The sequence below is a fragment of the Ponticoccus litoralis genome (genome assembly GCF_039769985.1).
GTDB lineage: Bacteria > Pseudomonadota > Alphaproteobacteria > Rhodobacterales > Rhodobacteraceae > Ponticoccus > Ponticoccus litoralis.
This window is the reverse complement of sequence record NZ_JBDNCH010000002.1, coordinates 3023734-3137592: the sequence shown is the minus strand read 5'-3', so window position 1 is coordinate 3137592 and position 113859 is coordinate 3023734. Positions and strand designations below refer to the sequence as shown.

Below are 113859 nucleotides of genomic sequence, written 5' to 3'. Positions count from 1 at the left end.
GACCTAGGAAATTCCCTCGCCGTGTTCTCGCGCATTAGAGGTCGCTCGAGATCCGCCAGAAGTCGATATTGCCATCTTTGGCATGCAATTCGATTTCGGCCAATTCCTCCGTCTCGAACTCCATCTTTTCAAGCGCGCTGAGAGAATTGTCGAGCTGCTCAACCGTACGTGCGCCGATAAGGGCCGACGTAACTCGGGGATCCCGCAGAGCCCAAGCGATGGCCATCTGTGCCGTGGTCTGACCACGGCGTTCGGCGATCGTGTTGAGCGATCGAATGCGCCCAACAAGTTCATCTGTGATCAAACTCTTATCAAACCCGCCACGTCCGGCGCGGGCGCTCTCAGGCACGCCGTGAAGGTACTTGTTGCTGAGCAGGCCCTGAGCCAGCGGTGAAAAGGCGATGCAAGCAGTTCCCAAGTCCTCGAGCGTGTCGAGAAGCCCGTGCTCAATGCGCCGGTTGAACATCGAATAGTTCGGCTGATGTATGAAGAGCGGCACGCGCTCTTCGCGCAGCAGTGCGGCGGCCTTGCGCGTCAGTTCGGGCGAGTAGCTCGAAATGCCAATATAGAGGGCCTTGCCCTGCCGGTGCAGGTGCGCAAGGGCGCCCATGGTTTCCTCGAGGGGCGTCGTCGGGTCGACGCGGTGTGAGTAGAAGATGTCAACGTAATCGAGTCCCATCCGGTGCAGAGATTGGTCAAGGCTTGCAACCAGGTACTTCCGGCTGCCGCCTATTCCACCATAGGGTCCGTCCCACATCTGCCAGCCAGCCTTGGTCGAGATGATCATTTCGTCCCGGTGGCGGGAGAAATCTCTTGCGAGCACCTCACCGAAGAAACTTTCGGCGGACCCCGGCGGCGGGCCGTAATTGTTGGCAAGATCGAAGTGCGTGATGCCGCGGTCGAACGCGCGGCGCAAAATCGCGGTGGCCATGTCGAGATCGTCGGTGCCGCCGAAGTTCTGCCAAAGGCCAAGCGAAATCGCTGGAAGGTCGATCCCGCTCTTGCCTGCGCGACGATAGCTCATCGCGTTCCGGTATCGGTCCGATGCTGGCTGGTAGGTCATCTTGTCATCCTTGTCGTTGCGACGAACTTGCGCTGGGGACAAGATAGCCAAGTGCGTTTCTTGAGGCGACGGTCGAGGATAGCAATGCTTCATTGAAAATTTCTCAACAAAACTCTGACCCCAGTCGGAGTTTGGCGCGCGCGGTTTCAAGCGCTAAGAGCAGAAAGCCCCTGTTTCCTGCGGATGAGGTTGATGAGTTCGCGCAACCCCGATGGGGTCTGGCGACGACTTGGGTAGTAGATGGTGAATGGCGGCCCTTCAGAGGCCCATCCATCAAGAACGACACGCAGATGACCATCTTGCAGTTCGCGGCGCACCGCTGTCTCAAGGACATAGGCAAAGCCAAGTCCCTCGATCGCCATGGCGACGATCTGTGCCGTTCCATTCGCACGCACCGGTCCGCGAACCGCCAAACGTGTCATGGTGGGATCGTTGCCGAGTTCCCAGGAGTAGGAGTTCCCATCTCCAAGCTCGATCTCGATACATGGGAGCTTGAGCAGGTCTTCCGGCGTCGATGGCAACCCGACGGCGTCGATCAAAGCGTCGGAGCCCACAACGATCCATCGTGTCGGCTCACTGAGAGCGACGCCGACCATGTCGAGAGGCACGCGGTCGCCATAGCGTATTCCGGCATCAAAACCTCCAGCAACCACGTCGACCATCAGGTCATCGGCATGAATTTCGAGCTTAACGTCTGGAAAAGCCTTGGAATATTGGGCAAGAATCGGAGTAACAAGCAACCGTGCGGCATCCTGCAGAACGTTTATCCTCAGACGGCCCGCTGGATTGTCTCGCTGCCGCGCCAGCGACGTGAGAGCTTCGTCAATCGTGGTAAATCCTGTTGTCAACTGCTCGGCCAGACGCTCTCCTGCGACAGTCGCAGAAAGCGAACGACTGGTGCGGTTAAGCAGCCGTACGCCGACTTGATCCTCCAGTTTCCGCATGCGATGACTCAATGCCGAGACGCTGACCCCTAGCTCCAAGGCGGCGCGTTTCATGCTGCCATGCGTGAGAATGGTCACGAAGATATCAAGGTCGGCGAGAAGGGCCCGGTTTCGATTGCGCATGCATCATCCTTTCATGGCGCAAGCTGTCGCGCTCCAAGTCATATGCTCGGCCATCCGCGATCAGCTTCGGCGGCGCAGGTCTGCACAGCAGCGAATTTGGCCGGGGATTGGCAAAGAACGCCAATCTTAATCGGCGTCAACCTTCCGTTGCGCCAGAGCGAGATCGTTCCAACAGTTCTTCCATAAAGTCATGGGGCTCTGGAAACGAAATTTGGGCGGAAAGTCGACCTCCGCCGCACCAGGTTCAAATGACCGCAAAGGGCCGTTTGTGCCCCGCCTTGCTCACCTGGACGAGGGGCATGTCGCTCCGCCACATGACGGCTTCGAGCCCCAAGACAGTCAGAGCAACGGCGGACCAAAAGACCCTAGCCGAGACTTTCCGCATTCAGCGGCTCGATCCCGCAGCGCAGGACCGAGCCGTATTGTCGTCAGGCAGCTTCGGCAGCCGAGACGTCTTCTTCGCCGAGATGCTTCCTGAAGAACGGAACGATCTTCTCCAGCGCCAGGCCGACCGGCTCTTCCCGGTCGTAGAGGTCGTAGTGGGACCAATCCTCCAGTTCGACCAGTTGCCGGTCCTTCGAGGCCATTGCGCGACCGTAGATTTCCATGCCGTCCCGATAGGCCCCGAAGGCGCCGACCTTCTGGCCGAGGACCACCATCATCGGCTGGGTCATCAGGGTTTCGGCGAAGGCAAACGCATCCCACGACAGGGTTTTCTGCGCATGGCTGAAGACCATGCGTGTCGCGCCCCCGGTCGCCTGCCCGCGCGGTGTCTTGTAGTAGTCCGTCGCCTCATAGACGTCGCGCTCGGTCATCCCGTTCTCGCGTGCCGCCTCAAGGCTGGCAGGCAGCAGTTCGTTGACCTGCAGCTCTGCGCCGCGCGCCTCGGCGCTGCGCTGTGCGGCCATGGCGGTCAGCGTGCCGAGCGGATCGAAGCCGCTGAACCCCTCTCGGAAGAGGCGACCGAGGTTCACCGGCGTGATCCCGACCACCGCCTTGATCCGCTTCTCGGTCATGGCTGCATTCAGCGCGTAGCCGCCACCGCCGCAGACGCCGATGACCCCGATCCGGTCCGCGTCGACAAACGGCAGTGTCACCGCGTGGTCGATCACGTGGCTGACGTCCTCGACCCGCTGGCTGGGACTCTCGATCCAGCGGGGGCTGCCACCGGACGCGCCCTGATAGCTCGCGTCGAAGGCGATGACGACATAGCCCTGCGCGGCGAGCGCCTTGCCGTAGACGCTGCCCGAGGTCTGCTCCTTGCAGCTTCCGAAGGGGTGGATGCTGACGATCGTCGGGTAGCGCTTGTCCGCGTCGAAGGCCGGCGGCAGGTGAATGTCCGCCGCGATATGCCAGGCCATGTCGGGGTTCCGAAATGTCACGCTTTCCATGGTTTGAACTCCTTGGGTGTTGAATTGGCAGAGCCCGCCCCGCCCGCGATCCGGGCGGGGCATGCCTCGTCTGCGGCGGCTCAGGCGCCGAGCTTTTCCCGGAAGAAGGGCGCCAGCACGCTGACCGCCTCATCGACGAATTGCGCGCCGTCGTAGAGGTCCATGTGGTTGGCGCCCTCGACGGTGTGGAACGTCTTGTCGCCGCTTGCGGCCCGGGCATAGAGGTCGTCGCTCATCCATTTGCTGCCCGCCGCGCTGCCCGCCACGATCTGCAGGGGCTGGGTCAGGAAGGCCTCGGCGAAGTTGTAGGCGTCGTAGCTGATCAGCTGGGTCAGGCTGCGCGCCAGCCCGTAGCCCGGGGCGGTGGCGCATTGCGCACGCTGGGTGTGGTAGTATTCCCAGTGCCTGGCGCAGCTCTTCGTTGGGGGCATCCTCTTCCTTCAGCGGCGCCATCGGGATCTGCGCCAGATCACCGCCTGTGGCGAGCGCCTGCGCATCCGCAGTGCGCGCGGCGGCGCCAGCTTCGAGGAAGGGCAGCGCATCGGCATCGGCCACGTCATTGTCCCAGCCATTGCGGAACATCGCGCCGATGTTCACCGCGCTGACCGTGCCGACGGCCTTGATCCGGTGATCGTTGATCGCGGCGTTGGCGGTGTAACCGGCACCCGCGCAGATCCCCATGGCGCCGATCCGGTCGGTGTCGACGTAGTCCAGCGTGGTCAGATGGTCGATGACTGCGCTGACATCCTCGGTGCGGATGTAGGGGTTCTCGAGCTGGCGCAGGCTGCCGCCGGACTCGCCCTGGTAGGAGGCGTCATAGGCGATGGTCACGAAACCCTGCACTGGCCAGTTCCTCGGCATAGGTGCCGGCGGTCTGTTCCTTCACGCCGCCGCCGGGGTGCGAGACGACGATGGTCGGGTACTTGGTGCCTTCTTCGAAGCCCTCGGGCAGGTTGATGAGGGCCGACATCTCGACGTTCGGGTTGTTGGTGTTGGCGAAGGTGATCTTGGTCATGGTCGTCTCCTTGGGGGTGGGATCGAACCGATCCGTTGGTGATGGAGCCAATATGACGCTTGAGCCGCTCAGTGATTAGAAGGTAAATTCTTCATAGACCTATAAGTGAGGTGATAAATGCGGCGCGAGGATATCGCCGATCTGACGGCCTTCGTGACGGTCGCCGAAGAGGGCAGCTTCACCGGGGCCGCGACGCGCCTTGGCATCTCGCAATCGGCGCTGAGCCAGATCGTGCGGCGGCTCGAGGACCGCCTCGGGTTGCGCCTGCTGACACGCACGACACGCAGCGTTGCCCCCACGCCCGCAGGCGACAGGCTGGTCCGCCGCCTTGGTCCGCTGCTGCGCGAGATCGACAGCGATCTCGCCGAGCTGAGCGAGTTCCGCGACACGCCCACCGGCAATATCCGCATCACCTCGGTCGAACATGCGGCCAAGACCATCCTCATCCCGGCGCTGGCCGAGGTGCTCCCGGACTATCCCGACGTGAGTGTCGAGGTCATCGTCGACTACGGGCTCGTCGATGTGGTGGCCGACAGGTTCGACGCCGGGGTTCGGCTTGGCGAGCAGGTGGCCGGGGACATGATCTCGGTGCGCATCAGCCCGGACGTGCCTATGGCGATCGTCGGGGCTCCCGCCTATCTCGCGGAGCATCCCGTGCCGAATACCCCAGAGGACCTTGTCGAACACCGTGCGATCAACCTGCGCCTGCCGTCATCGGAGACAATCAACGCCTGGCGGCTGGCAAAGAATGGCGAGGCAAAGCGGGTCCGGGTCGAGGGTGCGCTTTGCTTCAACACCGTCGAATTGATCCGGGAAAGCGCCCTTCTCGGACAAGGTCTGGCCTATCTTCCACGGGATCAGGTCGAAGACGATCTGGCACGGGGGGCGCTGCATCAGGTGCTGGAGGACTGGACGCCCCCGCTGCCGGGGTATCACCTCTACTACCCGAACCGGCGGCACAGCTCACCGGCGTTCCGGCTTGTCGTGGACGCGTTGAAGGCCCGGCTGCGACGGCTCGGCTGAGTGGACATTCGTGGCACAGCGTCGCACCCGTTCTTGGCACGCAAGAGCACGCTGCACGACGCTACCGATGACCGATTTGGGGAAGCTGCGCCGCAGCGAGGCCCGATCTGGCGAACCGCCGCAAGGGGCCGTCTCCGCCGGGCGGGTCGCCTCACCTAGGCACGCAGAACGTCGCCCCGCCGCAGGTCCGGTTCGAGCGTTTACCGGACCCAAGTTCCCTTCCCTAGCGCTGCTGTGCAGCAACCCCGGGCCAGCCATTCATGCCTTGGGGGACTGCAATCGGCATGACGATCCATGCCGCGGATGAACCGCAAATTCTTTAAGTTGACAAAAATACTCAACTCCGACAATCAGCCGTGAAAAGCGACGCCTCCGAACGGTGAAAGGATCTTCAATGAAGTACGTGCTTGTTTACGCTGCGGCCCTGGCGGCCTGTACGTCGATGGCCATGGCCCAAGAGGTCAACTTTGAGGATCATCGAGGCAAGACGATAACATTCGACGCAACTCCGAAGCGGGTCGTGACGATCGTGCGGTCTGCGCCGATCATTTATCGCGCGGTGGATGGCACGTACCGACCATATCGCCGGCATGAACGCGGATCTGCATCAGCGCTATTTCGAAAGCGGCATCTACGCCGATCTTCTGCCGGAACTCGCAGACATCACCGCCAATGCCGCCCGCGAAGGCTTTGCCCCGAATGTCGAGGCGATCCCGGAAATGAACCCGGACGCCATCATTCAGTGGACCCATGATCCGGCGATCATCGAGCCCCTGGAAAGGGTCGGCTTGACCGTCGTTGGCTGGGGCTGCTGCACCAAGGAAGAGCGTCTTGACTACCTGCGCCTGACCGGGCTGATGACCGGTCAGACGGACCGCGCCGACGCGCTGATTGAGCTGCAGGAAGACTCGGACGCCGCGCTTGCGGCGCTGTGGACGGACGTCCCCGAAGACCAGTTCACTCCGATCCTGGTCGTCGACCAGTTGCAGGACCAAATCCGCGTCGTCGCAAACGGGTCCGACGATTTCACCCTGAGCGGCGCGCAGAACCGGGCCGCAGGGGGCGAGGAATGGTGGAAGACGATCGATGCCGAACAATTCCTGGTCTGGAACCCCGAAGTCATCCTGGTCCCGTCCTATGCCAATGGCCTGACACCGGCGGACTTCTACGACCACCCGCTGCTGGGCAGCGTCGAGGCGATCAAGAACCGCCGCGTCTACAAGGTGCCGCAATTCACCATGACCCCTGATGCGCCCGAGGTGTATCTGGCCGCATCCTGGACCGCGCGAGTGATCCATGGCGCGGAAACGGTCGCCGACTTCGGTGACCAGATGCAGACCGCCTATGAAACCGCCTATGGCCGGCAACTGACCGAAGAAGAGGTGGCGCTTGTGCTGGCCAAGTCCCAAAACGCCGACTCTGCCGGCTATTCCGAGCTGTTCGAGTGACCATCCCAGGGGCTGACGCGGGATGAGTGAAACTTCGCGCCAATCGGCCACTGCACCCCGCGACATGGGTGCATTGGCGCCCCGGCTGATCCTGCCCGGGCTGTGCATCTTGCTGGTGCTGACCGTGACCTATGCGGTCACGCTGGGGCGATACGAGATCGGCTTCGTCGATGTCTGGCTGATCCTGCTGGATAACCTCGTGCCCCTCGGCGACGCGTCCTGGACCGAGCTCGAAGAAAGCGTGGTCGAGTTGGTCCGCCTGCCGCGCATCCTAGCCGCGCTGCTGATCGGGGCAGGGCTGGCGGTTTCCGGCGCAGCGCTGCAGGGGTTGTTCCGCAACCCGCTGGTCGATCCGGGCATCATCGGCGTCACATCTGGCGCGGCCTTCGGTGGGACGCTGGCAATTCTGACGATCGGTGCCGGATATCCGATGCTGGCCATCGCTTTTGCCTTCGGCATTGGTAGCATGCTGGTGGTGCGTTTCCTCGCCAGCTACAAGGGCCGGACCTCGATCTTGACGCTGGTGCTGTCGGGCGTCATCGTCTCGGCCTTCTTCGAGGCCTCGATCTCGATCATCAAACTGATGGCCGACCCGCATCAGAAACTACCTGCGATCACCTATTGGCTGATGGGCAGCGTCGCCTCGACCAACTACCGCGATCTGGCACTGATCGCGCTGGCGATCCTGCCGGCATCCGTCGTGATCTACGCCCTGCGTTACCAGATCAACATCCTTTCGCTGGGCGAGGACAAGGCGCGCGCGCTTGGATCCCCCGTGATGCTGGTGCAATGGCTGGTCTTCGCCTGCACAGCCTTCATCTCGGCCGGCGTGGTGGCGACATCAGGCATCATCGGCTGGGTCGGGCTGGTCATTCCCCATGCCGCGCGGGCATTGGTGGGGGCGGAACACGGGCGACTGCTGCCGGCCTCGGCCCTGATGGGGGCGATCTACATGATCCTCGTTGATACCGTCGCCCGCACCCTGACCGAGGCCGAGATCCCGATCGGGATCATCACTGCTCTGATCGGCGTGCCGGTCTTCGCGCTGCTTCTGCGGCGGCTGCAACGAACCAGCGGGTGGGGCATTGATTGAGGCACAGGGCATCATTCTGGACCGAGGCCCGGCCCGGATCCTCGATGGCTACGACCTGCGCGTCGAGACTGGCAGCCTGCTGGCCATTCTCGGCGCCAACGGCGTCGGCAAGACGACGCTTCTGAATATACTCACCGGTCTGCTGCAGCCCAGATCGGGCCAACTCCGGGTCGAGGGCAGCATCGGTTACGTGCCACAGCTGTTCCAGGCGGCGTTTTCCTATTCTGTGATGGACATGGTGCTGATGGGCCGCGCGCGGCATCTGGGCCTTTTCGGGTCACCGGGGACAAGGGACTATGATATCGCCCGCAGTTTCCTGAAGCTGATGGGCATCGCCGATCTTGAGGAACGCGGGTTCAATACACTCAGCGGCGGTCAGCGCCAGATGGTGATGATCGCTCAGGCGCTGACCTCGGAATGTAGCATCCTGATCCTCGACGAGCCGTGTTCGGCGCTCGACTACAAGAACCAGGCCAAGGTGATAACCACGCTGCGGCGGCTGAACCGCGACTACGGGCAGACGATCATCTACACCACCCATGCGCCGCAACACGCGCTCGAGGCTGCAACCGACGTGCTGCTGATGAAAGATGCGCGGACCTATCGTCATGGTCCGGTCGCCGAGGTTCTGACGCCCGAAAACCTGAGCGATCTCTACGAGGTCGCCATCGACCGCGCCGATGTGGCCGCCAGCCCGCGGCACACCTTCGCGCCGCGCTTCGTCCTGGAGGATACCGGATGACCCAGAAAATCGCCTTCCTGACCTGGGGATCGAGTTGCCGGTGCGCAGCTTCCAGGATTTCCGCCATCTGCTGGACGACCTGATCCACGTGCGTGATCTGGCCAGTCACGACCTGTCGCGCTACGCCGCCGTGATCCTGCCCGACCGGATCGACGCGGAACATCTGACCGATCATGTGGCCAGTGCTGAACGACTATGTCAGGGGCGGCGGATTTTTGATCGTCTTCAGCGCCGAGACCTGTGCCGACTGGTTGGATGTCGTCGATGTCGAATGGCGCGACGTGCGGATCAAGGACTGGCTGTGGTGGCAGAAGCCCGGCGGGCGCCCCGAGATCCATCAACCTCGGCCCTTGCATCCAATCTGCGAGGCGATCCCGCTGCGCGACATGGCCTGGCATTGGCACGGGGTGCTGGCCCCGCATCCGACCGCGCAAAGCTTGTTGAGCCTCGACGATGACAGTGCCAGCCTGTTCCTTGATTTTCGCAATCTGGAGTGCGGCGGGCGGCTGATGATCTCGACGCTTGATCCGCATAATCACAACGGTCAGCGATTCATGCCCGCGACGACCCGCTTCCTTGAAGGCTTCTACCCTTGGCTCAACCGCGAGCTTGGGATCGACCGTTCTCAAGACGGGTTTACGCTGACCTATCTACAAAGCATCCGCCACAACACCGAATGGCAGCCCGAGCGACTGGAAGAGGTGCTGGCCGAGGCAGGCGGGAAGACGCGGTTCCTGCCGCTCTACGACCTGTCGCCAGAAGCGCTGGACGGAACCGATATCCTCTACATCCCCAGCCAGTGCGACGAGTTCTTCCTGCGCGACAAGGCCGATGTCCTGCTGGGCCATTTGGACCGCGGCGGCCACCTGCTGATCAACGCAGAACCGGCGATTTCTTGGCTGCCCTTCCTCGGCACCTTCACCGCCGTCTCGCCGCGACCCTTCACCAATATCAAGGTCCGTCTGCGGAACGATCCTTTCGGGATGTTTGCCAACATGGATGAGGATTTCGACGGCTGGTCCGGTGTCTTTGGTCAATATGCCCGCGGCTGGACCCCGATGCCGGAAGGTGCCACGTGGCTAACCGAGGTCGGCACGGTCGAGGATCCGAAGCCCGCCGACTGGCTGTGGCAATACCCCAGTGATTGCGGCAAGGGCGGCCATGTATTCATGCACAATGGCGACAACCTGTTGCGATATCCCGATCACGGCGATCACCGCGACTCGCTGGTCCGGGATATCTGCGCGGGGCTGATCCGCGCAGGTCGGGGGCAGATCTCCGCGTCACCTGACGCCCCAGAATCTCGTAAGGTTCAGTTTCCTGTGCATCGCACCGAAATGGATCCGGACGCCGTAGTCCCTAATCGATACGACGGTTCTCGTAGTCGCAACGCTTAGATTTGGCAGACCTATTTGCCCCCATTTACTCCTTAACGGCAGGACGCCCTATCAAGCCTACATCAACCTGCTGCTGCCCGATCTGGCAGCGGCGTAGCCGAGGCGGAAAACCACTTGGAAACGTCCGGACCCTGTTCAGACAAACCGAGCCACCTCTGTCGTTGCCCGTTTTCGCCGAGGCCGCAGCAGTGGAAATTGACTTGTAGGGTTTGCGCGGGGGCACTCCACTCGGGTTTTCTCCGATCTTGAAAACCATTTAACGGCGCATCACCGCCCCTCGCTCAGAGCGCAGCGAAGGTCGGCTGTTCACCATTTCCGGCGAGACTTCTCGCTCCTGCGGCACAGATCGAGCAATTGCAACGAACGGCAGGAACGTCCGCACCGCCAACCTTGGCCTGCCAGATCATGATGCACGATGCCACTGATGACCAATTTGGGGAAGCTGCGCTGCATCGAGGCCGGATCTGGCGAACGTCCGGTCTGGGCCGACACCAGGCGCAACCAGCGCCTGGCATGAACAGCAGGTCCGGGCCGCCCCCTTGCCATCCCCCCCAACCTCCCCTATAGGCACCGCTTCACGCGGGGTGACAGCCTTGGAGGCACCCCGCCCTAACCTATGGAGAATCAATATGGCTGGTGAGATCCCTGATCTTGTAGCCGAGGAACGTGCGGGGACGGGCAAGGGCGCCGCTCGCGCAGCACGCCGTAACGGCATGGTTCCCGGCATCGTCTTCGGTGGCGAAAAGGACCCCCTCGCAATCCAACTGCCCTTCAACGTCCTGCTGAAAAAGCTCAAGGACGGTCGCTTCAAGTCCACCCTGTGGAACCTGAAGGTCGAAGGCCACGAGGATGTGCGCGTGATCTGCCGCGACGTCCAGCGCGATGTCGTCAAGGACCTGCCGACGCACCTCGACCTCATGCGCCTGCGCCGCACCTCGAAGGTCGCGCTGTTCATCCCCGTCGAGTTCATCAACGAGGAAACCGCGCCCGGCATCAAGAAGGGCGGCGTTCTGACCGTCGTTCGCCCCGAGGTCGAGCTGGTCGTGACCGCCGGTGACATCCCCGAGAAGATCACCGTCGATCTGGGCAGCCTGAACATCGGCGACATCGTCCACATCAACGACGTCACCCTGCCCGAGGGCACGAAGGCGACGATCGACCGGAACTTCGTGATCGCCAATATCTCGGCGCCGTCGGGCCTTGCCGCCTCTGCCGACGACGAGGAAGAAGCGACCGAGACCGAGGTCATCAACCAGAAGGACGCGACGGCCGAGTAATCGCCGCCGCCCTTAGAGATCCCGAAGCCCCCGCCCGACCCGGCGGGGGCTTTTGCTTGTGCGGGTGACATTCGCCACGCAAGGCCCTAGACAGGCCGCGACATTACCACGGAGGCACGCGTGCAGATCCTTGTCGGACTGGGCAACCCCGGCGCGAAATACGCCGCCAACCGCCACAACATCGGTTTCATGGCGCTGGACCGCATCGCCTCCGACCACGGTTTCGGCCCGTGGAAGGCCAAGTTCCGAGGGCCAGATCGCCGAGGGGCGGCTGGGCGGCGACAAGGCGCTGCTGCTGAAGCCCGAGACCTTCATGAACCTCTCCGGCCAGTCGGTGGGCGAGGCCATGCGCTTCTACAAGCTGGAGCCGGGCGACGTGACCGTCTTCCACGACGAGCTTGACCTCGCCCCCGGCAAGGTGCGGCTGAAGACCGGCGGCGGGCATGCGGGGCACAACGGGCTGCGCTCGATCCACGCGCATATCGGCGAGACCTACCACCGCGTGCGCCTCGGCATCGGCCACCCGGGCCGCAAGGAACTGGTGGCGGCCTACGTGCTGCACGACTTCGCCAAGGCGGACGAGGGCTGGCTGGACGACCTGCTGCGCGGGCTTTCTGACGGGGCGCCGTATCTGGTCGAGGGCGACCGCTCGCGCTTTCAGAATGCCGTGGCGGCGCGGATGGCGCCATCGGAGCCCAAGCCGGCGAAGAAACCCGCCCCGGCTCCTCCGGCGCCGACCGAGCCCGAGGCGCCCGATACACGCAACCCGCTGCAACGGCTGGCGGACAAGTTTCGTTGATCGCCCTGTGCGCGGCGCCCTGCGACCCTAGGTGAGGGTCACAGGGCATACACGCGTATCACAGGGGAAAGGAGACGGACCATGCAGAAAGACCCCGCGATCAATGTGTTGGGCGACGCCCTTCAACCCTGCTCCGAGGCGCCGCTGACCGGCTTTTTCCGCGATGCCCATTGCAACACCTGCGCAGAGGATCAGGGCAGTCACACGGTCTGCGCCGTCATGACCGCCGAGTTCCTCGCCTATTCGAAATACGTCGGCAACGACCTGTCGACACCCCGGCCCGCGTTCGGCTTTGCCGGGCTGAAGCCGGGCGACCGCTGGTGCCTTTGTGCCGGGCGGTTCCTGCAGGCCCATGACGAGGGCTGCGCGCCGAAGGTGCAGCTGTCCGCCACGCATCGGCGCGCCACGGAGATCGTGCCGCTGCCCGTCCTGAAAGAACATGCCCTTCCGGTGGAGGAAACTTGATGCGCCGGGCACTGCTCCTCGCCGCCCCGGCTCTTACCGGCCCCGCGCTAGCGCAGGATATCGCCAGCCTGCGCCCGTACCGAACTCGGAACGGATGGCCGCGCTGGACGCCCATTTCGGCGCCGCGATGCGGGAAGCCCTTGCGGGTGGCGCCCCGGAAGATATCGCCGTGCTGACGCAGGCCATGGCAGGCGCGGCGGGCCCGGTGGCCGGTCTGGCCGGGGATTGGCGCTGCCGCACGCTGAAGCTGGGCGAGATCTCCGCGCTGGTGGTCTATGGCAACTTCGACTGCCGCATCACCGAGGCCGGGCCGGGCCGCTGGGAGATGCAGAAACGCACGGGCTCGCAGCGCACCGAGGGCGCCATCGTCTCGGGCCCGGGTGGCACATTGACCTATTACGGCGTGGGCTATGTCGCGGGCGGACCGGCGGTGGATTACGCCGGACTGCCGCCCGACGATCAGACGGCGATCGAGCCGGGCCAGACGGTGGCTCAGCCCGGGATCGTGGAGCAGGTCAGCCAGACGCACGCGCGCGTGCTCTTCCCCGACCCGATCCTCGAAAGCCGCTTTGACATCCTTTACCTGACGCGCTGAAGCAGGCCAGCCGGGCGCCGGAAGGCGCCGCCTTCGATGCGGCCCTGCCCCGTGCAGCGCGCCCCTGTCCCGTTTGGTGCGGCCTGGCGCATCCATACAGCGTGAAGCGAAACGCTCTAAACCGCCTGCGGCAGTGAGGAGTGCCCTGTGGCGCCTATCCCGCGTGTGGCGCCCCTTGACGCGCCCGCCACATGCGGCTCGACACGACGCGTCCCGAGTCGTGTGCGGCACGATCAAGCCTTGTGCAGCGCGCCCTGCCCTCGTGCGGCGCCCGAAGGCGCCCCGGGCCCACTTGGGGCGCGCCGGAACGCGCCCGGCCCGGTCAGTTGGCGTCGCGGCCCACGTCGCCGTCCATCGACACGCCAAGGTGGCGGGCGACGGTAAAGATGTCCTTGTCGCCCCGGCCACACATGTTCATGACGATGACGTGATCCTTGGGCAGGGTCGGCGCGATCTTCATGACGTGACCCAGCGCGTGGCAGGGTTCCAGCGCGGGAATGATGCCCTCGGTGGCGCAGCACAGCTGGAAGGCCTCCAGTGCCTCCTTGTCGGTGATCGAGACATATTGCGCGCGGCCCACATCGTGCAGCCAGGCGTGTTCCGGCCCGATGCCGGGATAATCCAGCCCCGCCGAGATCGAGAAGCCCTCGAGGATCTGGCCGTCCTCGTCCTGCAGCAGGTAGGTCCGGTTGCCGTGCAGCACGCCCGGGCGTCCCCCGTCAGCGAGGCGCAGTGCTCCATCTTGTCGTCGACGCCCTTGCCGCCCGCTTCGACGCCGATGATGTTCACCGTCTTGTCGTCGAGGAAGGGGAAGAACAGGCCCATGGCGTTCGAGCCGCCGCCGATGGCCGCGATGATGGTGTCGGGCAGACGGCCCTCGGCCTCCATCATCTGCTCCTTGGTTTCCTTGCCGATGATCGACTGGAAATCGCGGACCATGGCCGGATAGGGGTGCGGACCGGCGACGGTGCCGATGCAGTAGAAGGTGTCGCGCACATTGGTGACCCAGTCGCGCAGGGCGTCGTTCATCGCGTCCTTCAGCGTGCCACGACCGGAGGTCACGGGGATGACCTCGGCGCCCAGAAGCTTCATCCGGAAGACGTTGGGCTGCTGGCGCTCGACGTCATGCGCGCCCATGTAGACCACGCATTTCAGGCCGAACTTGGCGCAGACCGTGGCCGTGGCAACGCCGTGCTGCCCGGCGCCGGTTTCGGCGATGATGCGGGTCTTGCCCATGCGGCGGGCGAGGATGATCTGCCCCAGCACGTTGTTGATCTTGTGCGCGCCGGTGTGGTTCAGCTCGTCGCGCTTCATGTAGACCTTGGCGCCGCCGAGGTGATCGGTCAGGCGCTCGGCGAAATAGAGCGGGCTGGGGCGGTCGACGTAGTGCTTCCAGAGATAATGCATCTCTTCCCAGAAGCTGTCGTCGGTCTTGGCCTTCTCGTACTCGGCCTCGAGCGCGAGAATGAGCGGCATCAGGGTTTCCGAGACGAAGCGTCCGCCGTGGATGCCGAAGCGGCCCTTCTCATCCGGCCCGTTCATGAAGCTGTTGACCAGGTCGTCCATGGCGCGTCTCCCCTTGTTGGTGCAGGGGTCTGGATACGGCATTTCGGGCAGGTAAGGCCAGAGGCGATTTGGGGCGGTGGGAAGGCGCTTCGAAGCGCCTTTCGAAAGGGCCTTCGAAGGCCCTTTCACCGCAGGCGCCTGATCGGGTGGTCATTGCAGAAGATCACGAAATGCCGCCCGTTCTCCACCGCCTGGAACCCGCGCCGCGCGACCGCGCGGGCAAAGGCCTCGCGCCCCACCAGGCGTTCGACGTCGCGGATCTGCCGCTTGACCACGCCGCCCCGCAGCGCCTCGGCAGAACCGAAGACCTGCTGAAGCCACATCTCCGCCGTGAGGTAATCGGGAATCTGCGCCATGTCCGCATGGCACATGACTCTGGTTAAGATCTTGCCAACGACCGCTCCAGCGCCGGGTAGCGCAGGCCCAGCGTGGCGCCGCGCGCCACGAAGCTGACCAAGAGCGCCGCCCAGAGGCCGTGGTTGCCGTAGGCCGGCACCAGCAGCAGCGCCGCGGCCCCGTAGATCGCCACCGAAACCGCCATCATGTTGCGCATATCCGCCGTGCGGGTCGCGCCGATGAAGATGCCGTCGAGCATCCATGCCGCAACCCCCAGCACCGGAACCGCCACCATCCATGGCAGGAAATCGCGGGCCGCGGCGCGGACCTCCGGGTCCGCCGCCATCAGGTCGATGATCCGCGGACCGAAAACCGTGAAGGTCAGCGCCAGCCCGATGCTCAGCACGACGCCCCAGAACATGCTGACCAGGGCCGCACGCCGCAGGCGATGCAGGGCGCGCGCCCCGGCGGCCTGCCCGACCAGCGCCTCGGCGGAAAAGGCCAGCCCGTCCAGCGCGAAGGCCGTGATCTGCAGGAACTGCAGAATCACCTGATTGGCGGCCAGCGTCACGTCCGAGAAGCGCGCGCCGGTGAACATGAACGACAGGATCACCGTTTCGAGCAGCAGCGACCGGATCAGGATGTCCGAGTTGACCCGGGCCATGCCGATCAGGCGCTCGCGGTCGAAGACCCGCGGCCAGTCGCGCCACGCGGGGACCGCAAAGGCGTCGCGGCACAGCCAGAGCCCCAGCGCGAGACCGCTCCACTCGGCGATGAAGGTCGCGGCGGCCACACCGCCCACCCCCCAGCCAAGCCCGAGGACAAAGACGAGATCCAGAAGGATGTTGACCCCGTTCATCCAGATCTGGATGACCAGCACCGCGCGGGTGCGCTCGGCGGCGATGAGCCAGCCGAGGATGCCATAAAGCGCGATGGCCGCCGGCGCCGACCAGACCCGGATGGCCATGTAGTGACGGGCCAGGGCCTCGACCTCTTCCGAGGCCGGGGCGATGGAAAAGGCGGCCCGGAAGAGCAGCCCCTGCAGCAGAACGATCGCCAGCCCCCCGCTGAAGCCGATCATCAGGGCGCGGGTCAGCAGGGCCGCCGTCTCGGCCTTGTTGCCCTGCCCCAGCGCCTGCGCAACAAGCCCGGTGGTGCCCATCCTGAGAAAGCCGAAGACCCAGTAGAGCGCCGAGAGGACAACCGCGCCGATGCCCACCGCACCGATGGGCGCCGCCTCTCCCAGCTGCCCGACCACGCCGGTGTCGACGGCCCCCAGAAGCGGCACCGTGGCATTCGACAGCACGATGGGCAGGGCGATCTTCAGCACCCGGGAATGGGTGATCGGGGTCTCGGTGGTGGTCGCTGTCATGGGGTCAATTCCGGCAGATGGGCGCGGCGACCTGATACCGGACCGGCGCCGAGGTCAATGCCCGGAGCATGGAATTCCTGACGGCGGGGTGCCGGAGGGTCCGGTCGAATGGCGCGCCCTGTGGCCCGGGGCGATGGGGGCTCTGCCCCCCGGCCTGCGGCCACCCCCGAGGTATTTGTCAGACCGAAGAAGCGCAGGCGCCCGGGAACACGGGTCTGGCCGCTTGGGCGAGGCCGGCTCTGGGCGGGAGCGGGTTGCGGCTGCGCCTTGCCGGATGTTGCCGGGCGGGTCAGGCGCCCGAGCGCGGCATCAGGAAATGCGCGGTGGCCTGTGCCATGGGGCGGTCGCGGTTGTCCTGCCAGGCTTCGGCCTGCACCGAGGCGTAGCGGCGCCCCAGCCGCGTCACCCGGGCACGGCCATAAGCGTCGCGCGGCAGGCCCGAGCGCAGGTAGTCCACGGTGAAGTCGATGGTCTTGGGCAGGCGCGGCAGTTTGCCCCCGCTCAGCGCAGAAGGGTCCAGCGCGCCGGTTTCGATGTCGGACCAGAGCCATGTCCAGTTCAGGGTAATCATCGCCGTGATCTCGAGGAAGGCCGCCGTGACGCCGCCGTGGATCGCCGGAAGCTGCGGGTTGCCGATCAGCTTGTTGTCGAAGGGCAGCACCGCGGTCAGCTCGTCGCCCCTGCGGTCGAAGCTCACGCCGAGGTACTGGATGTAGGGCACCCCGCTGACCAGCGCCGAGAGCGCGGCATCGCGGCGCTGCTTGACCACCTGCACGGGTTCGGGCGTCGGGCGGGCCATCACGCGCCCTCGACCGTGAAGGCGCCGGTGGCGGTGGCCACCGGGTGCGCCGCGTCGTCGTCGCAGGCGGTGGCGCGCACGAAGGCCACGGAGCGGGTGATGTGGTAGCATTCGGCCCGTGCCACGATGGTCTGGCCCGGGGTCGCCGGGCGCATGTAGTCGATGCGCAGGTTGATCGTCGCGGTTCCGGCGGGCGATTTCGGGTGGCTCATGACCGCCGCCCCGCCACAGGTGTCCATCAGCGCCGAGACCGCGCCGCCGTGGATCACCCCGGTTTCCGGGTCGCCGACAAAGCGGGCGTCATAGGGCATCTGGATCTGCGCCAGCCCGTCGCCGATCTCTGTCACCGCCATGTTCAGGGCGCGGGTATGGGGAATCATCTCGATGAACTGGCGGGCGATGGCGGTCTTGTCGGCGGTCATGACGATCCTTTCGAGTCGGCTCGACTATGAAAGCCCCCCGCCCCCCGCGCAAGCGGTTGTCAGCCCCGGATCGCGGGGATACCCTGCCGTCCGGGAGGACGAGGAACAGCAATGACGGTTAGCCGCCTGAGTTTCAAGGATATGTGCGCGCGCTTCGAGGTGACGCCGCGGACGCTGCGGTACTACGAGTACATCGAGCTTCTGCAACCGGAACGCGAAGGACGGTCGCGGTTCTACGGCCCGCGCGAGGTGGCGCGGATGACCCTGATCCTGCGCGGGCGGCGCTTCGGCTTTCAGCTGGAGGACATCCGCCAGTGGCTGCTGATCTACGAGAAGGACGGCACCGAGGCGCAGATGCGCGCATGGGTCGGCATGGCCGACAGGCAGCTTGGCGAGTTGGCCGAGCAGAAGGCGCAGCTGGAAGAGGCCATGGCCGAGCTGCAGGCGCTGCGCGATGAAACCGCCGGATCCCTGCCGTCCTGATCGGCGAAAGCCTGCTGTTGCAGTGGCCGGGTTGACGTTGGATCCCTATATCTGTCAATGCGCTTTGAAACAAACTTTCGCCCGATATTGGTTTACGTTGCCTGATCCTACGTCAGGAGGAAAGTTACGTGACGTACAAGTTACGTCACCCCATTTTCCCATTGTAGGATGGCAGCGCAACCCTCAGATCGGGCGCTCAGCTACGGACCGGCACGAGGACTGCATAATGAGTGACGAGAAACTGATGACGATCCGCGAGATGTGCGACGCCTTCGAGGTGACGCCGCGCACGCTGCGGTTCTACGAGCAGAAGGAGCTGCTGTTCCCGATCCGCGAAGGGCAGAAACGCCTGTTCACGCGGCGCGACCGGGCCCGCCTGAAGCTGATCCTGCGCGGCAAGCGTTTCGGATTCAGCCTTGAGGAGATCCGGCAGTTGCTTGACCTCTACGATGTCGGCGACGAGCAGCAGACCCAGATTGCGGCGGCCTACGAGGTGGCTCAGCAGCGGCTGACCGACCTGAAGGCGCAGCGCACCGACCTCGACTCGGCCATCGCCGAGCTGGAGGAACAGATGACCTGGGGAGAGCGGATGCTGTCCTCGATGAAGAACCGGAAGGCCGCCGAATAGCACAGGCGCGGCGGCCTGTCTCAGGGAGAGAGGAGACGCCATGCCCATCTATACCGCCCCCACAGAGGACCAGCTTTTCGTTCTGGACGAGGTGCTGAGGATCGGCGCCAGCGAGGTTCCCGGCTACGGGGACCTGGACCGCGACACGCTGGACGCGATCCTCGGCGAAGCCGCCAAGCTGGCCGAGAACGTGCTGGCGCCGCTGAACCCCGTCGGGGACGAACAGGGCTGCACGCTGGAGAACGGCGTGGTGCGCACGCCCAAGGGCTTCAAGGCGGCCTTCGACCAGGTGCGCGAGGGCGGCTGGACGGCGCTGGACTGCGACCCCGAATACGGCGGACAGGGCCTGCCCTACGTGGTCGCCACGGCGGTGGGCGAGATGTTTTCCTCGGCCAACATGGCCTTCAACATGTACCAGGGCCTGACCCACGGCGCCTACAATGCCATCCACGCCCATGGCTCTGACGACCAGAAGGCGATGTACCTGCCCAAGATGGTCAGCTGCGAGTGGGGCGGCACCATGAACCTGACCGAACCGCATTGCGGCACCGACCTCGGGCTGATCCGCACCAAGGCGGTGCCGGCGGAAGACGGCAGCTACAAGATCACCGGCCAGAAGATCTGGATCTCGGCCGGCGAGCACGACATGGTCGACAATATCATCCACCTCGTGCTGGCCAAGCTGCCGGACGCCCCCGATGGCGTGAAGGGCATCAGCCTTTTCATCGTGCCCAAGTTCATGGTGAACGAGGATGGCTCTCTGGGTGACCGCAACGCGCTATCCTGCGGCGGGCTGGAAAAGAAGATGGGCATTCACGGCAATGCCACCTGCGTGATGAACTACGACGGCGCGACCGGCTTCCTTGTGGGAGAGCCGCACAAGGGCATGCGCGCCATGTTCACCATGATGAACGAGGCGCGTCTGGGTGTGGGGCTTCAGGGCTACGCGCAGGGCGCGGTGGCCTACCAGAACGCGCTGGCCTTCGCCAAGGACCGGGTGCAGGGCCGCGCGGTGACCGGGGCCGAGAACCCCGAGGGCGCCGCCGATCCGATCATCGTGCACCCCGACGTGCGCCGCAACCTGATGGACCAGAAGGCCTTTGTCGAAGGCGCGCGGGCCTTCACCCTCTGGGGCGCCTCGCTGATCGATCAGGCCCACCGGGCGCAGGATACCAAAGCCGAAGGGCTGATCTCTCTGCTGACGCCGGTGATCAAGGGCTTCCTGACCGACAAGGGCTTCGAGACCACGGTGCTGGCGCAGCAGACGCTGGGCGGCTCGGGCTTCACCCGCGAATGGGGGCTGGAGCAGTTCGTCCGCGATGCCCGGATCACCATGATCTACGAGGGCACCAACGGCGTGCAGGCACTGGACCTCGTGGGCCGCAAGCTGGCGCAGGACGGCGGCAAGCACGTCATGGGCTTCTTCGAGATGGTCAAGGGTTACGCCTCGGAGAACAAGGGCAAGGACGAAGCCTTCGACCGCGACTTCCTCGAGCCGCTCAAGGCCGCCTCCAAAGACCTTCAGGCGGCAGGGATGTTCTTCATGCAGAACGGCATGAAGAACCCGAACGAGGCGCTGGCGGGGTCCTACGACTTCATGCACCTCTTCGGCCACGTCTGCCTTGGCCTGATGTGGGCGCGCATGGGCCTGACGGCGCAGGAAAAGCTGGCCTCCGGCGAAGGCGACGCCGCTTTCTACCGGACCAAGCTGGCGACCGGGCGCTATTACATGGCGCGGCAGCTGCCGATGACCGCGACGCATCTGGCGCGCATCCAGTCCGGGGCCGAAACCGTGATGGCGCTTGAGGCCGAAGCGTTCTGAGGCGAAGGTGGCGGTGGGTCTTCGGACCCACCCTGCCCAATGCCAGAAGGAGTGCCCCATGCCCAAACGGTTTCGTCTGACGCGGCGTTTTCCTGTCGCCATGACCGAAGACGGCTACCGTGGTCTCAAACGGTTCGCGCATGACGCCGGGCTGGACGAGGGCGAGGCGCTCTCGTTTCTGTTCGAACATTTCGACAGCGTGACGGACGAGGACGCGCTGTCGCACAGGTTGCGCCTGTTCAACGCCGAACTGGAGGCGCGCAAGCGGTAGGGAGGAGCCGGTCCCATGGGCTGGATGACGGAGGAACATGCGATGCTGGGCGAGATGTGCGCCCGGTTCATCGAAACCGAATGGGCGCCCGAGTTCGAGCGCTGGCGCAGGGCGGGCCAGATGGACCGCGCGACATGGGCGCAGGCCGGGGAACTGGGGCTGCTCTGCCCCTCGGTGCCGGAGGAATACGGCGGCGCCGGCGGCGATTTCGGCCACGAGGCGGTGATCCTGATGGAGGCCGCCCGCACCAACCTCGCCTCCTGGGGGCATGGCATCCACTCGGGCATCGTGGCGCATTACGTGCTGGCCTATGGCACCGAGGACCAGAAGCGGCGCTGGCTGCCGAAGATGGTCACCGGCGAACTGGTGGGCGCGCTGGCGATGACCGAACCCTCGACCGGCTCGGACGTTCAGGCGATCCGGACCGGGGCGGCGAAGGACGGCAACGGCTACCGGCTGTCGGGACAGAAGACCTTCATCACCAACGGCCAGCACGCCAACCTTATCCTCGTCGCCGCCAAGACCGATCCCTCGGCAGGCTCCAAAGGGGTGTCGCTGGTGGCGGTCGAGACCGACGGGGCCGAGGGCTTCACCCGCGGGCGCAACCTCGACAAGATCGGCTGCCACGCCGCCGACACCTCGGAACTCTTCTTCGACAACGTCGCGATCCCGCCCGAGAACATCCTCGGCGAGGCCGAGGGCCAGGGCTTCTACCAGATGATGCAGCAGCTTCCGCAGGAACGGCTGATCATCGGCTGCGGCGCCGTCGGCGCGATGGAAGGCGCGGTTGCGCGCACCGTGGCCTATTGCAAGGAACGCGAGGCCTTCGGCGGCCCGCTGACGCAATTCCAGAACACCCGCTTCGTGCTGGCGGAATGCCGGACCAAGACCACCGTCGCCCGCGCCTTCCTCGACTCCTGCATCGCCGAACACCTCGCCGGAGCCCTGACCGTCGAAAAGGCGGCCATGGCGAAATACTGGCTGACCGACACGCAGGGAGAGGTCCTGGATGCCTGCCTGCAACTGCATGGCGGCTACGGCTACATGACGGAATACGCGGTCGGCGAGATGTGGGCCGACGCAAGGGTGCAGCGCATCTACGGCGGTACCAACGAGATCATGAAGGAGTTGATTGCGCGTGCTCTGTGAACGGACCGCGCGGGGAGAGGTCGCATTGAGGTATTTGGACCAAGAAGAAACAGGAAGGTCGCGTATCGAGCCCAGCCTTCGGGCAGCAATCGACCTTCCTGCCATGCCCGGGCCTTTGCCCAGTCCCGGGGCTTCTCCTTGGGCGGTCATCGGCTCCTCAGCCTGTACCGCGCAGACACCATGCACCCGTTAACCTTAACGCCCGGTTACCAGGACCGACCGATGTTTCTTCTTGGTCCAAATACCCTCGCGGGGGAGCGGGGGCGCGAAGCCCCCGCTCCCGCAGTGACCGCAAGCGCCGACGGAAGGGAGAGCGCATGACGATGAAACTCTACTGCTTCGAGGAATCCGGACATTCCTACAAGGCCGCGCTGGCGCTGCAGCTGGCCGGTCTGGACTGGGCGCCGGTTAAGGTGGACTTCTTCGGTGGCGAGACGCGCTCCGAGGATTTCCGCCGGGACGTCAACGAGATGGGCGAATGCCCGGTGCTGGTGGACGGCGATATCCGCCTCAGCCAATCCGGCGTGATCCAGCAGTACCTTTCGGACACCTACGGCCATTTCGGCGGCAAGGATGCCTCCGAAAAACTGGAGGTGCTGCGCTGGGTGATCTGGGACAACCAGAAACTTTCCGGCATGGCCGGCCCCTGCCGCTTCCTGATGAACTTCCTTCCCGAGGAAAAGCGTCCCGCCGAGGTCGTCGCCTTCATGCAGGCGCGACTGAGGTCCACCTACGGCATCCTCGACGCCCATCTGAAGGGCCGCGACTGGATCGTCGGCGCGGCGCCCACCAATGCCGACCTGACCTGCTGCGGCTACCTCTACTACCCCGAGCCCTTCGGCTTCGACCGCAAGGCCTTCCCCGAGATCGACCGCTGGCTGTCCAACATCCAGGGCCTCGACGGCTGGAAGGCCCCCTATGACCTGATGCCCGGCTCGCCCGCCGACCGGGCCTGAGACCAAAAGACCAAAGGAGTCACCCATGACCGACGCCTATATCTACGACGCCCTGCGCAGCCCGCGCGGCAAGGGCCGCAAGGACGGCAGCCTGCACGAGGTCACCTCGCTGCGGCTGTCGGCGCAGATCCTGAACGCGGTGAAAGAGCGCAACGGGCTCGAGGGCCACGCCGTCGAGGACGTGATCTGGGGCAATGTCACGCAGGTCGGCGAACAGGGCGGCTGCCTTGCGCGCTCTGCCGTGCTGGCATCCGACCTCGACGAGCGCATTCCGGGGCTGGCGATCAACCGCTTCTGCGCCTCGGGCATGGAGGCGGTGAACCTCGCCGCCAACCAGGTGAAGGGCGGCGCCGGCGAGGCCTATATCGCGGGCGGGGTCGAGATGATGGGCCGCGTCGCCATGGGTTCTGACGGGGCCGCCATCGCGGTCGATCCCTCGATCGCCATGGAGCGCTATTTCGTGCCGCAGGGCATCAGCGCCGACATCATCGCCACCGAATACGGCTTCAGCCGCGACGATGCCGACGCGCTGGCCGTCGAAAGCCAGAAGCGCGCTGCCGCCGCACGGGCGGACGACCGTTTCGCCAAGTCCATCGTGACGATCCGCGACCAGAACGGCCTGCCGATCCTCGACCGCGACGAATTCATGCGCCCCGGCACCGACATGCAGAGCCTTGGAGCGCTCAAGCCCTCGTTCAAGGACATGGGCGAGACCATGCCCGGCTTCGACAAGGTCGCGCTGATGAAGTACCCGCATCTCGAGCGCATCGAGCACATCCACCACGCCGGCAACTCCTCGGGCATCGTGGACGGCGCGGCGGCGCTGCTGATCGGCTCCAAGGCCTTCGGCGAGGCGCATGGGCTGAAGCCCCGCGCGCGCATCCGCGCCACCGCCAAGATCGGCACCGATCCGACGATCATGCTGACCGGCCCGGTTCCGGCGACAGAGAAGATCCTCGCCGACAGCGGCATGGCCATCGGCGATATCGACCTCTTCGAGGTCAACGAGGCGTTTTCTTCGGTCGTTCTGCGCTTCATGCAGGCCTTCGACGTGGACCATTCCGGGGTCAACGTGAACGGCGGCTCCATCGCCATGGGGCACCCGCTGGGGGCGACCGGCGCGATCATCATCGGCACCCTGCTCGACGAGCTGGAGCGCAGCGGCAAGGGCACCGGCCTCGCCACGCTCTGCATCGCCAGCGGCATGGGTGCCGCCACGATCATCGAGCGCGTCTGAGCCATTTCGCGGCCCCCCGGCGGGCCGCGCCGCAGAACAAGGGAAGACACACATGACCGATTTCACCATGGAAAAGGGCGCCGATGGCGTCGCGGTGATCACCTGGGACGTCAAGGGCAAGTCGATGAACGTCATGTCGATGGAGGCATGGCCGCTGCTCGACAGCCTGATCGACGAGGCGCTGGCGGATGACACCGTCAAGGGCATCGTCATCACCTCCGGCAAGGACTCGTTTGCCGGCGGGATGGACCTGAACGTGATTGCGAAGATGAAGGAAAGCGCGGGCGACGATCCGGCGCGCGGCCTCTTCGAGGGGATCATGAATGCCCATGGCATCCTGCGCAAGCTGGAGCGCGCGGGCATGGACCCCAAGACCAACAAGGGCGGCAAGCCCGTGGCCGCCGCCCTGCCCGGCACCGCGCTTGGCATCGGGCTGGAGATCCCGCTGGCCTGTCATCGCATCTTTGCCGCCGACAACCCCAAGGCCAAGATCGGCCTGCCCGAGATCATGGTCGGAATCTTCCCGGGCATGGGCGGCACCACGCGGCTGGTGCGCAAGATGGGCGCCATGGCGGCCTCGCCGCTGCTGCTGGAGGGCAAGCTGAACGATCCCAAGGGCGCGATGCGCGCGGGCGTCATCGATGAGGTGGTCGAGGATCCGCTGGCGGCGGCGAAGGACTGGGTGCTGGCGGCCAAGGATGCCGATATCCTCAAGCCCTGGGACGCCAAGGGCTACAAGATGCCCGGCGGCGCGCCCTATCATCCGGCGGGGTTCATGACCTTCGTCGGCGCCTCTGCCATGGTCAACGGCAAGACCAAGGGCGTCTATCCCGCGGCCAAGGCTCTGCTTTCGGCGGTCTACGAAGGCGCGCTGGTGCCCTTCGACACGGCGCTGAAAATCGAGGCGCGCTGGTTCACCAACGTCCTTATGAACCCCTCTTCGGGGGCGATGATCCGCTCTCTCTTCATCAACAAGGAAGCGCTGGAGAAGGGCGCGAACCGGCCCGACGTGCCGGACCAGCGGGTCAAGAAGGTCGGCGTGCTGGGCGCGGGCATGATGGGCGCGGGCATCGCGCTGGTCTCGGCCCAGGCGGGGATCGAGGTCGTGCTGATCGACCAGAAGCAGGAGGCCGCGGAGCGCGGCAAGGCCCATGCCGCCGACTACGCGGCCAAGGGTGTCTCGCGCAAGAAGATCACGCAGGACAAGGCCGACGAGATGGTGGCCCGCATCACCGCGACCACCGATTATGCCGCGCTGGCCGATGCCGACCTGATCGTCGAGGCAGTCTTCGAGGATCCCAAGATCAAGGCCGAGGTGACCAGGGCCGTGGATGCGGTGACCAACGCCGACTGCATCTTTACCACCAACACCTCGACCCTGCCGATCACCGAGTTGGCGAAGGCCTCGAAGAACCCCGAGCAGTTCATCGGCATCCACTTCTTCTCGCCGGTCGAGAAGATGATGCTGGTCGAGATCATCCGGGGCAAGGAGACCGGTGACCGGGCCGTGGCCAAGGCGCTCGACTTCGTGCGCCAGATCCGCAAGACGCCCATCGTCGTGAAAGACGCGCGCTTCTTCTACGCCAACCGCTGCATCATCCCCTATATCAACGAGGGTATCCGCATGGTGAAGGAGGGTGTCTCCCCTGCCCTGATCGAGAATGCCGCGAAGCTGGTGGGGATGCCGCTGGGGCCGCTGCAACTGGTGGATGAGACCTCGATCGACCTTGGCGCCAAGATCGCGCGGGCGACCAAGGCGGCCATGGGGGATGCCTACCCCGATGGCGAGGTCGACGAGGTGATCTTCTGGATGGAAGGCGAAGGTCGTCTTGGCCGCAAGGCGGGCAAGGGCTTCTACGACTACGACGAGAAGGGCAAGCGGACGGGGCTGTCCTCGGCGGTGGCCCGGCAGTACCCGCAGGCCGACAACCAGCCCGAGCTGATCGAGGTGCAGCACCGCCTGCTCTTCGTGCAGTCGCTGGAGGCGGTGCGCGCGCTGGAGGAAGGCGTGCTGATGGACATCCGCGAGGGTGACGTGGGCGCGATCCTCGGCTGGGGCTTCGCGCCGTGGTCGGGCGGCCCGCTGTCCTGGCTGGACATGATCGGCGCACCCTATGCGGCGGAACGCTGCGACCAGCTGACCGAGGCGCATGGCCCCCGCTTTGCCTGCCCCGAGGTGCTGCGCGAGATGGCCGCGAAGAACCAGAGCTTCTACGGACGCTTCGGCACAGAGGGCGCGCAGGCGGCCTGAGGATCAGGGGCGGCTCCGGCCGCCCCTTTTTCATTGCACCATCCAAGCGGGGCGCCGATCCGATACGCGTCGCGCAGCCCGGCTTTTCCGGCTGGCCCCGCCCACCCTCCCGGCGCTGCAGCCGATACACACAATTGTCGCCGCTTCGGCAGCACATGCGCCGCCGTCGCGGAAGAGCAGCGCAACAGACTGATTGCACATGATTTAATACGGGCACCGCCAGCCCCACGCCGGCGGTCCCGCGCGCCCGATGCGACCTCTGGCGCAGGCAATCCGCGTAAAGCCGATCTTTCAGAACCGTTTGTTAAGACAGCGTGCGTATTCCTGCTGAGCGTCAGTCATGCCGAGTTCAGACGCGGCGCGCGCCACGAGGGATCCTGCTTCACGATGCCAGATGTCAATTTTCACGCCTTAGGGGCCGCACGGGCCCGCTCCGGGAAGATCCGCTCGTGGCCTTCCTGCTGAACGCCCGCAAATCCCCCGTCACGATTTCCGCACGCGACGTGCCGCGGATCGATTCTCATCGCCTGCAACTCTTGCTGGTCGCGCAGAAGCAATGGGTGCGGGACGCCGTCGGGTTCGACCTTATCGACATGGCGCCCGGTTTCCGCGAGGGCCTGGCGCGGCTCGGCCTGCCCCGGGACCATTTCGACAAGGAGGCGTCGCAATGACCACGAAGGTTCTGGCCATCGACGATTCCCGCACCATCCGCAACCTGCTGCGCGTCTCGCTGGAAGGCGCGGGGTTCGAAGTCCACTCTGCCTGCGACGGGGTCGAGGGGGTCGACATCTTTCCCGAGGTCGACCCGGACGTGGTGATCACCGACATCAACATGCCGAAGATGGACGGCTTCGGGGTCATCGATTCCCTGCGCAGCGGGCCGAACAGAACCAACGTGCCGATCCTGGTCCTGACCACCGAAAGCTCGAACGACCTGAAGGCGCGCGCACGCCGGGCCGGGGCGACGGGCTGGATCGTAAAACCATTCGACGATGCATCGCTGGTCTCGGTGCTGCGCAGATTGACGGGGCACATGGGCTGATGTCTGGAAACTCGATCAGGGATACGTTTTTCGAGGAATGCGAAGAACTGCTGGAGGCGCTTGTCGAAGGGCTTTCACAGATGGAGGACGCGCCGGAGGACATGGAGGTGGTGAATGCCGTCTTCCGCGCGGTGCATTCCATCAAGGGCGGCGCCGGGGCCTTCGCGCTCGACCGGCTGGTGGCCTTCGCCCATACATTCGAGACCGTCATGGACATGGTCCGGGACCGCAAGCTGACGGTCGACGAAAAGCTGATGGCCCTGTTCCACCGCTCCGGCGATCAGCTGTCCGACCTCGTGACCTCTGCCCGGGACGAGACCGAACTCGACCCCAGCGCGGAAACCGGCCTGATCAAAGAGTTGGAGGATTATCTCGGCGATGGCGGCGACGAAGAAGACTTCAGCTTCGACGCCCTGACGCTGGATTTCGACGGCCCGATGATCGACATCCCGGTCGCGACGGAAGCGCCCCCCGGCACCCGCCTGTTCACGATCCGCTTCAAACCTGACCGGGCGCTCTATGACAACGGCCATGAACCGCTGCTCATCTTCGACGCCCTCGCGGAACTGGGCGACCTCCGGGTCGAGGCGGATGTGTCGGCAATCCCCGATTTCGACAGTTTCGACCCGTCGGATGCCGTGCTCAGCTGGACCCTGTGGCTGAGCACAACCGAAAGCGAGACAACGCTTCACGAGGTCTTCGAATTCGTCGAAGGCCTGTGCGAGTTGGCGGTTTCCGTAGGCGAAGCCGCCCCGCCCGCAGAGGCGCCGTCGCCCGTCGCAGGAAGTGCCCCGGCCTCCGCGCCGAACCGGGCCCCGGCACCCGCCCAGCGCACGGATACCGCGGCCACCGAGGTCAAGCCGGCCCCACCGGGCGCAACAGCGGCGCCGGAGGCTTCGGCCCGGGAAAGCCGCGGCCCGAAACCGACCCTGCGCGTCGACCTCGACAGGGTCGACCGGATGATCAACACCGTCGGCGAACTGATCATCAACCAGGCCATGATCTCGCAGCGGATCGAGGAACTGGACCTACCGACCGTTGCGCATCTGACCAACGAACTCGAAGCCTACAAATTGCTGGCCCGGGACATTCAGGAAGGCGTCATGGCGATCCGGGCACAACCGGTGAAACCGCTCTTCCAGAGGATGTCGCGAATTGTGCGCGAAGCATCGGACGCAACGGGGAAGAAGGCCAAGCTTGTCACCGTCGGCGACTCGACCGAAGTCGACAAGACGGTGATCGAACGGCTGGCGGACCCGCTGACCCACATGATCCGGAACGCCGTGGATCACGGGCTGGAACGGCCCGAGGCCAGAGAGGCCGCCGGAAAGGATGTGGTCGGGGCCATCCGCCTCTCCGCCGCGCACCGCTCGGGCAGCGTCTTCATCGAAATCTCCGACGACGGGGCGGGTCTCAACCGCGAGCGCATCCTCGCCAAGGCAATCGAAAAGAACCTGGTGCCCCCCGAGGCAGAGCTCTCGGACCCGGAGATTGACAACCTCCTGTTCCTGCCGGGCTTTTCAACCGCCGGACAAGTCTCGAACCTGTCCGGGCGCGGCGTGGGCATGGACGTGGTCAAGAATGCCGTGCAGGCGCTCGGGGGCCGGGTGTCCATCCAGTCCACCCCCGGCAGGGGAACGACGTTCTCGATCATCTTGCCGCTGACCACGGCGGTGATGGACGGCTTCGTGATCTCGGTCGCGAAGGAAACCATGGTCATCCCGATTGCCTCGATACTCGAGACGATCCGCCCCACTCCGAGAGACATCCACATCGTCGGCACCGACAGCGAAGTCGTCAGTGTCCGTGGCTCCTACGTGCCGATCGTCGACGTCGCCGACAGCCTTGGCCTTGACGGGGCTGACCGCAAGGGAACCGGGATCCTGCTTCTGGTCAGCACCGAGGCCCAGGGCCTCACCGCCCTGCGCGTCACCGCCATCCATGACCAGCGGCAAGTGGTGATCAAAAGTCTGGAAAGCAACTATGCCGCCATTCCCGGCGTCTCGGCGGCGACCATTCTGGGCGACGGCAAGATCGCCCTGATCCTCGACCCGGAAGAGCTTATCAAGCTGGGCCACAACGCCGCCTCCGACCTCATTGTACAGCAGACCAGAATGGAGCTTCGTCATGCCTGAGACCGCAGAAGTCCGAGCGGACTCGCAGTTCGAATTCATCACCTTTTCGGTACAGGCGGTCAGAGCTTCTGCACTGGAAATCACGCAGATCCGCGAAATCCGCCGGTGGACGCCGGTCACCGCCCTGCCCCATACCCCCCGGGATGTGCTGGGCGTGATGAACCTGCGCGGCACGGTGATCCCGATCTTCGATCTCGCCGCCCGTTTTGGGCTGGGCGCAACACCCGCAAACGAGCGCAACGTGGTGATCGTCGCGGCGGTCGGCGGAACGACCATCGGCCTTCTGGTGGAATCGGTCTCCGAGATCCTTTCGGTCGAGAAAACCGCCATACAGGAGACCCCGGACATCAAGTCCGAGTCGACGCGCCACAGCATCCTTGGCATGATTTCCGTCGATGAGACCATGGTGCGGGTCGTCAACCTCGACTCCGTCCTCGAGGCTGGCAAGGGCGTCGCGCCATGACATCGGTTCCGAGGGATGCGGCAGCGACAGAAATCGCCTTCAGCGACGCGGACTTCCGGGCAATAGCGGCAATTGCGCAGGAGCGGTTCGGGCTGAACCTGGCCGAAAGCAAGAAACCCCTTGTCTATTCCCGCCTGTCGAAGCGCCTTAAAGCCCGAAATCTGAACGGTTTCCCGGACTACCTGAAGTTGCTGGAGCAAGCGGAGGAGACAGACGAGCGGCAGGAACTGATCTCGGCTTTGACGACGAATGTCACCAGCTTCTTTCGCGAGACCCATCACTTCGAAACACTGGCGTCGGAATGTCTGCCTGCCCTTGCGGCAGGGGCGCGTTCGGGCCGGCGCATACGCCTCTGGTCGAGCCGGATGTTCCTCTGGTCAAGAGCCCTACTCGATTGCAATGTCCGTGCTGGACCAGTTTCCCGACGCCGCGAACCTCGACCTTCGCATCCTCGCGACCGACATAGATCCGCAGATCGTCGACAGGGCCCGCGCCGGCAGTTACCCCGGCGAGGAAGCCGCGGGCATTCCCGCCCCCTATCAGGCCAAATGGGTCCGCAGATCCGACGACGGCGGGCGCCTCACCATGGGCGAGCCGCTGCGCCAGCTGATCACATTCGCGGAACTGAACCTGATGGACCCATGGCCGTTCAAGGGGCCTTTCGACGTCATCTTTTGCCGGAATGTCGCGATCTACTTCAATCAGCAGACACAGCAGAACCTGTGGCAACGCTTTTGCCAGATGCTGATACCCGGCGGATACCTCTTCATCGGGCACTCCGAGCGTATCACCGGCCCCGCGACACAGGATCTCTCCGGCGTCGGCATCACGAGCTATCGAAAGAGGCCCGGCCCCTCGGGAGCGCCCGCACAGTAGGAGAAGCCAATGAGCTTGAAAGACTCGCTGAGAATCATGGTGGTCGACGACATGGCGACCAGCCGTGGCCTCATAACCCAGGCTCTGGATGAAATCGGCGTCAAGACCTACCTGACCGAGAACGACGGCCGCCGCGCGCTGGAGCGGATGGCCACGAACCCGGTCCATCTGGTGCTGTCGGATTACAACATGCCGGGCCTCGACGGGCTGGGACTTCTGAAGGCCGTGCGCACGCAACCGGCGACCCAGAAGATCGGCTTCATCCTCGTGACCGGCAAGCCGACGCCGGAAATCGTGGCCCAGGCCAAACAGCTTGGCCTGAACAACATGATCAAGAAGCCCTTCACTTCCGCTTCGATGAAGCAGTGCATCGAAAGCGTGGTCGGTCGCCTATGACCGCGCCCTTGCCGCAACGGCTTCCCCTCAAGGTCGCCGCGATACGGATCGCGGCAGAGCTCGAGGCCCTGCATGCCCGGCTGGAACGCCTGGAGGTCGGGCTGGAGAGCGTGTTCGAGCATACGACACAAGGGCTGGAGGGGCAGACGATCGGCATGATCCAGGAAATGGACATGTTGCGGCAGTCGATCGGCGCGCTGGCCGACTACATCGACCATGTGGCGGGAACAACCGACGGGGCCGGGCTGGTCGATACGACTGCCGCCATCAATGCCGTGCCGCTTCGGGACATGGCCGCGCGCCTGTCGGGCTGCACTGCCGCCGAGGCTGAGACCGGCCATGCCGAGCTCTTCTGATGGCCGGTGGATGGAAAGGACGGGCCGGAATACAGGCCTGACGGAGGACCGCGATGCAGGCCAGGAAAGTGGTTGTGGCCATTCCCGACCGACAAGAGCGGGCGCGTTTGTGCACGCTGGTCGAGCGGATGCCGGAGTTCAGCGTCATTGCCAGTGCGGGCGACCTCATGAACACCTACAACGCGGTCGAAGACAAACTGCCCAAGGCTGTGCTGATCGCGGATGTGCTGGCGGACCTGCCCGAATTCGAGGTCATGCGCGGCCTGTTCTCGACGCTGGACATCCGCTGGCTTGTGGTCGCCACGCCGAACAGGCCTACGGTGCGCCCGAATTTCCTGAACCGCGGCTCGGATCTCTTTGCCGTCTCCGCCGAGGCCAGCGAGGCGGATATTGCCCGCCAGCTTCTGAGCCTGACCCGCACCGCCCTGTTCCCCCGCCCTCCGGCGAAGCCGCCTGTGCCGCATCCGCGTCACGCAGCGCTGCGGTCGCCGGGGCGCGAGACGCCCGCGTCGCAGCGCCCGGCACCGCCCCCGCCACAGACACTGGCCCGGCATCCGCCCGCGCCCGGATCGCGCGGGCCGGTGATCCTCATCGGCAGCAGCACCGGCGGCGTGGACGCACTTCTGACGGTGCTGTCGGGTTTTCCGCCGGACTGCCCGCCGACCCTGATCGTGCAGCACACCGGTTTCGGGTTCGGTGGAAGCCTCGCCGGGTTGCTCGACCGCCAGTGCCGGGCCCGTGTGCACCTGGCCACGGGCGCCGGACGGTTGGCGCCGGGCGTCGTGACGATCGGCGCCGGCATCAAGGCCCACCTGGTGATCGACCCCGACCACGCCGCCGGTTTCCGGCTGGAACAGGGCGATCCGGTTTCCGGGCACGTCCCGTCGGTGGACATGCTTTTTCGATCCGCCGCGAGGCTCGGGGGGCGGATCTCTGCAGCGCTTCTCACGGGCATGGGGCGGGACGGCGCGGAGGGGTTGCTGGCCCTTCGGAAGGCCGGCGCAACCACCATGGCGCAGGACGAGGCGACCTCTGTTGTCTACGGGATGCCCCGCGCCGCTGCAGATCTTGGCGCCGCGCAGGACATCCTGCCGCTGCACCGGATCGGCCCCGCGCTTCTGCGCAGCACCGCGGGTGCAGGCGCCCCCAGACGGGAGACGATCAGATGACCGACGGCGGCGAACAGCTGATCAACGTGATCCAGGGCGACTACGTGATCTCGCGCGATCCGAAGGCTGTGCTCTCGACGGTGCTGGGCTCTTGCATCGCGGTGTGCATGTACGATCCCCGGACCGGGATCGGCGGCATGAACCATTTCCTGCTGCCCAGCCGCGCGGGGGCGGAGGGTGAAAACGTGCGCTACGGGGCCTACGCGATGGAATTGCTGATAAACGGCCTGCTGAAGAAGGGGGCCGAGCGCTCCGCCTTGCAGGCAAAGATGTTCGGCGGCGCCAGCATGATGGGCAATCTGCGCGACATTGGCGGTTCCAATGCCGCCTTTGCCCGGCAATTCCTGCGGGATGAGGGGATCCCCTGCACCGCCGAAAGCACTGGCGGGCGTTCGGCCCGGAGGGTCAAGTTCTGGCCGGTCTCTGGCCGGGTCCGGCAGTTGCTGGTGGCGCCCGATGCCGCCCCCGTCGAACGCCCCGCCCCCTTCCGAAGCCCGTGGCATCGGAGATCACGCTCTTCTGAAGAGGGCGCGAAGGGCATGGGCCTTCGCCGGGCCGCGTGCTACCCCCGGGTCCGACGGTCCGGAGGTCGCCAAATGGACAAGACACAGCTTCCCGCCACACGCGATCTCGTGCTGATCGGCGGCGGGCACACGCATGCGCTGGTGCTGCGCAAATGGGGTATGGCGCCCCTGCCCGGGGCCCGGCTGACCCTTGTCAATCCGGCCCCCACCACGCCCTATTCCGGCATGCTGCCCGGATACCTTGCGGGGCACTACAGGCAGGATGCGCTGGAAATCGACCTTGTGCGCCTTGCGCGGTTCGCGGGCGCGCGCCTGATCCTCGAGCCGGGCCGAGGGCATCGATCTTGCCGGGGGCCACGTCAAGGTCCCGGGGCGACCGGACGTGGCCTTTGACGTCCTGTCCGTCGACATCGGCGTGACCAGCGACCTCCCGGACCTGCCCGGCTTCGCCGACCATGCCGTCGCCGCAAAGCCCTTGGCGCCCTTTGCCGGGGCCTGGTCCCGGTATCTGCAAGGCACCGGTCCCGCCTCTGTCGCGGTGATCGGGGGCGGGATCGCCGGGGCCGAGATTGCCCTCGCCCTTACCCATGCCTTGCGGGCGCGCGGGCGCACACCCCGGGTTCACCTGGTGGAGCGTCACACCATCCTCTCCGGCCTGCATGCGGGGCAGGCCTCTGGCCTGCGCGCCGCGCTACAGGCCGCCGGCATCGAGGTACACGAACAGACGGAAGCCGCGCGCATCGACGCGGAAGGCGTGCTGACCAATCGGGGCCGCATCGAGGCGGGGTTCGTCTGCGCCGCCGCTGGGGCACGCGCCCAACCCTGGCTTGCCCGATCCGGCCTGAGCACGACCGAAGGTTTCCTCGACATCGCCGCCGACCTGCGGTGTTCCGACCCGCGCGTCTTTGCCGCCGGGGACTGCGCGCATATGGTGGAAACCCCGCGTCCCAAGGCCGGGGTCTACGCGGTCCGGCAGGCACCCGTGCTGTTCGACAACCTGCGCGCGACACTGGCCGGTCAAACCGTCCTGCGACGCTACCGCCCGCAGGGCGACTACCTCAAACTGATCTCGCTGGGCCGGAAATCGGCGATCGGGGGCCGCTTCGGCCTGACAGTCTCCGGCCCATGGGTCTGGCGCTGGAAAGACCGCATCGACCGCCGCTTCATGGACCGTTTCCACGCCCTGCCCGCCATGCCGGCGCCGGATCTGCCGCGCCATCACAGCGCCGGGCTGGTCGAGGCCCTTGGCGACAAGCCGCTCTGCGGCGGCTGCGGGGCGAAACTGGGCCAGTCCGTCCTTGCGCAGGCCACCGGCCCCGGCGGGCTGCCCGGCGACGATGCGGCGATCCTGACCATCGGCGGCGAGACGACGGTCATGAGCACGGACCACCTGCGCGAAATGGTGCGCGACCCGGTCACCATGGCCCGGATCGCCGCGCATCACGCCCTGGGGGACATCCTTGCCATGGGCGCGCAGCCGGTTTCGGCCACCGCGACCGTCATCCTGCCGCGCCTCTCGCCCGAGCTTGCCAGCCGCACCCTTGCCGAGCTCATGCAGGGGGCGCGTGCCGTGCTTGCCGAGGCCGGCGCCGAGATCGTCGGCGGGCACAGTTCGCAGGGCAGCGAGTTGACCGTCGGCTTCACCCTACTGGGCCGCTGCGCGCGCAGGCCGATCACGCTGGCCGGGGCACAGCCCGGGGACCGGCTGATCCTGACCAAACCGCTGGGCAGCGGCGTGGTGATGGCGGCAGAAATGGCGGGCGAGGCCCCGGGCGCCGCCGTGGCAGAGGCGCTGGAACTGATGACGCAAAGCCAGCTGCGCGCGGCGACCCTGCTGGGCGCGGCCCGGGCGATGACCGACGTGACCGGCTTTGGCCTGCTCGGCCACCTGCGCAACATCTGCCTGAATTCGGGCACCGGCGCGCGGATCCGGCTGGACCGGGTTCCCCTCATGCCCGGGGCGCTGGCGCTGGCGGAACGCGGCGTTCACTCCAGCCTGCTCGCGGAGAACCGTCTTGCCTTCCCCGACCTGCCCCGCAGCCCGGCGCATGACCTGCTGCTCGACCCGCAAACCGCGGGCGGCCTGCTGGCCGCCGTGCCGGAGACCGCGGGCCTGATCGAGGCCCTGCGCGCCGCCGGTTACCGCGCGGCAGAGATCGGCGAGGTCACCGCCGCACCCGGGCGGATCGAGGTGGTCTGAAGGAACCCGGCGATCCGATCCGCCAGGGTCTCCAGCGCCGCGGCGTCTAGCGCCTCGGTCGGAAAGCGCGCCAGAACCTGCGGAGAAACCGCCCGGCAGGACTTGTCATAGGCCGGATCGTAGTGGTCTTCTGCCAGCGACCGGCACAGGGCAGTCCGCTCGCCCGCGTCGATCAGCCCTTCCCAGCGGTCGACAAGGGCGTGGCCACGATGAAAGCGCAGCGGGTGCAGCAGCGTCTTCAGCCGCGCCCCGTCCGACAGAATGTCGTCATAGGCCTCGGCCAGATAGCGCGCCCGCGCCGCGACCGGCGCCGCGACCTCGATCCAGGGGGCGGCCTTCATCGCCTCCCACAGCGACGGCGGCAGGTTCAGATCCCCGATCTTGCTGCTTTCCGCCTCGACCAGAACCGGGCGTGCCGGGTCAAGCCGGTGCAGCGCCGCGACCAAGGCCGTCTCGAATCCCTTCTGGCTGGGCTGTCCGCCCGGCATCTGCCCCAGCAGCGACCCGCGATGGCGCGCCAGCCCTTCCAGATCCAGAACCTGCACACCGCGCCGGGCGAGCAGCGGCAGAAGCTCCGTCTTGGCCGTGCCGGTATAGCCGCCCAGCTGGACCAGCCGATGGGACAGCGGCGTCTGGTACAGCGCCGCGGTCACCGCGCGCCGATAGCTGCGATAGCCGCCTTCGATCACCCCGGCGCGCCAGCCGATTTCCCTCAGCAGCCACCCGAAGGTGCCCGAGCGTTGACCGCCCCGCCAGCAATAGACCAGCGGCCGCCACCCGCCTTCATGCTGCGCCAGAGGCCCTTCGATATGAAGGGCGGCGTTGCGGAAGACCAGCGCGGCGCCGATCTTGCGCGCCTTGAAGGGACTCTCCTGCTTGTAGATTGTCCCGACCCGCGCCCGTTCGGCATCGTCCAGCACCGGAAGGCTGATCGCGCCCGGCAGGTGATCTTCTGCGAACTCGGAGGGAGAGCGCACGTCGATCACGCTGTCGAAGCCATGATTGAGGAGGTCGTCGAGGCTTTTCGCGCGGTACATCATTGATCCGATGTAGCGCCGGAACGGGGCTCGGGGAACCCGCAACTTGGCCAAGATGCGATGGGCGAAAAAAGTCGTGCAATTGCTCTGGACAGTACCGAGCGCCTCGGCTAGACCGCCTCCACCCGAAGGACAGACCTTCACCCGTGCCCGGGTAGCTCAGGGGTAGAGCAGTGGATTGAAAATCCTCGTGTCGGTGGTTCGATTCCGCCCCCGGGCACCATCCTTCCTAACGGAACGTATGGTTTCAAAGGGTTGCATGGCAGCTCTGCGCCGCCCGTTCGCGCCACCCCAAAAGCGGAACGCTCTCGGTCTTGTTCTGCCGCTGTGTAAGCCTCCTGCGCGCGGGACCGGCGCCCTCCGGATCCACCGCGCCAAGGGCAAGGGGCGCCAAGACAGCCCCATCCAGCGAAGAGATCCGGCACCGCGCGCCCCCTTCAGACGCTGCGAACCGTTCTGCGGATGCCCGCCGCCCCGGCCAAGAGCAAATAAGAACGCCCGGCCCACCCCCGTGGCAGAGCCCGAAAGCGCTCACAATCAACGCACCGCAACCAAAACGCCCGTTTCCACCCGATGGCAGCCTGCGGAACGCCGTCCCGCCGCACCATGGCGCCCCGCAAGGCGCGGGCCTTGCCATCCGCCGCGATTGCCCTCAATTGGCAAACAATTCCTGAAATCCGCCCCTTCCGGAGGCTCCCATGTTCGGATCCCTCGGCTTCGAGACCCTGACCGCACCGCAGGTCTCCGTCTTCTTCGCGCTGATCGTCGGCGCGCTCTTCGGCATCCTGGCCGAGCGGACGAAGTTCTGCTTTCGCCGCAGCCTCGTCGGAGAAGACCGCCGTCAGGCCATGGGCGTCTGGCTGACCGCGCTTGCGGTGGCGATCCTCGGGACACAGGGGGCGGTCGCCCTTGGCCTGATCGACTTCGGCGACCACCGCTTCATGGCCTCCGGCCTGCCGGTCGTGGCCATCGTCACGGGCGGGCTGATGTTCGGCGCCGGCATGGTGCTGACACGCGGCTGCATCTCGCGCCTGACGGTGCTGAGCGCCACCGGCAACCTGCGCGCCGTGACCGTGCTGGTGGTCTTTGCCATTGCCGCCCACGCGACGCTGAAAGGCGTGCTGGCGCCGGTCCGCACGACGCTGGGCGCATGGACGCTGGACCTGGGCGAGACGGTGAGCCTTGCCAACCTGCCCGGCGGCGCAGCGCTCTGGTCCGCGCTGCTGGCGCTTGCGGCGCTGGCCTATGCGCTGCGGTCGGGCAACCGCCCCCTGTCGCTGATCGGCGCCGCGCTGCTGGGCGCCCTCGTGCCGCTGGCCTGGGTCGGCACCGGCTTTGTCCTCTACGACGACTTCGACCCTATCGCGCTGCAATCGCTGTCGTTCACCTCGCCCCGGGCCGATACGCTGTTCTGGACCGTGGCCTCCAGCTCCATCCCCGCGGGCTTCGGTGTCGGACTGGTCGGAGGCGTCCTCGCCGGCAGCCTCCTGTCCGCGCTGGCCGCGCGCCGCTTCACTTGGCAAAGCTTCACCGCGCCGCGGGAAACCGGACGCTACCTGACAGGTGCCGTGCTGATGGGCCTGGGCGGCGTGCTGGCCGGGGGCTGCACCGTGGGCGCGGGCCTTGCAGGCATCCCCACCCTCTCCTTCGCCGCCCTTCTGGCGCTGGCCGCCATCGCCACGGGTGGCCTTGCCATGAACGCCGCTCTCACGCGCAACCCGCGCGGCGCGGCGCTGCAACCGGCAGAGTAGCCCCTGATCCAGACCACAGCGCGACAGGGCATCCACCATGCCCGCAGGCCCTGTATCCCCCGCCCCCAAAGGGGCATGAATGCCACCGAAAGATGGGGGCTTTGCCCCCGGTCGCTGCGCTCCCTCCCCCAAGGGTATTTGAAAGACCAAAGAAGCAGGGGAGCATTTTTTCGCTTCTTTGGTCCCCAAAGTACCTCGGGAGGGGTTTGGGGAGGGCAGCGCCCTCTCCAAGGCCTGCGCGGCCCGAGCGCAAACCGACCTGTGCGCCGCAAGGCGCACATTCGGGTCAGGCGCGGTCAGATATCGGGGCCCGCGTCCTCGACGTGATGGCGAATGCGGCGGATCATCAGCCAGACCGCCAACACCACCGGTGCCACCATCAGGGCCGTCATCGTGCCCTTCGACAGGCCGAGAAGCTCGGCGACCGGGTACATCAGGTAACCCACCAGCGAGACCGCGTAGTAGCTGATCGCCACCACCGACAAGCCCTCGACCGTCTTCTGCAACTGCAATTGCAGCTCCGCGCGCCTGTTCATGCTTTCCAGCAACTGCTGGTTCTGCGCCGAGCGTCCGACCTCGACCCGCGTCCGCAGCAGGTCCGCCGCGCGGGTCGCCCGATGCGCCATGGCCTCCAGCCGCCGCTCGGCGCTCTTGACCGTGCGCATCGCCGGGTCGTAGCGCCGCATCATGAATTCGGAAAAGGTCTGCCGCCCCTGGAACCGCTCTTCCCGCAGCACCTCGATGCGCTGCGAGACAATCGCCTCGTAGGCCCCGGTTGCGCCGAAACGAAAGGCCGTGCGGGCCGAGAGGTTCTCCAGCTCGGCCGAGACCGCCAGCAGCGCCTTCAGCGTCTCTTCCTCGGGGCCCTCTCCCTCCGTCATGTCCTGCATCAGGCGCGACAGCTCGCGGTCGATCTCGCCCATGCGCGCGCCGATCTCGCGCACGCGGGTAAAGCCTAGCATGGACATCGCCTTGTAGGTCTCGATCTCGCAGACCCGCTGCACGATCCGCCCGACGCGGCGCGATCCCACCCCCTCGCGCACAAAGAGCGCAAAGCGCTGGTGCCCCGCCGGATCGATGCGGAAATCGCCCGCGATCACCGCATCGCCATCGACCACCGCGCTGATCGCCATGCTTTCCGGCACCAGCCACTCCGAGGCCTGCGCCGACACCTGCGTATCGTCCCGCCGGGTCTCGACGCGCAGCAGGGCCGAGGTCACGCGCACGCCCGGCGCCGCCTCCAGCCAGTCGGGCGGAAAAACCTCGAAATCCGCCGGGTCGAAGGCGCGCTCGCCCAGCCCGGAAAGGAAGACAGTGTAGGTCACGAACTCGGTGTGCTGTTCCCACTTCAGCACGTGCTGCCCGATCCTGCCGCTGAAATGCGTGGCGCCGGGCTGCGGGTGCTGACAGCCATAGCGATCAAGCAGGGCGATCAGGTGTTGCAGATCCGCGTCCCGGTCCCGCGCCGCCGCGTCGCGCGCCTGCTTGATGGCAAGGTAGACCGCACGCGCCGGCGGCTTCAGCGCCGGAAAGGGGCGCGCGTGCAACTCGTTTGCCAGCTTGTAACGCAGGGGGTGGTCGGGAATGGGCGGCATCGGTCCTCGGATCCTCGAATTTGCCTTCGACCCTGCCGCGCCACCCCGCCGAAGTAAAGGCCGAAAACCCAGGGTTTTCATGATGTTAGCAGGACACCACTGTATACGCCGCCGATGATGGCGCTAAACCCCGCCAAATCATCACCTTAGGCTCCCGCCGGGGCCGGCCCGCTGTGTCCCGCGCGCCACGCCTTGAGCGCGCGACCTAGGCCCGTGCGTAGTGGCTGGTCATCGCGTAGTCCTTGCGCGGCCCGCGCACCACCCAGCGGCAGGACCACGCCGGCCAGCCGTCGAAGTCATAGGTCACATCATACCGGTCGGGGTCACACCAATGCCCCGTGGCGCCCCCCGCCCCGGGCACCCGGTGAAAGAACCGCCCGTCGTCGAAGCGCACTGTCAGATCCGCCTCCCAGAGATAGCGCCGCTCGGCCCGGAACCGGCCCGAGGGCATCACCAGAGTGCCGGTCTCGACATAGAGCGCACCGTGATCGGCGGGCAACCACTCCGCCTGCCCGGCAAAGGCGCCTTCGACACCATCCGCCTGCACGATCCGCCGGTCCAGCCGCCAGAGCCCCATGAAATCCGCAAGATGCACCGGAATGCCCGACCTGTTGCCACGTCCCGCGCCTTTACCATGCCGCGACCGCGCCGGGAAACACCCCATGTCGCCCAAGCTGCATCTCCCGGCGTCCCCGCCGCCCTGCCTCCCTTCCCGACCGCATGCCCGCCTGATCCGCACGGGCCACACCGCCCGCGCGGGCCTGCCCCCGCCCCCCCGCGCATCCCGTCGACAAGGTCCGTACCGCCTCCTGCCGCTCCGGATGCCACCCGGCCCCGCCCCATGTCCCTCGCCGCCACAAGCGTCCCTCGCCGCCATGGCACGCAGCCCCCTGCTTCTTCTTGGTCCAAATACCTTGTCAGGGCGCCAGCCGCGCGGCATTGGACCGGAAAGCACGGGCACCGGTGCGCCCCGCACCCTGCACCGCCCCGCGCGCCACCCTTGCCCCCAAGGCGCCCAGATCGTATCACCCGCGCCAAATCCCACCCAAAGGACGCTGCCGATGATCCCCCGCTATTCCCGCCCCGACATGGTCGCCATCTGGTCGCCCGAGACCAAGTTCCGCATCTGGTTCGAGATCGAGGCGCATGCCTGCGACGCCATGGCCAAGCTCGGCACGATCCCGAAGGAAAACGCCGAAGCCGTGTGGAAAGCCCGGGACGTGGAATTCGACGTCGCCCGCATCGACGAGATCGAGGCCGTGACCAAACATGACGTCATCGCCTTCCTGACCCACCTTGCCGAACACGTGGGCAGCGAAGAGGCGCGCTTCGTGCATCAGGGCATGACCTCCTCGGATGTGCTCGACACCTGCTTCAACGTGCAGCTCACCCGCGCCGCCGACATCCTGATCGCCGATCTCGAAGGCCTGCTGGCCGCCCTCAAGCGCCGCGCCTACGAGCACAAGGACACCGTCCGCATCGACCGCAGCCACGGCATCCACGCCGAGCCCACCACCATGGGCCTGACCTTCGCGCGCTTCTACGCCGAGATGGACCGCAACCTCTCGCGCATGCGCGACGCCCGCGCCGAGATCGCCACCGGCGCGATTTCCGGTGCCGTCGGCACCTTCGCCAATATCGACCCCGCAGTCGAGGAACATGTCTGCGAGCAGCTGGGTCTTGTCCCCGAGCCGATCAGCACGCAGGTCATCCCGCGCGACCGCCACGCCGCCTTCTTCGCCACGCTGGGCGTCATCGCCTCCAGCGTCGAGAACATCGCGACCGAGATCCGCCACATGCAGCGGACCGAGGTTCTGGAAGCGGCAGAGTTCTTCTCGATGGGGCAGAAGGGCTCGTCGGCCATGCCGCACAAGAAGAACCCGGTGCTGACCGAGAACCTGACCGGCCTCGCGCGCCTCGTGCGGATGGCCGTCGTTCCGGCGATGGAAAACGTGGCCCTCTGGCACGAGCGCGACATCTCGCACAGCTCGGTCGAGCGCAACATCGGTCCCGACACCACGATCACGCTGGACTTCGCGCTGGCGCGGCTGACCGGCGTCATCGACAAGCTGCTGGTCTACCCCGAGAACATGCTGGAGAACATGAACAAGTTCCCCGGCCTGGTGATGTCGCAGCGCGTGCTGCTGGCGCTGACGCAGGCCGGCGTCAGCCGCGAGGACGCCTATCGCCTCGTGCAGCGCAACGCGCTGAAGGTCTGGGACACGCGCTCGGACTTCCGCGAGGAACTGCTGGCCGACGAAGAGGTGCGCGCCGCCCTCTCCGAGGAGGAGATCAACGAGAAATTCGACCTCGGCTATCACACCAAGCACGTCGACACGATCTTCGCCCGCGTCTTCAACGAGGGCTGAGCAGGCCGCCGCACCCGCTGCCCGTCAATCGGGCAGCGGGCCGCTCTTCGCAGATCCCGGAAGCGGAAGCTTTTGGACGAAACCCGGACCCGTGCTACCTTTCCCCTGCTCAACGGAGGTATCACGATGACGATCAAGACCCTTCTCGCCGCAACCGCCCTGACACTGACGCCGCTACTGGCCCATGCCGAATGCGGGCACGACCGGCAGGCCGCCATGTCCTGTGCGGACGGCACGACCTACAGCGAAGACAGCAAGACCTGCGTTCCCGTCTCGGGCTGAGGCGCGGCCCGGCCTTGCCGATCAAGACCACGGACTGTCCGGTGACGGGCGGCCCGCTTGCGGTTTCGCGCGGTGGTGCCGGTCCCGCCGCTCAGGTCGTCGATCCCTGAATGTCGCCGGACACCGCTTCCGTCCCGCCATTCGTCGCATCCGGGGATCGGGCCCCGGACTGGTTGCCTTTCCGGCACGCCGCCCCCGCCCGGTCATCCCCCGCCCGATCATCCCTCGTCTGGACCACCCAGTCGGACAGCGACAGGATTGTCGCCTCCAGCCGCTCCAGCTCCGCTTCCGTCTGGCGCGGTGCCGCCTTGCCAAACCCCGCCCGGGCACTGCGCAGCAAACGCAGCATGCGCGACAGCTGCGGTGCCAGCCTGTCCTGCATGGCTTCACCGAACCCCTTCACCGCCAGCGCCTCGCCCGAGCCGCTGGCGATATCGCAGATCGACAGGTATTCCCCCACCAGCGACCACAGCGTCCTGCTGTCCAGCCCGTCCTTCGACAGGGCCGGGACCGCCGCGTCCAGCGCCTTGATATCCTGGCTGGTGACGACGCAGATCATCGTGTCCCGCAGTGTTTCATCCCGGCGCAATTCAGCCGCGAACTCTGCACCCTTGCCGTCGGGCAGCCGGTGGTCCAGCACGATCAGGTCCGCCCGGTTGCACGCAAGATAGTCACGCGCCGCTGTCAACGAGGCCCTTTCGTCGATCCGCAGATGCGGTCGGTCGCGCCCGAGGCAGCGCCGCAGCAGCATCCTGTCGAAGTGATCGTCGTCGACCACGAGGCAACTGTCGACCTGTCGGGGGGCTGGGGCTTTGAGGGGCACGACGGACATGGGGCACTCGCTAGGCTTCGGGTCCGCCATGATTGGCCCGCCATGTTCTAACGCAAGGTTAAGCCCGGCCCCGCCCGATGCGGACAACTCGACGAAAATCCGCCTGATCGGAGCCGGAGGGGATCGGAGAATTCCTTCGATTTGTTCGTTTAACCTTCCGGAAACCCGGAGACCGCTAGGCCTGTACCAAAGACCCCTCGAAGGATCTCGTTTCCGGATGACCGCCCTCGCCCTTCCCGGCCCCGGCACCCGCCCGCCGCTTTCCCGCAAGGCCAAGGCGGCGATCGTGGTGCAGTTCCTCCTGAACGAGGACTCGGACGTCCCGCTGTCCAACCTGCCCGACGCCTATCAGGCCGAACTGACGCATTTGATGGGCAACATGCGCTATATCGACCGCGAGACGCTGAACGCCGTGCTGTCCGAATTCTCGTCCGAACTGGAATCCGTCGGCCTGTCCTTCCCCGGCGACATGGCCCGGGCGCTCAGCGCGCTCGACGGCCACATCAGCCCGCGCACCGCCTCGCGGCTGCGGAAGGAGGCCGGGGTGCGCCAGACCGGCGACCCATGGGTCCGGATCAACCGGCTTGACGCCGGGCGGCTGGAAAAACTGGTGCTGTCCGAAAGCACCGAGGTCGCCGCCGTTATGATGTCCAAGATCGACGTGGGCAAGGCCGCGGCCGTGCTGGCCGGGCTGCCGGGCGACAGGGCGCGGCGGATTTCCTACGCGGTCTCGATGACCACCGGCGTCACCCCCGATGCCGTCGACCGCATCGGTCTCAGCCTCGCGGCGCAACTGGATGCCGAACCGGAAAAGGCCTTCGCCGCGCGGCCCGACGAACGGCTGGGGGCGATCCTCAACTACTCCAAGGCCACGGTGCGCGAGGAACTGCTTCAAAACCTCGAACAGGAGGATGCCGCATTCGCAGAGGCCGTGCGCCGGTCGATCTTCACCTTCGCCAATATCCCCGACCGGCTCAATGCCATCGACGTGCCCAAGATTACCCGGGACGTGCAGCCCGATACGCTGGCCACGGCCATCGCCGCCGCCACGGCGGAGGAGGACCGGCGCGCCGCCGATTTCCTGCTGTCGAACATGTCCGGGCGCATGGCAGAGTCGATCCGCGAAGAGGCCGGGGTCAAGGGCACGGTCAAACCCAAGGCCGGCGAAAAGGCCATGGGCGCCGTGGTCGCCGCCATTCGCGACCTGGTGGGCGTCGGCGAGATCGAGCTGATCGACCCGGACGGCGAGGACTAAACGCCTGTGCCGCAACCGGGCAGCGGAGGCGCCCCCGGAACCGGCCGGACCCCCCGGCCTCTTGCCGCCCCTCCCGCAGGCGCCTAGAACGCCGTCATGACAGCGAAACCACAGGCCCCGGCCAAGAAGGCACGATCCGCCGCCGCCCCGCGCGGCGGCTGGCAGGACCGGTTGTCCAATGCCGCGCTCTCGACAGCCATTGCCCTGTTGCGCCTCTTGCCGGTGCGGTCGCGGCTGGCGCTGACCAGCTGGCTGGTGCGCCGCCTGCTGGCGCCCGCGCTTGGCTACCATGCCCGGGTGGAGGCCAATCTCGACCACGTCTGGCCCGGCACCCCGCCGGCGCGCAAGACCGCCATCGCCGAGGCCGCCATCGACAACCTCGCCCGCGCGCTGGTGGAAAACTACGACCCCGCCGAGATGCTGAAGCGCGGCGCCGCCTACCCGGTCACCGGCCCCGGCCTCGCCGCCTTCGAGGCCGCGCGCGCCGAAGGCCGCCCGGTGATCCTGCTGACCGGCCACTACGGCAGCCCGATCTGCGCGCGCTCGGCCCTCGGTGGCGCGGGGGCACAGGGTCGCGGGCCTGCTGCGGCCCATGGCCAACCCCTATGCCAATGCCCGCTACATCCAGAACTACCGGGACGTCTGCGAGCCGGTCTTCGAACAGGGGCCTGCGGGCCTCAAGGCCCTGCTGAAACACGTGCGGGGCGGCGGCATTCTCGCCATGGCCTTCGACGTCTTCGAAAGCGCGGGCCCCCCGCTCGATTTCCTCGGACAGCCCGCGCCGACCTCGCTGGCGCCCGCCGAGATCGCCGTCAAGACCGGCGCGCTGCTGCTGCCCTACTTCGGCATCCGCCGCGCCGACCGCTACGGCTTCGACACGGTGATCGAAGAGCCGATCCCGCACGGCGACCCACGGGGCATGATGCAAGAGGCGACGCGGCGGCTGGAGGCGCGGATCGAGGCCGACCCCGGGCAATGGCTCTGGACGCACCGCCGCTGGAAGCCCCGCCGCCGGGAAAAACGCCGCCGCAAGGCCGAGGCGCAGGCCGGGCGCTGAGGCCGAGCCGCGGGGTGTGACGAAAGCGCCCCGGGGCGCCTGTCCCCCTACCTTCCGGGTGTCGCGATACGGTTCAGGCCGCGCCGGAAGGGCCTTCTCTGCCCGCTGTCCATGTGCAGGAGATTTCCGCAAAGGCCCTTCCCGCCCCCGTCGCCCCCGGGAGGCATGGCAGCGGCCCGCCGGAAGGGCCTTCCGCCAAGGCAGTCACGCCGAGAACAGCGGCGACAAGGCCCTTCCCGCCCGGTTGCGACGCGGCGGATCGTCTTCAGCTCCGGCGCCGGCAGACCCCGGCGGGACGGCTCGGCAAACCGGGGCCGGTCACTCCAGCCGCGCCGCCGCGACGATGGGGCCGAAGCGATCTTCCTGCACCAGCACCACCACCGGCAGGGCCGCGTCGACGGTCATCATCGCTTCGAAGGGGGCGTCTTCCGGCAGGGTTCCGACCTCGGTCCAGTCGCGCACGATATGGGTGTAGCGGATGCTGCGCCCCGCGTTTTCGCCGCGTTCGATCATGACGTCGCGCGCCGGTTCGTACTGCACCGCGTAGACCACGCAGGGGCGCGTGGCTTCCAGCGCGCGGGCATGGATATGCAGGCGGTCGCCCTCGCGCTTCAGGGTCAGCGCCACCTTGGGCGGCGTATCCGCGTGTTTCTCGATCAGCGCCGCCACCTTCAGCGGTACGCGAGCCCACCACGTCCTCGCGCCCGTTCACCACCATCTGCGGCGTGTAGATCCGCCGCTCTCCGGCGGCGCGGGCATAGCCCTTCTGGCGCATGGTGAACTCGGGCTGGGCAAAGCCGTCGGCCCAGCCGATGTAATCCCAGTAGTCCACGTGCAGCGCCAGCGGGATGATGTCCTCGCGCCCCGCCATCTCGGCCAGCAGCGCATCCGCCGCCGGACAGCTGGAACAGCCCTGCGAGGTGAAAAGCTCCACCACCACCGGCGCGCGGTCGGCGCCGTCCTGTGCCGCCACGGCCCCGGCCACAGCAAGCCAGGGGATCACCAGCCAAGCGGTCTTTGAAAACATGGGAGTCCTGTCGTCGAGTGTTGCCATCCCGAGGTAAAAGAGCACCCTTGTCTTTGCCAATCAATCATTCGAGAGAGAGTGTGACAGCCAGGGCCTGTCGCAAATGCCGCGCCCCCGGGCCTTGACGCCGCGCAATCAGGCGACTAGGTGATCGCATACCACGGTATACCGTGGTTCGCTGAATGCCCTTGAATGCGCCTGCAGCATGGCGCACCATCCCGGCGCACAGACACCTTGAATTCCGTTACCCCATCGGAGGTATCCAGATGCCCATCACCGTAGGCCACGACAGCGCCAAGGTCCGCAAGACCCTGACCGCCGGCGGCAAGACCCTTGCCTATTATTCCATTCCCGCCGCAGAGGCCGCCGGTCTCGGCGACTTCTCGCGGCTCCCCGCCGCCCTGAAGGTGGTGCTGGAAAACATGCTCCGCTTCGAGGACGGCAAGACCGTCACGCTGGACGACATCAAGGCCTTCTCCGACTGGGCCAAGAACGGCGGCAAGGGCGACCGTGAACTGGCCTACCGCCCGGCCCGCGTGCTGATGCAGGACTTCACCGGCGTGCCCGCCGTGGTCGACCTTGCGGCCATGCGCGACGGCATCAAGGCCCCGGGCGGCGACGCGCAGAAGATCAACCCGCTGAACCCGGTCGACCTCGTGATCGACCACTCGGTGATGATCGACGAATTCGGCAACCCGCGCGCCTTCCAGATGAACGTGGACCGCGAGTACGAGCGCAACATGGAGCGCTACACCTTCCTCAAGTGGGGTCAGACCGCGTTCGACAACTTCCGCGTGGTGCCGCCGGGCACCGGCATCTGCCACCAGGTGAACCTGGAATACCTCGCCCAGACGGTCTGGACCGACGTGGACCAGAACGGCGAGACCGTGGCCTACCCCGACACCCTCGTGGGCACCGACAGCCACACCACCATGGTCAACGGCGCAGCGGTGCTGGGCTGGGGCGTGGGCGGGATCGAGGCCGAGGCCGCGATGCTGGGCCAGCCGATCTCGATGCTGATCCCCGAGGTCGTGGGCTTCGAGCTGACCGGCGCCATGATGGAAGGCACCACCGGCACCGACCTCGTGCTGAAGGTCGTCGAGATGCTGCGCGCCAAGGGCGTGGTGTCGAAGTTCGTGGAATTCTACGGTGAGGGCCTCGACAACCTGCCGCTGGCCGACCGCGCGACCATTGCCAACATGGCCCCGGAATACGGCGCCACCTGCGGCTTCTTCCCGATCGACGACGAGACCCTGCGCTACCTGCGCAACACCGGCCGTGACGAAGACCGCATCGCGCTGGTCGAGGCCTACGCCAAGGAAAACGGTTTCTGGCGCGGCGCGGATTATGCCCCGGTCTACACCGACACCCTGTCGCTGGACATGGGCACCATCGTCCCCGCCATCTCGGGCCCCAAGCGCCCGCAGGACTACATCGCGCTCGACAAGGCCGCCAAGACCTTCGCCGACTACGTCAAGGGCGTGCGCGCCGGCAAGGACGCCTCGGCCAAGGACGAAGTCCGCTGGGAAGGTGAGGGCGGCGCCCCCGAGCCGCGCGAGATCCCCGGCGACGAGGGCCATCACGCCCGCGGCTACGTGGAAACCGAGGACGGCCATTACCAGCTGCACGACGGTTCCATCGTGATCGCCTCGATCACCTCCTGCACCAACACCTCAAACCCCTACGTGATGATCGGCGCGGGCCTCGTGGCGCGCAAGGCGGCGGCCCTTGGTCTGAACCGCAAGCCCTGGGTCAAGACCTCGCTGGCGCCGGGCTCTCAGGTGGTTTCCGCCTACCTGGAAGCCGCGGACCTGCAAAAGGACCTCGATGCGGTGGGCTTCAACCTTGTGGGTTACGGCTGCACCACCTGCATCGGCAACTCCGGTCCGCTCGAGGCACCGATCTCGAAGGCGATCAACACCTACGACCTGATCGGCACCTCGGTCCTGTCGGGCAACCGCAACTTCGAGGGCCGGATCAGCCCGGACGTGCGCGCCAACTACCTCGCCTCGCCGCCGCTGGTGGTGGCCTATGCGCTGGTGGGCGACATGAACGTCGACATCACCCGCGAGCCGCTGGGTCAGGACAAGGACGGCAATGACGTCTACCTGAAGGACATCTGGCCGACGCAGAAGGAAATCGCGGATCTGGTCGAGAAGACCGTCACCCGCGAGGCCTTCCAGTCGAAGTATGCCGACGTCTTCAAGGGCGACGAGAAGTGGCAGGGCGTCGAGGTTCCGCAGCAGGAAACCTACGACTGGCCGGCGACCTCGACCTATATCCAGAACCCGCCCTATTTCCAGGGCATGGGCAAGGAGAAAGGGTCGATCTCGAACATCGAGGGCGCGCGCGTTCTGGCGATCCTCGGCGACATGATCACCACCGACCACATCTCTCCGGCAGGCTCCTTCAAGGAAACCACCCCCGCCGGTCAGTATCTGGTGGAACGTCAGGTGCCGGTGCGCGAGTTCAACTCTTACGGCTCGCGTCGTGGCAACCACGAGGTCATGATGCGCGGCACCTTCGCCAACATCCGCATCAAGAACGAGATGCTGGACGGCGTCGAGGGCGGCTATACCAAGGGTCCCGACGGCGCGCAGACCTCGATCTACGACGCGGCCATGGCCTATCAGGATCAGGACACGCCTCTGGTGATCTTCGGCGGCGAACAGTACGGCGCGGGTTCCTCGCGTGACTGGGCGGCCAAGGGCACCGCGCTGCTGGGCGTCAAGGCGGTCATCGCCGAGAGCTTCGAGCGGATCCACCGGTCGAACCTCGTCGGCATGGGCGTTATTCCCTTCGAGTTCACCGGCGGCGACACCCGCAAATCGCTGGGCCTGACCGGGGAAGAAACCGTCTCGATCTCGGGTCTGGACACGATCAAGCCGCTGGAAACCGTGCCCTGCACGATCACCATGGCGGATGGCTCCACCAAGGAGATCCAGATCAAGTGCCGGATCGATACCGCCATCGAGGTGGAGTACATCGAGCACGGCGGCGTGCTGCACTACGTGCTGCGCAACCTCGCGCAGGACGCGCCGGTCGCCGCCGAGTAAGGCCACCGCTTCCGAGACAATCCGACCGCCGGGCGCCCCACGCGCCCGGCGGTTTTTCTTTGTCCGGCGCTGCGCCGACCCCGGTTTCAGGCGGCGCGCAGGCCGGGATGCGCCCCGGCGATAGCGCCCGCCTGCCCCGCCCGCTGGCCCCGCGACTCACCGCGCAGCTGCGCGGCCCGCCGCCCGGAACGCCCGAAGCCCCATCCGCATTCGGGAATCAATTCCGGGAACGATGCGCGGGCCACGGGATCTGCGGGGACATGCCCGCAAACCCCTTGCCAGCCTGCATTCTCCTGTGAAAAATCCGAAGTAACGGAAATTTGAGCCGGAGATTTGCACCATGTCCATTTACACGCCATCCGCCCCGCTGACCCGCCGCGCCGCGCTTGCGGGTCTGTCCGCCGCGGCGCTTGTCGCCGCCAGCCCCCGGGCCACGGCAGACACGGCCTGCGCGGCCCGTGTCTCTTACATCGAGGGCGTCGTCTCGCCGGGCAACATGACGCCGGTCATGGCCTGGTCCGATGCGCTGGTGCAGGCGGTGCGCGACACTGCAACCCCGCCGCCGCCCGCCACCCGCGCCTTTGCCATCGGCCACCTTGCCGGTTTTGCCGCGGTCAACGGGCTGTCGCCGCGCTACGCCAGCCCCGTCAACCTGCCGGACCCGCCCGCGCCGGTGGACCCGCAGGTCGCCTATGGTGCCGCCGTCTCGACCGTGCTGAAGGCGCTGTTCCAACAGGACAATTGCGCGCTGGAGGCTTTTCTCGCGGGGCTGCCGGACGGCGAGGCCAAGACCAACGGCGTGGCATGGGGCGCCGCCGTGGCCTGGGCCGTGCTGGCCGACCGCGCCGGCGACGGCACCGATGCCTCGCGCGGGCTGCTTTACGGCAAGCTCGACGGCCCGATGGCATGGCAACCCACCGGCCCCTTCTTCGCCGCCGAGAACGGCCCGACCTTCAAGCAATACGGCCCGCCGCTGCTGCCCGGCTGGGGCAGGATCCAGCCCTTTGTCGTCGGCAACGCCCGCGACTTCCGCCCCCGCCCCTTCCCGCGACAGGACAGCCGCGAGTTCCTGCGCCAACTGGAGAAAGTCTTCATGTGGGGCGGCGCCACCAGCACCTACCGCACAGAGGATCAGGCCGAGATCGCCTTCTTCTGGGAGGACGGCCCGCGCGGCGCCACGCCCCGGGACATTGGCAGATCATCGCCATGGACCTGCTGCAGCGGCAGGGGCTGGACCTTGTGGATCAGGCGCGCTTCATGGCGCTGATCAGCCTGTCGCAGGCCGATGCGGCCATCGTGACATGGGACTGCAAGTTCGACCTGGACGTGCTGCGCCCGGAAACCGCGATCCGCACCACGGTCCTGCCGCAGGACAGGTTCGCCCGCTTCCACGACCCGGACTGGCAGACCCTGATCCCCACACCGCCCTTCCCGGCCTATACCTCGGGGCATTCGACCTTCTCCGGCGCCTCGGCCCGGATGCTGGCGCATCTGCTGGACAGGGACATGGTTTCCTTCACCGGCTACGCACCCGACCTCGTGAACTGGCCGATGCAACTGAAGGGCGTGCGGCGCTCTTTCACCAGCCTCAGCCAGGCCGCCGAAGAGGCGGGCGCCAGCCGCGAATACGGCGGCATCCACTGGGAGGCGGACAACACCGAGGGCCTGCGCATCGGTCGCCTGATCGCCGACACGGTCTTCGACACCGCCCTGCCGCATCTGGGGTAGGTCAGGCTCGGGCACCCTGACAGGCGCGCCCTCCAAGCGCCGCCATGGCATCACACGATTGCCTTCCTTCCCGGATACGACAATGCTCGGAAAACAGTGATTTTAACCAGAAAGGCAGCTGATATGGCTTTGGATACACAACAACAAATGCTGGTCGAACAACGACTGAACAACGAGAAGAAATCCCCCTGATCGCCTATCTGCTGTGGTTCTTCCTGTCGGGCTTCGCGGCACACCGCTTTTACATGGGCAAGACCGGCAGCGCCGTGGTCATGCTGCTTCTGTGCTGGATCGGCATCTTCACCGCCGTCTTCATGGTGGGCCTGCTCCTGCTGGCGATCTTCGCCATCTGGTGGATCGTCGATGCCTTCCTGATCCCCGGCTGGGTCGAGGCGGACATGCGCGAGAAACGCAGCAAGATCGCCAACGAGATCGGCGCAAACGCGATGCTCTCCTGACCAGAGCATGGATCACCCGCGCCGGGTGGTCCGCCCGCATCGCCTCGGCGGGCGGTCTTCGGCCCGACCGCAGCCCCCCGGCTGCGCGCCTGCAGGCCGGTCCCTTACCGCGCAACCCTGCCGCGCGGCCCCTGACACGCAGGCCGGGTTTTCCGGACCTGCGCGGGCTTCAGGTTTTGCCTAAGATTCTTTCAAGCCGACCGGGTTTTCCGAAACGGTCCGGCGATTTCGCGCCGAATTCGGCGGCAACCGGCATACACCTGCGCAGGATTTCATCATGGCCCGCCTGTCCTACGACAAATCCCCTTGCCGCCCTTCCATTTCGAAATCCAAATCCACAGCTACAAAGAATAAGAAAACACGAGGCGTATTCATGAAACTCATCACAGTCGTTCAGGCCGGCGCCCTCTTGCTGCTGGCCATGTTCGGGGCCTACGCAAGCGCCCACCAGCCGGAACAACCCAGCTGCGCCACAACCATGGAGGTGTCAGAGCGCTGCGACCTCTAACCCTGCTCGCGGGTCCGTCCCAGGCGGTCCCGCAGTCCCCGGGGCCTGGCCCTGCGCCCTGCCCCGCCATCTGACCGCCCGCGGCTATTTCTCTGCCGCCAGGGCCTTTTCAAGCGCCGGGACAAAGCGTTGTTCATAGTCGGTGCCGATCAGCGGCCCGACGAACTTGAACACCACCGTGCCCGAGCCATCGAGGATGAAGGTCTCTGGCGGCGCCGTCACCCCCCAGTCGATCGCCGTCCGACCCGCCGGATCGAAGGCCACCGCAAGGAAGGGGTTTCCGTCGTTTTCCAGGTAGGTCTTCGCGGTCTTCTCCTGATCCTTGAAGTTCACGCCCACCAGCCGCACGCCGCTTTCCGCCAGCCGCTTCAGCTCGGGGTGTTCGGCGCGGCAGGGCGGGCACCACGAGGCCCAGAAGTTCACCAGCGTGACCTCTCCCGCCGCCAGATCGGCGGGCGTGATCGCGGGATAGCCCGGCAGCGCCACTTCGGTCATCGCCGGGGCCGGACGGCCCTCGAAGACGCTTTCCAGCTCGTTCGCGCCTTCGCGCCCCAGCCCCATCCAGGCCATGAAGCCGAAGGCGCCGAAGACCAGCGGCGGCACTATCATCAAGACCGGAATCCTAGCCACGCTTCACCCTTTCCTCGACCTTCTCCAGATCCGCCCGCACGCGCCGCGCACGCCGCAGCGTCAGCGCCACCAGCGCAAGGATCAGCCCCAACGAGACGGCATAGCTGGACAGCACCGCAACCGCGTATTTCCCCAGTTCCGGCATCATGCCACCCGCTCCCGAGCCAGCAGCGCCCGCGTCCGACGGGCGCGGATCTCGGTCTGTGTCCGCAGCAGGACCAGCGCCACGAACAGCAGCACGAAACCCGCGATGCAGACGAACAGCGGCACCGCAAAGACGTTCGACACGCGCTCTTCGGTGTCCCCCGCGATGGCGCCCGCCCGCATCACGCTGGCGCCCTGGTGCAGCCCCTGGTTCCAGAAGTTCACCGCGTAGCGGCTGAGCACCGCGAAGACAGAGCCGACAAGACAGAGGATCGCGGTCAGATCCGCCGCCGTGTCGTCGCTCTCGATGGCTTCCCACAGGGCGATGTAGCCGAGGTAGAACAGGAAGAGGATCAGGAAGGAGGTCAGCCGCGGGTCCCAGTGCCCACCAGGTGCCCCACATGGGCTGCCCCCAGATCGCCCCGGTCGCCAGGGCGATGACGGTCATGACGGCGCCGATCGGGGCGGCGGCCCGCGCCGCCAGCGCGCTGACGTGATGGCGACGCACGATCCAGATCAGCGAGGCCACCAGCATCATCAGCCAGGCATTGATCGCCATCAGCGCGGCGGGCACATGCAGGTAGATGATCTTGACGGTGGACCCCTGCCGGAAATCGTCCGGCGTGAAGAAGAAGCCCCAGACAAGCCCCGTGACAAGGCACAGCAGCGCCGCACCGGACACCCAGGGCAGGATGTGGTCCGCGGTGCGGATGAACTTCACAGGATTGGCGTAGTCCCAGATCGACATGACTTTTCCTACTGCGGTCGCGCCTCCCCATACACCTCAATTCTCGGTGAGAGGCAACATCCCCGGCCCGCCCCCAAGGTCGCAGAGGCCGCGCCCGTCCCGGCCGCTAGCGCAGGTTGATCCGCAGCACGGCGGCGCTGGCAAAGGGCAGCACCGCGATGACCCCGCAGCTGATCCCCGCCAGCATCGCCAGCGGGGCAGAGACCGCCAACCCCTCGGCCCCGCGCCGTGCCACCTCTGCGCCGAAGATCAGCGTCGGCACGTAAAGCGGCAGCACCAGAAGCGACATCAAGAGACCGCCGCGCTTCAGCCCGACGGTCAGCGCCGCGCCGAAGGTACCGATCACCGACAACGCCGGGGTTCCCAGCGCCAGCGACAGGAAGACCCAGAGGTATCCCTCGACCGGCAGGCTCAGCAGCACCCCCAGCACCGGCGCCGCCAGCACCAGCGGCAGGCCGGTGGTGATCCAATGCGCCAGCGCCTTGACGCTGACGATCCCCTCCATCGGCAGCGGCGCCGTCGCCAGAAGGTCGAGAGAGCCGTCCTCCCAGTCCAGCGCAAGGATGCGGTCCAGCGACAGCAGGCAGGCCAGCAGCGCCCCGATCCACAGGACCCCGGGCGCGATCCGCGCCAGAAGCGTGGTCTCGGGCCCGACCCCGAAGGGCACCAGGACCGTGACGATCAGGAAGAAGGCCAGCCCAAGGCCGAACCCGCCGCCCGCCCGCACCGCCAGCGCCAGATCCCGCGACAGCAGCGCGATCACAGGAAGGCCTCGTCTTCCGCGGCAACCCCGGGCCGGGCGCGGAAGGGCGTCACGTCCAGCACCTCCGCCTCGGCCAGCCCAAGGTCGATATGCGTGGCCATCAGCGCCGATCCGCCCGCCGCCAGATGCCGCCGCACCGCCTCGGCAAACAGCGCGACCGCCCCCGCGTCCAGCGATACGGTCGGCTCGTCCAGAACCCAGACGGGCCGCCCCGTGACCGCCATCCGCGCCAGCCCCAGCCGCCGCTTCTGCCCGTACCGACAGGGTGCCCGCCAGCCGGTCGCCCAGGCCGGTAAGGTCGAAGCCCTCCAACGCCGCCCCGATATCCTTGGTCCCGAAAACCCGCGCCCAGAAGCGCAGGTTCTCCGCGACCGTCAGCATGGCCTTCAGCCCGTCGGAATGCGCCGCATAGGCCACCCGCTCCCCGGCGCCCTCGATCCGCCCCGACAGCGGCGGCTGCAAGCCCGCCACGGTGCGCAACAGCGTCGTCTTCCCGGCGCCGTTCGGCCCGCGCAGCACCAGCGCCCGGCCCGGGCGCAGCACAAAGCCCACCCCCTCCAGCACCGGCACGCCGCCGCGCGCCACACCCAGATCCGTCGCGATCAAATCCATGCCCAAGGGTTAGCCCAAGCCCGGCGGCCAGACCAGCCCCTTCGCCACGCAGAGACCCACATCAGGACAGGGACGCAACCCCCTGCTTCTTCTTGGTAAAAATACCCTGCGACAGGGCCTCGCGCCGGCGCGTCAGACCGGAAGCACCGCCAGCGCCACCCGCCGCCCTTCGGACAGCAGCACGTTGTAGGTCCGGCAGGCCGAGGGCGAGTTCATCACCTCCACCCCAAGCCCGGCCTCGTCCAGCGCGGCGCGCAGCGCGCCCGGCAGATAGGCCATCTCGGCCCCGACCCCGACGAACAGGACATCCACATGGCCCGCCAGCGTCAGCAGGCTGGCCGCATCCGACAGCCCGCCCCAGGACGCCTTGCCGCGCGCCCACAGCAGCATCGGCCCTTCGTGGACCTGCCCAGAGACCCGGAAGAAGCCGGGTCCATAGCCCTCGACAGGGGCCGCATCCTCGTAGGTGATCTCGTTCAGGCGCATGGCGGCACCCTAGCCCCAGACCGGCAGGCCCGACAAGGCCGCCAGCGCGATCAACCCATAGGCCGCGCCGCGATACAGCCCTTCGCGGGCCGGATCGAACAGCCGCCCGCCCAGCCAGTTGCCCAGCATGCCCGGCAGCCCCAGCAGCAGCCCCAGCAGCGCATATTCCGGCACCAGGTGGCCGAAGCCCGCCATCCAGCCGGTCAGCAGAAGGTCGAAGACAAAGAGATACAGCAGGATCGTCGCGCGTATGCGCGCGGGCTCCAGCGGGCGGGCCATGTAGAACAGGATCACCGGCGGCCCGGGCAGCCCCGCCACCCCGCCCAGAAAGCCCGAAAGGCCGCCGATCCCCAGCACCGCGCGCGGCGGCACCGGGCGGCGCCAGCGCAGCCCGGCCAGCAGCACCGCCAGCATGGCCAGCGCAAGGCCGCAGACGATCAGGCGAAAAAGCTCTGGCGGCACCCGGGTCAGCACCAAGATCCCCACCGGCAGAAGCAGGAAGGCCGACAGCGTCAGCCGCAGCAGGTCGGGCCGCTCGACCGAGGCCCGTGCCCGTCTCAGGTTCGGCAGCGGCGCCAGCAGCTCCATGAAGATCAGCGCGAGGATCGCCCCGAAGGGCGACAGGATCTGCGCCGCGACCGGCAGGAAGACCAGCCCCGTGCCAAAGCCGGAAAAGCCGCGCACCAGCCCCGCGGCGAAGGCTGCCGGTCCCAGCAAGGCCAGCCCCTCTGTCGCGAGGAGGCTGGCCCAGAGGTCAGGCATCGATGTTGCCAAACTGGTTGCCCTGCTGGCCCGGAGGCGTCGTCCAGTCGCGCTTGACCCCCAGCTTCAGCAGGATGATCGAGGCCACGAAGATCGACGAATAGGTGCCGACCACGACGCCCCAGATCATTGCGAAGACAAAGCCCCGGATCACGTCGCCGCCCAGCACGAACAGCGAGATCAGCGCAATCAGCGTGGTGAAAGAGGTCATGAAGGTCCGGCTGAGGGTCTCGTTGATCGAGAGGTTCAGCACCTCCTTGAGGTCCTTGGACTTGTACTTGATCAGGTTCTCGCGCACCCGGTCGAAGACCACCACCGTGTCGTTCAGAGAATAGCCCACGATGGTCAGCAGCGCCGCGATGATCGACAGGTCGAAGCGGATGCCGACCTCGGAGAAGATGCCGATGGTCAGCACCACGTCATGCACCAGCGCGATCACCGCCCCCAGCGCGAACTGCCATTCGAAGCGCAGCCAGATGTAGATCAGCACCGTCGCGATGGCCAGCGTCACGGCGATGGCGGCGGTCTGGATCAGCTCTCCCGACACTTTCGGACCCACCGATCCGACCGAGACGAAGCGGATGTCCTCGGCCACGCCCTGCAGCGCCGTGCGGGCCGTCTCGATGACCTCGGCACTGACCGCTTCCTCGCCGTCCTGCGCCTGGATGCGGACCATGGCGACGTTCTGGTCGGGACCGAAATTGGGGTCGTAGACCTCGGAGATCACCACGTCGCCAAGCTCCAGCGCGGCCAGCGCGTCGCGATAGGCCCCCACGTCCACCGGCTGCGCGCTTTCGGTGCGGATCGTCGTGCCGCCCTGGAAGTCGATGCCGTAGTTCAGGCCACGCAGGCCGAAGCTGACCAGCGCCATGACGATCATCACCACCGAGATGCCCAGCCACAGCGTCGGGCGGGCGAAGAAGTTCCAGTTGGTTGTCTCGGGAACCAGTCTCAGTCGCATCTCACACCTCGATCGTCTTGGGGCGGCGGCGTTCGAACCACATCACGATCAGCAGCCGCGTCACGAAGATCGCCGTGAAGACCGAGGTCAGGATGCCCACGCCCAGTGTCACGGCAAAGCCGCGCACCGGACCGGCACCCATGACGTAAAGGATCACGGCGGTGATGAAGGTGGTGATATTGGCATCGACAATGGCCGAGAGCGCCTTTTCATAGCCCAGTTCGATGGCGCGGGCCGGGCCGCGCGCGGTCTTCAGTTCCTCGCGGATCCGCTCGAAGACCAGCACGTTGGCGTCCACCGCCATGCCGACCGTCAGCACGATGCCCGCGATCCCCGGCAGGGTCAGCGTGGCGCCGAAGCTGGACAGGAAGCCGAAGAGCAGGCCGATGTTCAGGATCAGCGCGATATTGGCAAACAGCCCGAACAGCCCGTAGCTAAGCACCATGAAGACCAGCACCGCCGCGAAGGCCACCATGGTGGCGATCTTGCCCGCGTCGATGCTGTCCTGCCCCAGTTCCGGGCCGATGGTGCGCTCTTCGAGGAAGTCGAGCCCGGCGGGCAGCGCGCCCGCGCGCAGCAAGACCGCAAGGTTCGTCGATTCCTCGACGGTGAAATTGCCGGTGATGATGCCCGACCCGCCCGAGATATGGCTCTGGATGACCGGGGCCGAGATCACCTCGTTGTCGAGCACGATGGCGAAGGGGCTGCCGATATTGGCCGCCGTGTAGTCGCCGAACTTGCGCCCGCCCGAGGGGTTGAAGCGGAAAGAGACCGCCGGGCGCCCGTTCTGGTCGAAGTCGGGGCGCGCGTCGACCAGTTCCTCGCCGGTGACGACGGGCGCCTGTTCGAGGATGTAATAGACGCCCTCTTCATCCAGCGAGGGCACAACTTCGTTGCCGACGCCGGGATTGTCGTTTGCGCTGCCGGTGCGGCTGACAACCGGCTGGAAGGTCAGCTGCGCGGTGGTGCCGATCAGGTCCTTCAGTTCCTCGGGCAGAACCCAGCCCCGGCACCTGGATCAGCACGCGGTCGCCGCCCTGCCGCTGGATCGTCGGTTCGCGCGTGCCGACCTCGTCGATGCGGCGGCGGACGATCTCCAGCGTCTGTTGCAGGGTGCGTTCGTCGATGGCCTGCCGCTCTGCCTCGGAGAGGGTGACGACAAGGTCCGACCCGTCGCCGGAGACCTCGATGTCCCGTGTCCCCTGCCCGGTCAGCGAAACCACCGGGGTGGACAGCCCGCGCACCAGTTCGATGGCACGTTCCATGCCCTCGGGGTTCGAGATGCGCACGCGCAGCTCGTCGGGCGGCCCGTCCTGAAGGCGGATGGTGCCGACCGTGGCGCGCTCGTCCCGCAGGACGTCGCGGACCTCGGGCCAAAGCGACTCCATCCGGGCGGCATAGACGTCCGAGACCCGTACCTCGGCCAGAAGATGCGCGCCCCCCTCAGGTCGAGCCCGAGGTTGACCAGCCCCGACGGCATCCACGAGGGCCAGGCCGACGCCGCCTCGCGGTTTTCAGAGGTGTCGGCGCCGGCCTCGATGGCCTTCACGGCGTCATTGTGGCCCTCGACGCGGCCATAGAACAGGTTGGGCGCGGCAAAGGCGATCCCGACCACAAGGGTCGACCAGATCAGCACGCGCTTCCAGGTGTCGATTTGCAGCATCGAAGGCCCCTTTTCGGGCAGGTCTCGGGCTTGGCTTGGTCAGGTCCGCGAAAGGGCCTCAGCCCTCGGCGGGCTCGGTCTTGGACAGGACCTGCGCGACGGTCGACTTGACCACGCGAAGGCGCACGCCCTCGGCGACCTCGACCTCGATCTCGTTGTTGTCCTTGACCTTCGACACCTTGCCGATGATGCCACCCTGGGTCACCACCTGATCGCCCCGGCGCAGCGCCTCGACCATTTTCTGGTGGTCCTTGATCTTCTTCTGCTGGGGACGGATCAGCAGGAACCACATGATGACGAAAATCAGGATAAGCGGGACGAACTGGCCGAGTGCGGCGGGATCCATAGGGGTGCTCCTTTGTGGGTCTTGAACGTCTGTCGCCGCGCGGAAGATCCCCGGAGCGAAGTCGCGCGGAACCTATGCGCGCCGCAGGCCGGATGCAAGGCGCGCGGGGCGTTTTGAGGCAGGGCGCCATTGCCCGGGCGGGCGCCCCCGCCTTGTCCGTCCGGGCGGAACGCTGCGTCACGACCTCTGCGGGCCGCGGCCGGCGCAACCCGCGGATGTGTCTCCTGTACAGACCGGCCCCCCTGCGGTCCACCGCCACCCGCGCGGCGGCGGCGCCGCGCGGGTGGCCGGGTGGCGGCCCTTGCCCCGGCCAGCCGGGCCTTGCGCTCTTCGGGGATGCGGATCCGCCGCCCCCGCATGCCGGACCACAACCGCCGCGATCATCGCCGCCTCTGCCCGAGCGGCGCGGGACAAAAAGCCTGCCCTGTCCGGTGGCCGGCATGACCCGAGGCCCTACCCTCCGTTGATCGGATAGGGCATAAGTCCCGCGACTCGCGCCAGACTTTCGGAGGATACGATGCACGACATCCGCGCAATCCGCGACAATCCCGCTGCCTTTGATGCCGCCCTCTCGCGCCGGGGCGCCGCGCCGATGTCCTCCGAGGTGCTGGCGCTGGACGAGGCGCGCCGGACGGCGATCCACGCCGCCGAAACGGCACAGGCCGACCAGAAGCGCGCCGCCAAGGACGTGGGCGCCGCCAAGGCCAAGGGCGACGAGGCCGAATTCGAACGCCTGCGCGCGCTGGTGGGCGAGAAAAAGGCCGAGGTCGGCGCCATGCAGGACCGCGCCAAGGCGCTGGACACCCAGCTGACAGAGCTGCTGATGGGCCTGCCGAACCTGCCCTTCGACGACGTGCCCGACGGCGCCGACGAGGCCGACAACGTCGAGGTCAAACGCTGGGGCGAACCGCGCGCCTTCGACTTCACCCCGAAGGAACACTACGAGATCGCGGGCGTGGTGCCCGGCATGGATTTCGAGACCGCCGCGAAACTGTCCGGCGCGCGCTTCATGGTGCTGCAGCACGGCGTCGCCCGCATCCACCGCGCGCTGGCGCAGTTCATGCTGGACACCCATGTCGACACCAACGGCCTGACCGAGACATGGACACCGGTGCTGGTGCGCCCCGAGATGATGTATGGCACCGGCCAGCTGCCCAAGTTCGGCGAGGACAGCTACGAGACCACCAATGGCTGGTGGCTGGTGCCCACCGCAGAGGTGACGCTGACCAACATCGTCAACGGCGAAACGGTCGAGGCCGACAGCCTGCCCCGCCGCTACGTCGCCCATACGCAGTGCTTCCGCTCCGAGGCGGGCAGCGCGGGCCGCGACACGGCGGGCATGCTGCGCCAACACCAGTTCGAGAAGGTCGAGATGGTCTCGATCACCCGACCCGAGGACAGCCGCGCGGAACACGACCGCATGACCGCCTGCGCCGAAGGCATCCTCGAGGCGCTCGGCCTGCCCTACCGCACCGTTGTCCTCTGCACCGGCGACATGGGCTTCGGCGCGCGCCGCACCCATGACATCGAGGTCTGGCTGCCCGGCCAGGACAGCTACCGCGAGATCTCTTCGGTCTCGGTCTGCGGCGACTTCCAGTGCGCGGCGCATGAACGCCCGCTTCAAGGAGGCCGGCGGCAAGCCCGACTTCGTCCACACCCTGAACGGCTCGGGCCTCGCCGTGGGCCGCTGCCTGATCGCGGTGCTGGAAAACGGCCAGCAGGCGGATGGCTCGGTCGAGCTGCCCGCGGTGCTGCACCCCTACCTTGGCGGCAGGACCCGGCTCACCGCCGAGGGGACGCTGGCATGAGCGGAACGCGCGCGCGCCTCTGGGCGCTCGGCTGCCTGCTCGCGGCGCTGGCCTTCGCGGCCGCGCCGCTGCTTGTTCCCGGCTTCGGCGGCTTCGAGCCGGGCCAGTTCCCGGTACAGATCGAGGAACCGCCGGTCCAGCCCGCGGGCTACGCCTTCGCCATCTGGGGCCTGATCTACGCCTGGCTGATCGCCAGCACCCTCTTCGGCCTGCTGCGCCGAAGCGACGACATCGACTGGACGCCGATGCGACCGGCGCTTTTCGCAACGCTGGCGCTGGGGGCCACATGGCTGCCGGTGGCGGTGCTGACCCCGCTGGGGGCCACCCTGCTGATCTGGCTGATGCTGGCCGGTGCGCTCACGGCGCTGTTCCGCGTGGGCGACACCGACCGCTGGCTGCAACAGGCCCCGGTCGCGGTGCTGGCGGGCTGGCTGACGGCGGCCGCCTGCGTGGCGCTCGGCGTGGTGCTGGGCGGCTACGGCTGGCTGCCGCCGACCCCGGCGGCGCTTCTGTCGCTGCTGGTGGCGGTGGTGATCGCCGTCACAGTGCAATACCGCCTGCACCGGGCGCCGGAATACGGCATCACCGTGATCTGGGCGCTGGTCGGCGTGATCGTCGAGAACATGCAGCCCTTCAATGCCGCCGTGGCCGGGCTCTCGCTGCTCGGCATCCTGGCAATCCTCAGCCTGCGCGCCACCGACACGGAATAGGCGCGGGCACAAAGCCCCACGACCCTGGCCGCGATTGCCCGCCAGGGGATGGGTCGCACGGCCCCTGTCTCGCCCCCGCCCTTCCGGTGCCCATGCCCGGTCTCGCCCAGACGCCGGGCCCCGTCGGCTCCGAAACCGGCAAGGGCCGCCCCCGAAGCCTCGTCCTGCAACGGCAACCTGCCCCGCGCCGAGGGCGCCCCCGACCGCAACCACGCCCGGACCATCCGCGCCGAGCGCTTCCGCCGCGCCGGGCTCAGCCACGGCCACACGCTGACCCTGCAGTGGAGCGACACGGGTTTTCTACAGGATCATGGCCGACGGCCCGCTGCACACCACAGGGGGCGACGGCTAAGCCCTCGACCGGGCCGCGCCGACACCGGACCCCGTGCCCCGAAAGCCTCCCCTGCTTCTCTGGTCCCCAAATACCCTCGGGGCGCGCGCATGGCGCGCGGGGCAGAGCCCCGAAGCGGGGGTTTGGGGGCCAAAGCCCCCAAGAGTGAGAGCGCGCCGCAGGCGCCCCGCAGGTTTCGCTCTGTGCTGCCCCTGCTGCGGACCGCTCAGTCCTTCTTCTTCGGCAGCTTGCCCAGATGCTTCTTCAGCGCGCCCGCGTTCTTCTCGCGCCGCCCCTTGTAGGGGTTGCGGTCGCCCTGCCCGCGCATGGTCAGGCGGATCGGCGTGCCCGGCATGTCGAAGTCCTCGCGCAGCCCGTTCACCGAGGAAGCGCGAGTAGCTCTCCGGCAGCTTGTCGGGATGCGAACACATCACCACGAATCCCGGCGACGCGCGTCTTGGCCTGGGTCATGTAGCGCAGCTTGATGCGGCGGCCTTGCGGTGCGGGGGGCGGATGCCTCTGCACCATGCTCTCCAGCCAGCGGTTCAGCTGCCCGGTGGACACCCGCCGGTTCCAGACCGTGTAGGCCTGCATCACCGCCGCCTGAAGCCGGTCGAGCCCCTTGCCCGTGCGCGCCGAGACCGTCACCAGCGGCGCCCCGCGCAGCTGCGGCAAGAGCCGCTCGAAGGCCTCGCGCAGCTCGCGCAGCTTGTCCTGCTTGTGGTCCTCGGCGTCCCATTTGTTCACCGCCACGACCACGGCGCGGCCTTCGCGCTCGGCCAGGTCGGCAATCTTCAGGTCCTGCACCTCGAAGGGAATGGCCGCGTCCAGAAGAACCACCACCACCTCGGCGAATTTCACCGCGCGGATGCCGTCCGAGACCGACAGCTTCTCCAGCTTTTCCTGCACCTTGGCGCGGCGGCGCATGCCGGCGGTGTCGAAGATGCGCATCGGCACCCCGCCCCAGTCCATCCGCACCGAGATCGCGTCCCGCGTGATCCCGGCCTCCGGCCCGGTCAACAGCCGCTCTTCGCCGAGGATCTTGTTCACCAGCGTTGACTTCCCGGCATTCGGGCGGTAGACGACCGCCACCTGCAGGGGCTTTGTCGGCGTCGGCATCGGGACCGAGATCGTCATCCTCGTCGATCTCGTCGGGCACGGCCACGTTCGTCTCGGGCGCCTCTTCCGCGGCCCGCGCCTCGAAGCCGTCCGACAGCGGCAGCAGCACCTGGTACAGCTCGTCCAGCCCCTGCCCGTGTTCCGCCGACAGCCGGATCGGCTCTCCCAGGCCCAGCGAATAGGCCTCGATCACGCCGCCGTCCGCGGTAGGCCCCTCGGCCTTGTTGGCGGCAAGGATGACGTGCCCGGCGCGGCGGCGCAGGATCTCGGCAAAGACCTCGTCGTCGGGCAGGATGCCCGCGCGGGCGTCGATCAGGAACAGGCAGATATCCGCCTCTTCCACGGCACGCTCGGTCAGGCGGCGCATCCGGGCGGGCAGCGAGTCGTCGGTCTCGTTCTCCAGACCGGCGGTGTCGATGACGGTGAAGCGCAGGTCGGCCAGCCGGGCCTCGCCCTCGCGCAGGTCGCGGGTGACTCCGGGCTGGTCGTCGACCAGCGCAAGGCGCTTGCCCACGAGGCGGTTGAAGAGCGTCGACTTGCCCACATTGGGGCGGTAGGCGATGGCGAGAGAGAAGGACATGCGGCGCTCCGGCGGATCAGACCCGCCGCTTAGCGCATTTCCACGCACGAGGGAACCACCCGCGCGCACCTGTCGCCCCGGGGCGGCAAAAGGCCCTGCGCAGGGCCTTTGAAAAAGCGCCTTCGAAGGCGCTTTACCTCACCGATATGCGTGCAGGACGCCCTTGCCGGAGACGACGTAGAGCGTGCCCCCCGCGACCACGGGCCGCGTCGTCGCGCCGCCGTCGATGGGCACGCTGCCCACCAGGGCGCCGCTTTCGGGCGCGAAGGCCCGCAGATAGCCGTCCGAGCCCGCCACGATCAGCCGGTTGCCCGCGAGGATCGGGCCGAGGTTGGCATAGGCTTCGCTGCGGCGCTTGTTGGGGTTGCGCTTGGTCTTGTAGCCCGGAAGGTCGACCGCCCAGACCTGCTCGCCGGTCGCCGCGTCCAGCCGGATCAACTGGTTGCGGTCCGAGACGAAGAAGACGGAGTCGCCCGCCGGCCAGAGCGGCCCCAGCGCGCCCTCGCGGGCCGTCCACTTGCGTTCGCCGTTGTACAGCCCCAGCGCCACGACGCGACCGGCGTGGTTGCCCGCAAAGACCGTCTCGCCCGCGATCAGCGGGTCGCCGGTGATGTCGTTCACGGTGGAGATGGCAAAGCCGTTGCGGCGCCCGAGAATGTCGGCGTTCCAGACCCGCAGCCCGCCCTGCCGCAGCGCGCCCTGCAGGGTTCCGCTGCCGAAGGAGAAGATCACATGCGTGTCGCCGATCGCCGGGGCGGGCGCCCCCGCGACGTTGTTGATGTTCTCGGCCCCGTCGATCTGCCAGCGCACGCGCCCGGAATCGGCCTCCAGCGCCCAGCCGGTCTGATCGCCCGATGTCACATAGACCACGCCATCGCGGTAGGACGGCGCACCGGTGGCGGTATTGCCCAGATCCTGCTTCCAGAGCTCGCGCCCCGTCGCCGGGTCCAGCGCCACCAGCATGCCGAAGCCCGAAGAGACGTAAAGCGCCCGGTCGCTGACCGCCAGACCGCCGCCCTGCGCCTGGATCGCCTTGTCGCGCAGCGGCGTCAGGTCATGTTCCCACAGCGTGCCGCCACCGGTCGAGGTGGCCCGCACGACATGGGCGGAATCCATCGTGAAGACGCGGTCGCCGCCGACCACCGGGTCGACGTTCAGCCGGTTGCGCCGCGTGTCGCCGCGCCCGATCGAGGTGGCAAAGACCGGCTGGAAGCGCCCCGAGAAGGCCGCATTGGTCACCCGCGCGTGCGGCGAGACACCGCTTTGCGCCCAGGAGGCGCTGGCGTTCTGGCCCGGAAGCGCGATGGCCCGGGCGACATTCGGCCCGGGGGTGTCGATATCGCCGCCACCACGGGTCTGAAGCACGTCGCGCACGTTCAGGCGCTCGCCGCCCAGAACCGTGTCGCGTTCGGTGCAGCCCGCCAGCGCCAATGCGCCAAGCGTCGTCAGGATCATCGCCTTGTGCAAAGCCATCGTGTTCTGCCCTCTTGCCTCTCGTTCCCGGTTGCGCTGCGATCAGCTTTCGGGAACCGTGCCACCCAGCGCCACAATCAACTGAGACGCCCTGCGGCGCAAGCCCGCCGTCACCTCTGCATCCTCGATGATGCGTGTCAGGCGCGCCTGCGCGGCCTCGGCATCGCCCGCCTCGACCTCGATCAGGGCCAGCTGTTCCTCGGCCAGCAGGCGCAGCGGCTGCCCCGCGACGGCCAGCGCCTCGAACCCGCTGCGGCGGTCTTCCAGCGAAACCACCTCGGCCCCGCGGGTCAGCGCCTTGTAGCGGGCGATCTGGCGGTAGATCGACGGCACCTCGGTATTGTCGGCCACCGCCTGCAGGCGGGCCACGGCCTCGGCATCATTGCCGGCGCTGCCCTCTTCGGCGGCGATCAGCATCTGCAGGATGGCCTCGGCCCCGGTCGCGCCGCCCTCGACGCCTTCCAGCGCCGCGATGCGCGCGGCCTCGTCGCCTTCGTCCAGTGCCGCGAGAATCTCGTCACCAAAGCTCTGCGCCGCGCGCTCTTCCGAGGCGATGCGGAACTCGCGCCAGGCGGTTCCGCCGACGATCAGCAGCACCAGCGCCACCGCGATCCAGCCGTATTTGCGCATTGCCGCGAAGAGCTTGTCGCGTTTGACCTCTTCGGTGACCTCGTCGATGAAACTGTCGGTGTCGCTCACCCTTTGGCCTCCCTCTGGCGCGGTTTGCCCCCTCTTACACAGGCGGGCGGCGGGTGCCAAGCGGTCATCTCCGGCGCCCCGGTCCACGGCGGAATCGCTCGCAGACCACATCGAAAAAGCGCCCGGACGCGGCATCTGCGTGGCAATACTGTCGGAAACTGTCAGTTTCGTGCCGTTGCGACAACCGGCACGCTTGCGCGGTGATGCAAAGCCCCCTAAAAACTGAACCATTCGGTTCAGAGGGGGAACGCGGTGGGGGCCGCGCCCGATGATCCACCATTGGCGCCCCGGCGTAAGACCTTTTGAAATACAGATGAGACCCGAATGCGTATCGTTTCCCTGATCACGGCCCTGATTGTGGCCGTCGTCCTTTATGGCCTCGTTATGGAACGGGACCGTCTCCTGGGTTTTGCGCGGGACAATACGCCCGCCGCATTGGCCGGGGCCGACACGCCAGAGCCCGAGGACCCGGCGGCAGAGCCCGCGGCGGCGGTCGCGGAGACACCCGCGGACACGCTGCCCGAAGGCACCGTGCGCGTCATGGCCCACCGCTCGGTGGCGCAGGTGGTCGACAGCGCCGTGGTCCTGCGCGGCGAGACAGAGGCGCTGCGCGAGGTCGAGGTGCGGGCCGAGACCTCGGGCAAGGTGGTCTCGGAACCGCTGCGCCGGGGGGCGCTGGTCGAGGCCGGGCAGCTGCTGTGCAAGATCGACCCGGGCACGCGGCAGGTCTCGCTGCGCGAGGCCACGGCGCGGCTGGCGGAGGCCGGGGCCCGGTTGCCGGAATCCAAGGCGCGCCTCGCCGAGGCCGAGGCCGCCCTGCCCGCCGCCCGCGCCCGCATCCTCGAGGCCGAGGCCGCCGTGCCCGCCACGCAGGCGCAACTGTCCCAGGCCCGCGCCGGGGTGCCCGCCGCCGCCGCCCGCCTGACCGAGGCCAAGGCCCGCGTCCCGGAATCCGAGGCCTATCTGGCCGAGGCCAAGGCCCGCGTCCCCGAGGTCGAGGCCCGGCTGGAAGAGGCCGAAAGCCGCGTCCCCGAGGCCGAGGCCCGGCTGGCCGAGGCGCAGGCCGCCGTGCCCGCCGCGCAGTCGCGCCTGAAAGAGGCCCAGGCCGCCGTGCCCGCCGCCCGCGCCGCGCTTGCCGAGGCCGAGGCGCGGGTGCCAGAGGCCGAGGCCCGCGTGCTGGAAGCCGAAGCGCGGGTGAAAGAGGCCGATATCAACCTCAAGGCCGCGCAGTCGCTGGCCCGCGACGGCTTTGCCGCGCAGACCCGGCTGGCCGCTTCCGAGGCCGCCTTCGAGGCCGCCGGGGCCGGGGTGCAGGCCGCGCAACTGGGGCTGAAGAGCGCCGCCTCGGGCATCGAGGCCGCGAAAAGCCAGGTGCAGGGCGCGCTGGCGGGGGTCGAGACCGCCAAAAGCCAGGTCGAGACCGCCAAGGCCGCCGTGCAGTCGGCGCAAAGCGGCATCCGCAACGCCAAGGCGGGCGTGATCGCCGCCAAGGCCCAGATCCAGAACGCCAAGGCCGGGGTGCAGGCCGCGCAAAGCCAGATCCAGAACGCCAAGGCCGGGGTGCAAAGCGCCACCTCGGATGTCGAGGGCGCCTCTGCCGCCGTCGAAAGCGCCCTGTCGGGCGTCGAGGGCGCCAAGGCCGCCGTGATCTCGGCCAAGTCGCAGCTGGAAGGCGCCGCCGCCGCGGTGCAATCCGCCAAGACCGGCGAGGAAAGCGCGCTCAGCGCCATCCAGGCCGCCGAGGCCGCCATCGCCTCTGCCGAGAAAGAGATCGAGCGCCTGTCGATCCACGCCCCCTTTGCCGGGCTTCTGGAAACCGACACCGCCGAGCTGGGTGCCCTGATGCAGCCGGGCAGCGCCTGCGCCACGGTGATCCAGCTGAACCCGGTCAAGATCGTGGGCTACGTGGCCGAAAGCGATGTGGCCCGCGTCGACCATGGCGCGCAGGCGGGCGCGCGCCTGGTCTCGGGCCGCGAGGTGGCGGGCAAGGTCACCTTCGTCTCGCGCTCTGCCGATCCGCTGACCCGCACCTTCCGCGTCGAGATCCTTGTCGACAACGAAGACCTCTCGATCCGGGACGGCCAGACCGCCGAGATCGCCATCGCCGCCGAGGGCGCCCCCGCGCATTTGCTGGCGCAATCCAGCCTGACGCTGGACGACGACGACCGCCTTGGCGTGCGCAGTGTCTCACCCGAGGAAACCGTGGCTTTCCTGCCCGTCACGCTGCTGCGCGACACCCGCGAAGGGGTCTGGGTGACCGGCCTGCCGGACACCGTGGACGTCATCACGCTGGGGCAGGAATACGTCACCGACGGGGTGCCCGTCGCGCCCAGCTTCGAGGAGATCATCCAGTGACCGGGATCGTCGACTGGGCGGCGCAGCGCGCCCGCATGGTGCTGGCCTTCATTGTTCTGGGCCTCGTGGTCGGCGCCTATGCCTACATCAGCCTGCCGAAAGAGGGCGAACCGGACATCGAGATCCCCGCCCTGTTTGTCTCGGTGCCCTTCCCCGGCATCTCCGCCAGCGACGCCGAGACGCTGCTGGTCAAGCCGATGGAATCGGAACTGTCGGACCTCGACGGGCTGAAGAGCATGACCGCCACCGCCGCCGAGAGCTATGCCGGTCTGGCGCTGGAGTTCGAATTCGGCTGGGACAAGACCAAGATCATGGCCGACGTGCGCGACGGCATGTCCAACGCGCAGGCCGATTTCCCCGAGGGCGCGGAACAGTATTCCATCAACGAGATCAACTTCTCTGAATTCCCGATCCTGATCGTCAACCTGTCGGGGCCCCTGCCGGAACGCACGCTGAACCGTGTCGCCAAGGACCTTCAGGACCGGGTCGAGGGGCTGGATTCCGTGCTCGAGGCCGGGATCGCGGGCGACCGCGACGAGATGCTCGAAGTGGTGATCGACCCGCTGCGGCTGGAAAGCTACAACGTCACCGCGGGCGAGCTGATCACCGTCGTGCAGAACAACAACCAGCTGATCGCCGCTGGCGAGGTCGAGACCGAGAACGGCACCTTTGCACTGAAGGTGCCCTCGAATTTCTCCGAGGCGCGCGACGTCTACGACCTGCCGGTGAAGGTGAACGGCGACCGCGTGGTGACGCTGGGCGATCTGGCGACCATCAACTTGACCTTCGAGGACCGCACTGGCACCGCGCGGTTCAACGGTGTGCAGACGGTCGCCCTGCAGGTGGTCAAGCGCAAGGGCTTCAATATCATCGACACCGCCGCCGACGTGCGCGCGGTCATCGCCGAGGCCCGCGAGGGCTGGCCGCCCGAGCTGCAGGCGGTACTGGACGTGGGCGATTCCAACGACCAGAGCCGTCAGGTGGAAAGCATGGTCAGCCAGCTGGAAGGCTCGGTCCTGACCGCCATCGCGCTGGTGATGATCGTGGTGCTGGCCTCGCTGGGGCTGCGGCCCGCGCTGCTGGTGGGTTTCGCCATCCCGACCTCTTTCCTGCTGTGCTTCGTGCTGCTGGCGATCATGGGTGTGACGATTTCCAACATCGTCATGTTCGGCCTGATCCCGGCCGTTGGCATGCTGGTCGACAGCGCCATCGTGGTGGTCGAATACGCCGACAAGCGCATCTCTGAAGGCTCGGGGCCGATGCATGCCTATGTCGAGGCCGCCAAGCGCATGTTCTGGCCGGTGGTCTCGTCCACCGCCACGACGCTCTGCGCCTTCCTGCCGATGCTGTTCTGGCCCGGTGTGGCGGGCGAGTTCATGGGCATGCTGCCGGTCACGCTGATCTTCGTACTGGCCGCCAGCCTCGTGGTGGCGCTGATCTACCTGCCGGTCATGGGCGGTGTCACGGGCCGCTTTTCGCGCAACATCCACCGCGCCGGCAACTGGCTGCGCGGGGCCACGCCCTGGCTGGTGCGCGCGGCGCTGGTGCCGGTGATGATCTTCGGCATGTTCCTGGGCGCCATGATGGTGCTGAACCCGGCCTACCTGTTCCCCGTCGAGGGCGAGGGGCTGGCGGCCCGCCTGCCCGGCATCGTGACCTTCCTGCTGTTCGCGGTGCTCTCTTCGGTGGTCATGGACGCGGCAGCCCTGCAACGCCGCCGCAAGCGCATCGAGGGCAGCCACCGCCGCACGCCCTTCGGCTACGTGATCAAGGCCATCGCGGGCAATCCGGTCATGCCGCTGGTGACGCTGGGCGCCGTCGGCTTCTTCGTCGCCAGCGTCTTCAGCTACTTCGGCGAGAACAACAACGGCGTCGAGTTCTTCGTCGACAGCGAGCCCGAGCAGGCCATCGTCTACGTCCGCGCGCGGGGCAACCTGTCGCTTCAGGAAAAGGACGCCATCGTCCACCGCGCCGAGCAGATCGTGCTGGCGCAGCCCGGCATCCTGAACGCCTTCGCCTTTGCCGGAGAGGGCGGGCTCGACAACAACACCGGCGGGGCGCAGGCCCCCAAGGACACCATCGGGCAGGTCCAGCTGGAGACCATCCCATGGGAGGACCGCGCCGCCTATGCCCGCGAACACCCCGACGAGGTCACGCTGGAGCAGCTGGACGGCGATTACATCATCGACGCCCTGACCGCCAAGCTGGAGCGTATCCCCGGCATCGAGATCGAGATCCTCGCACAGGCGCGCGGCCCGGCCTCGGCCAAGCCCGTTCACCTGCGTCTGAAGGGCAACGACTGGGAAGACCTGCTGACCGCCACGGCCCCGGCGCGCGAACGGTTCGACACCCTGCCCGCGCTGACCCTGATCGAGGACACGCGCCCCCTGCCCGGCATCGACTGGGAGATCGACGTCGATGTCGAAAAGGCCGGGCGCTTCGGCGCCGACGTGGCCGTGGTGGGCGCCATGGTGCAGCTTGTGACGCGCGGCATCCTGCTGGACAGCTACACGCCAGCCGGGTCCGACGAAGAGATCGAGATCCGCGTGCGCCTGCCCGAGGAAGACCGCGTGCTGTCGACGCTGGACAGCCTCAAGGTGCGCACGGCGGACGGCCTTGTGCCGCTGGCGAACTTCGTCACGCGCCAGCCGGTGGAAAAGCTGGCAGAGATCAACCGCATCGACCAGAAGCGCTATTTCGACGTCAAGGCCGGGGTGAACACCGACCGCAAGACGGTTCGGATCACGATGCCCGCCGAGGTCGCGCGCGAGGCCAGCTTTTACGAGGAACCGCAGCGGGCCGAGGGCGCAGAGGCGCCCGCCACGGTCTCGCACGAGCTTGGCTTCGGCAGCGAGATCCCGGCAGAGCAGGCCCGGGACGGAGGCGGTTACGATCTGTCGCTGGACTTCCCGCGACCCGGCTCTTTGTTCGGTGGCTCCGGCGGCGGGGTCGAAACGCGGTACTTCCAGGTGGAACGCGGGATTTCCGACAGCGAGGCGGCAGAGCTTCAGCGCCTGGTGGACCGGGGGGCGAGTGTCTCTCTGGTGCCCATGACCGCCAACGACCGCATCGCGCAGCTGACCGAGTGGCTGGAGACCGCCCCCCTGCCCGCGGGCATCGAGTGGGAATGGACCGGCGACCAGGAAGACCAGGAGGAAAGCCAAGCCTTCCTTTCCTCTGCCTTCGGTGCGGCGCTGGGTCTGATGTTCATCATCCTGCTGGCGCAGTTCAACAGCCTTTACAACGCGGTGCTGGTGCTGATTGCCGTGGTGCTCTCCACCACCGGCGTGCTGATCGGCATGCTGGTCATGGGCCAGTACTTCAGCGTCATCATGACCGGCACCGGCATCGTCGCGCTGGCGGGGATCGTGGTGAACAACAATATCGTGCTGATCGACACTTATCAGGAATACAGCCGCTACATGCCCCGGATCGAGGCCATCGTGCGCACCGCAGAGGCGCGCATCCGCCCGGTTCTGCTGACCACGATCACCACCATGGCAGGCCTTGCGCCGATGATGTTCGGGCTGTCGCTCGACTTCTTCGCGGGCGGCTATTCGATCGACAGCCCGACGGCGCTGTGGTGGAAGAACCTCGCGACGGCGGTGGTCTTCGGCCTTGGGGTCGCGACGGTACTGACGCTGGTGGTGACGCCCTCGCTGCTGGCGGTGCGGGTCTGGGCCACGACCTACGTGCTGTGGCTGGCGCGCCTGCTGGCGCGGCTGTCGCTGGGCCGCAGCAGCACGGCGGCCCGCGACTGGGCACTGAACCGCGCGGCACGGCGGGTCTCTGCGCCAGAGATCATCTGGGAGGACGAGACCCCGAGCGATCCGCGCCAGCCGGAACTGGCGCTGCGGGCGGCGGAATGACAGATCGGGCCGTCAACCATCGCGCGGTGCAGATCTTGATTTTCGGAGTGGTTTGGGGTAAGTGTTGGGAACGATACAGATCGACGCTCGTCGAACTTCTTTTTAAAGAGCCCCCGGGGTGGTGCAACACCCCGGGGTGACTTTTTGTCAGGCCAGGATGATCATGACGAGGATCGTCAGGATCATCAGCGCGACAGTCAGCCAACGATACATATCTTCACTCATACAAACTCCTTTCCGCATCCTCATAGGATACGCATCGGAGTGTATGTTGGGATGGTTAATGGAACCGTTAAGATTGCGTTGAGGACGGTCGTTCTGCCTGACCGGACGACCTGCGCTCCCGCCTGCACCGGTCCGAGCAATAGCGCACTTCGTCCCAGACCTTCGCCCACTTCTTGCGCCACGTGAACGGGCGCCCGCAGATGGCGCAGGTCTTTTGTGGCAGGTCACCCTTCTTCACGGCCATGCCACGCCAAACGGCGGGGACCCGAAGCCCCCGCCCGACACCCGGACCGCTACCCCCATCACTCCGTGACGGCTGCGCCTTCGCCCGCCACCGGGCCGTCCAGCGTCTCGACGGCCTCGGCGCCCGGCACGACGCGCTCTGCCTCGCTTTCACCCGGAGTATTTCCGACCGCGAAAACCCAGAGGATCCAGCCCACGAACAGCAGCGCGGCAAAGCCTGCGGCGATGGTCATGCCGCCAAGAGCGGGACGGTGGCGGCGCTCTTGCTTCTCGATATTCGTTTGCGGGGCAGACATGTCGTCTCTCCTGTCATCTCGGGGTGCCAGCCATTGCAGCGGCTCACTTGCAGGCCTAACACTTGGCCCAAACCGAAGTTCCAAACCGCCGAGGACCGCCATGAAGGACGCCAGCCCGCAAACCGTCTACCTTTCGGACTACACACCCTTCGGCTGGCAGGTGCAGGACGTGCACCTGACCTTCCGTCTGGCGCCAGAGGCGACGCGGGTTCTGGCCCGCATCCACTTCGCCCCAAACCCCGACGCGCCGAAGCAGGAGTTCTTCCTGCACGGCGAGGATCTGACGCTGATCCATGCGGCCATCGACGGTACCGGACCGTGTCCCCGGTGCAATCGGCGGAGGGTCTGACCTGCACGGTGCCCGACGGGCCCTTCCTCTGGGAATGCGAGGTCGAGATCGCACCCGCGAAAAACACCGCGCTCGAAGGCCTGTACATGTCGAATGGCATGTATTGCACGCAATGCGAAGCCGAGGGCTTCCGCAAGATCACCTTCTACCCCGACCGCCCCGACGTGATGTCGGTCTTCACCGTCCGCATCGAGGGCGGCGAGCCGGTCAAGCTGTCGAACGGCAACCCCGGAAAGACCGGCGAGGGCTTTGCCGAGTGGCACGACCCATGGCCCAAGCCCGCCTATCTCTTTGCGCTGGTGGCGGGCGATCTGGTCAACCACCCAGACCGCTTCACCACCATGAACGAGCCGCGATGTCGAGCTGAACATCTGGGTCCGCCCCGGCGACGAGGGCAAATGCGCCTTCGGCATGGAGGCGCTGAAGAAGTCGATGAAATGGGACGAGGATGTCTATGGCCGCGAATACGACCTCGACATCTTCAATATCGTCGCCGTGGACGACTTCAACATGGGCGCGATGGAGAACAAGGGGCTGAACGTCTTCAACAGCTCCTGCGTGCTGGCCTCGCCCGAGACCTCGACCGATGCCAATTTCGAGCGGATCGAGGCGATCATCGCGCATGAATACTTCCACAACTGGACCGGCAACCGCATCACCTGCCGCGACTGGTTCCAGCTTTGTCTGAAAGAGGGGCTGACGGTCTTCCGCGACGCGCAGTTCACCGCCGACATGCGCTCTGCGCCGGTGAAGCGGATCGAGGATGCGCAGATGATGCGCGGGCGCCAGTTCCCCGAGGATCAGGGGCCTTTGGCGCACCCGGTCCGACCCGAAAGCTTTCAGGAGATCAACAACTTCTACACCGCGACGGTCTATGAAAAGGGCGCCGAGGTGATCGGCATGCTCAAGCGGCTGGTCGGGGATGAGGATTATGCCAAGGCGCTGGACCTCTATTTCGACCGCCACGACGGCGACGCGGCGACCATCGAGGACTGGCTGAAGGTCTTCGAGGATGCGACGGGCCGCGACCTGACCCAGTTCAAGCGCTGGTACTCTCAGGCGGGCACGCCGCGCGTCAGCGTCACCGAGGATTGGGCCGATGGCACCTATACCCTGACCTTCCGGCAGGTCACGCCGCCCACCCCCGGCCAGCCCGATAAGGCGCCGCAGGTGATCCCCATGGCCGTGGGCCTGCTGAACCCCAACGGCGACGAGGTGGTGCCCACCACCCTGCTGGAAATCACCGAAGCCGAGCAGTCCTTCCGTTTCGACGGGCTCTCTGCCCGGCCCGTGCCCTCGCTCCTGCGCGACTTCTCGGCCCCCGTGGTGATGGAGCGTGAAGCCAGCGCCGAGGAACGCGCTTTCCTGCTGGCCCATGACACCGACCCCTTCAACCGCTGGGACGCCTCGCAGATGCTGGGGATCGAATGCCTGATCGCCATGATCACCGAGGGCGCGACGCCCGACACCGCGTGGCTCGACGGGCTGGAGCGGGTGCTGCGGGACACCGACCTCGACCCGGCCTATCGCGCGCTGATGATGGGCACGCCCTCGCAGGCCGAACTGGCCCGCGTGCTGCACGAGCGCGGCCACACCCCCGACCCGGAGGCCATCTGGAACGCCGCCGAGACGCTGGCGCAGTTCCGCGCCGAACGCTGGGCCGACCTGCTGCCGCGCCTCGCCGCCGAGGCCACCGTCGAGGCCCCCTACTCCCCGACGCCGAACAGGTGGGCAAGCGCGCGCTTGGCGCGGGTGTGCTGGCGCTTCAGACGCGGCTGGACGGCGGCAAGGCGGCGCAGGCGCAATTCGACAGCGCCGACAATATGACGCTGCAACTGACCGCGCTTGGCAGCCTCGTGCGGGCGGGCCGCGACGCAGAGGCGCTGGCCGCCTTCGAGGAGCAGTGGCAGGACGACCGCCTTGTCATGGACAAGTGGTTCGGCCTGCAGATCGGCGCCGCGGCGCCCGATGTGGCGGTCGAGCGCGCGCAGGCGCTGACCCGGCATGCGGCCTTCGACTGGAAGAACCCCAACCGCTTCCGCGCCGTCCTTGGCGGTCTGGCCATGCATCACGCCGCCTTCCACCGCGCCGACGGGGCCTCTTACGCGCTGCTGGCCGACTGGCTGATCCGGCTCGACGACCTGAACCCGCAGACCACCGCGCGCATGGCCGCCGTGTTCCAGACCCGGACCCGCTACGACGAAGGCCGCCGCGCGCTGATGCGCGCCGCGCTGGAACGCATCGCGGCGAAGCCGAAGCTCTCGCGGGATACCGGCGAGATGGTCGACCGGATGCTGGCGCAATGAGCGGGCTCCTGATCGTCACCGGGGCCAGCACCGGCATCGGCGCCGCGACGGCGCGCATGGCGGCCTTCAACGGCTGGCAGCGCATCGTCGTGCATTATGCCCATGACAAGGCCGGGGCCGACGAGACGGCGGCCATGGTCGAAAGCATGGGCGCGCAGGCCTATGTGGTGCAGGCCGATGTCTCGAACCCCAAGGCCGTGGCGAAGATCTTTGCGCAGGTGGCAGAGATGAAGCCGGGCCGCATCGGGCTGGTGAACAATGCCGGCATCGTGGCGCCCACCGGCAAGCTGGCGGACCTGACGCCAGAGCGGGTCGCGCAGGTCTTTGCCGTCAACGTCTTCGGCGCCATCGAGGTGATCCGGCAGACGGTCGCGGTGATGCGCGACTGGGGCAAGGGCGGCGCCATCGTCAATATCTCCAGCGCCGCGGCGCGGCTGGGGGCGGCGAACCAATATGTCGACTATGCCGCCTCGAAGGGGGCCATCGATTCGCTGACGCTGGGGCTGGCGGACGAGCTGGCGCCCGAGGGCATCCGCGTGAACGCCATCCGCCCGGGCCTGATCGACACCCCGATCCACGCCAAGGGCGGCCTCCCCGACCGGCTGGACAAGATCGGCCACACGCCGCCGCTGGGCCGCCCCGGCACCGCCGACGAGGTCGCCGAGGCCGCGCTCTGGCTGCTGTCGGAACGCGCCTCCTACGTCACCCGCACCATCGTGGATGTCGCGGGCGGGCGGTGAGCGCCTTCGCCCCGGGCAGCCCCCCGCCCCCGCTGCATCACGCGGCCAGCGGGCGCAGCCTGCGGGCGGCGCTGGTCATCCTGACGGTCTGGCTTGCGGCGCTGGCGCTTCGGCTTTGGCTGCAGGCGCATCCCGCGATCGTCGCGGCGGCGCTGCTGGCCACGCTGCCCGCGCTCTGGGATTTCGCCCGGGCCCGGCGCGCCCGGCTGACACTGGACGACCGCACCCTGTGCTGGCGCTCTGGCCCGGTCACCGGAGAGGTCGCGCTGGCCCGGATCGACCGTGTACGCATGGACACGCGGCTTGATCTTTCGGTGCGGGTCCGGCTGATCCTGCGCGACGGGACGCGCGTGCCGCTGCCACAGGATGCGCTTCCCCCGCCCCACCGGTTGCACGAGGCGCTGGTTTCACGGGGTGTCCTTGTAGAGAAACATCATTTCGCACTTCTTTAGGCGGTGCGCGTATGTTTGCCCATTGCTTCCGCGGGTGTGTGGCTTAAATCGTTAAGTCGGCTAGACTAGCCATGACGGCGCGCCTGTCATCCGTATGATACCGAATCGTGATCTTGGGCCAGTGATATGAAAGACCGCATCGACCCCCTGATCGAGGAACGCGCCCCCTGGCTGTTTGCGGACCGCCCGGGCACCCGTCTCTTGCGCGCGGCACTGTACCGCCTTCTCAGCTACGAGAAGACGCTGGAAATCGGTTCCTCGGTCGACCATCTGCCCGCGCAGGAACTGATGGCGGTGATGGGCGACATGCTGTCCGACGAGGTCGAGGTCTCGGGGCTGGGCAACCTGCCCTCGCACGGACCGGCGCTTGTGGTGGCCAACCATCCCACGGGCATCGCCGACGGCATCATCCTGTATCATATCCTGCGCCAGGTCCGGCCCGACGCCTATTTCTTTGCCAACCACGACATCGTCCGCGCGGTTCCGCAGCTTGACGCGATGATTGCCCCGGTGGAATGGCGTAAGGACAAGCGCAGCCACGGCAAGACCCGCGAGACCATGGCCTATACCCGCCGCGCGGTGGCCGAGGGCCGGCTGGGCGTGATCTTCCCCTCGGGGCGGCTGGCGAAACGGCGCGGCCTGCGGCTGTACGAACGCCCCCGGATGGCCTCTGCCGCGATGATCGCCCGCAAGTTCGACCTGCCGGTGATCCCGATCAACATCCGCGCGCGGAATTCGGTGCTGTTCTACCTCTTCGACCTGATCCACCCGACCCTGCGGGACATCACCCTGTTCCACGAGACGCTGAACAAGGCGCGCCAGCCCTTCCTCGTGCGGGTCGGCGAACCGATTTCCGCCTCGGCCCTGCCCGCGAAATCCGAGGACGGGATCGAGATGCTGCGCCGCGCCACGCTGGCCCTTGGCGGACCGAAGGGAACCGGGCTGTCGCTGGTCGATGCCACCCGCCGCCCGAGCTGGCTGAAGGTCTGACGCTCTTCCCGACGTGAAGCGAAGCGCCCTGACGGCGCGTTTCGATCCAACCGATCCGAAACAGGCCCACGGGGCTGTCGCCGCGCACCCGACCGCCAAAGACGAAAAGGCCGCGCTCCTTCCGGGGGCGCGGCCTTTTCCTTGTGTCCTGACCGACCTGTCCGACGGGCGTCAGAACCGCGCGTGCGACTGGGTCGAGATGATTTCTGCGGCGTTCAGCCCGGGCTTCTTCGCGATCATCTCGGGCCGGGTGGCAGGGCTCTGCGGCTCCGGCCCGATGTGATCGGGGCGCGCCACCGGCTTCAGCGAGGAAAACAGCCCCGAGCAATAGGGTTGCTTGCGGGTCCATGCCTTCATGTCGGCGCGTTTCTTGGCAGAGTGGAACGGCCCCCAGTCGGCGGCCACGCCGCGCATCCCGGCGCTGATCACGCGGTCGCGCTTGACCGTCTTGGCCATGATCCTGAGCGCGCAGGAAAGATTGTCCTCGGGGTCCTTCAGCGCCTCGCCGCTGCGCGCCTTGCAGCCATAGCCACGCGCCGTGGCGGGCAGGATCTGCGTCAGCCCGTACCACTTTCCGCCACCGCCGACGGCACCGGGACGATGCGTGCTCTCGTGCCAGGCCAGCGCCGACGTCAGGCCGACCCAGAAGGCCTCGCGCACTTCGCGGGGGGCGTGAGGGTAGGCCGGGCAGTATTCGGCGATGTCGCGCGGCACGATGTCCGGCAGGACCGTGGCATGGGTCTTCAGCGCCGTGAGGGTGGCAAGGGTCCAGCTTTTCCGGCCAGAGGTCTTGTCCCAGCGCGCGGCGGGGATGACCATCCGGCGGGCAACCGGGCGAAGCGACGTCTTCACCGCTTGCTCGGACACCTGCGGCACAATCGCTTCAGGTTCTGGCAGCGGGGCCAGAGGGGTCTGAACCGAGTTGGCCGAGGCCGGAGCAGCGAGAAGCGTGAATAGTATGGCAGCTATACGCATCATGATCCGGGCAAGCTGCTATGAAGCGCCCCTTGTTGCAAGTGATGCAATTTGTCGCAACGGGGCGGGCCATTGTGCAGGCTGTCGAAACGCCCTGTGCCGGGGGCGCGGACAGGGGCGCTATGGGGCCGGAGGAAGGCCCGGGCAATTCCCGGAACGCGCCGCCTTTTGGTCACAGTGGCCGGGCATCTTGAGGGGCAATGTTCCTGTTCGAGTAGCGCCCCACCATGCGACCCTTTTTCACCAGAATCCCTGTCCTAGGCCCGGCCGTGAACCGCCCCGGCCAACCAAGGACAGGCGCGCGCCGCAGCACCGGCGCATCGGGCCCGGGGCCGCTGCGGCCACGGGTGGAGATCCCGGTCTGCGACCCCTGCCCCGAAACCGAAGCCCGCGACAAGCACCTGACACGGGGGCGTTTTCTGGCCCGGCAGGATGCATGGGACAGGCTTGCGACAGAGTTTCACACCGCCGAGCGCAACCGCCACATGACCCCCGGCCTGCTGCCGGTGGCCGCACTTCTTGCCAGCGGTGCGCGGGCCGATGCGATGGCCGCGGCCCGTGGCGCCGTGCAGCGCACGGAACCGCGCCGCGCCCGCGCCGTTCTTGCCGCCCTCGACCTCGCCATGGAGGACCAGCCGGACTGTCCGGCCACCGCCTTTGTCGCCGCCATGGCCCATGTCGACCTGGCCCGGGACTGGCGCGGCGCCTCGCCGCCGGGCGGCCTGTCGCCTCAGCGGAGAGACGCCTATGACTGGCACATGCGCCGCGCCGCCGAGCTGGCGGACCGCTACGACCCTTTCGAATGCGAATCGCCGGCATGGGCCGAGGTGCGCTGCGCCCTGCTAGAGGCCGCCCCCGGCCCGGCCTGCGCGCCGCCGACGACTTCGAGGATCTGATCGACCTCGCCCCCTTGCGGTCGGTCATTACACGGCCTTGGGCCGCGCCATGCGGCCCAAGGCCTTTGGCAGCTGGGAAATGCTGGAACGGCAGGCCCGCCGCACCGCCGAACGCACCCGCGATCTCTGGGGCGCGGGTGGCTACGCATGGGTCTATATCGGCGCGCTGGAGGTCGACGCGGGCGCCGAGCGGCGCCTCGGATGCCGAGCTTTTCGCCGAGGGGCTGCACGACATCCTCGCCCGCCAGCCCGGCCAGCACATGGCCAACCGGCTGGCCGCCTTCGCGGGCCTGACCATGGGCGGCCCTGCCGGGACCGGCAGCACACGCCGCCGCATCGCCGACAGTCTTGGCTGGATCGCGCAGGATCACCTGCGCGCACTGCACCCGCGCGTCTGGGCCCTTGCGCCGATGCCGGGGCGCGCGCATCCCGCCGAAACCAAGGCAGAGGATCTGGTCCGCCGGGGCCGCATCCGCGCCATGTCCAGCCTTGCGGAATTCTACGCCCCGGCGCTGGAGACCGGCCGCCGCCTTGTCTTCGGCCCCGATGGCATGAGCCTGCTGCGCGACGGCTGACCGGGCGGTCCGGCGGGCGCAGAGGCCCCGGTCCATGGGCGCTCTGCCCCTATCGGCGCCAAATGCGCATGGCCCGCCGCGCTGGCGCTGCCCTGCCCCTTGCCCAGAGCGTCCCCGCGCAGTAGACCGCTTGCCAAATCCGAGACGAGAGGCGGCCATGCTGGACCTGACATTCGAGACCCCGAAACCCAAGGTAATCGCGGGCGCAAAGCACGACTGGGAACTGGTCATCGGGATGGAGGTCCACGCGCAGGTGGCCTCTCAGGCGAAACTCTTCTCGGGAGCCTCGACGAAATTCGGCGCCGAGCCGAACTCCAACGTCTCCTTCGTGGACGCGGCGATGCCCGGCATGCTGCCCGTCATCAACGAATACTGCATCGAGCAGGCGGTGCGCACCGGCCTTGGCCTGAAGGCGGCGATCAACCTGAAATCCGCCTTCGACCGTAAGAACTACTTCTATCCGGACCTGCCGCAGGGCTACCAGATTTCGCAGCTCTACCACCCGCTGGTCGGCGAGGGCGAGATCATCGTCGACATGGAGCCGGGGATCGCCCGCAAGGTGCGGATCGAGCGCATCCACGTCGAGCAGGACGCCGGCAAGTCGATCCACGACATGGACCCGACCATGTCCTTCGTCGATCTCAACCGCACCGGCGTCGCGCTGATGGAAATCGTCAGCCGCCCCGATATCCGTGGCCCGGAAGAGGCCGCCGCCTATATCGCCAAGCTGCGCCAGATCCTGCGCTACCTCGGCACCTGCGACGGCAATATGCAGAACGGCAACCTGCGCGCCGACGTCAACGTCTCGATCTGCCGTCCCGGCCAGTACGAGAAGTATCAGGAAACGCAGGATTTCAGCCATCTCGGCACGCGCTGCGAGATCAAGAACATGAACTCGATGCGCTTCATCCAGATGGCCATCGACGTCGAGGCCAAGCGCCAGATCGCCATCGTCGAGAACGGCGGCACGGTCGATCAGGAAACCCGCCTGTACGATCCCGACAAGAACGAGACCCGGTCCATGCGGTCCAAGGAAGAGGCGCATGACTACCGCTACTTCCCCTGCCCCGACTTGCTGCCGCTGGAGATCGAGCAGGCCTGGGTCGATGACATCGCCGCCTCTCTGCCGGAACTGCCGGACGAGAAGAAGGCGCGTTTCGTCAAGGACTTCGGCCTGTCGGATTACGACGCGGGCGTGCTGACCGCCGAGGTGGTGAACGCCGACTTCTTCGAAAAGGTCGCGGCGGGCGCCGGTGACGGCAAGCTGGCCGCCAACTGGGTCATCAACGAGCTCTTCGGTCGCCTGAAGAAGGACGACAAGGGCATCGAGGACAGCCCCGTCTCGCCCGAACAACTGGCCGGGGTGATCCGCCTGATCAAGGCCGACACCATTTCCGGCAAGATGGCCAAGGACCTCTTCGAGATCGTCTATACCGAGGGCGGCAACCCCGAAGAGATCGCCGAGGCGCGCGGCATGAAGCAGGTCACCGATACCGGCGCCATCGAGGCCGCGGTGGACGAGATCATCGCCGCCAACCCCGCGCAGGTCGAGAAGGCCAAGCAGAACCCCAAGCTGGCGGGCTGGTTCGTCGGTCAGGTGATGAAGGCCACGGGCGGCAAGGCCAACCCCAAGGCGGTGAACGAGCTGGTGGCGAAGAAGCTGGCCGAGGCATGACCCCGGCCTGCCGCCGCGTGGCGGCTGCGATCCGGCGGGGGCCGTGACATGGCCCCCCGCCTGCGCGACACGCTTATGGTCCATAACGAGCGCGTCAAGCTGCTGGCGGGCTTTGCCAATGCGGTCGCCCTGGGCCTGATCGGCTTTGCGATCCTGCGGCCCTTGACCGAAAATTCACTGCACGTAAACTCTCTGACCATAGGCTGGGGCCTTGCCGGACTGGCATTGCACGGGCTTTCGCACTATATTCTGGGCATGCTGCGCAAGGAGAGACCGGAATGACTGGCTTCGAGATCGCGATCCCGCTGATTGCCTTCGCCGTCGTGGGCCTTGGCATCGTGCTGCTGAAACGTGAAACCCGCCGCATCGACGGCTGGCTGGACAGCAAGCGCCCCTCTCACCCCGCTGAATGACCCACGCGCCCCGGCGCGCCTATCGGCCCGCTGGAATAACGCAGAATTTGCGTTTGGCTGACGCTGGGTCACGATTCCCATACTGACAAACGGCCTTGATTTGTGTTAACGTTGGGTCAAGGCCTTCGGAATCGACGGGGGCTTAGCCTCAGGATTGATCGGGGCGTCACAACCAAGGATTGTACTGGGGGTTTTTGAACCTTTTTTGCACCATCAGGGGGCGTGGCCGAAGGGCCTGGCCCCCTTATTGCTGTCGCCCCCCTGCCCGCTGTCCACGACCACAGGTCGGGCCATGCGATGCCAACGCCGCATCCTGCCGCCCCGTCTCCGGACAAGCCCCCCCTGCACAGATCGCGCGTGACGGGGGCCGATGTGCCCCGCCGCTTCGCGCGTCAAGAACGACGGGCACGATGGCTGTCCCCCCACGCCGTTCTTGCGGGCGGCGGCCATCGCGGACGGCGCCGCGTCAGGCGTCGATGTCGAAGGACAACGCATGGATGCGCGTCGTCAGATCCCCCAGCGCCGCATGCATGGCCCGGTGCCGGGCCACACGGCTTTGGCCTGCGAACCCCGGTGCCCGGATCGTGACATGGAAATGGCTTTCGCCGGTGCCGTCATAGCCCGCATGGGACGCGTGACGCTCGCTGTCGTTGCGGATATCCAGCCGTGTCGGCGCAAAGGCCTCTTCCAGCTTTCGGCGCATTTCTTCTGCTCGTGACATTTTACGGTCTGCCCCCTGTCATTGCCTCGCAGATAGTCTATGCTCTGGCGTCCGAGTCGAGAAGAGGTGCCTTATGAGCAGATCAGATCCCTTCGGGTTCGACATGTCCGTGAAGTCCGCGAAGAAAAAAACCCGCGTGGACGCAAGAGCATGACCGGCGAGTCCGAAACCTCCACACGCGTTTGCGACCACCCCGGCTGCGAAGAGGCAGGCAAGTTCCGCGCGCCCAAGGCACCGGACGTTCTGGATGACTTCTACTGGTTCTGCCGGGACCACGTGCGCGAGTACAATGCCAAGTGGTCGTTCTTCGAGGGCAAGACCGAGGCCGAGATGAACGCGCAGGAAAGCGCCGACAAGGTCTGGGAGCGCAAGACCAAGGAGTGGCGCGACCCCGAGGCCAAGGCCTGGGCAAGACTGGGCATCGAGGACCCGCATCAGGTGCTGGGCGACAATGCCACGCGCAACCCCGGGCGGCAGAAGCCCGGCGGCGGGCGCAAGCTGCCCCCGACCGAGAAGCGCGCGCTGGAGATCCTCGATGCCGAGCAGGCGCTCACCAAGGTCGAGATCCGCAAGGCCTACAAGAAGCTCATCAAGGTGCTGCACCCGGACATGAACGGCGGCGACCGCAGCCAGGAAGAGCAGCTGCAAGAGGTTGTCTGGGCCTGGGACCAGATCAAGGACTCGCGCAGCTTCAAGTAAGGCCGCGCCCGGACAGGCGCGTGCCACGGGATCAGGGCCGGCCAATCGGGGCCACGGCCCCTGCCCTGCCGGGCTTGGATGACAGACGGGCGGCGCCACGGGGCCGCCCTTTTCCGTTTCGTGACGGCCCTCGGGTGCCCAGCCCGAAGCAGCCCGCACGCCTGCGAGCCCGACCGGCAGCGCCGCGCGCGCGGCGTGCAACGGCCGGTCCGCCCCCCAAGCGCCTGACCGCGCAACCCCTGCCGGGGCTGGCACCGGCCTCGGCAAGGCCCTTTCCGGCATAAAAAGCCCTTATCGCCAGAATGGACGCAAAATTAATCTACCTAAGGTTGATTAATTTCTAGACAGCTATCGTTCTAGCGTGCAATTCTCCATCACGGGCCCAGAGCTCCTCCACTCACGAACAGGGGCACCCGCAGCCATCCGGGTGCCCTTTTCGTTTGTCCGCCCGCCTTCCGACCCGGCCAGTCAGGCCGGGCGGAAGGTCATGGCGATGCCGTTGATGCAGTGCCGCTTGCCGGTCGGCGCCGGGCCGTCATCGAAGATATGACCCATGTGGCTGCCGCAGCGGCGGCAGTGGCATTCGGTGCGGGTCACGAAAAGCTTGCGGTCCGGCTTCGTCTCGACCGCATTCGGCAGGGCCTGCCAGAACGAGGGCCAGCCGGTGCCGCTGTCGAACTTGTGCCGGGACGAATACAGAGGCAGATCGCAGCCCTTGCACAGGAAGCTGCCCGCGCGCGTCTCGTCATTCAGCGGCGAGGTGTAGGCGCGTTCAGTCCCTTCCTCGCGCATGACGTGGAACTCGGCCTCGGTCAGCATGGCGCGCCATTCCTCGCGGCTGCGGCTGACCTCGAAGGCGGCAAGGGCGGGTTGGCTGAGGGCGGGCAGCGCCAGGGCGCCCGTCAGAAAGATGCGGCGTTTCATCGGCTCCTCCTTGGCTTTGGCGTGTCGGTTTCGGCGTTGTCTTGGTTTTCGGCGCGGGCCGGGCACACCGGCCTGCTTCAGAATAGAGCGCCCCCGGCCTGCGGGGGCAAGCCGGGGGCGCGCACGATCCCGTCAGGCATATTGGGGTCGCCCAACGCTTCGTGCACGGCGGGACGGGAAAACCACCCGTTTTGCACACAACCGGACCCCGCCCCGCATTGCCGGGCCTTACTGCTTCGGCAGCAGCACGCGGTCGATCACGTGGATCACCCCGTTCGACTGGCGCACGTCGGCGATGGTCACCGTCGCGTCGCGACCGTTCTCGTCCGTCAGCACGATCTTGTCGCCCATCATCTTGGCCTGAAGCGTGCAGCCGCCCACGGTGGGCACCGGGTGCATGCCGCCGTCATCGGCGATCATTCCGGCAATGGCGTCGGACATGGCATTGGCCGCGACGACGTGGCAGGTCAGGATCTTGGTCAGCTGGTCTTTCGCTTCCGGCGCCATCAGCGCCTGAAGGCTTTCGTCGGCGATCTTGTCGAAGGCCGCGTCGGTCGGGGCAAAGACGGTAAACGGCCCTTCGGAGTTCAGGGTATCCACGAGGTCGGCGGCCTGAACGGCAGCGACCAGCGTTTCGTGATCGGCCGAGTTCACCGCGTTCTCGACAATGGTCTTGTTGGCGAACATCGCGGCGCCGCCCACCATCGGGTTGTCCTGCGCCACGGCGGCCCCGGCAAGGGCGGTCATGGCAAAGGCGGCGGCGCTCAGGGTCATCGTCTTGGTCATTGTCTGGTCTCCCATGTGTCTGTTGTTGCCCCGTCCCTCGGGATCGGATGCAGGTACACACGGCAGCCGGACGGCCCCTGTTTCAGCATTTCGGTAACGAGATCGTGAGCGGGGTGTTACCTTTGGTCAACCACCCTGCGGTCGAGACCGGCGCTCAGGCGGTCACCGAGCACAGGTAGAACTTGGCGCCCTGCCCCTTGGCGGTCAGGAACTTCACTTCGCCATGCTCGCGGTAGCGCAGGGCATCCCCCGGCCCCAGCTGGTAGGCCTCGCCTTCCAGTTCCACCCGCATGTAGCCGGTCACCATGATCAGGTGATGCTCTTGCCCGATCACGTCGGGCGCATCCTGGATCATTTCCGTGTTCGGGGTCATCCGGCATTCCAGAACCTCGCCCGCCAGCGCCGCCGTCGCCGGAGAGACGATGCGCTTGGCCAGCCCGGTTTCCCCGTCGCGCCAGACCGCCTGATCGTCGCGGCGGATATGGGCGGCATAGCCGTCCTCGATCAGCGAAAAGAGCCGCGACAGGGTCATGTCATGGGCCGCCGCCAGCCGGGACAGCACATCGGCGGAGGGGCTGACCTCGGCGTTTTCCAGCCGCGACAGGGCCGCACGGCTCACGCCGCTTGCGTTCGAAAGTTGGTCCAGCGTCCAGCCACGGGCAGCGCGCAGCTCCGACAGACGCCCGGCCAGGCGGACCGTCAGGTCGCTCTTCATGTCTTTCCCCCAGGGATCATTTCCCGATCCCGAGAGTAGACCGGGATTTCCGTTCAAAGCAACAAAGACGCGCTTTCACCGCCGCCTTGCCCCATATTTCACTGTGGAAAAACGAAGGGGGCCACCGTTCCGCGCTGGCCCGGATCCGTTTCGATCCCGAAACGCGGCACGTCGCGCGGCCCCGTTTCGACAGGGCCGCGCCACCCGCCCAAAGCCCGGCCCCGCCGCCTTCCTGCGGGCTGGCGTGCATCGAGCCCCTGCAATCGCTTGCGGTCCCGCCGCAATCCGATTAAATTGGTCGGATATAGTGACAAGCCAGACCCGGCTCGCCGTCGTGCGGGGGCAGCCATCACCTTCTGTCGCAAGGGCTCGTCATGACTACCGTATCCCCCTCTCTCCTTCTGCCATCCGCAAGGCGGAGGAAGACTCTCCCAAGCTGCGCGCCCGCGATCTGGCCGACCGGCTGGGCATATCGGAGGCGCAGCTGGTCGCCGCCCGCATCGGTCAGGGCGCCACCCGGATCGCCGCCCATCCCGACCGGCTGATGCCCGCCGCCGAGCTGCTGGGCGAGGTCATGGCCCTGACCCGCGTGGAGGGCTGCGTGCACGAAAAGGTCGGGCGCTATGCCAACTATCACCCCGGCCCGCACGCCGCGATGGTGCTGACCGAAGAGATCGACCTGCGGATCTTCCCCTCGCAGTGGGTGCACGCCTATGCGGTCGAAACCGCCGTGGAGGACGGGCCGCCGCGCCGGTCGCTTCAGGTTTTCGACGCCGCCGGCGATGCGGTCCACAAGATCCACATGCGCGCCACCTCTGCCCATGAGGCCTGGGAGGACGTGGTCGCCGCGCTGGCCCTTCCCGATCAGTCCGAGGGGCAGACGGTCGAGCCGCGCAAGCCCGTCGAGGCGGCCAGGACCAACCCGGACAAGCTGGATATCCTGCGCGCGGAATGGTCCCGCCTTACCGACACGCACCAGTTCCTGCGCCTGTGTTCCAAGCTGAAGATGAACCGGCTGGGCGCCTATCGCACCGCCGGAGACCCCTTCGCCCGCCCGCTGGCGCCCGAGGCGGTCAACACCATGCTGGAACAGATCCAGGCGCGCGGTGTCGAGGTTATGGTTTTCGTCGGCAACCGCGGCTGCATCCAGATCCACTCTGGCCCGATCCGCAGCCTGAAGCCCATGGGGCCGTGGCAGAACGTCATGGACCCGGGCTTCAACCTGCACCTGCGGCTGGACAAGGTGGCCGAGGTCTGGGTCGCCGACAAGCCGACACAGCGCGGCCCCGCCGTCTCTGTCGAGGCCTTCGACGCCGAGGGCGGGCTGATCTTCCAGATCTTCGGACGCCGGACAGAGGATCGCGACTGGCGCCCCGACTGGCAGGATCTGGTCGCCGGGCTGGAAAGCCTGCGGGAGCCCGCGGAATGACCCGGCCCTCTGCCGTTACGGGCTTTGCCGGGGTCATGACCGCCGCGCTTGGCGGCCTTGCCGCCTGGGCCGTGGCCGCGCAGGGCCTGCCCGGGGACGAGGCCGACGTGCTGTCGATCGGCGGCGCGGTCACGGAAGTCGTCGTGGCGCTGGATCAGGGCCACCGGCTGCGCGCCCGCGACAGCACCTCGACCTATCCGCCCGAGGTCACCGGCCTGCCGGACGTGGGCTACATGCGCGCCCTGTCCCCCGAGGGCGTGTTGTCGGTGGGCGCCTCGCTGATCCTTGCCGAAGAGGGCGCCGGCCCGGCCGAAACGCTGGAGGTGATCCGCGCCGCCGAGGTGGATCTTGTCGCGGTGCCCGAGGGGCTGACCCCCGAGGCGATCCTGCACAAGATCGAGGTGATCGGAACCGCGCTTGGCGTGCCCGACCGGGCCGAGGCGCTGGCGGCAGAGGTCGGCGCCGCGCTGGACGAGGCGATGCAGGACGCCGACCGCCCCGAGGCAGAGCGCAAGCGCGTGCTCTTCGTGCTGAGCACGCAGGGCGGCAAGATCAATGCCGCCGGTCAGGGCACCGGCGCCGATGCCATCATCCGCATGGCCGGGGGCATCAATGCGCTTCAGGGTGTCGAGGGCTACAAGCAGATCGGCGACGAGGCCGTGGGCCTTGCCGCGCCGGACGTGATCCTGATGATGCAGCGCGGCGGCACCCACGACATCACCGCCGAGGCGCTCTTTGCCATGCCCGCGATGCGCCTGACCCCGGCGGCAGAGGCAAGCGCGCTGGTCAAGATGGACGGCCTGCTGCTGCTGGGCTTCGGCCCGCGCACCGCCGAGGCGGTCACGGCGCTGAACCACGCGCTTTACGGGCAGGACGGCTAGGCCTTGGCGGTTCTCGACGACAGCTCTGCCGCGCTTGCCGGGGACCGGCTGCGCCGCGCCCGCCGCTTGCACGGGCCGCTGGCGCTTCTGCTGGTGGCCTCTGCGCTGCTCAGCCTTCAGGTCGGGGCGACCGACGTGACGGTGACGACACTGGCCGCCAAGCTGGCCGCTGGCGAACCGCTGACCCGGATCGAACGCGTCGTCTTCTTCGACATCCGCCTGCCGCGCCTTGCCATGGGCGCGCTGGTGGGCGCCGCGCTGGCGGTCTCGGGCGCGGTGATGCAGGGCCTCTTCCGCAACCCGCTGGCCGACCCCGGCATCGTCGGTGTCGGCGCGGGCGCGGGCCTTGGCGCGATCCTTGCCATCGTGCTGGGCGCGCTGCTGCCGCCCGCGCTTCTGGCGCTGACCGGCAATGCGCTGGTGCCGCTGGCCGCCTTCCTTGGCGGCTGGGCCACGACGCTGCTGCTGTACCGGGTCGCCACGCGCCACGGGCGGACCTCTGTCGCGACCATGCTGCTGGCGGGCATCGCGCTGGGGGCGCTGGCGGGCGCGCTCTCGGGCATCCTTGTCTACATGGCCGACGACCAGCAGCTGCGCGACCTGACCTTCTGGGGCCTCGGGTCGCTGGCGGGGGCCAGCTGGGCCAAGGCCCCGGCCGCCGCGCCGCTGATCCTGCTGTCGGGCATCGCCGCCATGGCGCTGGGGCGCGGGTTGAACGGACTGGCGATGGGAGAGGCCACCGCCGCCCATATCGGCATCGACGTGCAGCGCGTGAAAGCCGTGGCGATCCTGTCGGTCGCGGGCGCCACCGGCGCCGCCGTGGCGGTCTCGGGCGGGATCGGCTTTGTCGGGATCGTCGTGCCGCACCTGCTGCGGCTGGCCTCGGGGCCGGATCACCGCACGCTTCTGCCGAATGCCGCGCTGCTGGGGGCCAGCCTTCTGATCCTTGCCGATGTCATCGCCCGCGTGATCATCGCCCCGGCCGAGCTGCCCATCGGGATCGTAACCGCCGTGCTGGGCGCCCCGGTCTTCCTGTGGATCCTGCTGCGCCGCCGCGGGCTGGCCCTGTCATGACCACGCTGGAGGCCCGCGATATCTCTGTCCGCTACGGCGACATGCTGGCGCTGGACGCGGTCACGCTGACCGCCCGCGCGGGCGATGTGACCGCCATCGTCGGGCCCAACGGTTCCGGCAAGTCGACGCTTCTGGGCGCCATCACCGGCACCCTGCCCCATGACGGCACCGTCCACCTGAACGGCGCCGAGACCGCGACGCAGAAGCCCCGGCAGCTTGCGGCGCAGCGTGCCGTGATGCCGCAGGCGACCCGCCTCGCCTTCCCGTTCACCGCGCTCGAGGTCGTGCGCATGGGGCTGCAAGCGGGCACCTCGGGCGAGCGGTCAGAGGTGCCGATGCAGGCCCCGGCCCGCGTCGGCATGGCCCACCACGCCCACCGCGCCTATCAGGAGCTCTCGGGCGGCGAGGCGCAGCGCGTGACGCTGGCCCGCGTGCTGGCGCAGGTCTGGCGGCCCGTGGACCACGGCCAGCCGCGCTGGATGCTGCTGGACGAACCGGTTGCCAGCCTCGACATCGCGCACCAGTTGCAGGTGATGCAAATCGCCCGCGAATTCGCCCGCGCCGGGGGCGGCGTGCTGGCGGTCATGCACGATCTCAACCTGACCGCGCTTTACGCCGACCGCGTCGCGGTGCTGTCCGGGGGCCGGCTGCTGGCCACCGGCACGCCCGCCGAGGTGCTCACCGATACCACCCTGTCGCGGGCCTATGGCTGCGCGCTCCGGGTTTCCACCCTGCCCGCTCCGGGCGTACCCTTCATCCTGCCCCATGCCGCCTCGGCCTGAAAGCCCCGTGCCAACCAAAGGAAGACCCCCATGTACCTTGCCATGAACCGCTTCACCGTCCCGCTTGAAAACGCCGCCGAGTTCGAGGAGCTCTGGCTGTCGCGCGAAAGCCGCCTGCACGAGCTCGACGGCTTCGTCTCTTTCCACATGCTCAAGGGGCCCGAGGAAGAGGGCCGGATTCTCTATGCCTCGCACACCGTCTGGCAGACAGAAGAGCATTTTCGCGCATGGACCCGCAGCGACGCCTTCCGCGCCTCCCATGCCCGCGCCGGGCAAAACCGCAAGCTGCACGAAGGCACCCCGCGCTTCGAAGGCTTCCGCGCGATCCAGGAAATCGCGGCAACGCAGGACGCCTGACCGGCGCACGCCCCCCGGGCGCCATCTGGACATCGCCCGATAAGTTGATAAAACTTATCGGGTATCGACATACTCGTTCAGCCAAGGGTCCGACCGGACCCCAGCCAGACGCGCAACGCTTTGAAGATTGCACGACAAAAGGCTGGACCCATGATCATGCGACCCCCGGGCAAGAGCGCGCGCGCGCTGCTTGCCGCAACCCTTCTGGCCCCCGCCCTCGCCACGGCGCAGGACGCCCAGGGTCAGAACGTCACGCTCGAACTCAACGCCGTCGAGCAGGTGGACGAGGCCTGCCGCATCAGCTTCCTGATCCAGAACGGCCATGACACCGACATCGCGCAGGCGGTCTACGAGGCGGTGCTCTTCGACACCGAGGGCCGGGTCGACCGCATGACCCTGTTCGATTTCGGCGCCCTGCCCGCCGCCCGTCCCCGGGTGCGGCAGTTCGTGGTGCCCGGCATGGCCTGCACGGCGCTGGGGCGGCTGCTGATCAACGGCGCCGACACCTGCACGGGCGACGGCGTGGCCCCGGATGCCTGCGTCAGGGATCTGACCCTGCGCAGCCGCGCCGAAGGCGTCGAGGTGATGGGATGATCGAGACCCTGCGTGACGCGCTGCTGCGCCTTTACGATCTCGGCGGCCCCGTCGTCCTTCTGCTCTGCGGCCTTTCGGTCGTCGTGCTGACGGTGGTTCTCTACAAGCTCTGGCAGTTCTCGGCGGCGGGTGTCGGGCGCCACAAGGCCCTGCAAGAGGCGGTGGACCACTGGGATGCGGGCCAGCGCGCCGAGGCCCGCCAGGCGCTCGACCGCTCGCGCAGCTACCTGCGCCCGGTGCTGGCCATGGCGCTGGACGGCCGGGCCGATGCCGCGCGGCTGGACGCCGAGGCCGAGACCCGCTTCGCCAAGCTGGAACGTGGCTTTCGCGTGCTCGATTCCATCGCGCAGCTGGCGCCGCTTCTGGGCCTCTTCGGCACCGTGCTCGGCATGATCGCCGCCTTCCAGTGCCCTGCAAGAGGCCGGAAGCCGGGTCGATCCCTCGATCCTCGCGGGCGGCATCTGGGTGGCGCTGATGACCACCGCCGTGGGCCTTGCGGTCGCCATGCCGACCGCCGTCGTGCTGGCCTGGTTCGAGGCCCGGATGGACGCCGAGCGCGTGCTGGCGCAGCGCGCCCTGCATACCGTGCTGTCGCCCACCGGCCACACCGCCGAGGCGCCCCTGCCCGGGGCCGTCCATGCGTAAGCGGACCCGCCGCCGCAGGCTGTCGATGACGTCGCTGATCGACGTCATCTTCCTTCTGCTGCTGTTCTTCATGCTGTCCTCGACCTTCAGCAAATTCGCCGAGGTCGACCTTGCCGCCGCCGGGTCCGGGGTGACGCCCACCACCGACGCGCGGCCCATGTTCCTGTCGCTGGCCCCCGACAGCCTGCGCCTGAACGGCACGGACCACCCGCTCGAGACGCTGGCCGCGGTGCTGGCCGCCGAGAAGGGCGAGACCGATACGCCGCTGCCCATCATCGTGGCGCTCGGCGAGGGCGTGACGGCGCAGCGCCTGACCGATGTGCTTGCCATCCTGCGCGGCCAGCCCGGCCTCGCCGTCACAGTCCTGGGACGACATGAACCGCAAACCGCGCCGTGCCTCGGCAGAGAACACCATTCCGCTGATCAACATCGTCTTCCTGATGCTGATCTTCTTTCTTGTGGCCGGCACCCTCGCCGCGCCGCTGGACAAGGAGCTGACGCTGGTCTCGACCGCCGAGATCGAAACCACGGCCCCGGCGGATGCGCTGGTCGTGCATGCGGACGGGCGCCTGACATGGCGCGGCACCGCCGTCGCCTCGCCCGAGGCCTTCGTCGCCGAACAACCCGACGCGGCCCGCGCCCGGATGCGCATCATCCCCGACCGCGACCTGCCCGCCGAAACGCTGGTGGGGATCGGCCGCGCGATGCAGGCGGCGGGGGCCGAACGTGTCGTCATCGTGACCGAAAGGGGCCTGTGATGAAGCTGTCCTCCAGAACCGCGAAGGTGGCCGCTCTGGCCACCGCCCTCGCGGCGCATGGCGCGCTGGCGGTGGCCACCAACACCCCCGAAGAGACCCTGATGGAAGGCGCCGCCGGCGCCGGAGAGGTGCGGCTGGGCAATGCCTTCGCCGACATGGCCGCCGGAACGCTCAGCCCCGACACGACCAAGGCCGAGGTGACCCCCGCCGAAGCGGCAGAGCCCATCGACGAGGCAGACCCCGAGACCGCCGAGCAGAGCCGCCCCGAGACAACCGACCAGGCCCCGCCCGAGGTCACCGACCGGGCCGAGGCGGAACGCCCGGAACAGCCGCGGCCCAGGCCCGCCGAACCGGCCCCGCGCCCGCAAGAGACCCCGGCGGAAACCGCGGATCGCGCCACGCCGCCGCCGACAGAGACGGCGGAAACCGCGGATCCCGAAACGGCACAGCCCGCGCCCGCCCTCGCCCCCGCAAAGGTGATCGTCGCCACCCCGACAGAGCCGGTCCGGGCAGAGCGCCCCCCCGAAGCCCTCGGCGCCCGACCCGCCCCCGCGACAAAGCCCGAGCCGCTGACCGCCGAGCCCCTCCAACCGCTGCAGGCGGCCCGCCCCGTCGAGACCGCAGACCCCCCGGAGCCACGGACAGAGGCGCTGTCCGGCGCCGCCCCCGACAGCGCCGCCGTGACGCGCTCCCTGCGTCCGATCCGCCGCTCCGCCGACTTCGAGGAACAGCACAGGCCGAAGCCCGCCCCGAAGAAACCGGTCCGGCAGGCCGCGCCCGCGAAGAAGCCCGCCGGCAACGGCAACCAGAACGCCCGCGCCGGGGCCGCCACCGGCACCGAAAGCGCCACCGCCCGGCGCAGCGGCAGCGGCGGCACCAGCCGCGATGCCGGCAATGCGGCAGCCAGCAACTACCCGGGTCAGGTCATGGCCAAGCTGTCGCGCGCGGGCCGCCCCCGGGTCAATGCACGCGGCACGGCGGTGGTCTCCTTCACGGTCAGCAGCGGCGGCGGCATCGCCCGCGTCGGCCTCGCCCGCAGCTCCGGCTCGTCGGCGCTGGACCGCGCGGCGCTGCAGATCGTACGCCGGGCGGCACCCTTCCCCCGCCCGCCCGCCGGCGCGCAACGCAGCTTCTCGATCAATATCCAGTGGCCGCTAGCAGCGCCCCGGCCCAAAGGCGCGGGGCGCACCCTGCAGGTCATGTGCAACAAAACGGCGGCGCCCCCGGCCCCACAGGCCCGGGGGCGCCCCCGATCCAGCGCCGAAGCCCCTGCGCCAGGCACCGCGAACAGGCAGCCCGCGTGACCGGCCTCATCCCCGCTCCCCCACACCGGCCAGGCCGCGAACCCGCTATTGCCCGGGGCGGGCCCCCTCTTCTCTGGTCCTGCAAATACCTTGGGGGTCCGGGGGCAAAGCCCCGGCCGGTCGCCCGGGCAAGGCCCGGGCGAAACCCGCGCCCTATTCCGCCACGCAGTCCGCGAAATAGGCCTTTTCGCCACTCTCGCCCTCTTCGACCACCAGCCCGTGGATATCGGTCTCGAAGCCCGGGCATTCACGCGCGAAGGCCCGATTGAAACGCAGGTAGTCGACGATCTTCACGTTGAAGACCTCGCCCGGGATCAGCAGCGGGATGCCCGGCGGATAGGGCGTCACCAGCGAGGTCGTCACCCGCCCTTCCAGGTCGTCGATGGCCACCCGCTCGGTCCTGCGCCGGGCGATGCAGGAGAACGCCTCCGAAGGCGTCATCGCCGGGTGGTGGTCGCTGAGATAGATCTCGGTCGACAGCCGCGCCACGTCGTAATGCGCGTAAAGGCTGTGCACGTGCTGGCACAGGTCCTTCAGGCCCATCTTCTCGTAGCGGGGCTGCTGCGCGCTGAATTCGGGCATGACCCGCCACAGCGGCTGGTTGCGGTCGTAATCGTCCTTGAACTGCTGCAGCGCCGCCAGAAGCGTGTTCCAGCGGCCCTTGGTGATGCCGATGGTGAACATGATGAAGAAGGAATACAGCCCCGTCTTCTCGACCACCACACCGTGTTCGGACAGGTATTTCGACACGATCGAGGCCGGGATGCCGGTCTCGCCGAAGTTGCCCTCGATATCGAGGCCCGGCGTCACGATGGTCGCCTTGATCGGGTCCAGCATGTTGAAGCCCGGCGCCATGTCACCGAACCCGTGCCAGGCATCCTCGCCGGAACTCTGCACACCCTCGGCATCGGTCTTGCGCAGCACCCAGTCGCGGGTGCGGCCCATGCCGTCCCCGTCAGAGCGGAAATCGTCCGGCCCCCAGACCTTGAACCACCAGTCGTCCTCGCCGAACTCGGCATCGACCTTCAGCATGGCGCGGCGGAAATCCAGCGCCTCGACGACGCTTTCCTCGACCAGCGCGGTGCCGCCCGGCGGCTCCATCATCGCCGCCGCCACGTCGCACGACGCGATGATCGAATACTGCGGGCTGGTCGAGGTGTGCATCAGGTAGCTCTCGTTGAAGAGATGCCGGTCCAGCGCCACCTCCTCGCTGTCCTGCACCAGCACGTGGCTGGCCTGGCTGATGCCCGCCAGCAGCTTGTGCACCGACTGCGTGGCATAGGTCACCGATTTCTTCGTCCGGGCGCGCTTGCGGCCCATCGAGTGATACTGCCCGTAGAAAGAATGGAAAGCCGCATGCGGCAGCCAGTGCCTCGTCGAAATGCAGGTTCTCGACATAGCCGTCCAGCAGGCCCTTGATCTCTTCGGTGTTGTAGAGAACCCCGTCATAGGTCGATTGCGTCAGCGTCAGGATGCGCGGCTGCACCGCCTCGGGGTCATAGCCCTCCAGCAGCGGGTTGGCGGCGATCTTGGCCTTGATCGCCTCGGGCTCGAACTCGGATCGCGGGATCGGCCCGATGATGCCCCAGTGGTTGCGGGTGGGCCGCAGGAAGACCGGGATCGCGCCGCACATGATGATCGCATGCAGGATCGACTTGTGGCAGTTGCGGTCGACCACCACCACGTCGCCGGGCGCCACGGTGTGATGCCAGACCATCTTGTTCGAGGTCGAGGTGCCATTGGTCACGAAATAGCAATGGTCGGCGTTGAAGATCCGCGCGGCATTGCGTTCGCTGGCCCCGATGGCGCCATTGTGGTCCAGCAGCTGCCCCAGTTCCTCGACCGCGTTGCAGACATCGGCGCGCAGCATGTTCTCGCCGTAGAACTGGTGGTACATCTGGCCGATGGGGCTTTTCAGGAAGGCCACCCCGCCGGAATGACCCGGGCAGTGCCAGGAATAGGACCCGTCCTCGGCGTAATCCAGCAGCGCCTTGAAGAAGGGCGGCTGGATGCCCTCCAGATAGCCTTTCGCCTCGCGGATGATGTGGCGGGCGACGAATTCCGGCGTATCCTCGAACATGTGGATGAAGCCGTGCAGCTCGCGCAGGATGTCGTTGGGCAGGTGGCGGCTGGTCTTGGTCTCGCCGTAGACATAGATCGGCACGTCGGCGTTCTTCCAGCGCACCTCTTCGATGAAGGCGCGCAGCTTGATCACCGCCGGGTCGATATCCGGGCCGGGGCCGAACTCTTCGTCGTCGATGGACAGCACAAAGGCGCTGGCGCGGCTCTGCTGCTGGGCGAACTGGCTGAGATCGCCGTAAGAGGTCACGCCAAGGACCTCGAAGCCTTCTGTTTCAAGGGCCTGGGCGAGTGCGCGGATGCCCAGCCCAGAGGTGTTTTCGGAACGGAAATCCTCGTCGATGATGACGATGGGGAATCGGAACTTCATAAGCCTCTCCTCGGACGGGCACGGCAGTTTGCCCCGTTGTTTCGTCAGCGACGCACAAGGTCAAGGGCCGCCACGCGCCCCGGTGGCGGCCTGCCATCGCCCCCCGTCGCCCTGCCCCGGCGGCAAGGCCCGGCCCGGCCAGACCCGCACCGCAGCCCCGGCCCCCGCGCCGGTCGCGCAGGCGGGCTCTTCGCCCGTCGTCGGGGGGCGCGATCCCCCGGGACAGCGCCCGCCCGGGGCTCTGTATCCACCATGTCGAAGGTGCCCCGCGCAACCGTCCGGGCCGTGATCCCCGGCGCGCCTGCGGCTGTTCAGCCCGGCGCCCCCACCGCCTCGGACCGCGTCGAACATCGCGTGACCGCTGCCCCGGTGCATCACCACCAGAAGCGCGGCCTCGGGCAGGTGGCGGCGGACACCCCAGAGCACATGCGCGGCGGTCGCGTCGTCCAGCCCCTCTGTCGGCTCGTCCAGCAAGAGCAGCTCGGGCGCCTGCAACAGGCAGCGCGCCAGCGCCAGCCGCCGCGCCTGCCCGCCCGACAACCCGGCGCCGCGCTCGCCCAGCCGCATCTCCAGCCCGCCGCGCGCCGCGACAAGCTCGTCGAGGGCAACCGCCCGCAGCACCGCCCAGAGGGCCTCGTCGTCGAAGTCCGCCGCAAGGCACAGCGCCTCGCGCAGCGTGCCCGCCATCAGCGCCGAGCGCTGCGGCAGCATGGCCACCGTCCGGCGCAGCTCCGCCTCGTCGCGGTCACAGGGCGCGCGCCCCTTCAGCAGGATCCCTTCCAGCGGCAGCAGACCGGCGATGCCCAGCAGAAGCGTGCTCTTGCCGCGCCCCGAAGGCCCGGTCAGCGCCACCGCCTCTCCGGCCTGCACCGTGAGGGAAAGCTCCGCCCGATCAACCCGAAGCAGCGGCGCCTCGGTCAGGTTCATGTCCGGCGCGCCGATGCCGACCCGCGTCGGTCTGTCGTCGCTCTGGTCCCCGTCACCCGAGGCGGCGCCGCCGACCGACGACCCCGTCAGGCCCTTGCGGGCAGGCGCACCATGGCGGGCTCCCGGGTCGATGCCGCCCGGCGCTCCGGTGCTGGTGGCCGCGTCCGGGCTGCCGACCGCTGGCCCCGTCAGGCCCCTGCGGGCAGGCGCACCATGGCGGACGCCCGGGCCGATGGCATCCCCGGCGCCACCGCTGTCGGCGCCGTCCCCCCGATGCCCCCTCTGCCGGTCAGGAAGCCCCAGCCGCCGCGCCGCGCCCGCCATGCGCCCGATCTCTGCAAGGCCGCGGCGCAGGGGCAGCACCGTCTCTGCCGGGGCGAGGGCCACGAAAAGGCCGATCGCGGCGCGCGGCGCATCCACGGCCCCGCGCCCCAGCAGCAGCGCACCCGCGACCAGCGCCGCCGCCACCGTCCCCGCCGCGACGACCGACAAATGCGCCCCCGCCCGGCGCTCTGCCCGGTCCAGCGCCGCCGTCGCCGCGCGCGCCCGGGCGTCCCGATCCAGCAGCGCCGCATCACGCGCAGCCAGCTGCCCCGAGAGGATCAGCGCCTCGCGGTCGCGGATCGTATCGATCACCCCGCGCCGCAGCGCCTGAGACCCCGCCTCGGCCGCCTCGGAGGGGGCCAGCGTCGCCCGCGCCAGCAGCCAGAGCACCACAGCCGAGGCCGGCAGCAGCGCCGCAAGCACCGCAAGGGCCACCAGCGGGCCGACCAGCCACCAGAGCGCCGCAAAGACCAGTGCCTGCGTGACAATCCCCGCCGCCACCGGCAACACGACCCGCAGCAGCAACCCGTCCAGCGCGTCCACGTCCGACACCACCCGCGTCAGCACCGCCTCGCCGCGCAACCGCGCAAGGGCATGCCCGCCCAGTCTGCCCTGCTGACGCAACACCGTGACCCGCAGCGCCGCCAATGCCCGCAGTACCGCGTCATGGGTCAGAAGCCGTTCTCCGTAGCGGGCCGCCGTGCGCCCCAGCGCAAGGAAACGCACGCCCGCCGAGGGCCGGAAGACGTCGAAGGCAATGCCCAGCCCCGCCAGCCCGGCGATGCCGGTGGCGGTGATGAACCATCCCGAGAGGCCCAGCAGTGCCGCCCCCATGACCAGCACGACAACCGCCAGCGCGGCGCCGCGCGCCATGGCGCCGGGCGCCGCGCGCAACAGCAGCGGGATCATGCCCAGAAGCATCCTCATGACGCCCGTCCTGCCCGCAGAGGCCACAGCGGCGCGGGACCGGGGGCCGGGTGGCGGGCGGCACATGCCGGGAGAAGCGCGCGCCTCATGCCCCGGTCTCCCCGCCCAGCGTCACGCGGGTCTGCATCGCCACTGCCAGCGCCGGGTCATGCGTGGCGACGACGACGGCGCGGCCCCCGGCGCGCATGCGTTCCAGCGCCGCGATCACTCGGCGCGCGGTATCGGGATCCAGATCCGCCGTCGGCTCGTCCGCCAGCACCAGATCGCCCCCGGCCATGGCCGCGCGCGCCAGCATCAGGCGCCGCATTTCGCCCCCCGAGACGCCGCCGCCGCTTTCGCCCAGCCGGGTCGCAAGGCCCTCTGGCAGGCGCGCGACGATGGCCTCGGCCTCGGCCAGCCGCAGCGCCGCGCGCGGGTCGGCACCGGTGCCGCGAGGATCCAGCCACTCCGCCAGCGACATATCCGGCATATGCGGGCGCTGCGGCACCAGCGCCAGCCGCGCCCGCCAGCCATCCGCCGCACCGGCGTCCAGCCGCCTGCCGCAGACCGTCACCGCGCCCCCGGCCAGCGGCACCAGCCCCGCCAGCGCCGCCAGCGTCGTCGACTTGCCGCTGCCGCTTGGCCCGACCAGCGCAAGGCTCTGCCCGGCCTCGACCGCGAGGTCGGGCAGCGCCACGCGCCCCCCGCCAAGCGCCACCACCGCGCCCTCCGTGCGCAGCGACAGCGGGCCGGGCAAGGGCTCTGCCGCCTCGCCCCGCCCCAGCATCGCGGCGCGCGGCGCGGCGTCCAGCGCCTCCAGCTCCGCCACCACCGCCTGCCCCGCCGCGCGGTCGTGCCATGCCGTGGCGAGGTCCCGCAGCGGCTGGAAGAACTCCGGCGCGATCAGCAGCAGGAACAGCCCCTGTCCCACCGTCAGGGGGGCGCCCCATGTGCCGATGGTGATCTCGCCCAGCAGGGTGAAGCCCACGAAGACCGCCACCAGCGCCACCCCGAGCGCCGAGAAGAACTCGAGCACCGTGGAGGACAAGAAGGCGACCCGCAGCACCGCCATGGTGCGTTGCCTGAGCGACTCGGCCCGCGCCGCGAAATCCTGCGTGGCGCGCTCCGTGGCGCCCAGCAACCGGATATCGGTCAGCGCCGAAAGCCGTTCCATCAGCATGGTGTTCATGTCCCCGACCTCTGCCATCTGGCGGCGCGAGGCCTCTTCCGCCGCCATGCCGACCAGCGCCATGAAGACCGGGATCAGCGGCCCCGCCACCAGCAGCGTCAACCCGACGAGCCACGAGTGCCAGAAGGCCAGCGCCAGCAGCAGCGCCGGAAGGATCCGCGCCCGCAGCATCGCCACGTGGTAGCGCGTGATCCACGGTTGCAGCAGCGGCAGCTTCTGCACCGCCAGAGAGGCCGGGGCGGCGGAGCCGATGCCCGAGGGCTCGCGCGCCTCGCGCCGGATCAGCGCGGCGCGTTCGCGGGCCATGGTGCGGTCGGCGGCCTTGAACAGGAGCGCGCCGGAGCGGTGTTCGAGCCCGGCACGGATGACGGCCACGGCAAGGAAGACCGCCGCGGCGGGCAAGGCCCGTGAGAGCGGGTCCTGCCCCTCGACCCAGCCCGAAACCGCCCAGGCGAGGACCGCCGCCTGCACCGGCCAGAGCGCCCCGGCCAGCACCGACAGCCAGCCCGCGCCGCGCAGCATGCGCGCCACCGGGCGCAGGATCCGGTCAGCCATGCGGCGGCTGTCGGCAGGGGCGGTCTGAGGGCTGGGGTCTGCCATGATCCTCCGGCGGGTCTGCGGGGCGTCGACCGCCCGGACATCGCGGCGGGTGCAAGGCCGCGCCCGCCGGTCTGAACCTAGGCATCCGAGGCCACGGGGGCGAGCGCCCGGCCCGCGTGAAAAGCGCACAGGGGGGCACGAAGGCCGCGCGCGCGGCCTTTGCGGCGACCGGGGCGCGCGGGGCAGCGCAGGCGCGGTCCTTCCGCAGGGACAACGGCTGCCCGGACGGCTCGCGCCCCCGCTTGCGGCGCCTTGGGCGCCGCGCCGCGCTCTGGCGGTTCCGTAGCCTTCTCCGGCTGCGCAGGAGCCCCGCCACGCTCATCGCAGCCCGAGAGGCGCCCGCGGCGCAGCCGCATCACGCCGCGCCGGTCACCTTCGCCACCTGCGCGATGAAATCCTCGCCGCGTTTCTCGAAGTTGTCGTATTGGTCGAAACTGGCGGCGGCGGGCGCCAGCAGGACAACCTCGCCCGGCTGCGCCTCTGCCGCCGCGCGGGCGACGGCCACCTCCATGGTGCGGCAGACCTCGGCCTCGATCCCCGGCAGACCCAGCGCGAAGCCCTCGGCCTCGCGACCGATCACATAGGCCTTGGACACATGCGCCAGACCCGGGGCCAGCGCGTCCAGCCCGCCCTCCTTCATCAGCCCGCCGCAGACCCAGCGCACCTTCGGGAAGGCCAGCAGCGCCTTCAGCGCGGCGTCGACATTGGTGGCTTTCGAGTCGTTCACGTAGGACACCCCGCCCACCTCGGCGATGCGTTGGCTGCGGTGCGGCAGACCGGCGAAGCTGTGCAGCGCCGTCTCGATCTCGCGCGGCCCCAGCGCCAGAGCGCGGCAGGCGGCATAGGCGGCGCAGGCGTTCTGGTGGTTGTGCGTGCCCGGCAGGCCCGCGACCGCACGCAGGTCGATGCTGCCCACCTGCCGCCCCTTGCGCCATTCCGACAGGAACCCCTTGCGCGCAAAGACCATCCAGCCGGGGCCCGACAGCTTGGCGGTGGCCACCCGGATCACCCGGTCATCGGCCTGCCCCTCCGAGAGTTGCCCGGCCAGAAAGCGCCCCTCGACCTCGTCCACGCCGATCACCGCGCGGTCCGGCCCGCCCTCTGCAAAGAGCCGCCGCTTGGCGGCGAAGTAGCCCCCCGGCCCGCCGTGCCGGTCGAGGTGATCCGGCGAGAGGTTGGTGAAGACCGCCACGTCCGGCGTCAGGGCGCGGGCCAGTTCGGTCTGGTAGGAGGAGAGCTCCAGCACCACCACGCCACCGTCGCCCGGCGGATCGATGTCCAGCACGCCGCGCCCGATATTGCCCGCAAGCTGGCTCTCGCGGTCGGAGGCGGTCAGGATGTGGTGGATCAGCGCCGAGGTGGTGGACTTGCCGTTCGACCCGGTGATCGCGACGACGCGCGGCGGGCGGTCGAAGCCCTCCCAGCCCGCGCCCAGCGACCGGAAGAACAGGCCGATATCGTTGTCCACCGGCACCCCGGCCTCCAGCGCGGCGGCGATGACCGGATTCGGCGCCGGGTAGAGGTGCGGGATGCCCGGAGAGGTCACGAGGCAGGCTACCTCGTCGAAGGCGCCGGGGCGGGTCAGGTTGCGCGCCTCGAACCCCTCGGCCTCCGCCGCCTCGCGCGCGGCGGGATTGTCGTCCCACACAAGGACACTTGCGCCGCCGGCGCGCAATGCCCGCGCCGCCGACAGGCCGGACCGCCCCAGCCCCGAGGACCGCCACCACCGCGCCGTCGAACCCTCTGACCGGGATCATGCCATGCCTCCGCCTGTCTTTCGCGATCAGAGCTACCCCGGGACGGCGATGCTGAAAAGCCCCGGCGGACGGCGATGCCGAAATGCCCCGGCACGCGCCCCTTGCTCGCCCGGGGCCTTTACCCCGCGGCGTCTTGCATCATATGGACCGGCAAAACCCTGCCGACCGCGAAACGGGAGATCCCCCCGAGCCGATGACCACAACCTCCCGCCCATTCCTGCGCCGCACGCGTTCGCCACGGGACATGACCGGGACCCGCGCCTATGGCCCCCGGAACCTGCCGCTGAAGGCCTGGCTCCGCGCCTTCTGGCGGCTGCCGGGGCGGGTCGCGGAGGATCGAATCACCCTGATCGCCGCCGGGGTGGCCTTCTACGGGCTGCTCTCGCTGTTCCCGGCGATCACCGCGATGATGGCGGTGGCGGGGCTGCTGTTCGATCCCAACGCGGTGACGGAAGAACTGCAAAGCGTCGCCCAGCTGATGCCCGAGAACGCGGCCACCATCGTGATGGATCAGGCGCGCGGCGTGGCGGGCAGCCACGAAAAGGGGCTGGGCCTTGCCGCGATCCTCGGGTTTGCGCTGGCGATCTGGTCGGCCTCGCGCGGGGTGGGCAGCCTGATGCAGGGCATCAACGTCGCCTTCGACAAGCGCGAGAGCCGCGGCTTCATCCGCCAGACCTTTGCGCAGCTCTTGCTGACGGTGGTCCTTGTGCTGGGCGTGGCCATGGGATTTGCCGCGACCATCGTGATCCCCACGGCGATGAAGTTCGTCCCCCTGGGCGACACCGAACAGCGCATCATCGACGCCCTGCGCTGGGGGGCCATGCTGGGCCTGTCGGTGGTCGGCGTGATGATCCTCTACCGCTACGCCCCGGACCGCGACCGCGCCCGCTGGCGCTGGCTGGTGCCGGGGGCGGTTCTGGCGACCGTCCTCTGGGTGATCGGCTGCGTGGGCTTCTCGCTCTACGTCGAGAACTTCGGCAACTACCAGCAGACCTTCGGCACGCTCACGGGCGTCGTGGTGCTGCTGCTCTGGCTCTGGCTTTCCGCGACGGTGCTCTTGGTCGGCGCGGAACTCAACGCCGCGCTGGATGCGGTCAACCGCGAGGCCGACCTGCCGCCGGATGCGCCTGAACAGCGCGAGAAATCCCCCGAGGCGATCCCCACGGACAGCTGACCCCGTCGGTCAGACAGGACAAGACCCGCTGCGCGGGCCTGCGAGAGGCTCTGCCTCTCGCGCTCTCCGAGGTATTTTCGGACCAAAGAAGGAGGGGCCTTACACCGCTTCTTCTGTCTGGAAATATCCTGGGGGAGCGAGCGCAGCGAGCGGGGGCAAAGCCCCCACCCCGTCGGCGCTTCTTCAGCGGACCTTCAGCGTCGCCAGACCGATGATCGCCAGGATCAGCGAGATGATCCAGAAGCGGATCACGATAGTCGGTTCGGCCCAGCCCTTCTTTTCGTAGTGGTGATGGATCGGCGCCATCAGGAAGACCCGCTTGCCGGTGCGCTTGAAGTAGAGCACCTGGATGATCACCGACAGGGCCTCGACCACGAAGAGCCCGCCGACGATGCCCAGCACGATCTCGTGCTTGGTCGCCACCGCAATGGCCCCCAGCGCGCCGCCCAGGGCCAGCGATCCGGTGTCGCCCATGAAGACCGCCGCGGGTGGTGCATTGTACCACAGGAACCCCAGCCCGCCGCCGACCACGCCCGCCGCGAAGACCAGGATCTCGCCCGTCCCCGGCACGTAGTGCACGTCGAGGTATTCGGTAAAGTCGACGCGGCCCACCGCATAGGCGATGATCCCCAGCGTCGAGGTCGCGATCATCACCGGCATGATCGCCAGCCCGTCCAGCCCGTCGGTCAGGTTCACCGCGTTGGCGGCGCCGACGATCACGATCATCGCGAAGGGGATGAACAGGAACGACAGGTTGATGAGCGTGTTCTTGAAGATCGGCAAGGCCAGCTGGTAGGTCAGCTCGTCCGGGTGGTACTGCGCCGCCCAGAAGCCCGCGATCCCGGCAATGATGAAGCCCAGCAGCAGCCGTGTCTTGCCGGAGACCCCGGCGGTGTTCTGCTTGGACACCTTGGCGTAATCGTCGGCAAAGCCGATGGCCGCATAGGCAATGGTCACGAAGAGCACCATCCAGACAAAGGCATTGTCCAGCCGCGCCCAGAGCAGTGTCGAGGTCACCAGCGCGCCGATGATCAGCAGCCCGCCCATGGTCGGCGTGCCGGCCTTGACGAAATGCCCCTCGGGCCCGTCGCTGCGGATCGGCTGCCCCTTGCCCTGCCGCTTGCGCAGCACGTTGATCAGCGGCAGCCCGAAGAGGAAGCCGAAGACCAGCGCCGTCAGAAAGGCGCCGCCCGCGCGAAAGGTGATGTAGCGAAACAGGTTGAAGGCATCGCCGCCGTCGCTCAGTTCGGCCAACCAGTACAGCATTCCACGCTCCTAAACGTCCAGTTCGATCTCGGGGCTCGCCGGGGCCTTGCTCAGCCGCCGGATGGCATCGACCACGCGCCCGATGCCCATCGACAGCGAACCCTTGGCCAGCACCACGTCCCCCGCATCCAGATCGCGCGCCACCCGGCCCGCCATCGTCTCTGCGGTTTCCGTCCAGTGGCCGCGCTTGCCCTCGGGCAGGGCCAGCCAGAGCGCCCGCATCAGCGGCCCGACACAATGCACGATGTCGATGGGCCCCATGGCGGACAGCCCCGCCACCGCCTGATGCAGGGCGACCTCGTCGCTGCCCAGTTCCTTCATGTCGCCAAGGTAGGCGATCCGCCGCCCCTCGGAAAAGCGCCCCACCCCGTCCTTCGGCTCTGCCGCTGCCAGCACCTCCAGCGAGGCACCCAGCGAGGCCGGGTTGGCGTTATAGGCGTCGTCGATCAGCTCCACGCTCTGCCGCGCGTCCACCGGATCCAGCAGGATGCGCTCGCGCAGGCCCCGCCCGGCACCCGGGTGCCACTGCGCCAGCGCCGCCACGGCGCGCGCCCGGTCCAGTCCCAGCGCATGGGCCACCGCCAGCACGCCCAGCCCGTTCACCGCGAAATGCCGCCCCGGCACCATGACCTTGTAGAGGATCGGCGAGCGCCAGGCCCGCGCCTGCACCACCGTGCAACTGTCCAGAACCGAGACCTCGAGCGCGCGGTGATGCGCGCCGGGCTTCTCGCCGAAGGACAGCACGCGCTTGGCATGGGCCTTGGCCCCGGCGCGCAGGATCGGGCTGACGGCGAGGTCGGCGTTGTAGATCGCCGTCCCGCCCGGCTCGAGCCCTTCGAAGATCGCCGCCTTCTCGCGCGCGATCCCCTCGAGGTTGTCGAAGGCAGCAAGATGCGCGGGCGCGACGATGGTCACCAGGGCCACATGCGACCGCGCCATGCGGGCCAGCGGCGCGATCTCTCCGGGGTGGTTCATGCCGATCTCGATGACGGCGAAATCCGCGTCCGCGGGCATCCGCGCCAGCGTCAGCGGCACACCCCAGTGGTTGTTATAGCTCTTCTCGGCGGCATGCACGCTGCCCTGTTCGCCCAGAACCCTGCGCAGCATCTCCTTGGTCGAGGTTTTGCCGACCGAGCCGGTGACGGCGACCACACGGCCCTGGAACCGCTCCCGCGCCGCCTGACCCAAGGCCTCAAGACCGGCCTGCACATCCCTGACCACAAGGCATTTTCCGGGGTCGACGCCCTCGGGAACCCGGGACACCAGCGCCGCCGCCGCGCCGTTTTCCAGCGCCTGCGCGACAAAGTCATGCCCGTCGCGCGCCGCCTTCAGGGCGACGAAGAGATCGCCCTTCGCAATCGTGCGCGTGTCGATCGACACGCCCCGCGCCTGCCAGTCGCCGGCAACCCTGCCACCGGTGGCCGCAGCCGCCTCCTGCGCCGTCCAGAGCATCACGAGCCCTTCCCGTCCAGCGCCGCCACCGCGACGCTTGCCTGTTCCGCATCGTCGAAGGGATAGACCGTGTCGCCGACGATCTGCCCGCTCTCGTGGCCCTTGCCGCAGATCAGCAGGGCATCGCCCGGCCCCAGCGCATCGACGCCGCGCAGGATCGCCTCGGCGCGGTCCGCCACCTCGATGGCCTCGGGCGCGCCCGCCATGACGGCGGCGCGGATAGCAGCCGGATCTTCCGAGCGCGGGTTGTCGTCGGTCACGATCACCGTATCGGCGTGATCCGCCGCCGCCTGCCCCATCAGGGGTCGCTTGCCGGTATCGCGGTCGCCGCCAGCGCCGACGATGGCCACCAGCCGCCCCATCACATGCGGGCGCAGCGCCTGAATGGCGGTCGCCACCGCATCGGGCGTATGGGCGTAATCGACGAAGACCGCCGCGCCGTTGTCGCGCGTTGCGGCCAGTTGCATCCGCCCGCGCACGGTGCCCAGCAGCGGCAGCACGTCGAAGACATCCTCGGGGTCGCCGCCGCAGGCGATCACCAGACCGGCGGCCAGCAGCACGTTTTCCGCACTGGAAGCCGCCGATCAGCCCCAGCCGCTCCTGCCGGACGATGCCCTCGAAGCTCAGCCGGATCTCCTGCCCGGTGGCATCGAAGCGCTGCGCCTCAAGGCAGAGGTCCGCCGCCTCGCGGCCCACGGTCAGCACCGCCTGCCCGCGCGCCTTGGCGATGGCCAGCATGTCCACCCCGCGCGCATCGTCGATGTTGATCACCGCCGTGCCGTCCTCGGACAGCACCCGCGCGAACAGCCCCGCCTTGGCGGCGAAATAGTCGTCGAAGCTGGTGTGGTAATCCAGATGGTCCTGCGTGAAATTGGTGAAGCCCGCCGCCGCCAGCGTCACCCCGTCCAGCCGCCGCTGCGCCAGCCCGTGCGAAGAGGCCTCCATCGCCGCATGGGTCACAGAGGCCTCCGCCGCCCCGGCCAGCATCCGGTGCAGCGTGATCGGCTCGGGCGTGGTATGGCGCAGCGGCGCCTGCCAGTCGCCCTCGACGCCGGTGGTGCCAAGGTTCACCGCGCGCAGGCCCAGTTCCTGCCAGATCTGCCGCACGAAGGTCGAGACCGAGGTCTTGCCGTTGGTGCCGGTCACCGCCACCACCGTGTCGGGCTGGGTGCCGAACCACAGGGCCGCAGTATAGGCCAGGGCCTGCCGCGGATCCTCGGCGATGACCAGCGCCACCTCGGACCCGGCCAGCGCCTCTGCCGCCATCTTCGCGCCCGCCGCATCGGTCAGCACCGCCGCCGCCCCCGCCTCCAGCGCCGTGGCGATGAAGGCGGCGCCATGCACCTTGACCCCCGGCAGCGCCGCAAACAGGGCGCCCTCCGTCACCTCGCGGCTGTCCACCGTCAGCCCGGTCACCCGCGCCTCTCGCCCGCCACGCGCGCGCAGGCCCAGCTCGGACAGGCTCTTGGTCATGGTCTTGCGGTCCGGCGCCATCTGGAAAGGCTCCCCGGCTTCTTCTTGGTCCAAATACCTCACGCGACGCGGGCCAAAGGCGCCCCGGTCGCGCAGGTTCACTGCGCCCCAATGCCCCGTTAAGGCCCCCGGGCGCAAGTCCGTTCCGGCGACGTCCCACCGTCAGCGGGCCCGGACCGGCGGCGCGGCGCGCACCGCGCCTGCGCCGGTTCAATCGGGGGGCGCCTCGCCGGTCCGCACCCCCATCGTCGGAGGGCGGGCCGGTACAGGCCGCCGTGCCGCGCCCGCTCAGTCAGAGGCCGAGGTGCTGGTCAGCAGCGGCATCTCCCTGTAGTCCGGGTGCACACCCAGCAGCGGCGCGACGCGCCTGATCATCTCTGCCGCCACCGGCACCGCCGTCCAGCCCGCGGTGCGGCGCGGCTTGGGGCCCGAGGTCTCCACCGGCTCATCCAGCATCACCACCAGCACGTATTTCGGGTCATGGGCCGGAAACAGCGAGGCGAAGGTGGTGATCGTCTTGTCCTTGTAATAGCCGCTGCCGCCCTCCTTGGGCTTGTCCGCCGTGCCGGTCTTGCCGCCGACGTGATAGCCCGGCACCCGGGCGAAGCTGGCGGTGCCCTCGGGGTGGCTGACCACCAGCCGCAGCATCCGCCGGGCATGGTTCGCCACATCCTCGCGCATGACGCGGCCGCCCGCCTGCGGGGCGGATTGCTTCAGCAGCGTCGGCTTCACGTAGCGCCCGCCGTTTGCGATGGCCGCGTAGCCCGCCGCCAGATGCACCGGCGTCGTCGACATGCCGTGGCCGTAGGACACCGTGACCGTCGACAGATCGGTCCAGCGCTTGGGCAGCAGGGGCGCGCCGCCCGCTGCCTCGACCATCTCGATCGGCGGTGCCGCGAACAGCCCCAGCGACTTCAGGAACTCCTGCTGCCGGGCCGCCCCGATGGCCAGTGGCCAGCTTGCCGGTCCCCCGGTTCGAAGATTTCACCATGATCTTCTCGACCGTGAGGGTCTTGTAGTTCTTGTTGCCGAACTCGCCGATGCGGTGACCGCCGACCTTCAGGGGCGGGCTGGTGTCGATCAGCGTATCGGGGCCGACCAGACCCAGCTCCATCGCCTGTGCGGCGGCGAAGATCTTGTAGGTCGAGCCCAGCTCGTAGACCCCCTGCACCGCGCGGTTGAACAGCGGGCTGTCCGAGGGGCTGCCCTGAACCAGCGGGTTGGGCCGGTCGTTCGGATCGAAATCGGGCAGAGAGACCATCGAGAGGATCTCGCCGGTCTCGACGTCCATCAGCACGCTGGCCGCGCCCTTGGCATTCATCAGGTTCATGCCCGCGTCGAGGATTTCCTCGGAGGCCGCCTGCACCGTCATGTCGATGGACAGCGCCAGCGGCTGGCCCTCGCGCGCCGGGTCGCGCAGGGCCTCGTCGAAGTATTTCTCGATGCCCGCGGTGCCGATCACCTCGGCGGAATGCACCCCCTCTTCACCGAAGGAGGCGCCGCCAAGGATGTGCGAGGCCAGGGCGCCGTTGGGATAAAGCCGCATCTCGCGCGGGCCGAACAGCAGCCCCGGCTCGCCGATGTCATGCACCGCCTGCATCTGCTCGGGGCTGATCTTCTTGCGGATCCACAGGAACTTGCGCTTCGGATCCTCGAAACGCTTCAGCAGGCGCGGGCCGTCGAGATCGGGGAAGATCTTGACCAGCTCCTCGACCGCGCGGGCCTTCTGGTAGATCTGGCCCGGATGCGCATAAAGCGAATGCGTCGACATGTTGGTGGCCAGAAGCCGCCCCTGCCGGTCGACGATGTCGGCGCGGCTGGCGATGATCGAGTTGCCCGAGGTCGCGGCGCGCGGCTCTGACGGTTCGGAAGCCGAGAGCATGCCCATGCGGGCGCCGACCACGCCGAAGGCCCCGAAGAACATCACCGCCAGCACCAGCAGGCGACCCTCTGCCCGCATCCGCGCCCGGTCGCGCATCTGCTCGTGACGGATGCGCCGGTTCTCGCGCTCGATGGCGTCGGGGTTCTCGCCCCTCTGGCGGGCTTCGAGGATGCGCGCCAGCGGGCGCAGCGGTGTGCGGGTCATGGCTGCTGTGCTCCTGCGCTGGTGACGTCGATCGGCTCTGTCAGGTCGATCACGTCCGGGATCGGTTCCGGCACATTGGCGATCAGGTCGAACTGGTCGGGAAGCAGCGGCAGCAGGCCCAGACGGTCGAAGTTCAGCTCGGCGAGGTCGCTCAGCCGGTCGGGGCGGTTCAGGTAGGCCCATTCCGCCTTCAGGATAGCCACGCGTTCGCGCGCCGCGCCGATCTCGCGGCGCAGGCTGTCCACGCGGTCCAGCTCTGCCTGCGTGCTGTAGTTCTCATGGTAGGCCCAGTAGCCCGACCCGATCACCGCAAGGGCCGCCAGAATGAACAGGACGCTGCGCATGTTATCTCCTTTTCAATCCGAGGCTGGGCATGTCGATCTCGGCAGAGGCGATCTCTTCGACCGGCAGGCCGGTGCGCTCCGCCACCCGCAGCTTGGCCGAGCGCGCGCGCGGGTTGCGCGCCAGCTCGTCCGCACGCGGGCCGACGGCCTTGCGGGTCAGGATGCGGAAGGGCGCGGTCTCTTCCGGGGCGCTGTCGGCGTAGCGGTTGACGCGGGTCTTGCGCTCTCCGTGGGCCTGGAAGAAGCGTTTCACCATCCGGTCCTCGATGGAATGGAAGGTCACGACGGCCAGCCGCCCGCCGGGCTTCAGCGCGCGCTCGGCGGCCATGAGCCCCTGCCACAGCGCCTCGTACTCGCCGTTCACCGCGATCCGCAGCGCCTGGAACGAGCGTGTTGCGGCATGGGCCTGCCCCGGCTTGGTGCGCCCGATGGCACGCTCGATCACCTCGGCCAGGGCCAGCGTGGTGGTGAAGGGCCGGTGTTCGACGATGCGCCGCGCGATCCGCCGGGATTGCCGCTCTTCCCCGAAGATATAGAGGATATCGGCCAGCTCGCCTTCCTCGGCATTGTTGACCACATCCGCCGCCGTCGGCCCCTCCTGCCCCATGCGCATGTCGAGCGGCCCCTCCTTCATGAAGGAAAAGCCCCGCTCTGCCCGGTCCAGTTGCATCGACGAGACGCCGAGATCCAGCACCACGCCGTCGACGCCCTGCCCATGGGCATCCATATTGGCAAAGTTGTCCTGCACAAGCGTCAGCCGGTCGCCCCAGTGCCGGGGCCCAGTCGGCGGCCATCTCATGTGCCAGCGGGTCGCGGTCGATGCCGATCACCCGATCCGCACCGGCCTGCAGCAGGCCGCACGTGTAGCCGCCCGCCCCCAGCGTGCCGTCGATCCATGTGCCCGCCACCGGCGCCACGGCTTCAAGCAGCGGCTCCAGCAGGACGGGGACGTGGTCTGCGCGTGCGGTATCGTCAGCGCCCGCCATATCTATTCTTCCCGGGATTTATTAAGCAATTGCAGAGGATTGCGCGGCACATCCGTCTTCATCTGGGCTGTGCGGCGGGCCTTTTCGGCATCATAGGCCTCGGCATCCCAGATGCGGAACCGGTTCAGCGAGGCAACCATCATCGCCTCGGACCCGATGCCGAACTGCTCGCGCAGCTTGGCCGGGATCACGATGCGACCGGTGTTGTCGACATTGGCCTCGGAGGCGTTCGACGAATAGATCTCCTCAAGCAGATCGCGCTCGTCGCCGTAATCCATTGCCTCGATCTGCTCTTCGATGCTTTCGATCTCATCGATCGTGAAGCACTCGATATACGGGGCATCGGGGATGCCGTAGACCATGACGAAGTTGGGCAGGGCCTTTTCGGCGGTGCATTCCGGGTCACCGGCGCGCAGGACATCGCGAAACGAGGACGGGATAGACACCCTGCCCTTGCTGTCGACCTTGTGCCGACTTTCGCCCCTGAACCTCAGCCTGCGGCCCACTGTCCCTCCGGCCTCCGTTGCCCCCTTGAAACGTAAAAGCGGCGGGTTGATCAGCTGCCATTGATCAACCCGCCGCGTGACCCGCTAAGCGGGTGTCTCCGACTGCGCGCGCCACCTGGGGGGATGTCTGCTCGCCCGCGCGCCGGATCCTTTGTTGTCATCGAAAGAGAGGCGGATGCCTGTATGAAACCTGCTCTTTTTTTATTCTGGTGTTCGGTGCGGGGCTTGTTTTCTTGTCCCCGTGTCCGTCCCTCTTCCGATGAACTAGGGATGCCATGGGAATTCATGGGTGACAACAGTTTTCTTTACCATCAAGCCACTATCCGTTGTTTCACTGTGGCGCAAAAATCAACATCTTGCGGTCAATTTATCCACAGAAACACTATAAAATGTGCGGTAACGGGCACGTTATGCCTAGATGTTGACACCTTCTCTCGTCGAAAAAAAGTTCCATGATTTCCCAAACAAGTCCGAAATCAGGCCTCGCGCCCCTCGATCACGGCGAAATTTCAGCGGAGCTTACCGGCTTATCCACAGGAATTCACGCAAATCCGACGAGAACGAATCGGATCGGCGCCGATCTGCCGGCCCGAAAACCGGGCGGCTGCAGCCCCGGACCATAAATTCCCATGCCTCGCCGGACGGGCATTCCCATGAAATCCCGCAGCGCCGCGGCTGTCCGTCCCATGCCGTCCCGCGCGCAACCCGTCCCGCCCCGCCCCTCCGGCGCCGGTGACGGGCCGGGGCCCGGACCGGACGCCGCCCCCGCGCGATCCGCCACATGGGCAAACCGCCCCGGCTTGCACTTCCTTCGGGTATCCCCGATACCCGGACCAATGAAGGAGCGGACATGACCGAAAGCCCCGTCACCGACAGCCACTGCCACCTCGACTTCCCGGACTTCGACGCGGAACGCGCCGAGGTGATCGACCGCGCGCTTGCGGCGGGCGTCCACCGCATGGTCACGATCTGCACGCGCCTGCGCGCGGAACCGCAGGTGCGGGCCATCGCAGAGGCGCATGCGCCGGTCTTCTACGCGGCGGGCACCCACCCGATGAGCGTCGCCGAAGAGCCCATGGCCACGGTCGACCAGCTTGTTGCCCTGTCGCAGCACCCCAAGTTCGTCGGCATCGGAGAGACCGGCCTCGACTACCACTACACCTCGGACAGCGCCGAGGCGCAGAAGGTCTCGCTGAAGATGCATATCGCGGCGGCGCAGGAAACCGGGCTGCCGCTGATCATCCACGCCCGCGACGCCGACGAGGACATGGCGGCGATCCTGACGGAAGCCTACCGCGCGCGGCCCTATACCTGCGTGATGCACTGTTTCTCCTCCTCCGCGGCGCTGGCGCGCGCGGCGCTCGACCTGGGGTTCTACCTGTCGATGTCGGGGATCGGGGCCTTTCCCCGCTCGAAAGAGCTGCGCGCGATCTTTGCCGAGGCGCCGCGCGACCGCATCCTCGTCGAGACCGACAGCCCCTATCTCGCGCCCCCGCCCCATCGCGGCAAACGCAACGAACCGGCCTATGTGGTGCATACGGCGCGGGTGGCGGCAGAGACGCTGGGGCTCGACTTCCCGGCCTTCGCCCGACAGAGCGAGGAGAACTTCGAACGCCTCTTCTCCAAGGCCGCCGCATGGAGCGTCCCGGCATGATCCGCCACACCGGCCTGGCCGATTGCCCCGCCCCCGCCCAAGACCGAAGGCTCCGCCGATGACCGCCACGCTGCGCTTCACCATCCTCGGCTGCGGATCCTCGGGCGGCGTGCCCCGCCT

The 113859-nt window shown here is 67.7% G+C and carries 93 protein-coding genes, 1 tRNA gene and 23 pseudogenes (1 of these 117 only partly in view); 69 read left to right on the top strand and 48 right to left on the bottom strand.

The genetic code is table 11. The annotated features are described in order from the left end of the window. Positions 1 to 34: 34 nt before the first annotated feature. From mgrA to ABFB10_RS16555, 6 genes and pseudogenes are all read right to left on the bottom strand, one after another. A complete protein-coding gene (gene mgrA / locus ABFB10_RS16580) occupies positions 35 to 1063 on the bottom strand; it encodes an L-glyceraldehyde 3-phosphate reductase (RefSeq protein WP_430523048.1) in 1029 nt (342 codons plus the stop codon). Positions 1064 to 1209: 146 nt separating this feature from the next. Continuing rightward, the gene (locus ABFB10_RS16575) at positions 1210 to 2130 is read right to left on the bottom strand and encodes a LysR substrate-binding domain-containing protein (RefSeq protein ID WP_347167345.1); all 921 of its coding nucleotides are present in this window, start codon (positions 2128 to 2130) and stop codon (positions 1210 to 1212) included. Between the two features lie 428 nt (positions 2131 to 2558). Next, the gene (locus ABFB10_RS16570; RefSeq protein ID WP_347167344.1) at positions 2559 to 3521 is read right to left on the bottom strand and encodes an alpha/beta hydrolase; all 963 of its coding nucleotides are present in this window, start codon (positions 3519 to 3521) and stop codon (positions 2559 to 2561) included. Positions 3522 to 3601: 80 nt separating this feature from the next. Next, entirely contained in the window at positions 3602 to 3952 is a 351-nt protein-coding gene (locus ABFB10_RS16565) for an alpha/beta hydrolase (protein ID WP_347168084.1), read from the bottom strand. A gap of 256 nt (positions 3953 to 4208) precedes the next feature. Then, a pseudogene (locus ABFB10_RS16560) lies at positions 4209 to 4382 on the bottom strand (alpha/beta hydrolase); the annotation flags it as partial. Continuing rightward, entirely contained in the window at positions 4336 to 4536 is a 201-nt protein-coding gene (locus ABFB10_RS16555; protein WP_347167343.1) for an alpha/beta hydrolase family protein, read from the bottom strand. The gene ABFB10_RS16555 and the pseudogene ABFB10_RS16560, both read right to left, overlap by 47 nt. 117 nt (positions 4537 to 4653) lie before the next feature. Here ABFB10_RS16555 and ABFB10_RS16550 point away from each other — a divergent pair, with 117 nt between their 5' ends. From ABFB10_RS16550 to ABFB10_RS16510, 9 genes and pseudogenes are all read left to right on the top strand, one after another. Then, positions 4654 to 5559, top strand: a complete 906-nt coding sequence (locus tag ABFB10_RS16550) for a LysR family transcriptional regulator (protein ID WP_347167342.1) — start codon at positions 4654 to 4656, stop codon at positions 5557 to 5559. 563 nt (positions 5560 to 6122) lie between these two features. Then, positions 6123 to 7007: an ABC transporter substrate-binding protein gene (locus tag ABFB10_RS16545; protein ID WP_347167341.1), complete on the top strand. Its 885-nt coding sequence runs from the start codon at positions 6123 to 6125 to the stop codon at positions 7005 to 7007. A gap of 22 nt (positions 7008 to 7029) precedes the next feature. Continuing rightward, the gene (locus tag ABFB10_RS16540; protein ID WP_347167340.1) at positions 7030 to 8100 is read left to right on the top strand and encodes a FecCD family ABC transporter permease; all 1071 of its coding nucleotides are present in this window, start codon (positions 7030 to 7032) and stop codon (positions 8098 to 8100) included. Continuing rightward, on the top strand, positions 8093 to 8842 hold the full coding sequence (locus ABFB10_RS16535) for an ABC transporter ATP-binding protein (RefSeq protein ID WP_347167339.1): 750 nt from the start codon (positions 8093 to 8095) through the stop codon (positions 8840 to 8842). Before ABFB10_RS16540 ends, ABFB10_RS16535 begins: the two co-directional genes overlap by 8 nt. Before the next feature lie 182 nt (positions 8843 to 9024). After that, complete coding sequence (locus ABFB10_RS16530) at positions 9025 to 10239, top strand: hypothetical protein (RefSeq protein WP_347167338.1); 1215 nt, start codon at positions 9025 to 9027, stop codon at positions 10237 to 10239. Positions 10240 to 10868: 629 nt separating this feature from the next. After that, the gene (locus tag ABFB10_RS16525; protein ID WP_347167337.1) at positions 10869 to 11516 is read left to right on the top strand and encodes a 50S ribosomal protein L25/general stress protein Ctc; all 648 of its coding nucleotides are present in this window, start codon (positions 10869 to 10871) and stop codon (positions 11514 to 11516) included. A 120-nt stretch (positions 11517 to 11636) separates the two neighbouring features. Then, positions 11637 to 12315, top strand: a pseudogene (pth, locus tag ABFB10_RS16520) (aminoacyl-tRNA hydrolase). An 81-nt stretch (positions 12316 to 12396) separates the two neighbouring features. Further along, positions 12397 to 12780, top strand: a complete 384-nt coding sequence (locus tag ABFB10_RS16515) for a DUF2237 family protein (protein ID WP_347167336.1) — start codon at positions 12397 to 12399, stop codon at positions 12778 to 12780. Positions 12781 to 12874: 94 nt separating this feature from the next. Next, complete coding sequence (locus tag ABFB10_RS16510; RefSeq protein WP_347167335.1) at positions 12875 to 13375, top strand: DUF4893 domain-containing protein; 501 nt, start codon at positions 12875 to 12877, stop codon at positions 13373 to 13375. A 322-nt stretch (positions 13376 to 13697) separates the two neighbouring features. Here ABFB10_RS16510 and trpB read toward each other — a convergent pair. The 5 genes and pseudogenes from trpB to ABFB10_RS16485 all read right to left on the bottom strand — a co-directional run bounded on the left by trpB (position 13698) and on the right by ABFB10_RS16485 (position 17870). Then, positions 13698 to 14941: pseudogene (gene trpB, locus ABFB10_RS16505) on the bottom strand (tryptophan synthase subunit beta). A 125-nt stretch (positions 14942 to 15066) separates the two neighbouring features. Continuing rightward, a complete protein-coding gene (locus tag ABFB10_RS16500; RefSeq protein WP_347167334.1) occupies positions 15067 to 15297 on the bottom strand; it encodes an N-(5'-phosphoribosyl)anthranilate isomerase in 231 nt (76 codons plus the stop codon). Between the two features lie 23 nt (positions 15298 to 15320). Then, on the bottom strand, positions 15321 to 16649 hold the full coding sequence (locus ABFB10_RS16495) for an MATE family efflux transporter (protein WP_347167333.1): 1329 nt from the start codon (positions 16647 to 16649) through the stop codon (positions 15321 to 15323). A gap of 289 nt (positions 16650 to 16938) precedes the next feature. After that, positions 16939 to 17448 (bottom strand): PaaI family thioesterase, encoded by a 510-nt coding sequence (locus tag ABFB10_RS16490; RefSeq protein ID WP_347167332.1) that lies wholly within the window; start codon positions 17446 to 17448, stop codon positions 16939 to 16941. Then, complete coding sequence (locus ABFB10_RS16485) at positions 17448 to 17870, bottom strand: PaaI family thioesterase (RefSeq protein WP_347167331.1); 423 nt, start codon at positions 17868 to 17870, stop codon at positions 17448 to 17450. Before ABFB10_RS16485 ends, ABFB10_RS16490 begins: the two co-directional genes overlap by 1 nt. A gap of 111 nt (positions 17871 to 17981) precedes the next feature. On the opposite strand from ABFB10_RS16485, the gene ABFB10_RS16480 reads away from it, so the two are divergent. From ABFB10_RS16480 to selD, 19 genes and pseudogenes are all read left to right on the top strand, one after another. Next, a complete protein-coding gene (locus ABFB10_RS16480; RefSeq protein ID WP_347167330.1) occupies positions 17982 to 18353 on the top strand; it encodes a MerR family transcriptional regulator in 372 nt (123 codons plus the stop codon). Positions 18354 to 18579: 226 nt separating this feature from the next. Continuing rightward, positions 18580 to 18981 carry a MerR family DNA-binding protein gene (locus tag ABFB10_RS16475; protein WP_206566183.1) on the top strand — a complete coding sequence of 134 codons (402 nt, stop codon included), beginning with the start codon at positions 18580 to 18582 and terminating at the stop codon, positions 18979 to 18981. 40 nt (positions 18982 to 19021) lie between these two features. Further along, entirely contained in the window at positions 19022 to 20803 is a 1782-nt protein-coding gene (locus ABFB10_RS16470; protein ID WP_347167329.1) for an acyl-CoA dehydrogenase C-terminal domain-containing protein, read from the top strand. Positions 20804 to 20861: 58 nt separating this feature from the next. Then, entirely contained in the window at positions 20862 to 21074 is a 213-nt protein-coding gene (locus tag ABFB10_RS16465; RefSeq protein WP_206566185.1) for a hypothetical protein, read from the top strand. Between the two features lie 15 nt (positions 21075 to 21089). Further along, positions 21090 to 22223: an acyl-CoA dehydrogenase family protein gene (locus tag ABFB10_RS16460; protein WP_347167328.1), complete on the top strand. Its 1134-nt coding sequence runs from the start codon at positions 21090 to 21092 to the stop codon at positions 22221 to 22223. 317 nt (positions 22224 to 22540) lie between these two features. Next, a complete protein-coding gene (locus tag ABFB10_RS16455) occupies positions 22541 to 23179 on the top strand; it encodes a glutathione S-transferase family protein (protein WP_347167327.1) in 639 nt (212 codons plus the stop codon). A gap of 25 nt (positions 23180 to 23204) precedes the next feature. Continuing rightward, positions 23205 to 24416 (top strand): acetyl-CoA C-acetyltransferase, encoded by a 1212-nt coding sequence (locus ABFB10_RS16450; protein WP_347167326.1) that lies wholly within the window; start codon positions 23205 to 23207, stop codon positions 24414 to 24416. Positions 24417 to 24468: 52 nt separating this feature from the next. After that, complete coding sequence (locus ABFB10_RS16445) at positions 24469 to 26667, top strand: 3-hydroxyacyl-CoA dehydrogenase NAD-binding domain-containing protein (RefSeq protein ID WP_347167325.1); 2199 nt, start codon at positions 24469 to 24471, stop codon at positions 26665 to 26667. A gap of 449 nt (positions 26668 to 27116) precedes the next feature. Continuing rightward, positions 27117 to 27338 (top strand): hypothetical protein, encoded by a 222-nt coding sequence (locus ABFB10_RS16440; protein WP_347167324.1) that lies wholly within the window; start codon positions 27117 to 27119, stop codon positions 27336 to 27338. Beyond that, complete coding sequence (locus ABFB10_RS16435) at positions 27335 to 27709, top strand: response regulator (RefSeq protein ID WP_347167323.1); 375 nt, start codon at positions 27335 to 27337, stop codon at positions 27707 to 27709. Before ABFB10_RS16440 ends, ABFB10_RS16435 begins: the two co-directional genes overlap by 4 nt. Next, a complete protein-coding gene (locus ABFB10_RS16430) occupies positions 27709 to 29844 on the top strand; it encodes a chemotaxis protein CheA (RefSeq protein WP_347167322.1) in 2136 nt (711 codons plus the stop codon). Before ABFB10_RS16435 ends, ABFB10_RS16430 begins: the two co-directional genes overlap by 1 nt. Continuing rightward, positions 29837 to 30307 (top strand): chemotaxis protein CheW, encoded by a 471-nt coding sequence (locus tag ABFB10_RS16425; RefSeq protein WP_347167321.1) that lies wholly within the window; start codon positions 29837 to 29839, stop codon positions 30305 to 30307. Before ABFB10_RS16430 ends, ABFB10_RS16425 begins: the two co-directional genes overlap by 8 nt. Continuing rightward, a pseudogene (locus ABFB10_RS24230) lies at positions 30304 to 30492 on the top strand (chemotaxis protein); the annotation flags it as partial. The gene ABFB10_RS16425 and the pseudogene ABFB10_RS24230, both read left to right, overlap by 4 nt. Before the next feature lie 214 nt (positions 30493 to 30706). Continuing rightward, positions 30707 to 31183, top strand: a complete 477-nt coding sequence (locus ABFB10_RS24225; RefSeq protein ID WP_430523026.1) for a CheR family methyltransferase — start codon at positions 30707 to 30709, stop codon at positions 31181 to 31183. Between the two features lie 9 nt (positions 31184 to 31192). After that, positions 31193 to 31579 (top strand): response regulator, encoded by a 387-nt coding sequence (locus tag ABFB10_RS16415; RefSeq protein ID WP_347167320.1) that lies wholly within the window; start codon positions 31193 to 31195, stop codon positions 31577 to 31579. A gap of 8 nt (positions 31580 to 31587) precedes the next feature. Continuing rightward, on the top strand, positions 31588 to 31935 hold the full coding sequence (locus tag ABFB10_RS16410; RefSeq protein WP_347167319.1) for a chemotaxis protein: 348 nt from the start codon (positions 31588 to 31590) through the stop codon (positions 31933 to 31935). Between the two features lie 53 nt (positions 31936 to 31988). Next, positions 31989 to 33104 (top strand): CheB methylesterase domain-containing protein, encoded by a 1116-nt coding sequence (locus ABFB10_RS16405; protein WP_347167318.1) that lies wholly within the window; start codon positions 31989 to 31991, stop codon positions 33102 to 33104. Continuing rightward, positions 33101 to 33481, top strand: a pseudogene (locus ABFB10_RS16400) (chemotaxis protein CheD); the annotation flags it as partial. The gene ABFB10_RS16405 and the pseudogene ABFB10_RS16400, both read left to right, overlap by 4 nt. A gap of 219 nt (positions 33482 to 33700) precedes the next feature. Then, positions 33701 to 35828, top strand: a pseudogene (gene selD / locus ABFB10_RS16395) (selenide, water dikinase SelD). Here the strand turns inward: selD and mnmH are convergent. Then, positions 35768 to 36868 (bottom strand): tRNA 2-selenouridine(34) synthase MnmH, encoded by a 1101-nt coding sequence (mnmH, locus tag ABFB10_RS16390; protein WP_430523025.1) that lies wholly within the window; start codon positions 36866 to 36868, stop codon positions 35768 to 35770. The pseudogene selD and the gene mnmH overlap by 61 nt on opposite strands. A gap of 145 nt (positions 36869 to 37013) precedes the next feature. Between mnmH and ABFB10_RS16385 the strand changes: the two genes are divergently transcribed. Both ABFB10_RS16385 and ABFB10_RS16380 read left to right on the top strand, forming a co-directional pair. Then, positions 37014 to 37088: transfer RNA gene (locus tag ABFB10_RS16385), tRNA-Phe, on the top strand. Between the two features lie 475 nt (positions 37089 to 37563). Then, on the top strand, positions 37564 to 38616 hold the full coding sequence (locus ABFB10_RS16380; protein WP_347167316.1) for a YeeE/YedE family protein: 1053 nt from the start codon (positions 37564 to 37566) through the stop codon (positions 38614 to 38616). 296 nt (positions 38617 to 38912) lie between these two features. Here the strand turns inward: ABFB10_RS16380 and ABFB10_RS16375 are convergent, their stop codons facing one another. Both ABFB10_RS16375 and ABFB10_RS16370 read right to left on the bottom strand, forming a co-directional pair. Beyond that, complete coding sequence (locus ABFB10_RS16375; protein WP_347167315.1) at positions 38913 to 40211, bottom strand: DUF3422 family protein; 1299 nt, start codon at positions 40209 to 40211, stop codon at positions 38913 to 38915. A 205-nt stretch (positions 40212 to 40416) separates the two neighbouring features. After that, positions 40417 to 40875 (bottom strand): DUF6314 family protein, encoded by a 459-nt coding sequence (locus tag ABFB10_RS16370; protein ID WP_347168042.1) that lies wholly within the window; start codon positions 40873 to 40875, stop codon positions 40417 to 40419. Between the two features lie 397 nt (positions 40876 to 41272). Here ABFB10_RS16370 and purB point away from each other — a divergent pair, with 397 nt between their 5' ends. Together purB and ABFB10_RS16360 are read left to right on the top strand one after the other, a co-directional pair. Then, positions 41273 to 42580 (top strand): adenylosuccinate lyase, encoded by a 1308-nt coding sequence (gene purB, locus ABFB10_RS16365; protein ID WP_347167314.1) that lies wholly within the window; start codon positions 41273 to 41275, stop codon positions 42578 to 42580. A 126-nt stretch (positions 42581 to 42706) separates the two neighbouring features. Next, the gene (locus ABFB10_RS16360; protein ID WP_347167313.1) at positions 42707 to 42862 is read left to right on the top strand and encodes a hypothetical protein; all 156 of its coding nucleotides are present in this window, start codon (positions 42707 to 42709) and stop codon (positions 42860 to 42862) included. Positions 42863 to 42953: 91 nt separating this feature from the next. Here ABFB10_RS16360 and ABFB10_RS16355 read toward each other — a convergent pair whose 3' ends face one another. Further along, positions 42954 to 43694: a response regulator gene (locus ABFB10_RS16355; protein WP_347167312.1), complete on the bottom strand. Its 741-nt coding sequence runs from the start codon at positions 43692 to 43694 to the stop codon at positions 42954 to 42956. Positions 43695 to 43911: 217 nt separating this feature from the next. Between ABFB10_RS16355 and ABFB10_RS16350 the strand changes: the two genes are divergently transcribed. The 3 genes and pseudogenes from ABFB10_RS16350 (at position 43912) to ABFB10_RS16340 (ending at position 46006) form a co-directional block, all read left to right on the top strand. Beyond that, positions 43912 to 44949 carry a flagellar motor switch protein FliG gene (locus ABFB10_RS16350; RefSeq protein ID WP_347167311.1) on the top strand — a complete coding sequence of 346 codons (1038 nt, stop codon included), beginning with the start codon at positions 43912 to 43914 and terminating at the stop codon, positions 44947 to 44949. Positions 44950 to 45045: 96 nt separating this feature from the next. Then, positions 45046 to 45414: pseudogene (locus ABFB10_RS16345) on the top strand (lysophospholipid acyltransferase family protein); the annotation flags it as partial. A 127-nt stretch (positions 45415 to 45541) separates the two neighbouring features. Further along, on the top strand, positions 45542 to 46006 hold the full coding sequence (locus ABFB10_RS16340; protein ID WP_347167310.1) for a lysophospholipid acyltransferase family protein: 465 nt from the start codon (positions 45542 to 45544) through the stop codon (positions 46004 to 46006). Between the two features lie 318 nt (positions 46007 to 46324). Here the strand turns inward: ABFB10_RS16340 and ABFB10_RS16335 are convergent, their stop codons facing one another. Both ABFB10_RS16335 and ABFB10_RS16330 read right to left on the bottom strand, forming a co-directional pair. After that, entirely contained in the window at positions 46325 to 46675 is a 351-nt protein-coding gene (locus ABFB10_RS16335) for a DUF1223 domain-containing protein (RefSeq protein WP_347167309.1), read from the bottom strand. 67 nt (positions 46676 to 46742) lie between these two features. Next, positions 46743 to 47033, bottom strand: a pseudogene (locus tag ABFB10_RS16330) (DUF1223 domain-containing protein); the annotation flags it as partial. A gap of 266 nt (positions 47034 to 47299) precedes the next feature. Here ABFB10_RS16330 and acnA point away from each other — a divergent pair. The 5 genes from acnA to ABFB10_RS16305 all read left to right on the top strand — a co-directional run bounded on the left by acnA (position 47300) and on the right by ABFB10_RS16305 (position 52783). Continuing rightward, positions 47300 to 50089 carry an aconitate hydratase AcnA gene (gene acnA / locus ABFB10_RS16325; RefSeq protein WP_347167308.1) on the top strand — a complete coding sequence of 930 codons (2790 nt, stop codon included), beginning with the start codon at positions 47300 to 47302 and terminating at the stop codon, positions 50087 to 50089. A gap of 340 nt (positions 50090 to 50429) precedes the next feature. Next, positions 50430 to 51356: a phosphatase PAP2 family protein gene (locus ABFB10_RS16320; protein WP_347167307.1), complete on the top strand. Its 927-nt coding sequence runs from the start codon at positions 50430 to 50432 to the stop codon at positions 51354 to 51356. Further along, the gene (locus ABFB10_RS16315; protein WP_347167306.1) at positions 51296 to 51817 is read left to right on the top strand and encodes a vanadium-dependent haloperoxidase; all 522 of its coding nucleotides are present in this window, start codon (positions 51296 to 51298) and stop codon (positions 51815 to 51817) included. Before ABFB10_RS16320 ends, ABFB10_RS16315 begins: the two co-directional genes overlap by 61 nt. 245 nt (positions 51818 to 52062) lie before the next feature. Then, positions 52063 to 52275, top strand: coding sequence for a TM2 domain-containing protein (locus tag ABFB10_RS16310; protein WP_347167305.1), 213 nt, complete (start codon positions 52063 to 52065; stop codon positions 52273 to 52275). Positions 52276 to 52648: 373 nt separating this feature from the next. Beyond that, entirely contained in the window at positions 52649 to 52783 is a 135-nt protein-coding gene (locus ABFB10_RS16305; protein ID WP_347167304.1) for a hypothetical protein, read from the top strand. An 84-nt stretch (positions 52784 to 52867) separates the two neighbouring features. Here ABFB10_RS16305 and ABFB10_RS16300 read toward each other — a convergent pair whose 3' ends face one another. From ABFB10_RS16300 to yajC, 10 genes and pseudogenes are all read right to left on the bottom strand, one after another. Next, the gene (locus tag ABFB10_RS16300; RefSeq protein ID WP_347168041.1) at positions 52868 to 53392 is read right to left on the bottom strand and encodes a DsbE family thiol:disulfide interchange protein; all 525 of its coding nucleotides are present in this window, start codon (positions 53390 to 53392) and stop codon (positions 52868 to 52870) included. 13 nt (positions 53393 to 53405) lie between these two features. Beyond that, positions 53406 to 53558, bottom strand: a complete 153-nt coding sequence (gene ccmD / locus ABFB10_RS16295) for a heme exporter protein CcmD (protein ID WP_082055966.1) — start codon at positions 53556 to 53558, stop codon at positions 53406 to 53408. Beyond that, positions 53558 to 54305, bottom strand: a pseudogene (gene ccmC / locus ABFB10_RS16290) (heme ABC transporter permease CcmC). The gene ccmD and the pseudogene ccmC overlap by 1 nt, the downstream one beginning before the upstream one ends. A 106-nt stretch (positions 54306 to 54411) precedes the next feature. Next, positions 54412 to 55068, bottom strand: a complete 657-nt coding sequence (ccmB, locus tag ABFB10_RS16285) for a heme exporter protein CcmB (protein ID WP_347167303.1) — start codon at positions 55066 to 55068, stop codon at positions 54412 to 54414. Beyond that, a pseudogene (gene ccmA / locus ABFB10_RS16280) lies at positions 55065 to 55680 on the bottom strand (heme ABC exporter ATP-binding protein CcmA). The gene ccmB and the pseudogene ccmA overlap by 4 nt, the downstream one beginning before the upstream one ends. A 132-nt stretch (positions 55681 to 55812) precedes the next feature. Continuing rightward, complete coding sequence (locus ABFB10_RS16275) at positions 55813 to 56166, bottom strand: Mth938-like domain-containing protein (RefSeq protein ID WP_347167302.1); 354 nt, start codon at positions 56164 to 56166, stop codon at positions 55813 to 55815. Positions 56167 to 56175: 9 nt separating this feature from the next. Further along, positions 56176 to 56928 (bottom strand): TSUP family transporter, encoded by a 753-nt coding sequence (locus ABFB10_RS16270; protein ID WP_347167301.1) that lies wholly within the window; start codon positions 56926 to 56928, stop codon positions 56176 to 56178. Beyond that, a complete protein-coding gene (gene secF, locus ABFB10_RS16265) occupies positions 56921 to 57889 on the bottom strand; it encodes a protein translocase subunit SecF (protein WP_347167300.1) in 969 nt (322 codons plus the stop codon). Before secF ends, ABFB10_RS16270 begins: the two co-directional genes overlap by 8 nt. Position 57890: 1 nt before the next feature. Further along, a pseudogene (gene secD, locus ABFB10_RS16260) lies at positions 57891 to 59552 on the bottom strand (protein translocase subunit SecD). 58 nt (positions 59553 to 59610) lie between these two features. Then, positions 59611 to 59898, bottom strand: a complete 288-nt coding sequence (gene yajC / locus ABFB10_RS16255) for a preprotein translocase subunit YajC (protein WP_206563378.1) — start codon at positions 59896 to 59898, stop codon at positions 59611 to 59613. A gap of 517 nt (positions 59899 to 60415) precedes the next feature. Here yajC and serS point away from each other — a divergent pair. Both serS and ABFB10_RS16245 read left to right on the top strand, forming a co-directional pair. Next, positions 60416 to 61706, top strand: a pseudogene (serS, locus tag ABFB10_RS16250) (serine--tRNA ligase). Beyond that, on the top strand, positions 61703 to 62416 hold the full coding sequence (locus ABFB10_RS16245; protein ID WP_347167299.1) for a hypothetical protein: 714 nt from the start codon (positions 61703 to 61705) through the stop codon (positions 62414 to 62416). Before serS ends, ABFB10_RS16245 begins: the two are co-directional and overlap by 4 nt. 557 nt (positions 62417 to 62973) lie before the next feature. Here the strand turns inward: ABFB10_RS16245 and der are convergent. From der to ABFB10_RS16230, 3 genes and pseudogenes are all read right to left on the bottom strand, one after another. Further along, positions 62974 to 64446: pseudogene (gene der, locus ABFB10_RS16240) on the bottom strand (ribosome biogenesis GTPase Der). Positions 64447 to 64584: 138 nt separating this feature from the next. Continuing rightward, positions 64585 to 65919, bottom strand: a complete 1335-nt coding sequence (locus ABFB10_RS16235) for an outer membrane protein assembly factor BamB family protein (RefSeq protein WP_347167298.1) — start codon at positions 65917 to 65919, stop codon at positions 64585 to 64587. A gap of 42 nt (positions 65920 to 65961) precedes the next feature. Next, the gene (locus tag ABFB10_RS16230; RefSeq protein ID WP_347167297.1) at positions 65962 to 66618 is read right to left on the bottom strand and encodes a tetratricopeptide repeat protein; all 657 of its coding nucleotides are present in this window, start codon (positions 66616 to 66618) and stop codon (positions 65962 to 65964) included. Positions 66619 to 66942: 324 nt separating this feature from the next. On the opposite strand from ABFB10_RS16230, the gene ABFB10_RS16225 reads away from it, so the two are divergent. Together ABFB10_RS16225 and ABFB10_RS16220 are read left to right on the top strand one after the other, a co-directional pair. Beyond that, positions 66943 to 68973, top strand: a complete 2031-nt coding sequence (locus ABFB10_RS16225; protein WP_347167296.1) for an efflux RND transporter periplasmic adaptor subunit — start codon at positions 66943 to 66945, stop codon at positions 68971 to 68973. After that, positions 68970 to 72842, top strand: a complete 3873-nt coding sequence (locus tag ABFB10_RS16220) for an efflux RND transporter permease subunit (RefSeq protein ID WP_347167295.1) — start codon at positions 68970 to 68972, stop codon at positions 72840 to 72842. The genes ABFB10_RS16225 and ABFB10_RS16220 overlap by 4 nt, the downstream gene beginning before the upstream one ends. Positions 72843 to 73134: 292 nt before the next feature. Here the strand turns inward: ABFB10_RS16220 and ABFB10_RS16215 are convergent, their stop codons facing one another. Together ABFB10_RS16215 and ABFB10_RS16210 are read right to left on the bottom strand one after the other, a co-directional pair. Next, positions 73135 to 73311, bottom strand: coding sequence for a DUF2256 domain-containing protein (locus tag ABFB10_RS16215; RefSeq protein ID WP_347167294.1), 177 nt, complete (start codon positions 73309 to 73311; stop codon positions 73135 to 73137). Positions 73312 to 73369: 58 nt separating this feature from the next. Then, entirely contained in the window at positions 73370 to 73606 is a 237-nt protein-coding gene (locus tag ABFB10_RS16210; protein WP_347167293.1) for a hypothetical protein, read from the bottom strand. 100 nt (positions 73607 to 73706) lie between these two features. Here ABFB10_RS16210 and ABFB10_RS24220 point away from each other — a divergent pair, with 100 nt between their 5' ends. From ABFB10_RS24220 to ABFB10_RS16190, 6 genes and pseudogenes are all read left to right on the top strand, one after another. Continuing rightward, positions 73707 to 73955: a hypothetical protein gene (locus ABFB10_RS24220; RefSeq protein ID WP_430523024.1), complete on the top strand. Its 249-nt coding sequence runs from the start codon at positions 73707 to 73709 to the stop codon at positions 73953 to 73955. An 86-nt stretch (positions 73956 to 74041) separates the two neighbouring features. After that, positions 74042 to 74185, top strand: a pseudogene (locus ABFB10_RS24215) (hypothetical protein); the annotation flags it as partial. Between the two features lie 181 nt (positions 74186 to 74366). Continuing rightward, a pseudogene (gene pepN / locus ABFB10_RS16205) lies at positions 74367 to 76261 on the top strand (aminopeptidase N). Further along, positions 76258 to 77001: an SDR family oxidoreductase gene (locus ABFB10_RS16200; RefSeq protein WP_347167292.1), complete on the top strand. Its 744-nt coding sequence runs from the start codon at positions 76258 to 76260 to the stop codon at positions 76999 to 77001. The pseudogene pepN and the gene ABFB10_RS16200 overlap by 4 nt, the downstream one beginning before the upstream one ends. Then, positions 76998 to 77453: a hypothetical protein gene (locus tag ABFB10_RS16195; protein WP_347167291.1), complete on the top strand. Its 456-nt coding sequence runs from the start codon at positions 76998 to 77000 to the stop codon at positions 77451 to 77453. The genes ABFB10_RS16200 and ABFB10_RS16195 overlap by 4 nt, the downstream gene beginning before the upstream one ends. Positions 77454 to 77579: 126 nt before the next feature. After that, positions 77580 to 78443 carry a 1-acyl-sn-glycerol-3-phosphate acyltransferase gene (locus ABFB10_RS16190; protein ID WP_347167290.1) on the top strand — a complete coding sequence of 288 codons (864 nt, stop codon included), beginning with the start codon at positions 77580 to 77582 and terminating at the stop codon, positions 78441 to 78443. Positions 78444 to 78614: 171 nt separating this feature from the next. On the opposite strand, the gene ABFB10_RS16185 is transcribed toward ABFB10_RS16190, so the two are convergent. Beyond that, a complete protein-coding gene (locus ABFB10_RS16185) occupies positions 78615 to 79295 on the bottom strand; it encodes a lytic transglycosylase domain-containing protein (RefSeq protein ID WP_347167289.1) in 681 nt (226 codons plus the stop codon). Positions 79296 to 79765: 470 nt separating this feature from the next. Between ABFB10_RS16185 and ABFB10_RS16180 the strand changes: the two genes are divergently transcribed. The 5 genes from ABFB10_RS16180 (at position 79766) to ABFB10_RS16160 (ending at position 82977) form a co-directional block, all read left to right on the top strand. Next, positions 79766 to 80314, top strand: coding sequence for a hypothetical protein (locus ABFB10_RS16180; RefSeq protein ID WP_347167288.1), 549 nt, complete (start codon positions 79766 to 79768; stop codon positions 80312 to 80314). Between the two features lie 137 nt (positions 80315 to 80451). Beyond that, complete coding sequence (locus ABFB10_RS16175) at positions 80452 to 80889, top strand: hypothetical protein (RefSeq protein ID WP_347167287.1); 438 nt, start codon at positions 80452 to 80454, stop codon at positions 80887 to 80889. 157 nt (positions 80890 to 81046) lie between these two features. Next, positions 81047 to 82564 (top strand): Asp-tRNA(Asn)/Glu-tRNA(Gln) amidotransferase subunit GatB, encoded by a 1518-nt coding sequence (gatB, locus tag ABFB10_RS16170; RefSeq protein ID WP_347167286.1) that lies wholly within the window; start codon positions 81047 to 81049, stop codon positions 82562 to 82564. Positions 82565 to 82612: 48 nt separating this feature from the next. Beyond that, a complete protein-coding gene (locus ABFB10_RS16165; RefSeq protein WP_347167285.1) occupies positions 82613 to 82846 on the top strand; it encodes a hypothetical protein in 234 nt (77 codons plus the stop codon). Further along, complete coding sequence (locus tag ABFB10_RS16160; RefSeq protein ID WP_023851894.1) at positions 82843 to 82977, top strand: hypothetical protein; 135 nt, start codon at positions 82843 to 82845, stop codon at positions 82975 to 82977. Before ABFB10_RS16165 ends, ABFB10_RS16160 begins: the two co-directional genes overlap by 4 nt. A 466-nt stretch (positions 82978 to 83443) precedes the next feature. On the opposite strand, the gene ABFB10_RS16155 is transcribed toward ABFB10_RS16160, so the two are convergent. Continuing rightward, the gene (locus ABFB10_RS16155) at positions 83444 to 83698 is read right to left on the bottom strand and encodes a BolA family protein (RefSeq protein WP_031322973.1); all 255 of its coding nucleotides are present in this window, start codon (positions 83696 to 83698) and stop codon (positions 83444 to 83446) included. Positions 83699 to 83771: 73 nt separating this feature from the next. On the opposite strand from ABFB10_RS16155, the pseudogene ABFB10_RS16150 reads away from it, so the two are divergent. Beyond that, positions 83772 to 84397 (top strand): annotated as a pseudogene (locus tag ABFB10_RS16150) (J domain-containing protein). A 468-nt stretch (positions 84398 to 84865) separates the two neighbouring features. Here ABFB10_RS16150 and msrB read toward each other — a convergent pair. The 3 genes from msrB to ABFB10_RS16135 all read right to left on the bottom strand — a co-directional run bounded on the left by msrB (position 84866) and on the right by ABFB10_RS16135 (position 86822). Continuing rightward, positions 84866 to 85321, bottom strand: coding sequence for a peptide-methionine (R)-S-oxide reductase MsrB (gene msrB / locus ABFB10_RS16145; RefSeq protein WP_347167284.1), 456 nt, complete (start codon positions 85319 to 85321; stop codon positions 84866 to 84868). A gap of 228 nt (positions 85322 to 85549) precedes the next feature. Next, complete coding sequence (locus ABFB10_RS16140) at positions 85550 to 86107, bottom strand: fasciclin domain-containing protein (protein ID WP_347167283.1); 558 nt, start codon at positions 86105 to 86107, stop codon at positions 85550 to 85552. Positions 86108 to 86261: 154 nt separating this feature from the next. After that, positions 86262 to 86822: a helix-turn-helix domain-containing protein gene (locus ABFB10_RS16135; RefSeq protein ID WP_347167282.1), complete on the bottom strand. Its 561-nt coding sequence runs from the start codon at positions 86820 to 86822 to the stop codon at positions 86262 to 86264. 385 nt (positions 86823 to 87207) lie between these two features. On the opposite strand from ABFB10_RS16135, the gene ABFB10_RS16130 reads away from it, so the two are divergent. The 10 genes and pseudogenes from ABFB10_RS16130 (at position 87208) to ABFB10_RS16085 (ending at position 94646) form a co-directional block, all read left to right on the top strand. Continuing rightward, complete coding sequence (locus tag ABFB10_RS16130; RefSeq protein ID WP_347168040.1) at positions 87208 to 88251, top strand: hemin-degrading factor; 1044 nt, start codon at positions 87208 to 87210, stop codon at positions 88249 to 88251. Then, positions 88248 to 89132: a heme/hemin ABC transporter substrate-binding protein gene (locus tag ABFB10_RS16125; RefSeq protein ID WP_347167281.1), complete on the top strand. Its 885-nt coding sequence runs from the start codon at positions 88248 to 88250 to the stop codon at positions 89130 to 89132. Before ABFB10_RS16130 ends, ABFB10_RS16125 begins: the two co-directional genes overlap by 4 nt. A 3-nt stretch (positions 89133 to 89135) precedes the next feature. After that, positions 89136 to 90206, top strand: a complete 1071-nt coding sequence (locus ABFB10_RS16120; protein ID WP_347167280.1) for a FecCD family ABC transporter permease — start codon at positions 89136 to 89138, stop codon at positions 90204 to 90206. Further along, positions 90203 to 90988: a heme ABC transporter ATP-binding protein gene (locus ABFB10_RS16115; protein ID WP_347167279.1), complete on the top strand. Its 786-nt coding sequence runs from the start codon at positions 90203 to 90205 to the stop codon at positions 90986 to 90988. Before ABFB10_RS16120 ends, ABFB10_RS16115 begins: the two co-directional genes overlap by 4 nt. 30 nt (positions 90989 to 91018) lie before the next feature. Continuing rightward, positions 91019 to 91345 carry a heme-degrading protein HmuQ gene (gene hmuQ, locus ABFB10_RS16110; protein WP_347167278.1) on the top strand — a complete coding sequence of 109 codons (327 nt, stop codon included), beginning with the start codon at positions 91019 to 91021 and terminating at the stop codon, positions 91343 to 91345. Positions 91346 to 91495: 150 nt separating this feature from the next. Next, positions 91496 to 91939, top strand: coding sequence for a hypothetical protein (locus tag ABFB10_RS16105; RefSeq protein ID WP_347167277.1), 444 nt, complete (start codon positions 91496 to 91498; stop codon positions 91937 to 91939). Further along, positions 91936 to 92584 (top strand): annotated as a pseudogene (locus ABFB10_RS16100) (MotA/TolQ/ExbB proton channel family protein). Before ABFB10_RS16105 ends, ABFB10_RS16100 begins: the two are co-directional and overlap by 4 nt. Next, positions 92577 to 92864: pseudogene (locus tag ABFB10_RS16095) on the top strand (biopolymer transporter ExbD); the annotation flags it as partial. The pseudogenes ABFB10_RS16100 and ABFB10_RS16095, both read left to right, overlap by 8 nt. Positions 92865 to 92958: 94 nt before the next feature. Further along, positions 92959 to 93342 carry a biopolymer transporter ExbD gene (locus ABFB10_RS16090; RefSeq protein WP_206563348.1) on the top strand — a complete coding sequence of 128 codons (384 nt, stop codon included), beginning with the start codon at positions 92959 to 92961 and terminating at the stop codon, positions 93340 to 93342. Further along, positions 93342 to 94646 (top strand): TonB family protein, encoded by a 1305-nt coding sequence (locus ABFB10_RS16085; protein WP_347168039.1) that lies wholly within the window; start codon positions 93342 to 93344, stop codon positions 94644 to 94646. The genes ABFB10_RS16090 and ABFB10_RS16085 overlap by 1 nt, the downstream gene beginning before the upstream one ends. 153 nt (positions 94647 to 94799) lie before the next feature. Here ABFB10_RS16085 and ABFB10_RS16080 read toward each other — a convergent pair. The 4 genes and pseudogenes from ABFB10_RS16080 to murD all read right to left on the bottom strand — a co-directional run bounded on the left by ABFB10_RS16080 (position 94800) and on the right by murD (position 102798). Then, a pseudogene (locus tag ABFB10_RS16080) lies at positions 94800 to 97095 on the bottom strand (Orn/Lys/Arg family decarboxylase). A 60-nt stretch (positions 97096 to 97155) separates the two neighbouring features. Continuing rightward, on the bottom strand, positions 97156 to 99273 hold the full coding sequence (locus tag ABFB10_RS16075; RefSeq protein ID WP_347167276.1) for an amino acid ABC transporter ATP-binding/permease protein: 2118 nt from the start codon (positions 99271 to 99273) through the stop codon (positions 97156 to 97158). An 85-nt stretch (positions 99274 to 99358) separates the two neighbouring features. Beyond that, positions 99359 to 101041 (bottom strand): ABC transporter ATP-binding protein/permease, encoded by a 1683-nt coding sequence (locus ABFB10_RS16070; RefSeq protein ID WP_347167275.1) that lies wholly within the window; start codon positions 101039 to 101041, stop codon positions 99359 to 99361. Positions 101042 to 101396: 355 nt separating this feature from the next. Beyond that, a pseudogene (gene murD / locus ABFB10_RS16065) lies at positions 101397 to 102798 on the bottom strand (UDP-N-acetylmuramoyl-L-alanine--D-glutamate ligase). A 193-nt stretch (positions 102799 to 102991) separates the two neighbouring features. Between murD and ABFB10_RS16060 the strand changes: the two are divergent. Next, entirely contained in the window at positions 102992 to 103972 is a 981-nt protein-coding gene (locus ABFB10_RS16060) for a YihY/virulence factor BrkB family protein (protein WP_347167274.1), read from the top strand. 183 nt (positions 103973 to 104155) lie between these two features. Here the strand turns inward: ABFB10_RS16060 and mraY are convergent, their stop codons facing one another. From mraY to ABFB10_RS16025, 7 genes and pseudogenes are all read right to left on the bottom strand, one after another. Next, positions 104156 to 105238, bottom strand: coding sequence for a phospho-N-acetylmuramoyl-pentapeptide-transferase (gene mraY, locus ABFB10_RS16055; protein WP_347167273.1), 1083 nt, complete (start codon positions 105236 to 105238; stop codon positions 104156 to 104158). A gap of 9 nt (positions 105239 to 105247) precedes the next feature. After that, entirely contained in the window at positions 105248 to 106693 is a 1446-nt protein-coding gene (locus ABFB10_RS16050; RefSeq protein ID WP_347167272.1) for a UDP-N-acetylmuramoyl-tripeptide--D-alanyl-D-alanine ligase, read from the bottom strand. Then, positions 106690 to 108163, bottom strand: a pseudogene (locus tag ABFB10_RS16045) (UDP-N-acetylmuramoyl-L-alanyl-D-glutamate--2,6-diaminopimelate ligase). The gene ABFB10_RS16050 and the pseudogene ABFB10_RS16045 overlap by 4 nt, the downstream one beginning before the upstream one ends. A gap of 288 nt (positions 108164 to 108451) precedes the next feature. Then, positions 108452 to 110249 (bottom strand): annotated as a pseudogene (locus tag ABFB10_RS16040) (peptidoglycan D,D-transpeptidase FtsI family protein). Next, a complete protein-coding gene (ftsL, locus tag ABFB10_RS16035) occupies positions 110246 to 110593 on the bottom strand; it encodes a cell division protein FtsL (RefSeq protein ID WP_347167271.1) in 348 nt (115 codons plus the stop codon). The pseudogene ABFB10_RS16040 and the gene ftsL overlap by 4 nt, the downstream one beginning before the upstream one ends. A gap of 1 nt (position 110594) precedes the next feature. Further along, positions 110595 to 111579: pseudogene (rsmH, locus tag ABFB10_RS16030) on the bottom strand (16S rRNA (cytosine(1402)-N(4))-methyltransferase RsmH). A gap of 2 nt (positions 111580 to 111581) precedes the next feature. Then, positions 111582 to 112025, bottom strand: coding sequence for a division/cell wall cluster transcriptional repressor MraZ (locus tag ABFB10_RS16025; RefSeq protein WP_347167270.1), 444 nt, complete (start codon positions 112023 to 112025; stop codon positions 111582 to 111584). A gap of 910 nt (positions 112026 to 112935) precedes the next feature. Between ABFB10_RS16025 and ABFB10_RS16020 the strand changes: the two genes are divergently transcribed. Both ABFB10_RS16020 and ABFB10_RS16015 read left to right on the top strand, forming a co-directional pair. Then, positions 112936 to 113739 (top strand): TatD family hydrolase, encoded by an 804-nt coding sequence (locus ABFB10_RS16020; protein WP_347167269.1) that lies wholly within the window; start codon positions 112936 to 112938, stop codon positions 113737 to 113739. Between the two features lie 58 nt (positions 113740 to 113797). Next, positions 113798 to 113859 carry the 5' end (the start) of an MBL fold metallo-hydrolase gene (locus ABFB10_RS16015; protein WP_347167268.1) on the top strand. Its footprint extends 739 nt past the window's final position, so the window shows 62 of its 801 coding nt (coding positions 1-62); its start codon is at positions 113798 to 113800; the stop codon falls past the right edge of the window.

Bases quoted from the DNA above. Each gene is read 5' to 3' on its own strand.
- mgrA (WP_430523048.1), bottom strand. From the start codon at position 1,063: ATGACCTACCAGCCAGCATCGGACCGATACCGGAACGCGATGAGCTAT.
- ABFB10_RS16575 (WP_347167345.1), bottom strand. From the start codon at position 2,130: ATGCGCAATCGAAACCGGGCCCTTCTCGCCGACCTTGATATCTTCGTG.
- ABFB10_RS16570 (WP_347167344.1), bottom strand. From the start codon at position 3,521: ATGGAAAGCGTGACATTTCGGAACCCCGACATGGCCTGGCATATCGCG.
- ABFB10_RS16565 (WP_347168084.1), bottom strand. From the start codon at position 3,952: ATGCCCCCAACGAAGAGCTGCGCCAGGCACTGGGAATACTACCACACC.
- ABFB10_RS16555 (WP_347167343.1), bottom strand. From the start codon at position 4,536: ATGACCAAGATCACCTTCGCCAACACCAACAACCCGAACGTCGAGATG.
- ABFB10_RS16550 (WP_347167342.1), top strand. From the start codon at position 4,654: ATGCGGCGCGAGGATATCGCCGATCTGACGGCCTTCGTGACGGTCGCC.
- ABFB10_RS16545 (WP_347167341.1), top strand. From the start codon at position 6,123: ATGGCACGTACCGACCATATCGCCGGCATGAACGCGGATCTGCATCAG.
- ABFB10_RS16540 (WP_347167340.1), top strand. From the start codon at position 7,030: ATGAGTGAAACTTCGCGCCAATCGGCCACTGCACCCCGCGACATGGGT.
- ABFB10_RS16525 (WP_347167337.1), top strand. From the start codon at position 10,869: ATGGCTGGTGAGATCCCTGATCTTGTAGCCGAGGAACGTGCGGGGACG.
- ABFB10_RS16515 (WP_347167336.1), top strand. From the start codon at position 12,397: ATGCAGAAAGACCCCGCGATCAATGTGTTGGGCGACGCCCTTCAACCC.
- ABFB10_RS16510 (WP_347167335.1), top strand. From the start codon at position 12,875: ATGGCCGCGCTGGACGCCCATTTCGGCGCCGCGATGCGGGAAGCCCTT.
- ABFB10_RS16500 (WP_347167334.1), bottom strand. From the start codon at position 15,297: ATGGCGCAGATTCCCGATTACCTCACGGCGGAGATGTGGCTTCAGCAG.
- ABFB10_RS16495 (WP_347167333.1), bottom strand. From the start codon at position 16,649: ATGACAGCGACCACCACCGAGACCCCGATCACCCATTCCCGGGTGCTG.
- ABFB10_RS16490 (WP_347167332.1), bottom strand. From the start codon at position 17,448: ATGGCCCGCCCGACGCCCGAACCCGTGCAGGTGGTCAAGCAGCGCCGC.
- ABFB10_RS16485 (WP_347167331.1), bottom strand. From the start codon at position 17,870: ATGACCGCCGACAAGACCGCCATCGCCCGCCAGTTCATCGAGATGATT.
- ABFB10_RS16480 (WP_347167330.1), top strand. From the start codon at position 17,982: ATGACGGTTAGCCGCCTGAGTTTCAAGGATATGTGCGCGCGCTTCGAG.
- ABFB10_RS16475 (WP_206566183.1), top strand. From the start codon at position 18,580: ATGAGTGACGAGAAACTGATGACGATCCGCGAGATGTGCGACGCCTTC.
- ABFB10_RS16470 (WP_347167329.1), top strand. From the start codon at position 19,022: ATGCCCATCTATACCGCCCCCACAGAGGACCAGCTTTTCGTTCTGGAC.
- ABFB10_RS16465 (WP_206566185.1), top strand. From the start codon at position 20,862: ATGCCCAAACGGTTTCGTCTGACGCGGCGTTTTCCTGTCGCCATGACC.
- ABFB10_RS16460 (WP_347167328.1), top strand. From the start codon at position 21,090: ATGGGCTGGATGACGGAGGAACATGCGATGCTGGGCGAGATGTGCGCC.
- ABFB10_RS16455 (WP_347167327.1), top strand. From the start codon at position 22,541: ATGACGATGAAACTCTACTGCTTCGAGGAATCCGGACATTCCTACAAG.
- ABFB10_RS16450 (WP_347167326.1), top strand. From the start codon at position 23,205: ATGACCGACGCCTATATCTACGACGCCCTGCGCAGCCCGCGCGGCAAG.
- ABFB10_RS16445 (WP_347167325.1), top strand. From the start codon at position 24,469: ATGACCGATTTCACCATGGAAAAGGGCGCCGATGGCGTCGCGGTGATC.
- ABFB10_RS16435 (WP_347167323.1), top strand. From the start codon at position 27,335: ATGACCACGAAGGTTCTGGCCATCGACGATTCCCGCACCATCCGCAAC.
- ABFB10_RS16430 (WP_347167322.1), top strand. From the start codon at position 27,709: ATGTCTGGAAACTCGATCAGGGATACGTTTTTCGAGGAATGCGAAGAA.
- ABFB10_RS16425 (WP_347167321.1), top strand. From the start codon at position 29,837: ATGCCTGAGACCGCAGAAGTCCGAGCGGACTCGCAGTTCGAATTCATC.
- ABFB10_RS24225 (WP_430523026.1), top strand. From the start codon at position 30,707: ATGTCCGTGCTGGACCAGTTTCCCGACGCCGCGAACCTCGACCTTCGC.
- ABFB10_RS16415 (WP_347167320.1), top strand. From the start codon at position 31,193: ATGAGCTTGAAAGACTCGCTGAGAATCATGGTGGTCGACGACATGGCG.
- ABFB10_RS16405 (WP_347167318.1), top strand. From the start codon at position 31,989: ATGCAGGCCAGGAAAGTGGTTGTGGCCATTCCCGACCGACAAGAGCGG.
- mnmH (WP_430523025.1), bottom strand. From the start codon at position 36,868: ATGATGTACCGCGCGAAAAGCCTCGACGACCTCCTCAATCATGGCTTC.
- ABFB10_RS16380 (WP_347167316.1), top strand. From the start codon at position 37,564: ATGTTCGGATCCCTCGGCTTCGAGACCCTGACCGCACCGCAGGTCTCC.
- ABFB10_RS16375 (WP_347167315.1), bottom strand. From the start codon at position 40,211: ATGCCGCCCATTCCCGACCACCCCCTGCGTTACAAGCTGGCAAACGAG.
- ABFB10_RS16370 (WP_347168042.1), bottom strand. From the start codon at position 40,875: ATGGGGTGTTTCCCGGCGCGGTCGCGGCATGGTAAAGGCGCGGGACGT.
- purB (WP_347167314.1), top strand. From the start codon at position 41,273: ATGATCCCCCGCTATTCCCGCCCCGACATGGTCGCCATCTGGTCGCCC.
- ABFB10_RS16360 (WP_347167313.1), top strand. From the start codon at position 42,707: ATGACGATCAAGACCCTTCTCGCCGCAACCGCCCTGACACTGACGCCG.
- ABFB10_RS16355 (WP_347167312.1), bottom strand. From the start codon at position 43,694: ATGTCCGTCGTGCCCCTCAAAGCCCCAGCCCCCCGACAGGTCGACAGT.
- ABFB10_RS16350 (WP_347167311.1), top strand. From the start codon at position 43,912: ATGACCGCCCTCGCCCTTCCCGGCCCCGGCACCCGCCCGCCGCTTTCC.
- ABFB10_RS16340 (WP_347167310.1), top strand. From the start codon at position 45,542: ATGGCCAACCCCTATGCCAATGCCCGCTACATCCAGAACTACCGGGAC.
- acnA (WP_347167308.1), top strand. From the start codon at position 47,300: ATGCCCATCACCGTAGGCCACGACAGCGCCAAGGTCCGCAAGACCCTG.
- ABFB10_RS16320 (WP_347167307.1), top strand. From the start codon at position 50,430: ATGTCCATTTACACGCCATCCGCCCCGCTGACCCGCCGCGCCGCGCTT.
- ABFB10_RS16315 (WP_347167306.1), top strand. From the start codon at position 51,296: ATGGACCTGCTGCAGCGGCAGGGGCTGGACCTTGTGGATCAGGCGCGC.
- ABFB10_RS16310 (WP_347167305.1), top strand. From the start codon at position 52,063: ATGGGCAAGACCGGCAGCGCCGTGGTCATGCTGCTTCTGTGCTGGATC.
- ABFB10_RS16305 (WP_347167304.1), top strand. From the start codon at position 52,649: ATGAAACTCATCACAGTCGTTCAGGCCGGCGCCCTCTTGCTGCTGGCC.
- ABFB10_RS16300 (WP_347168041.1), bottom strand. From the start codon at position 53,392: ATGATAGTGCCGCCGCTGGTCTTCGGCGCCTTCGGCTTCATGGCCTGG.
- ccmD (WP_082055966.1), bottom strand. From the start codon at position 53,558: ATGCCGGAACTGGGGAAATACGCGGTTGCGGTGCTGTCCAGCTATGCC.
- ABFB10_RS16275 (WP_347167302.1), bottom strand. From the start codon at position 56,166: ATGCGCCTGAACGAGATCACCTACGAGGATGCGGCCCCTGTCGAGGGC.
- ABFB10_RS16270 (WP_347167301.1), bottom strand. From the start codon at position 56,928: ATGCCTGACCTCTGGGCCAGCCTCCTCGCGACAGAGGGGCTGGCCTTG.
- secF (WP_347167300.1), bottom strand. From the start codon at position 57,889: ATGCGACTGAGACTGGTTCCCGAGACAACCAACTGGAACTTCTTCGCC.
- yajC (WP_206563378.1), bottom strand. From the start codon at position 59,898: ATGGATCCCGCCGCACTCGGCCAGTTCGTCCCGCTTATCCTGATTTTC.
- ABFB10_RS16245 (WP_347167299.1), top strand. From the start codon at position 61,703: ATGAGCGGAACGCGCGCGCGCCTCTGGGCGCTCGGCTGCCTGCTCGCG.
- ABFB10_RS16235 (WP_347167298.1), bottom strand. From the start codon at position 65,919: ATGGCTTTGCACAAGGCGATGATCCTGACGACGCTTGGCGCATTGGCG.
- ABFB10_RS16225 (WP_347167296.1), top strand. From the start codon at position 66,943: ATGCGTATCGTTTCCCTGATCACGGCCCTGATTGTGGCCGTCGTCCTT.
- ABFB10_RS16215 (WP_347167294.1), bottom strand. From the start codon at position 73,311: ATGGCCGTGAAGAAGGGTGACCTGCCACAAAAGACCTGCGCCATCTGC.
- ABFB10_RS16210 (WP_347167293.1), bottom strand. From the start codon at position 73,606: ATGTCTGCCCCGCAAACGAATATCGAGAAGCAAGAGCGCCGCCACCGT.
- ABFB10_RS24220 (WP_430523024.1), top strand. From the start codon at position 73,707: ATGAAGGACGCCAGCCCGCAAACCGTCTACCTTTCGGACTACACACCC.
- ABFB10_RS16200 (WP_347167292.1), top strand. From the start codon at position 76,258: ATGAGCGGGCTCCTGATCGTCACCGGGGCCAGCACCGGCATCGGCGCC.
- ABFB10_RS16190 (WP_347167290.1), top strand. From the start codon at position 77,580: ATGAAAGACCGCATCGACCCCCTGATCGAGGAACGCGCCCCCTGGCTG.
- gatB (WP_347167286.1), top strand. From the start codon at position 81,047: ATGCTGGACCTGACATTCGAGACCCCGAAACCCAAGGTAATCGCGGGC.
- ABFB10_RS16165 (WP_347167285.1), top strand. From the start codon at position 82,613: ATGGCCCCCCGCCTGCGCGACACGCTTATGGTCCATAACGAGCGCGTC.
- ABFB10_RS16160 (WP_023851894.1), top strand. From the start codon at position 82,843: ATGACTGGCTTCGAGATCGCGATCCCGCTGATTGCCTTCGCCGTCGTG.
- ABFB10_RS16155 (WP_031322973.1), bottom strand. From the start codon at position 83,698: ATGTCACGAGCAGAAGAAATGCGCCGAAAGCTGGAAGAGGCCTTTGCG.
- msrB (WP_347167284.1), bottom strand. From the start codon at position 85,321: ATGAAACGCCGCATCTTTCTGACGGGCGCCCTGGCGCTGCCCGCCCTC.
- ABFB10_RS16140 (WP_347167283.1), bottom strand. From the start codon at position 86,107: ATGACCAAGACGATGACCCTGAGCGCCGCCGCCTTTGCCATGACCGCC.
- ABFB10_RS16135 (WP_347167282.1), bottom strand. From the start codon at position 86,822: ATGAAGAGCGACCTGACGGTCCGCCTGGCCGGGCGTCTGTCGGAGCTG.
- ABFB10_RS16125 (WP_347167281.1), top strand. From the start codon at position 88,248: ATGACCCGGCCCTCTGCCGTTACGGGCTTTGCCGGGGTCATGACCGCC.
- ABFB10_RS16115 (WP_347167279.1), top strand. From the start codon at position 90,203: ATGACCACGCTGGAGGCCCGCGATATCTCTGTCCGCTACGGCGACATG.
- hmuQ (WP_347167278.1), top strand. From the start codon at position 91,019: ATGTACCTTGCCATGAACCGCTTCACCGTCCCGCTTGAAAACGCCGCC.
- ABFB10_RS16105 (WP_347167277.1), top strand. From the start codon at position 91,496: ATGATCATGCGACCCCCGGGCAAGAGCGCGCGCGCGCTGCTTGCCGCA.
- ABFB10_RS16090 (WP_206563348.1), top strand. From the start codon at position 92,959: ATGAACCGCAAACCGCGCCGTGCCTCGGCAGAGAACACCATTCCGCTG.
- ABFB10_RS16085 (WP_347168039.1), top strand. From the start codon at position 93,342: ATGAAGCTGTCCTCCAGAACCGCGAAGGTGGCCGCTCTGGCCACCGCC.
- ABFB10_RS16075 (WP_347167276.1), bottom strand. From the start codon at position 99,273: ATGAGGATGCTTCTGGGCATGATCCCGCTGCTGTTGCGCGCGGCGCCC.
- ABFB10_RS16070 (WP_347167275.1), bottom strand. From the start codon at position 101,041: ATGGCAGACCCCAGCCCTCAGACCGCCCCTGCCGACAGCCGCCGCATG.
- ABFB10_RS16060 (WP_347167274.1), top strand. From the start codon at position 102,992: ATGACCACAACCTCCCGCCCATTCCTGCGCCGCACGCGTTCGCCACGG.
- mraY (WP_347167273.1), bottom strand. From the start codon at position 105,238: ATGCTGTACTGGTTGGCCGAACTGAGCGACGGCGGCGATGCCTTCAAC.
- ftsL (WP_347167271.1), bottom strand. From the start codon at position 110,593: ATGCGCAGCGTCCTGTTCATTCTGGCGGCCCTTGCGGTGATCGGGTCG.
- ABFB10_RS16020 (WP_347167269.1), top strand. From the start codon at position 112,936: ATGACCGAAAGCCCCGTCACCGACAGCCACTGCCACCTCGACTTCCCG.